Origin of the sequence: Fictibacillus marinisediminis, assembly GCF_023149135.1 — a bacterium.
Taxonomy (GTDB): domain Bacteria; phylum Bacillota; class Bacilli; order Bacillales; family Fictibacillaceae; genus Fictibacillus_C; species Fictibacillus_C marinisediminis.
Window position 1 is genome coordinate 512,605 of the sequence record NZ_JAIWJX010000002.1, and the last position, 115,343, is coordinate 627,947.

The window sequence follows — 115,343 nt, forward strand, 5'->3', positions numbered from 1 at the left end:
TTTCTGGCAGCCGGGGTAAGGAAGGGGGATGTTGTTTCTGTTTTTATGTACAACACGAGTGAACTTGCGACGGTTTACTTCGCTTGTGCAAAAATAGGCGCGGTCATCAATCCCATCAACTTTCGGTTAAAGTCAGGTGAAGTCTCGTACATACTCAACGATTCCAAGCCTGTCCTTTTTATTTATGAAAAAGATCTGGAGCAGCAGGTGAAGGTTCTGTTTGATGAGTTTCCGCTCGTCTCCTTCTGGTCGGTCAGCGAGAAGGTTCCGGATCAGGCAGTCCGTTTTCACGATCGGGTTCAAGAAGCTCCAGCCCAGGCGCCGAATGTTGAGTTGGATGAAAACGACTTGTACGCCATCATGTATACGAGCGGAACGACCGGACAGCCGAAGGGCGTGATGCACCGCCACAGAGACATGATCGAGCAAAGTTTGACCTGCATGCAGGCGCTGCAGCTGAGGCCATCTGACAGAGGGCTGACGGCTGCTCCGATGTTCCACTGTGCTGAACTGCACTGTGCTTTTTTGCCGCGTGTTCATAATGGATGTACGACGGTAATCATGCACCATTTTGATGCAAAAAAAGTTCTTCAAACGATTCAGGACGAGAAAATTTCCGTCATGTTTGCCGCGCCTACCATGTGGAACATGATGCTGCAGGAAGATCTGTCGCAATACGAGACCTCTTCCATGAGATTTGGGCTTTATGGCGGGGCATCGATGGCACCGGTTCTCGTGCGGGCACTTGGTGATAAGCTGGGCATTAAGCTTGTACAAGCGTATGGCATGACAGAGATGGGACCTGCTATTGCCTTTTTGTTTGAAGACGAACAGGAGGCTAAAGCAGGTTCGGCGGGTAAAGCCTGCTTTAACCATGAAATTCGTGTCGTGCGTCCGGGAACTCAAGGGCCGTCTGATCCGGAAGACATTCTTCCGCCGGGAGAGGCTGGAGAGATCATCGTCAGGGGGCCGAGTATGATGAAAGGGTACTACAACCGGGAAGAGGCGACAGATCAAGCTGTACATAAAGGCTGGTACCATAGCGGGGATATCGGCTATATGGATGAGGAAGGATACCTTTTCGTTTCTGACCGGATGGACGATATGATCATCTGTGGTGGAGAAAACATCTACCCGCGTGAAGTGGAAGACCTTTTATACGAGCATGAATGGGTTCTTGATGTCGCTGTGCTGGGAGAGCCGGATGAAAAGTGGGGAGAGCGGGTGACGGCCATCATCGTGAAAAAAGCAGGAGAGCTGACCGAAGATGCGCTTGATGAATTCTGCAGAAACAGCCATAAGCTGGCAGACTATAAGCGGCCGAGAAAATTCATTTTTGTCGATGAAATGCCAAGAAACGCGAGCGGCAAGATCCAAAAATTCCTGCTGCGTGAAAAATATACAAATACACCGATAAAATAAAAAAAGCAGCCGATATGGCCGCTTTTTACACGATATTTTCTTAAAGCTGCTGAAGGAGGGCCTGCTGAATTCTTCGGATGACGTCTCCACGGCTGATGACACCGACTACACGGTTTTCCTTGTCGACAACCGGCAGCTTTTTAAAGTGATGCTTAGCCAGCAGATGCAGGGCTTTTTCCATTTCATCCTGCGGGGAAACCGTGATGAGTCCTGTCCGTTTGGCGATTTTCAATACCGATACTTCTCCCAATTCCTTGAGGTAGCTTTCAAGCTCTTGCTTTTCTTCATAAATGACGAAGGAGAAAAAGTCATAGATTTGACGTTCGCGCGGTTTGATGGATCGTAAAATATCACCATCCGATACCATGCCAAGCAGCTTTCCGTGTTCGTCGACGATTGGCACTCCGCCAATTCTTTCTTTAACAAGCAAACTCATGACGTCTTGAAGGGTATCACCAGGTTTGGCTGTCATTACATTTGAGATCATGAACTCATGTACCTTCATAAAAAGCACCTCTTATCGTATAGAGTAAAAAACGGGGTAGAGAAAAGCCATAGAAGTCATCATTCTATGGCTTTTACTCATGTTAGTTTTCACGTTTTTTGTTCATTGATTTTAAAGCGTTGCGGTAATCGTTATCTTTCATCGAATGCTTTTCCGGTTTTTCAGCAGGTGCTTCAGGCTTTGCTGAACTTAACCGGTGCAGTGCATTTCTATACTCCATGTCACCCATGGCATTTGGGGCTTTCTCGGGAATTCTTTCTTGTTCTGCTGGCGATGGTGGAGCCATATTCTCGTGATTTTCCTGGGCAGCGGCAGCTGTTTCTTCTTGTACAGGCTCCTGTATCGGTTCTTCCGCAACCGGAGACTGCATGTTTTCATCCGCTGTATTCGCCTTGCCTTTAGCGGCAAAAGCCCTCGTATTAATAACAATTAAGACTGCAATTAAAATCACGGCGACTACAATAAGTAATATGCCGATCATTTTTCCATCACCTACCGTTCTGTAAATTGCTGTGCAACAAGAGCTACACGCTCTCCCAATGCGCGTCCAAGAGCCTGGTCGTCCTCGGTAATGAGTTCATTCCCTTCAATTGGACAAGTTATTCCCACTCCGTAGTAAGATCCATACAGGGCGTTTTCCGGGACATTACCTGGAAGTCCTGCGATGATCATACCTTGGTGAAGCATTGGAGTAATAAGGTTAAGAAGAGTCGCTTCTAAACCGCCGTGAGTTGTAGCTGTTGTACAGAACACAGCCCCCACTTTGTTGATTAGTTTTCCTTCTGCCCATAGATAGCCAAGCTTGTCGATCCAGCTTTTTAGCCCTGAGCTGATGGTGCCGAAATGCCCTGGGCATCCCCAGATGATCGCATCCATCTTAGGAAGGGAGTAAACATCTGCTTCATCTACATGCTGCAGGTAGACATTTGCGCCGTTCACTTGCTGTGCTCCAGCTGCGATGGATTCGGCAAGTGCCTTTGTATGGCCGCCTTCACTATCGTAGACAATACATATATTCATGAAACATTCCTCCAGATTTTAATAGAGTAGGGTGTTAGGATACATTCTTTGGCGCTGGCAACAGCAGTACTTCCTCTTTCTGAGGTACTGGTGCAGCCGCTTCTCTAACCTTGTCTTTTCGGACATCACGGAGAAATAAGCTCAGTACGAGACCAATGGCGGAAATAACGGTTGCTATGATGAATGCATCGTTAATGCCGTTGATGCTGGACTGCTGGCTCGCTTTACCGAAAAGGATTTGAATGGCTTGCTGCTGGGCCTGTGATACAGGAAGATGAAGACTGACCGCTACCTTTTGAACAAAGTCATGGAATGAAGTCATAAAGAATGGATCGGCCGTACTCATGGCTCCTTCCATCTCATTCATATGGAACGTTGTTCGGTTCGTAAAGATGGTCGTGATCAAGCTGATACCGATCGAGCCTGATACTTGGCGAAGCGTGTTGGACATGGACGTACCATGGCTGCTCAAGTGCTTCGGCAGCTGGTTAAGGCCGGCTGTCATGATCGGCATCATCAAGAAGGACATCCCAAACATACGGAACATATAGAGAACCACGATGAATGTGTAAGGGGTATCCATTGTCAGTCTTGTAAAGAAATACGTCGTTATCGTTGTGAGCGCCATACCGAAAATGGCAAGTGGACGCGGCCCCAATTTATCAAACAGTGTACCTGAAACAGGTGACATAACCAGCATGATCAAAGCACCTGGCAGCAACAGCAGTCCGGAATCAAGCGGTGAATATCCCCGGATCGTCTGCAGATAGATCGGAAGCAGGAACATCCCGGAAAACAGACTGATCGTCAAAACGACGTTAATAACGCTTGCTAATGAAAAGATTCCATAGTTGAAAATCCGCATGTCGAGCAGCGGCTTTTCAATACGAAGCTGTCTGATGGTAAAAATCATGAGCAGGACAGCCCCTGCAATCATGGTTGAAAGAACAACCGTATCATCCCAGCCGTCATTTCCTGCTTCACTGAATCCATATAGAAGCAGCGACATACCGGCAAGAGACGTAAAGACGGAAAGGCCATCAACCTTAACCTTTTTCGGCGGCTGAATGTCTTTCAGGCTGAAAAAGGCAAAGATTAATACGATGACGCCCAGCGGTACCATTCCGGTAAAGAGAAGATGCCAGTCATAGTTTTGTACGACAAAGCCAGAAAGCGTAGGACCGACCGCCGGAGCAAACATCATGGCGAGACCAAAGATCCCCATCCCCTTACCCCGGATTTCCGGAGGGAATATAAAGATGATGATGGTCATGACAAGAGGTGCTAATACACCGCCGCCAACGGCCTGGATCAAACGCCCGACTAGCATGACAGGAAATCCCGTTGAAAGCCCGCAGATCAATGAACCTAGCGTAAAGCAGAACATGGCAAACAAAAAGAGGCGGCGGACCGCGAACCGTTCAATCAGAAAAGGCGATAGCGGAATGAGCGCACCATTGACCAGCATGTAGCCTGTCAATAACCACTGAGCTGTATTGGCAGAAACGCCGAATTCTGTGATCAAGTGGGGAATAGCCACGTTCAGCAGTGTCTGGTTCAGGATGGCAAGGAATAACCCGATCATGAGTATGACTAATAAAGGAATGTATCTTTTGATATCGTGTGAGCCTTGAGGCTGTTGAAATTCGCTTGACATTTATTCTTCCTCCTTTCTTAGGAAGTGCAGTTCTAATGATGGATTAGTTTTTAGAAATTTTTACTTCTGCGTTCATACCTGGCAATACTTTATCAGATGAGTTCGTGATTGAAATTTTAACAGGTACAGTTTGCGTTACTTTTGTGTAGTTGCCGTCATCGTTGGATTTAGGCATTAAAGAGAATAAAGAGTTAGTAGCAAAACCAATTTTTTCTACGTTTCCATCAAGAGTGGTTTCATCGTCACCATCTACAGTAACGTCAACTTGGTCACCCTCTTCGATATCTTTCAATTCATCTTCTTTAATGTTGGCGATCACGTATAGTTCATCCATGTTGACTTCACTTGCTAGTGTTTGGCCAGCTTGCACCATTTGGTCATTGTTGGCTTGTTTTTTAATGATGGTTCCATCGGCAGGAGTTGTGATGGACATGGATTTTTCAGCACCGGAAATTTTTCCGATTTTATCATCCTTTGTTACCTTCTTGCCTTCTTCCAAGTTCCAATCTGAAAGTTTCCCATCCGTTGGAGCAGTGATGTTGTGAAGCTCACCTGTTACCTTTGCATTGTCCGTCGAAACGTAGTTGTTGTTTTGGAAATAGTAATACGCTCCTCCTGCAATTAAAACGATTACTACGAGAAATGCGATGATGTTGGTCATGAGTAGACGACCTCTAGACATTTAGTTGCCCTCCTTAATTATTAATATTATTAACTGTAGGTCACAGCTAACTGTTAATGATTGATACCTTTGTGAAAGATTTACTTTTTAGAAAAGATACTTTATGATAAAGGTATTGTATAAATAAACACTTTACCACAAAAAGGTTGAAAGGCACAATAAAAATGAATTTTAAATTTTATTGGGTTAATGATACTATCATGATGCAATGCAATAACCCAAAGGGGATCAGTCATGGACCGACAATTACAAGCTCAGATCGAGCAGCTGGACCACATTAAGGATACGTTCTTTCAATTGCGAAGAGCGTTTATTGAAAATCAAATCAAGGAATTTCCATATAGTTTAACGGCTACCAAGTATGCGGTACTAAAGATGCTGTTTCAGAAACGCAGATGCATGGTTGTGGATATTTCGAACACGATGGGAATGACTTCCGGAGCCACAACGACACTCTTAAACCAGCTGGAGGAAGAACAGCTGATCTCTCGTACGCGGGATGAGAAGGATCGGAGAGTGGTCTGGATCGTATTATCGGAAACGGGTGAATCGCTGATTTCTGCTATTGTAGAAAAGCGAAATCACTTCTGGGCAGAGATGCTTGCAACACTGTCAAAGGAAGAGCAAGATGAATACATTCGTTTGTTAAAAAAAATAGAAGCTGGAATTAAAGCCAAAGTTTGATGTGTGCCAATCTATTGCATCATCATTTCCTGCGCTGCAAGCAAGGAGAATCGTTATGAAAAATAGAGAAACCCTCGTTAAGGATCTCGTGACAAACTATAGAAACCAAACAAAGAAAATCCGGGCATGTTTTCATCCTTTGCTAAAGGATTTTATTCCGCTGAACGAATATGCGGCACTAAAGGTTCTTCGCTGCCAAGGTGACCAGATGGTATCGGAAATCGCTGATCAGCTGCAAGTGACGAACAGCCATATTTCTGTAACGAGCGATAAGTTGATCAATCGCGGTCTGGTCACCCGTAAGCATAGTGAACAGGACCGCAGAATCGTTTATTTATCGATCACGCCAAAAGGAGAGCAGCTGGCGGATAAAATGGATGATGTGCTGCAGGATTTCTATGAAGAAACATTCAGTGAACTTTCAGAAGAAGAAATAGAAATGTTTATCAAGTTATTGAATAAAATAAAAATGTGAAGAAACACTTGGGAAAAAACCCCTATAAATAGGAAAAGCAATTGTAAATTTCCTAAAATGCATTAGTATTAAAGTGTATAGTTTACATACAAAGGACGTGCTCAATGAAAAAGCATATACCCAATCTGCTTACACTTGGAAATTTATATTGCGGCTTTTTTTCCATCGGCTATATTATAGATGGCGACAGCAAGAACGCCACGATCCTGATCTTTATTGCAATCATGCTTGATGCGGTTGACGGCAGGGTGGCAAGAATTCTTGGCGTAACCAATGAAATGGGGAAGGAACTGGATTCCCTTGCCGATGTCGTTTCTTTCGGTGTCGCACCTGCCTTTTTGGCCGCTCACACTTTCTTTGCAGACTTTCATTATATATACGGTGTGGCGATGTCCGGCATTTTCCCTGTGTTCGGTGCCTACCGTTTGGCCCGTTTCAACGTGACCGCTCAGGAAGAGTCGATGAAACACTTTACAGGGATCCCAATCACACTGGCTGGAGCGATCGTTACCTTTCTCGTGCTGTTTGTAAAAGTAATTCCGTTGGGGGTCTTCATCATCGCCTTTTACGGGCTGGCCGTTCTCATGGTCAGCACGATTAAAATACCAAGCTTCAAAAACATCAAACTGCCTAAAAACGGTGTGATCGTCACTCTGTTTTTGTTCTATATGTTCTACCTCTTAGCAAAAGCAAGGTTTGAAAAAGTGCCGGTGTTCTTCTATGTTGCACTGGCCATCTATATCCTGTTCATCATCATCCGGTTCATCCGTGTCAAAGAACCAAAGCTTCCAAGGTGGAAGCGGGGGAGATGATGTTGAGAGCGCCCATCCTTTATGGTGAAGGATGGGTGTTTTTTGTTGGCTGGAATCGAATGTGTAGCGAAATGAATGTGTCAAAACATGTCGATTTGCGTCGCGTATAAACGGTTCGAGAATAAGTTGGTCTGTTTCGAGAATAAATCAGTCCATTTCAAGAATAAAGAAGACAAACCATGAGGTCAAAAACACTTAATTTTGTCGAAAACTTGTTGTTGACCGCATTGGTCAATGAGAATATACTGTGATTGACCGAACTGGTCAACAACAGAGCTTAAACGTAATCAAAACATGAAAGAAGTGCTGCCTGTGTTTTCGAAATTTTACAATCTGGAAGATGAGAAACAAATTAAAATTTTAAATGCTGCCATCAAGGTTTACGTGCAAAAGGGCTATGACCATGCATCGACCAATGAAATTGTGAAGGAGGCCGGCATATCAAAAGGACTGCTGTTTCACTATTTCCAAAATAAAAAGACCTTGTATCTTTTCTTATTTGATCACTGTATCGAGGTGGTCATGGAAGACTTTTATAAAAAGGTAGTCATGGAGGAAACGGATTTTTTTAAAAGGCTTCACGACATGACGCTTATTAAGATGGAGCTGCTTCATACCTATCCTGACATCTTCCGTTTCTTTGAGAAAGCGATGCTTGAAGAGTCAGACCAAATTCGAAGCGACTTTCAAAGCAGGATTAAAACCTTTACGGCCAGCAGTTCCACTTGGCTTTTTGATGGAATTGACACCTCGAAGTTCCGTGATGACCTGGATCTCTCAAAGGTCATAAAAAGTATGCTGTGGGCATTTGAAGGGCTCAGTGAAGAAATACGGGCCAAAGCGAAACTCCAAGATCTTGAGGTTGATTATGACGAGGTGTTTGCTGAAGCAGCTGCTTACATTGAAATGTTTAAGAAAGCTTTTTATAAATGAACAGGAGGCTGCAGCCATGAATGTGATTGAGATCAAAAATTTAACGAAAAGATATGGCAATGCCAGGGGAATCGAGGACATCAGCTTTCATGTGGAAGAAGGGGAAATCTTTGGCTTCATCGGTCCGAACGGTGCCGGTAAATCCACAACGCTCCGCACGCTGCTGTCCATCATTTATCCAACGAGTGGAAGCGCTGCGATTTTCGGAAAAGACGTCATTAAGTACGGGCCAGAGATCAAAAAGCAGATCGGGTATCTGCCTTCAGAGGTGTTCTACTACGACAAAATGAAAGTGAAGGACCTGCTGAACTATTCCGCAAGCTTTTATAAAAAAGACTGCAAGAAACGGATTCATGAACTCGCAGAAATCATGGATTTGGATCTTAATAAACGAATCGATGACTTGTCCTACGGAAACCGGAAAAAGGTTGGGATTGTTCAAGGCTTACTTCATGAACCGAAGCTGATCATTCTGGACGAACCGACCGGGGGACTGGATCCATTAATGCAGCAAAAGTTCTTTGATCTCTTGAAAGAGGAGAACAAAAAGGGAGCGACCATTCTGTTTTCCTCGCACATCCTGAGCGAAGTGCAGAAGATGTGTGACCGGGTTGCCATCATTAAAGAAGGAAAGCTCATTACGGTTGAGAAGATCAGTACCCTTCAAGAAAACAACCATAAGAAGATTAGAATTGAGACAAAACACCCGGTGGATGCTGGATGGTTTGCAGTGGATGGTGTGACGAACATGCAAAGTGAGGACAATAAGATCAGCTTCTTATACAGTGGCAACATTAACTTGATCATGAAAAAGCTTGCGGAAATTGAACTTTCGAACGTTTGGGTGGATGAGCCAGACCTTGAGGAAATCTTTCTTCATTATTATGAGAAGGAGGATGGTTCCAAGTGAATATCTTCTTGCATGAGCTTAAGGTGACCCGTAAGTCCATGCTGATCTGGGCATTTGCTCTAGCGGCAGTCACGGTACTGTTTTTCTCGATCTACCCATCGGTTGAAAAAGATGGAGATCAGTTTATTAAGGTCCTTCAAAATTATCCGGAAGGTGTGTTGAAGGCATTAGGCGTTCAGATCAACACGATCACGTCACTCCTTGGATTTTACTCGTATTTCTTTTTATATGTGATGCTGTGCGGTGCCATTCAGGCGATGAATCTTGGAACCGGGATTTTATCCAAGGAAGTCAGCGGGAAGACAGCAGAGTTTATTCTCGCGAAGCCAGTGACGAGAGCACAGATCATCACCGCTAAGCTGCTGGCTGTACTTTATACGTTAATTTTCACCAATGTCATTTTTATTGCCGTTTCATACGGTATGGCGGTTGCAGTAGCAACAGCAGATTTTAACGAAGAAGCTTTCTTCTTCATGTCAGCGGCAAACTTTTTTGTACAGCTCGTGTTTGCGTCGCTTGGTTTTCTTGTATCAGCAGCTTTTTCAAGGATCAGATCGGTACTGCCGCTCTCGTTAGGTACGGTCTTTGCTTTTTTTATCCTCAGCATGTTCGGCTCTGTCATAGGGGATAAAGCGATTCGCTATATTACACCGTTTAAATATTTTGATCTGTCATATATTATGAAGCATTCCTCTTATGAGCCGGTTTATATCAGTATTGAAGCTGCCGTCGTCATGGTGGCGATCGCGGCCAGTTATGTGCTGTTTACGAAAAAAGACATCCATGCGGCCTAGCAGGATAAGGAAGAGGTGATAAACGATGAACATCTTTTGGAGAGAGTTGAAATACAGCCGTAAGTCCATGATTTGGTGGTGCGTCGGCATTCTCTTTATGGTGGTTTCAGGAATGAGCAAGTATGGGGCCATGAAAAGTTCCGGTCAGTCTGTGAACGAGATTTTTGCTGCGATGCCTAAATCGCTTCAGGCCATATTTGGGTTAAGCTCACTGGATTTATCAACCGCCATGGGATTTTACGGCATGCTGTTTTCGTATCTTGTCTTGATGGCAACTATCCATTCCGTCATGCTCGGCGCCAATATGATCGCAAAAGAAGAGCGTGACAAGACGTCAGAGTTTCTGATGGTCAAGCCAGTATCCCGAACAAAAATCATTACATCAAAGCTTGCAGCATCCATTGTACTGCTTGTGATCTTCAATCTCGTAACCTATGCTTTTTCGGTTGCAATGGTGATGCACTATTACTCCGCAGCAGATACAAGTGAGATTGGGAAATTGATGGCTGGATTGTTTTTGCTGCAGCTCTTATTCCTGGCGATCGGAATGGCCATCGCGGCTGTGACCAAGAGTCCGAAGAGGGCAGCGTCCCTCGCGACCGGCATCCTTCTCGTCACGTATATTCTGTCCATCGTCATCGAACTGAATGACAGGCTTGATGCTCTCAAGTACATTACGCCGTTTAAATACTTTGAGGCGAAGAACCTGATAGAGAATAGCGGATTTGATGGTGTGTTTGTCGCGTTGTCAGTTGTGATTATTGCGGCGGGGATTTTCCTCACTTACGTATCGTACCAGAAGAGGGATTTGAAAATTTAAAAGCAGTTTAGAGGTTCCTGAAAATGGGGCCTCTTTTTTTTGGTGGTAAAAAATCTTTTATTCTAGCAAACGCTTGTCCATTCCAATCAACTCTAGCAATCTCGTAACCTTTGTTGCTCTTGGGAGTGGTTGATTTCCGTTTCAGGTTGCTCGCTTTCCGCGGGGCGAAGCTTAAGCCTTACCGGCGCCAGCGCCTGTGGGTCTTACCTGTCCCACTGCTCCCGCAGGACAAGGAAGGCTTCGGCAGCGTTATATCGCACGAAGAAAATGTGAAATTCATTTTCGAGGAGTCTCGCACCTTTCACCTTGTGATAATAATCACAGATATCAACCCTTTTAAGCGATAGTATTAATTTGTAATCTCGAAGTTTCCCCTAAGCAATCAAAACGTATAAAAACTGTTTAGATTAATACCAAATTATAAAAAACAAAAACAGATTTTTAAAAAGGGATGAAAAAAATGTTTTGTTATCAATGTGAGCAAACTCCAACTGGCGGCTGTAAAACCATAGGTGTATGTGGGAAAGATGAAAATATTGCCAGTTTACAAGATACTATCATATTTGGCTTAAAAGGAATTGCTGCTTACCGGACGCACGCAAATCAATTAGGGTACACGGATCCCTTCGTTGATGCGACCACTCATGAAGCGTTATATATGACGCTTACAAACTCGAACTTTAATGTACAGGAACATATTGATATGGCAATGAAAGTTGGGAAAGCGGCTGTTCGTGTAATGGAGTTGTTGGACAAAGCACATACAGATCGTTTAGGAATTCCTGAACCGATTAAAATATCGCAAAATAAGATAGAAGGAAATGCCATTGTAGTAACTGGTCATAATTTATTTGCATTGGAACACCTTTTAAAGCAAACAGAAGGAAAAGGGATAAATATTTATACTCACTCTGAAATGCTGCCGGCACACGGTTATCCAAAACTTAAAAAGTATCCGCACTTAAAAGGAAATATCGGTAAAGCCTGGTATGATCAACGCCGCTTGTTTGAAAAGTTTCCGGGTGCCATTTTAGCAACGACCAACTGTGTGATGCCGATTAAAGGAACGTATGCCGACAGAATGTTCTCCTATGAAGTGGCCGGCTTAGAACATGTTCAAAAAATTGAAAATGATGATTTTACTCCATTAATTCAGCGAGCATTGGAGCTTCCTGAGGTGAATATTGAATCTGACGAAACATTACTTACAGGGTTCCACCATCAAACTGTCATTGGTATAGCTCCTGAAATCATCCAAGCGGTAAAGGATAAAAAGATTAAACGTTTCTTTGTCATTGCCGGTTGTGACGCACCTGGAAAGGGTGGAGAGTACTATCGAAAACTAGCCACATCCCTGCCACCGGAAACGGTCATTTTAACCACTTCATGTGGCAAATTCCGTTTCAATGATGTAGATTACGGAGACGTACCCGGAACGAATATTCCACGCTATATCGACCTTGGCCAATGCAATAACTCCGTTTCAACTGTAAAAATTGCACTAGTTCTGGCCGATGCATTCGATTGTGAAGTAAACGAACTCCCTGTTAGCATCGTTCTTTCTTGGTTTGAACAAAAAGCGGTTGCCATTCTACTCGGATTGTTCAGTCTTGGCATCCAAGACATCCGTATCGGACCCAAACCTCCTGAGTTTATCTCACAGGGTGTAATGCAAGTATTACAAGACACCTTTAATCTAAAGCTCATTGGGGATGTCGAGGAAGATATGAATGCCATGCTTTCTTAATGTCAGCGTATAGGAATCCTAAACATTTGTTTAGAAGGAGTCAGGCTCCAAGAAATCACAATTTAACAAACCTAAGCCCGAGGAGATCCCTCGGGCTTATTATCTGCCGTTGGCTCCAGCCCTTCCTGTCACTTTTGGTTCTTACGGCTGTTTTGGAGATTACCCATGTGGCGTTTATTTTACTGGATACTTTACCGCATTCTTCTCCATCTTGTTACGTACAATCTCGTTTACATCCACATCAAGCCTGTCCGCCAGCTGAAGGGAGTAGATGATTACGTCAGCCAATTCATCTTTAATGTCTTCCAGGTTCCCATCGACCGCTTCCTGGCTTTCTTTCCACTGGAAGTTTTCCAGCAGTTCAGCGGCTTCAAGCGTTATGGAAAGGGCAAGGTCTTTTGGATTATGATGAGGGCCCCAATTTCGTTCGTCCCGGAATTTTCGGATTTCATCTATTAAATGCTGCATGATATCGTTGGCTCCTTTATAGGTATTAATGATTTCTTTTACGATAAGTATTATAATGACAGAACGTGAAGAAGAATTATAATGATTTGATAAAATTTGATAGATGAATTGGGTGGAATGATGAGTATAGCTCGTGTAAAAATAAAATCTTCCGATAAGAGCATCAAAGGCGGATCGCCCCTGATCGTAAGCGATGCCGTCTCTTACGTGGACAAAGGTCTGGCAGAAGGGACAATCATTGAGATTATTGATGAAAGCGGCAAATTTATCGGCAATGGCTATTATGGCAAGCAGAATAAAGGACTGGGATGGATTTTAACCCGCAAGCCGCAGGAAAACATCGACCAGGATTTTTTCGAAAAGAAAATAAAGGCGGCCATCGAAAGCCGGCAGAGGTTGTTTGATAATCCGCTGACCACAGCATTCAGGGTGTTTAACGGTGAAGGCGACGGCATCGGCGGTGTCACGATGGATTATTTTGACGGCTATTACGTCATCAACTGGTACAGCGAGGGTATTTATCAATTTAAAGAATTTGTTCTGCAGTCGCTTAGAAATCTGACTGATTTTAAAGGGATCTATGAGAAGAAGCGGTTTGCTGAAAAAGGAACGTACATTGAGGACGATGATTTCATCGAAGGAGAACGGGCTCAGTTTCCGCTCATCGTTCAGGAAAACGGCATTCATTTTGCTACATACTTAAATGAAAGTGCGATGGTGGGTGTTTTCCTGGATCAACGAGAAGTCCGGAAAGCCATCCGGGACAAGTATTCAGAAGGCAAAAGGGTATTGAACACCTTTTCGTATACCGGTGCTTTTTCTGTGGCAGCCGCATTAGGCGGAGCCGTGAAAACGACCAGCGTGGATCTGGCCAACCGAAGCCGAAGCAAGACGCAGGAACAGTTCAGCATCAACGGAATCGATTACGAGTCACAAGACATCATCGTCGAGGACGTATTTAACTATTTCAAATATGCGGTTAGAAAAAAGCTGCTGTTTGATCTGGTGATCCTTGATCCGCCGAGCTTTGCGCGATCCAAGAAACATACGTTCAGCGCAGGAAAGGATTATCCGGCTCTGCTGGAACAGGCCATTGCCATCACCGAAAGGAATGGTGTGATCGTCGCTTCGTCCAATTGCAGCACCTTTGGAATGAGCAAGTTCAAAGGCTTTATTGATAAAGCGTTCCGCCAGACCGGCGGCAAGTATAAAATCCTTGAAGAACACAGTCTGCCTGAAGACTTTAAGACGATTAAAGAGTTTAAAGAAGGAGATTATCTTAAAGTCGTTATTCTAAAAAAACTGGCATAATATAAAAGGGGCTGTCCTGAAAGTCAAAAATTGACCTTCAGGCAGCTCCTTTTTCGCGCAAAAAATCTTCAATGAAAAGTTGATTATAGTGGAAGGTGCGAGACTCCTGCGGGACTAGCGTGACAGGTGAGACTCCCGCAGGCGCTTGCGCCAAGAGGCTCACCGCACGCCCCGCGGAAAGCGAGCGGACTGAAACGGAACCCTTTTTTAGATTACGGTGTTTTTTCAGGGTAAACGGAACAGCCAAAGTTCTGTTTTACTATTCGGATCTTCAATTCCAAAGTCGTTGTCATTAATGACAGCCATTTTTTTGCCCTTAACTAATGAAATACCCTCAGCTTTTTCATAAGGATAATCGTAATTTAAAAGATTCAATACTTCCTCCTTAGCAACCGTTTTAATTCCCGCAGCTTTTAAATCTTTTGCGTTCATTTGTTCGAGCGTTTTTCCTTTATGTTTGTCCTTGCCTAAGATGTTTGTTGCACCTTGAAAATTTATTTTATATATTTTCTTCAATTTCGCTTTTTTTCCTATTTCTGAATCTCTTTCGTCGACAAGCAGATTATGTTCATTAATAGCATAAAGATCAGAGACTCCAATATCCTTTTGATCAAATCCCAACCTTTGTCCATTAGCAGTAATGTATACATATTCTGCTATTGCCTTTGAATTTTTTAAATTTATTTTTAGAATCCGAACTAATCTCGAATTTTCACCAGGGTTTGACAGTGCACTTTGTGTCATCGTGAAAAGATAACGTCCATCTGGAGTAATCGTCACGCTTTCGAATCCTTTATTTTCCATGCGTTTTGTTAGAACAGCAGGCAAACTCGCCTTCACAGGAATCAGAGGTGCGTTTTTAAATTTAGATTCCATCCCAGACGGTATTAACCGTTTTACAAGGGTACCATCTTTTTTCATCTGGACCAGACTTGGCCGGTATTCATCACTTAACCAAAACGTTTTATCTGTAGGATTGTAAGCAAGCCCTTCAGTATCTAAACCATAGGGATCATATGACAAAACACTTTTTCCTTTCGCATCATATGGTGCTTCATCAGATTTTTTGAAATTAGGCAAACCTGTAATAAAGGAGTTTCCCGTAACTGGATCTGATCCTTTTGCTAACTTTAATTTAATTTGTTCTAATATTTTCATTTTTCCTTTAGAAATTTCAATTTTATACACTGCAGGAGTATACATTGGTATTGGAAAGGTTCTCCGTTCTTCACTATTTACGGTCAATTTTCCATTGGGGCCCCGATCGGACGAAGAATAAAAAATGTTATCAGGATCACCTGGCAAATGCAGGAGAGAAGATCCCATAGCCGCATGGATACCTTTAGATAACTTTGGCGGATTTTCTAAAGGATATTTTCCAATAAGTTTAACAGAAGGGGTCGAAGTACTCTTCTTTCCTTTATTCCCCTCTTGCTGCTTATTGGTGGATGGTCTGGAGCATGCGAATATTGCTATGCATATGATCGAGATTACAACAACTTTTAGAAACATAAATTTTTTCATCCTGGACACCTTTTTCTTTTGTATAATTTTCTTTCTTATAATGGGCAATTAAAACTGTATTATAAGTAAAATTGATTTGATAAATTTTTTTCAATTGAGATTGACTTCGGATTATGCAGTATCACCGGGGTCTGATAAAATCCATTTTGTACGGAAAAGCGCAAATCGCCAAGACGTTTAATGCAACTGTTATTTCTATAGCTGAAGCACCGTCAGGATATAAGGACTTTGACAAAGGGGCAGCAAAAAAGTTTGTCATTGATCCTCATGGCGTGGTAATAAACTGACATAATTTTTATATGGACACTTGACTGACCCATTTAATTCCATTACTATTAAGATTGAAAAATTTGAATATTCCCCTAACGTTAAGTTAGGGAATCATTTGGCAAGGAACAGCGAACCTGTCTCCTGTTAAAAGGATTCTTCTGTAAGCGCTTCAAAAAACCGGATAGGTTATACCACAGCGAACCTGTGATTTGCTGCCGCCGCAATCTTTTTTCTTATAGTTACTATGTAACTGTGAGGTGAGTTTGTGGCGGTTTTTTATTTACATAAAAGAGGAGAGGGTTATGATGAGCAAGGTCAAAAATCGATGGTTGATCGCACTGTCGGGAGTGGGAATTCATATTTCCATCGGCTCGGTTTATGCGTGGAGCAATTTTACGACTCCATTAAGTGAGAAGTTTAAGTGGACGGCAAGTGAGGTGCAGCTGACGTTCAGTCTGGCAATCTTGATTTTGGGGCTGTCTGCGGCCTTTTTGGGCCATTTTGTTGAAAAGCACGGGCCAAGAAAGGCAGGTATACTGGCTGCTGTCTTTTTCGGAGTCGGTGTGGCTGGCTCGGGCCTCGCCGTACAGCTGGGATCATTGCCGCTATTGTATGTTTTTTATGGAGCACTTGGCGGAATCGGCCTGGGAGTCGGTTACATTGCACCTGTCTCCACTTTAGTAAAATGGTTTCCTGACCGCAGGGGGCTGGCAACCGGGCTTGCCATCATGGGGTTTGGCTTCGCGGCTGCAATCAGTTCTCCGATCATGGACAGTCTGATTAAATCGGTTGGGATCGCCAACACGTTTTATATTCTCGGAATCTCTTATTTTATCGTGATGCTGGCCTCGTCTCTTTACCTGGAAAAACCGAAGGAAGGCTGGGTGCCAGAAGGCTATCAGGAGAAGGTGGACAGCGGAAAAGCAACTGTCGCACAGGACTTGTCACAGCTGACGGCCAATGAGGCCATTAAAACAAAACGCTTCTACTATCTCTGGCTCATGCTGTTCATTAACGTGACCTGCGGCATCGCCATTCTGTCAGCTGCTAAACCGCTCGCTCAGGAAAGTATAGGGATGACCACCGCAGAAGCGGCAGCACTGGTTGGAATTTTAGGCTTATTTAACGGATTCGGCCGAATTGGCTGGGCATCTGTTTCTGATTATATCGGCAGGACCAATACATACACCACGTTCTTCGTGCTGCAGATCGTCCTGTTCTTTTTTCTTCCGAACGTTACGACCACGATCATCTTTGAAATTATGCTCGCCATCGTCTATACCTGCTATGGCGGAGGCTTTGCTTCCATTCCGGCGTATATCGGTGATTTATTTGGAACGAAACAGCTCGGAGCCATCCATGGCTACATTTTAACCGCTTGGGCAGCAGCAGGATTGGCAGGCCCGCTGTTTGCCGCCTGGGTGAAGGATACGACAGGCAGTTATGCAGAAAGCCTTACCTTCTTCGCTGCTCTGTTTATTGTGGCTCTTATCGTTTCTTTCCTTGCAAGGCTGGATATTCGCAGGCTTAAAAGGGAGAAGGGAACGGACGAACAGTTGCGCGTTGAGCATTTCTGATTTATAATTTTATAAGCAAAATGCAAAAATAAAGGTTGTCGTTTATGAATAATTATGAAGCAGAATTCAGTAACCTGGTAAGAGCTTTTCGTAAGCGCCATATGGGGAAAGGTCCCCGGCAGATCAAAACGACCTTTTGTAAAAACTGGGCCATTTGTGAAATGGAAGGCAATCTATCACCGGTCGAGAAGTTTATTTCAGGCTCTAATGAGGGCAAGCAGATGCTTCGTTCGGCCCGTACCGAGATGGTGAAGGACATGTACAAAAAGAACCATCCGGTGGAAATGGAAGAATTGCTGGGCGCAACGTTTCTGGAGCTTTTCGTAGATATTGATATCGAAAAAGACTTCGGGATGTCCATCTTTGTTTTTGATGAAAATATTCAAGAGAAATTTAAAAAATAAGAACCATCTGTGTTGGCACTTGGCAGCGTTCCTGTTAAAGACTACCACCGCGGTTCCCGGTTTCGCGTAATCGGGTCCCCGGTGGTTTTTGTTTTTTTCAGGGTTGTGAGGGTATTTCGATCATGCAGATGATTGAGGGGAAATGAATGCGTCTAATCTTGTCGATGAGTGTCGAGTACGAACTGTTCGACAATAAAATTGGCCATTTCGATAATAAATTGGTTTTTTTTAAGAAATAACGCTGGAAAACCATAAAAATCAACTTAAAATCCTATAAAGAGGAAAAGGAGTATATCAGTATGGGAAAAACAAAGCATCAAGGACCGATTAAACTCCCTAAGAGCCCTGCTCCCAAACATTGGGTCAGCCCGGTTCCTTTCGGGCTGGGAAAAATTAAACCGGGACATATCCGCGATACGATGAAGGTAGCATGGGAAAACCGCGATAATCTTTCTTATGCCGGACGCATTTTGACGCAGGGTGTGTGTGACGGCTGTGCGCTTGGCGTTTCAGGGCTGTACGACCAAACCCTCGCCGGACCGCATGTTTGTACAACAAGGCTGAACGTTCTCCGCTTAAACACGATGCCAGCTATGAAAGAGGAGCTTGTCCATGCTGACATTGATGAGCTGCGCAAATACTCAAGCGCCGAACTGAGAAAGCTCGGCCGAATTCCTTATCCGCTCATCCGCCGAAGAGGTGAGCGGAAATTTTCCCGTATTACATGGGATAATGCCATGGATTTAATTGCGGACAAGATGAAGAAACTGGATCCGAAGCAGGTGTCGTTCTTCCTCACCTCAAGGGGAATCACAAACGAATCGTATTATGTAGCGGCAAAGGTTGCTCGCTATTTAGGCGTGAATAACATTGATAACGCTTCCCGCATCTGCCACTCCCCTTCCAAAACGGCGCTGAAGCGTTCTGTCGGAATCGGGGCTTCCAGCTGCAATTACCAAGACTGGATCGGCTCGGATGTTATCGTCTTTTGGGGCTCGGTCGCGGCGAACAACCAGCCCGTCTCTACAAAATACATGTATGCAGCAAAGCGCAAAGGAACGAAGATCATCTGCATCAATCCGTACCGTGAACCGTCGATGGAGAAATACTGGATTCCGTCGATTGGAGAGTCGGCTTTGTTCGGCACAAAGCTTGCTGATGATTTTTATCAGGTAAACATTGGCGGAGATATCGCCTTCATGCACGGTATCATGAAGCATTGGTTTGAGATGGAGGAGAAAGAACACGGTTCTGCCATCGACCATCGGTTTGTAAAAGAACATGTGAATGGCTACGAGGAATTAAAGGCAAAGGTTCAGGAGCAAAGCTGGGAAGCCATTGAGGAATCATCAGGCGTCAGCAAGGATCGTATTTATGAACTCGCAGAGCTTCTCGCCAAAAGCAAATCCGGTGTTTTCGTCTGGTCACTTGGCTTAACGATGCATACATTCGCTTCTGACAACATCTCGCAGGTTGCTAATCTTGCGCTGTTAAGAGGATTTCTGGGGCGTAAACATTGCGGACTCATGCCGATCCGAGGACACTCCAGTGTTCAAGGTTCTGGGGAGATGGGAGCTGATCCATTCGTTCTTCCCGGCGGTGATTTTGAACCAAAAAATATCGAGCGTATCCAAAAGCTGTGGGGCTTTGACATTCCGAAATGGCAAGGAGACGTTCTAGGTGTTTCTCTTGAGAATATCCTTCTGCCTGAAGATCATGACCGGAAAATTAAAATGTATTACCTGTCAGGCGGCAATTTCCTTGAAACGATGCCGGATCCCGATTTTGTAGAGCGGGCTCTGTCATCGCTTGAACTTCGTGTGCATCAGGATATCATCTTTAACACGTCTACAATGGTGGATGCAGAAGAAGCGGTCATCGTACTTCCTGCAAAAACACGCTACGAGCAGGAGGATGGAGGCACATCGACCTCAACAGAACGCATGGTGTATTTTTCGCCTGAAATTCAAGGAAACAGCCAGCAGGTGGAGGAAGCCCGTACGGAGTGGAAAATCTATATCGATCTCGCCAAGCGTGTAAAACCTGAGAATGCCCATTTGGTAAATTTTAAGAATGGCCAGGAGATCCGCAGCGAGATTGCCATCGCCAATCCGAATTATGAAGGCATACAGCATTTAGAAGAACGCGGCGATGTTTTCCAATGGGGAGGGGCATGGCTCTGCGAAGACGGCATCTGCCCGACACCGGATGGCAGAGGGAATTTAATCCCGGTTGATATTCCAGACCTGCAGAAGGGTAAAGGTACGTATTATGTGACGACGAGAAGAGGGAAGCAGTTCAACTCGATGGTCTATAACGAGTCCGATCCGTTTAACGGCGCAGAGCGTTATGATGTGCTGATGAACGGGGAGGATGCGAAGGAACTATCCATTGAAGAGGGAGAAACCATCGTCGTTTACAACCAGCACGGTGTTTTCCAGGGCCGGGCGAAATTTATCGACATTGCCAAAGGAAACCTTGAAGTGCATTTCCCAGAAGGAAACTTCCTTTTGCCCAAAGGCGTTTACGAGGAATACTCCAAGATCCCGAGCTATAATGTAGCGGTTAAAGTGGAAAAAGCGGATCGGTTCAACGCCCGCAAGGATATAAAGTATCTGGAGAAGCAGATTCCTGATCTGGAAACAGAGATCAGCTAAAAAGGAGCAGTTATGAAAGACAACGTCATGAAAAGTATCAGCATTGTTAAATATGATGGCGATTCATTTCAGGAAATACAGGATCATGTCGCGACGGAATATGCCTTAACTATCATTGTCAACGATGATGAGTTCGCCACCATGGTCTGCACCCCCACCTACATGGAGGATTTGGTCACAGGCTTCCTGGCTTCAGAAGGAGTGATCCGCCTGCCGCGTGAAATCGAATCGCTATCGATTGATGAAGACCGGGGCTTTGCGTATGTACAGCTTCTGGATAAGAAGCCTGTCACGAATCAGCTTCAATCCAAACGGTTTATCGGTTCCTGCTGCGGAAAAAGCAGACAGTTCTATTTTCAGAGCGATGTAAAAAACGCCAAAACGATCATGTCCAAAGCAACCATCCAGGCGGAGCAATGCATCTCGCTCATGAAGGCCATGCAGGACAGCTCGGATGACTTTCACTCTACTGGCGGCCTGCACAATGCTGCACTTTGCACAAATGATGAGTTATTAATTTCGCGTTCTGATATCGGGCGCCATAATGCACTTGATAAAATATACGGACATTGTTTGAAGAACAGCATCGCACTGGGGGATAAAGTGATTGCCTTCAGCGGAAGGATTTCATCGGAAGTGCTGCTGAAGGTGTCCAAGATTGGCGCGGGGATCATTTTATCCAAGTCAGCTCCAACCACGCTGGCGCTTGAACTCGCGAATGACCTAGGCATTACTGCAGTTGGATTCATCCGCGGCAGCCGGTTGAACGTGTACACGCACCCCGAGAGGATTATTTTGTAATGCAGGAAGCCGATTCTTTTATAGAATCGGCTTTTTTGCTAAAGGGGAGAGTAAACATCAAAGTCTGCCCTCATGGGGTATGGGGCCGTTTTATGTTCAAAAAATCAATTTTATGTTCAAAAACCCCAGATTTATTTTCAAATTGTCGAATTGGGACGGAATTCAACCCGAGAAACGCACTCAAAAGCACCCCCAATCCAAATTTTTTCTTTTGGACAAGCGTTTTGCTACGATAGAACCAACAAAGAATAAGGAGTTGAGCAGCACATGGCGAAACAAACAAGACTCGGAAAAACAGATCTATGCGTAAACCCGATTGGACTTGGTACAAATGCGGTAGGGGGACATAATCTGTATCCGAATCTGGATGAGGATGCTGGAAAAGAATTGGTGCGACGGGCGTTGGATATCGGCATTAACTTTTTGGATACAGCTTTTATTTATGGACCTGAGCGCTCAGAGGAACTGATCGGACAGGTGTTAAAGGAAACGGGAAGCCGCGATAAAGCGGTACTGGCCACAAAAGGAGCTCATAAATTTGTCGGAAAGGAAGCCGTTTTCGATAACTCGCCTGCATTCTTAAAAGAAGCGGTAGAAGGAAGCTTGAAGCGCCTGCAGACCGACTATATCGATTTGTTTTATATACATTTTCCGGATGAAGACACTCCGAAGGACGAAGCGGTGGGAGCCTTAAAAGAGCTGAAGGATCAAGGGAAGATCAAGGCGATTGGTGTTTCTAACTTTTCCATCGAACAATTGAAGCAAGCCAACGTTGACGGCTATGTGGATGTTTTTCAGGGAGAGTATAACCTGTTGCAGCGTGACGCTGAAAATGAACTGCTTCCTTATACAGCGGATAAAGGTATTTCGTTCGTTCCTTATTTCCCGCTTGCCTCCGGATTGTTGGCTGGCAAGTATGACAAGGATACAAAGTTTGATGATCTTCGTGCGAAAATGCCTCACTTCCAAGGTGAAAATTTTGCCCGGAATTTAGAGAAGGTCGACCAAATCCGTAAAATAGCGGATGCAAAGAATGCGGAGGTTGCTCATGTCGTCCTGGCATGGTATTTAACGCAGCCTTCAATCGACACCATCATTCCGGGAGCCAAACGTGCCGATCAAGTAAGCAACAACTTAAAAACGCTCGATGTACAGCTTTCGGAAGAGGAAATTCAAGAGATCGGAAGGGTTTTCTCATAATAACAGCCCTTGAAGAAAAAACGCAATGGGTGGATAATAGGGGAGATATGGTGCTGTAAGGCTTGTGAAAATGGCAGCACGGAAAAGGTGAACCCATGTATCTCTCGCTAAAAGAAACGGCAGAATTTCTTGATCTGCCGGAATCCTATATTGAAAGTTTGATTCAGCAACAAAAGATTCGTGCCTTTTATGACGGCAGCGAGTATCTGATTAATAAAGAGCAGTTTAACTCCCACCTCGAACAGATGGAAAAATACAAGAAGCTGTTGGAAGAGTATATGAACGAGCCGATCCCTGAAGACTGGGATGCGAAAGACGAAGACTGATTAAAAACCTTGAACGCATCCATGGATGCGTTCAAGGTTTTTTGTTTTAAAATAGTGCAAAGTTCCTAGAAAAAACCGATATAACTAGTAATAAATGTAAACCAGTTCAATATGAATGAGAGGAACTAAGATCATGAGTTTGATGCACTATATTTTTCGTACTTTGATTATTGTTCTGCCTGCAACCTGCCTGGCCGGGGCTGCTGTCAGCTACGGAAACGGTCTTCAGGGACAGGCTTTCTTTTACACTACCCTGTTCACATTCTTAATGGGACTGGCTGTAGGGATTCTATCCGCATGTTTGAATCATAAGCGGTTTCTTGCACCAATGAATCCGATCAACAACTACCTTCATGACTTGGCAAAGGGCAGTATGGGAAGCCGATTGAAGGAGGAGGAACTGGGTCAGCTGAAGTCCATTGCAGCGAGCATTAATCATACGGTGGATTCCTGGGCACATGTGTTAACAGTCATTCAGAAGGCATCTAAATCGATCAATGAGTACTCCAATCATCTATCACATGGTGTCAGGCAAACAACGGGGGCAGCTGAACAGATCTCCGGAACGATGGAAGAGGCGGCCAAGGGTGCAGAGCATCAGGTGTACAGCGTTTCAGAAGCAGCCAGCCTCATCCGGCAGATGACAGAGAGCCTTCAACATGTTGACCAAAGTGCGCAGCGTGTTTCCAGCAGCATTCATGACACACTTGATAAAGCGAATATGGGAACTCAGTCCATCGGATCGGCAGAACAGCAGATGAACTCAATCTTCACGAATGTAAGTGACTTGTCCAACACGGTAAAAGGGCTCGGAGACCGCTCCAGTGAGATCGGAAATATCGTTGAAGTGATCAAAGGAATTGCTGAACAGACGAACCTGCTGGCATTAAATGCGGCTATTGAAGCGGCTAGGGCAGGAGAACACGGAAAAGGCTTCGCCGTCGTGGCAAGCGAAGTAAGAAAGCTTGCCGAACAGTCCGGAGAAGCAACTCAGCAGATCAGTGACATCATTTTTTATATTCAAAATGAGACCGCTCAGGTGGTACAGACGATGGATCTTGTCAATGCAGAGGTCAGCGAAGGAATCGGTGTTATGAATGACGCAGGATCCTCCTTCAAACAGATTCAGAACTCCATTCAGTCTGTAACTGAACATATCAGCCAAGTATCAGGTGCAGTACACGGAGTTTCTGCCGGAAATGAACAGGCGGTTACGTCAATGGACACGATTTCAGCCATTGCTGCTGAAACAGCCAAGTCTTCTCAGCAAGTGCTGGCTGCTACACAAGAACAGTTAGCTTCGATTGAAGAGATGTCAGCCTATACGGCTTCACTCGATGAACTTGCAAAAGAAATGGAAGAACTCACTCATACTTTTATTATGTAATGAAAAAAGAAGCAGAGAGTCTGCTTCTTTTTTTATATTAGCTGATGATCGCGGATGTCCCTACTAATGATTGCGGAGTTCTTCCGAGTGCCAGAAGGCTGATCTTGGCATAGCCGGCATTGGGGCAGCTGGAGATGGTTTTTCGCAGTGCCTCGATGTCTGTATCTGATAAAAGTTTTTCAATCTCACTTTTATAGAGGCGGATGACGGACCCTTGAACAAACTCAGGGGAATAGCGTCTGCAATCTTCATTCATAATAAGACAGCCCATGTATTGATATTTAAACTGAAGTGCACGAGTCAGATTGATGATGTGCACCCATTTTTCATAAAGAGAAGGGTACTTGCGTTCAAGGTTTTCTAAGGACTCTTTCGCTTCTTTCAATTCGCTGTGGCTGCATAACGTAATCATACTAATGCTCCTTCCTGCTGCCAAGGTTTTCTTAGTGTAATAACCTCAGCCAACTCCTTGCTTCGTGCTCTGCGGATCTTGCGCATTTCTGCACGGTCTTTCGCAGTATCAAAAAGGAATTTTTCTTCTTCGGTTTCAGGGATGACCGCCGGTACTTCAACCGGACGTTTGTCTTCACCTAAAGCAACAAAGGTCAAAAAGGCTGTAGCTGCGATTCTTCGTTCCCCAGTGATAATATCTTCAGCGATAACTTTACAGAAAATCTCCATGGAGCTTTTTCCTGTATAGGATACGAAAGACTCAATGCATACTGAATCGGTCTGGTGAATCGGATGCAAGAAATCAATCGAATCGGTTGATGCTGTTACACATGTTTTTACACGTGCATGGCGTCGTGCCGATAATGAGGCGGCACTGTCGAGTTTTTTCATCAAAACTCCGCCAAACAATGTGTTGTAATTATTCAAATCACAGGATAAAACCTGATCTGTATTTATAATGCGGCTTTCGCTCGTTTTTTTAGCTTCCAAAAGAATCTCCCTTTCTCGTTGTTACACCCTTTTTATATCGGGACGTTTTATCGTTTTTGCGTTTCCCTCTTACAGGACCAAGTGTACGCCTCCAAGAAAAGGAAGTAAAATTGTTATTTTTCATCATTTACATAGACGAAATCTATGTAAATGCTTTCAGATATACAGAAAAGGCATAGATGATTAAATGCAAAAGGCGGCTCTCCTTAGAGAACCGCCCCATTATTTACTCTTCTGATAATTGTTCTTTTGCGTAGCTGAGCCACTCTTTCGCAGCAAAAGATAAATACTGATCTTTGTTCCAAATCAGGGCGAGATGCCAGCTGATGGAAGGATTGACGACTTTAATCGCACGAACTTCATCCGTCAGATGCCGGCAGATGCTCTCGGGCAGCAGGGAGACCCCTAATTTACACACGACCATCTCCTCGATAAAGGACCATTGTGAGCTTTCTGACGTAATGTGCGGACTGAATCCAGCCTGATTGCAGGAGGAGATGATGCGGTCATGGAGGACGAAATCTTTGTTAAAAAGGATAAATGATTCCTCTCTTAGCTCAGCTAAATTTATTTCGTCCCGGACAGCAAGCGGATGGTCAGGATGGATGATGAGCCGCAAGTCCTCTTCCATAAAAGCAAAATGCTGAAACATATCGTTGTTTGTCGGAAGCACGACAACCCCGATATCCAGTTGAAGGCTTGCCACTTCTTCTTCGATTTTTTTTGATCCGTCTTCCATAAGCTCGAAGGTAATGTGGGGATATCTGTCATGAAAACTGCCGATCAATTTTGGAAAAAGGCGGGGATCAAAAATCGGAGGAAGCCCAATCCGAATATGCCCTTTTTTTAATCCGAGCAGGTTGTCCAGCTCCATCTCCAGATTGTTGAATGCTTTATCGACCAGCTTGGCCTGGTCAAATATGGTCTGGCCGGCATCCGTAAGTGTCAGTCCCTTTCGTGAGCGGTCAAAAAGGACAACCCCAAGCTCATCCTCCAGATTCTTGATCATTTTGCTGATGGTTGGCTGGGTGATGAAAAGGGCATCAGCCGCCCGTGTAAAGCTGTTATATTTTGCCACTTCAATAAAATACTGTAATTGTTTAATATCCACGAATGCACCTGCTTGCCGCATGAACGGCGTTATTTTTCTGTAGTTTATCACGATTGCAGAATAAAAACCAAAATAGGGCGAATATGCATATACTGTTTTATTGAGAGTGGGAAGGCTGGGATGGCAGATGTACAGACAGCGGCAGGTTGTGGATGTGAAAAGGGGAAATGTGGCGGGCGACGGTTCCATTGATACGGTGTATCTTACTGCTGAAAAAACAGCGGATAGTCCATACTGGGTGAACATTGCGGCCGTCGTTCAGGACGGAGGGACCAACCAGTATGTGCAACTCCCTCTTAAAGAAAACTCAGGGTACAATCCTACCCTTTTTCTCGGGGATTTTACAGGAGATAAGGTAGAAGACATCATGGTCGTTATGGATACGGGAGGCAGCGGCGGCATGATCAATGCCTATGTATTTGCCTACAGAGGAGGGCAGTTCGGGCCGCTTTTTGACTCTGGTGTATTCAGTGACCAATTGAAGTACAGGGTTTTTTATCTGGACCAATATAAAGCACAGGTGAACAGCTACAGCCTGAAGCAAAAATTTATCATCGATTTGAGTACGAAGGACAAGGAATACTTGTCTGAGATTTACTACCCGAATGGAAAATTAAAGGCTCCCATACAAGGATTTGTCTCACCTTTAAGCGGTCTTTACCCGGTGGACTTTGACCGAAATGGCGTGTATGAACTGCTGGCTTACCAAAACATCGCCGGCCGATATAACGCTGACCGCCTTGGCTATGTCCAGACTACCCTGAAGTGGAATGGCAGTGAGTTTGGTGCGGAGATGCAGAACGTTGCGATCTTTGGCGGGGATATCCGAGGATAAGCCTGGTGGATTAACCTCTCGTTGTGGAGAGGTTTTTTATATGATAAAAAAACCATTGACTTTCTCCCTTTTGCAGATTAAAGTAATAACTATATTTTCTAAAAATTAAATATTCATTCTCTTATCAAGAGTGGCAGAGGGACTGGCCCTATGACGCCCAGCAACCGTTCCGTAATGGAATTGGTGCTAATTCCAGCAAAACAGCATGTCTGTTTTGAGAGATAAGAGAGGACGAATCCGTTATACATATGCGATGAAACCTCTCTTTTTCCAGAGAGGTTTTTTTACGTGGTGGGGCTTATTTCGCTGGTCCCGTGCCCCCTTGAGAAGAGAGATATACAAAAAAGGGAGTTGGGGAAATGAAACGATTCATCAATTGCGCGGCAATCTCCGCGGTCGCTTTATCACTTTTATTAACAGGCTGTTCATCCGGAAGCAATACCGCTTCATCAGCTGGCAAACATGAAAAGGTCTCGTTCGATAACGTGCCAAAGCGGTTTGCCAAAGGGCAGGGAGCCCGAATCAAGGTTATCCGTAAAATCGGCGGTGATGATCATACAGCTCAATTTTTAGCAGGTGCTAAAGCGGAAGGGGAGGCACTTGGTTTTACCGTTGATACCTACACAGCAAACGGTGATACCGCCAAGTTCCATGATGCGATTGCCCAGGCGGCTGATGAGAATTACGACGGTTTTATCATCTCTCACGGTGATGATGCGGCTACCATAAACGATATTAAGAAACTGCGGGAAAAAGGAAAGAACGTGGTGACGTTTGATTCCAATCCGGACCTCGCGAAAGTAGGCGGTGTCACACTTACGTCTCAGGACGATGAAGCCCTTGCCAAGCTGGCTCTCGATCAGCTCGTTAAAGAGAACAAAGGAAAAGCCAACATCGTTTATCTTTGGGTAGACGGGTTCCCGCCGATGGTGCGACGCAACGCCGTCTTTAAAGAAACATTGAAGAATAACCCGGGAATCAAGGAAGTAGAGCGCTTTGGCGTTGCTTCTGCAGATACGTCGGTCCAGACGCAAAATGCGGTGACGGCCATGCTGAACAAACATAAAAGAGGCGAGATTGATGCCATTTTTGCCACATGGGATGCCTTTGCGATCGGGGCTGCACGTGCGATTAAAGAAGCGGGACGCAATGAAATCAAAATTTACGGTATCGACGTCTCCAATGCAGACCTTCAAGAAATCCAGAAAAAGAACAGCTCTTGGAAATACACAGCAGCTGTGGATCCTAAGCTCATCGGGGCAGTGGATATGAGAATTCTTGCTAAAAAGCTTGCGGGTGAAAAAACACCTCAAAAATATGATTTGAAAGCTTCACTTGTTTCACAAAAGGATCTGCAAAAATCAAACGAGGGTGTGAACATGGTCAACCTGTCCAAGGAAATTAAAGGCTGGGGCCAGTCTGATGCATTTGAGGAAGATTGGATGAAGACACTTAAGGATCACTACCAAAAATAACTGAAACTCTCAGGAAAAGAATGGGACTTGAATAGCCTAATAAATTGAACCGCACAAGAAAAAGCGAGCTCTTTTTCTTGAGTTCAATTTTCGGCTATTCAATTTTACAATTGCTGGCTCATACTACACCAGCAGTCCCATTTCATAAATGTAAAGTAAAAGATTTGAGGGTCTCTTGCACACATCAGTATGTGATGTATGTAAGAAAGCTAATCAAAATGAAATTTTATTTATGCAAAATGAAAACGCACACTCTCTTTTTAAAGTTAAGAGAGTGTTTGCTTTGAGGGAAGGGGAGAAGCAGATGGCTCTGTTGGAGATGAAGGATATAAGTATTGAGTTTCCGGGTGTAAAAGCGTTGAATCGTGTAAGCTTTGCCAGTGAAACCGGCCGGGTTCATGCGCTGATCGGAGCGAACGGGGCTGGGAAGTCGACCCTCATGAAGATTCTGTCGGGAGCCTACAATCATTACACGGGCGAGATTCATTTGGACGGAAAAAAAGCGGCCATCACTTTGCCGAGAGATGCCCTGGACGAAGGAATTCAAATCGTCCATCAAGAGGTTGACATCGCACTGATCCCGTATTTAACCGTTGGTGAAAATATTCTGCTGCATGATCTGATCAACGAGATGGGTAAAAAGCAGCTTGTAAGATGGAAACAGCTGCATAAGAAGGCATCGCAAATTTTAGAAGAGATGAACATTAACGTTTCTTCCAAAAAGCTGGTCAGTGAGCTTACTCTTGCTCAAAAGCAGATGGTTCTCATCGCCCGAGCGGTTTCAGCACAGTGCCGTTTTCTAATATTGGATGAACCGACTGCGCCGTTAAGCCACTCAGAAACTAACGAACTGTTCCGGATTGTCAGAAACCTGAAGTCTAAAAATGTAGGCATCATATTCATTTCTCACCGGCTGCCGGAAATCTTTGAAATCTGTGATGATATTACGGTGATGAGGAACGGTGAGTTAGTCATAAAAGAATCAATTTCGGAAACTTCAATCAACCGGGTCATCGAGCAGATGCTCGGCAAGGCGTTGGATGAGCAGTTTCCTGCCTTGAACGGAAAAGTGGGAGAAACTGTTCTTGAGGTAAAAGGACTTTCTGACGCCGAGAAGATCAAGGGTTTGAACTTAACGGTCCGTGCGGGTGAAATTATCGGAATCGCGGGACTTGTAGGAGCAGGAAAAACAGAGCTGTGCAAAACCCTGTTCGGCTGTACAAAGATTACAGCAGGAGCTGTTCTTCTCAAGGGGAAGAAACTGAAGCTGAAAAGTCCGCATCAGGCGGTAAAGCAGGGCCTGGCTCTCGTTCCGGAAGAACGGAGAAAAGAGGGGATTCTGGTCGCGGAATCGGTTGCTGCTAATCTAACAGCGGCCAATCTTGGACAGTTCACCAAGGTACTAAGTTTTCTGGATCGCCGGGCGGAAAAGCAAAAGGCTGTTGAAATCATTCAAACCTTAGGCATTAAGACGCCATCTGAGAAAACGAAGGTTCAAAATCTGTCCGGGGGCAATCAGCAAAAGATCGCGATCGGCAAATGGCTTATCGCAGATGCCGATGTTTATATTTTTGATGAGCCGACGAAGGGTGTAGATGTAGGTGCTAAGAAGGACATTTTTGAATTGATCTCTGCGCTGGCAAAACGGGGCAAAGCCATCCTTTATGCGTCCTCAGAGTTTACAGAGATTCTGGGTATCACGAACCGTCTTTACGTGCTGTATGACGGACGCAGTGTGAAAGAGCTCAAAACCTCAGCCGCGACGGAAGAAGAGCTATTATTCTATTCAACAGGAGGAAGGTAGATGGAGCTTTCAAAACCAATACCGGCCCAAGTTTCACCAAAAAAGAAATTTGAGCTGTTCGACTTTTTTTATAAATATGGAACGATCTTAACCATTATGGTCTTAATTGGTGTGTTCACTGCGGCCAATCCATCCTTTGTGCAGGGACACAATCTGATGAACATCTTACGGTCGATCTCCATCGTTACTATCATTGCGATCGGCATTACGATATCGCTGTCTGTCAACGGATTTGACCTTTCTGTCGGATCTGTGGCCTCTCTTTCGAATGCCATTGCGATCTCAATGTTTGTCTGGTTCTCCCAGAACACGGTGGTAGCGATTCTTTCCGCCCTCGCTGCCGCTCTGATTGTCGGCATCATTAACTCCGTGATGATTGTTAAAGTGAAAATACCGGATATGCTCCTGACGCTTGCCACCATGTTTATCATCCAGGGGATTGCACTCACGTACACGAAAGGGGCGACCATATCGCAAAACATGGTCATGCCTGATGGAACGTTTGCGACGGGCAAGATCAGTGCAGCGTTCGAGAAAATAGGCCAAGTCCCTTGGATCATCGTGATCATGGCAGCGGCTGTTCTACTTGTCCATGTTCTTCTCAACTACACAAAGCATGGGAGGTACATGTATGTCATCGGCGGGAATGAAGAAGCGGCAAGACTTTCAGGCATTCCGGTAAACAAATATAAGGTAGCGGCCTATCTGCTGTCCGCTCTTTTTGCTTCGATTGGCGGTATTGTGCTGGCATCAAGAGTGATGACTGCTGAAATTAATGCAGGCACTCCGTATTTAATGGATGCTGTGGCTGCGGCTTTTATTGGTTTTTCGGTATTTGGTGCAGGCAAACCCAATGCTTTTGGAACCCTGATCGGCGCTGTATTGATCGGAATTCTGCAGAACGGCCTCGTCATGATGTCTGTTCCTTACTATTCCATGGACATTGTTAAAGGGGCAGTCCTTGCATTTGCGCTGGCCTTAACGTATTACAAACAAAAAAAATAAGAACCCATTAAAAAAAAATGACTGTCTGTCCTTTCTCAACATACGTTATGATAGGGAGTTTTTTTCTCCACTATGTATAGATAGAGGATAGTCACATGAAAAAACTCAATCTTAAAGGGCTGACGGGCGAAGTCGTTACCCGATTTAGCCCTTCATACGAAGAAGCACGGCAGGAATGGAACCGGGCTGTTCAAAAATTCCCTCTTGTCATTTTGTACTGCACTAACACAGGGGACGTCAGCAATGCGATCATCTGGGCAAGAAAACATGAAGTGCAGATCAGGATTCGTTCGGGAGGGCACCATTATGAAGGCTACTCGATTGGAAATGGTGTTATTGTTGTTGATCTAAGCAGGATGGATGGCATTATGCTTAACGCTAAAGAACAGCTTAAAGTTCAAGGCGGAGTGAAGAACGGACAGCTATATGCATTCGTTGGTTCTTTAGGCTATCCTTTTCCGGGAGGAACGTGTCCGGTTGGGGTCAGCGGTTATACGCTTGGCGGCGGATGGGGATTTTCCAGCCGGTATTTAGGACTTGGGTGTGACAGCCTGATCGAACTCGAAATTGTGGATTATACAGGAAGAATACTGACGGCAAATCAATTCGTCAATGGAGATTTGTTCTGGGCTTGCCGGGGTGCCGGAGGAGGAAACTTTGGTATCGTTGTTTCCATGACATTTGCCCTTCCTGAAAAAGTAGATAAAATTTCTTTCGTCGAAATCTATGCGCCAAAAGCGGATGCAAAAATGCAGGAAACCTTTCTGAACGCCTGGCAATATTGGCTGGAGGATTTGGACGAGAGAATGACCGTTAATGCAAGCCTTTTTAACTCTTTGGAGGAAGGGATGGCGATCTACGGACGCGGCTTTTTCTATGGTTCGCCTGAGGAAGCCGCTGAGGTGATGGAACCGCTGCTGAACAATGGGGAGATCCAGCTGTTCGTTACACAATTGTCATTTTTAGAGGCGGTAAGAGCGGTAGAAGCGACCTATCCAGAGTATGAGCGTTTTAAATCTACGGGAAGATTTGTGTACAGGAAATACAGTGAAAAAGAGATCCGAAATATTGTCGGGCTGATCAGCAAGCGGGCTGAGGGGTCAATTTACGCAGCTATTACGGTATATGCTTTAGGAGGAAAGGCCAGCCAGATCAATCCTTTTGAAACGGCATTCTTTTATCGGCAGGCTGATTATATTATGGGAATTCAAACGGTCTGGACCGTTCCGGGATTTGCCGAAGAGAACACACAGTGGCTGAAGAAAAGATTTCCGTATGTAAAATCCCTGACAAAAGGGTCTTTTGTCAACTTCCCATACAGCCATTTGAGGCATTATGAAAAAGAGTATTTCGGATGGAATGCACCGCGATTAAAAAAAGTAAATAAAAAATATGATCCCTATAATGTCTTCACCTTTCCTCAGGGAATCAACGGATCACCCCGGCCATAATCCGGCAGTAAAGTGCTGGATTTTTTGTGTTCTTTAATAAAGGGTAAAGACGAGGAACATCGAATTAGTTTATATTGGAAATTAGAGATAGGAGCGATAAAAATGGTGGAAGAATACTATCAAAATTGGCTCAAACACCGGACTGTACTGCACGATCTGCTGGATCAGATAGGGCCGGAGCATGTGTTTTTTAAACCGTGGAAAGATGGCTTTTCAATGGGAGAGCTGGCAGTTCATATCGCAGGTTCCACAGATATGTTTTTGGAAACGATTAAAAACGGGCAGTTTGTATCGCCTGCCACACCGCGCGAGTTTCAAACGATGGATGAGGTGCGGGAGATCGTTCAGGAGTTCACTCAAAAATCAAAAAGGGATTTTTCTGTTCTGGAAAGTTCTCATTTGAGCAAGGAAATTGATATTTTCGGGTATGAGGCGCCAGGGAAGTATTGGATTGAAAGTTTAATTGATCATGAGATTCACCATAAAGGACAGCTGTTTGTGTATGCTCGTATGACAGGCGCAGAGAAGGTTCCTTTTTTCAAGCAGCTCCCTTCAAGAGCAGTAAATGATGCTGCAGCCGATTGACAGGGGCTGCAAGTTATACGTACAATACGAGTACGTACTCGTACACATATGAAAGAATGGAATGATGAATGTGCTTTTTGTAACAGAAATGCCGACAGAAGCCAGAGACAAAATGCTGTATGCCGCGCTCCAGCTCTATACGGTTAAGGGATATAAGGAAACGTCAGTCCTTGAGATCGTTGAGCTGGCGAGGGTGTCAAAAACAACATTCTATCAATCGTTTGGCAGCAAAGAGGAGCTGCTTGCCGCGCTTTGTACACAGCTGGCTGAAGAGATCATTGCAGATGTGGATGCTGCTGTTCAAAGGGAAGAGAAAATAAGCGAAAAAGCCTACGCAGGCATCCGCCGTTATATTGAAATATGCGAAATGAAGTCTAGCGCTGCCAAACTATTATTAATTGATTCAGTGGGTGTAAGCCTTACGGTAGAGAATGTTCGCCGGGAAGCTTATCGCCGATTTGCCAGCCTGCTCTATAATACGGTTCAGGGGACCATGCCAGCATCCGTTCCTGATCAGGAAGTATTGGTCGTCTCACAGGCCATGGTCGGTGCGGTCAATGAGGTCGTCATCCAAACCCTGTTTGAATCAGACATTGAGCTGGATTTGGACCGGCTGGCCCGCTTGCTTAACCGGATTGTTGTCGGAGCTTATGTCAATCTATCGTTATAAAATCAGCTGTTTGCTGGTTTTATAGGGAAGTAGTACCAGTACGTATTCGTATTTACTGCTAAAGGAGGCGAATGGTTCATGAAAGGATGTTTATTGACAGGTTATCCTGGTTTTCTTGCCTCAAAGCTACTGAAAGAAATGCAGCGGCGAAATGAAGATACGCAATTCGCGCTTATTGTCCACCCCAGCCAGCTGGATAAAGCAGAGCGCCTGGCAGCTAACAAGCAAAATGTGCGTCTTTTTGCAGGAGATATTACGAAGGAAGGACTTGATTTGGATGCTGAACAAACAGAATGGCTGAGGGAACAAATGACACATGTCTTTCATCTGGCTGCGGTTTATGATCTTGCCGTACCAAAAAAGATTGCAGAAGACGTCAACATAACGGGCACTCGCAATGTGAACACCTTCGCTCAATCACTTCCACTCTTAGAGCGCTACATCTACTTCAGCACAGCCTATGTTTCAGGAAAAAGGGTTGGCGTTATTAAAGAAGATGAGCTTGATCAAGGACAGGCCTTTAAGAACCATTACGAATCTACAAAGTTTGAAGCAGAAAAGCTCGTGGCAGAGCTTAAAAATGTACCTTACACCATTATTCGGCCTGGGGTAGTGGTGGGACATTCCGTGACCGGGGAGACGGTTAAGTTTGATGGCCCATATTTTATTATGCGCTTTTTAGACCGTCTTCGATATATACCCATTCCTTATTTGGGCAAGTCGGAGGCCCTGTTCAACGTTGTGCCTGCTGACTATATCGTTGATGCCACATTGTGTCTGGCGCAATCAGAAGACGCCGTAAATCGGGCGTTCCACCTCACAGATCCTTCACCTTATGAAAGCCGGGAGCTTTACCGCATGGTTTGCAAAGAGCTGCTCGGCAAAACACCTTCGTGGACCATTTCACCAGCGCTTGTTGAATTTGCTCTTTCTATTTCCATATTCCGGCGCTTTTTTAAAGTAGAAAAGGAAGCGCTTGAGTATTTCCGATGTACCTCACAATATGATGCTTCAGGAGCCAAGGGCGTGCTCGCAAAAGGCGGCGTTCAATGTCCTGATTTTAAAGATTATGTGTCCAGCATGGTGAAATATTATAAAACGCACAGAAGAGATCCCGATAAATTAATTCAAGTGAAGTAGGAGGACAGTAAAATTTCGAAAACACTCATAGCGAAGAAAGGGGTGTTCAAGATGAAAGAATCCTGGAAGACGAGGATTGTCCGCTGCGGCTTTAACTTGTTTCCTGCCTTTAGAGGGACGGGAGCAAGAGTCATCTATATTGCTGGAGACTATTCGGAGATCCGCATCAAGCTGCCGCTTAACTGGCGTACCCGAAATTATGTCGGCACGATCTTTGGCGGCAGCATGTATGGTGCGGTGGATCCCATCTATATGTACATGTTCTTAAAAATGCTCGGCAATGATTATATCGTATGGGATAAAGCCGCCTCCATCCGGTTTAAAAAGCCGGGAAAAAGCACATTGTACGCTACGTTTAAGATAACGAATGAAGAGCTGGATGAAGTTAAGAGAGCGCTTGAGGGAAAACGGAGTCTTGACCGGGTGTATGACGTGGAGCTTGTTGATGAGAGCGGCACGGTCCATGCCGTAGTGGAGAAAACCATTTATATCCGAAAAAAAGACAGGGAAAGCAATCTGTCATCAGGGAACGTTGTCTCATTGCCAAAATCAGAATCCAAATAAGGAGGAAGAGAAATGCCAAAAGCGATCGAAGAATTGACTGTACAGGAAACGGTAAAAAAAATTGAACAGGTACTGAATAAAAATCCGGGACCGATTCAAGGAGTTCATGCTGCGTATCAATATGACATCACAGACGAGGAATACTCGTTTCAGCTTCACTTGAATGACGGAAGTGCAAAAGTAGTGGAAAATTTTGAAGAGCGGGCAGATTGTGTCATCCTCATCTCTTATCCCAACTTCAAGAAAATGCTTTTAGGCAAACTGAACGGTACCGCCGCCTTCATGATGGGGAAATTGAAAGTCAAAGGCGATGCCGGCAAGGCATTGAAGGTGGAAGCCCTATTGCGTGAATACAATATGGCCGATCATTTTTAAATGATGTGTATAAGAAGAAGCAAAAACTCAGCCTGTTACGGCTGAGTTTTTGCATGATGAAGCCTCATGATCTCGTCTTCAGCTTCGTAGTCCAATCCGTGAGTTTCTGGAGGGTTTTTTAATTCCCAATCAATCGTACGTTTCAAGCCATCTTCCAATGAAACCGTTTCTGTAAATCCTAATTCGCTCCGTATTTTATCAGAAGTGAAGATGACATCTTGTTCAGCATTAATTCCCCAGGAGTAGGTTTCGGTAAGTTTGCTGTCTGGCAAAACAACAATTTTTCCTTTCCATTGGAGAGAGGTGGCCAGCTTCTTTACCCATTCCTTCATGGTGAATGCTTCGTTCTCACCGAGATTGTAGATCTTGCCTTTTGCCTGATCATTTAATACAGCCTGCACAATACCCTCCGCCATATTTTCTACATAGCCACGGGTCCAGCGCCAGCCGGCAAGGCTTTCTGAAAGCAGAATGTAAGGCCGTTGATCACTCATTGGCTTTAAAAAAGAATACCACCGATGCTGTTTATCGTTCGGTCCATATACCGCAGGGAGCCTAATGATTGTACCCTCAATCCCGGGGGCATTCATCACCACACGCTCCACCAAAATTTTATCGTAGTTGCGCCTTTCCTCTGTTTTTGCAAACTCTCTATGTGGATACAGATTGTGGCGTAAAACACCATTTTCATCAATGGGTACCGGTTCAATCGCACCCTTTTCGGTCCCGTTAACAAGTCCGAAGGCACGATACACATCCTGTGAGCTGGCCACAATCACCCGATTGACAATGCTATCAAGAGTTTGGACTAATGTTTTCGCCTGTCGTTCAGTGAGACAAATCATATCCAATACTGCGTCAGGTTTCAGTTCTTGAATTTTTGAACGAAAAGAAGAGAGATCATTTCTGTCGCCAAGCATTTCATGCACCCCGGCAGGCAATTCTGTTCTAGTTTGCCCTCTGTGAAAAACCGTGACCTCGTGTCCAAGGTTAAACAATCGTTTAATGACCTCTGGACCCATAAAGCTTGTGCCGCCTATCACCAATACACGCATCCTCATCGCTCCTTTTTACATAAAAATTTAATTGTACGTAAAGTCATTTTATTACGAAAATTCAGAAAATGTCAATCTTTATGTGGTAGTGTAAGCTTGTGGTACGATGAAAGAAGAGTAACGTGTATCCAGACAAGGGAGGAGAAATTCAACAGGTGAGTGCTGCAAAATCAACTTCCAGACTGGGAAGCTGGCTGATCTTTGTTGTTATTCTTGGGCTTTTATTCTACTTGTACATTGATCGTGAGAAAGCCAAGAGAGAGGTTCCGCTGCCGGCCAAACTTCATCCGGCCGTGGAAGAAAATAAAGAGAAACTGATTCAAAGAGCGAAAGAGAAAGGGATTTCCATCGTCATCACGGATGGTTTCCGTTCCATAAAAAAACAGGATGAGCTGTACGAAAAAGGCCGTACGAAAGAAGGCGATATCGTCACTACTGTTAAAGGCGGAGAATCCTACCATAATTACGGACTGGCGATTGATTTTGCGCTTCAGACCAAGGAGGGGGATGTCGTGTGGGACACAGAGCGCGACAGCAACCGTAATAACAAACCTGATTGGATGGAGGTCGTCTCCATTGCCAAAACGTTAGGCTTTACATGGGGCGGTGACTGGGAGTTCAAAGATTATCCCCATCTGCAAATGGATTTCGGTCTAAGCATGAGAGATTTGAAAAATGGTGAACGGCCGCCAAAACAAGGATAGAGAAAGGGAAGCAGAATGAAAGAATTATTGACTGAATACCTTCTGCCTTACCCGATGGAAGCAGTATGGAAGGTTATAGCTGACACAGGAACACATTCGTTCTGGAATCCGCAGATTGTTTCTATCAAAGGTGAGTGCAGGAAAGGAAACAGATTATCTGTTCGAGTAAAATCACCGATCGGCAAGGGCATCCCTTTTCGTTTTCAAGCGAAGGTACTGGATTTTGAACCGAACAGAAAGCTGGCATGGACGGGCGGAGTACCAGGCATCTTGACCGGCTATCATTACTGGGAGCTGACTGATTTCGGAGACAGGACCAAAGTGGTTCAAGGGGAGCGGTTTAATGGTTTATTTACCGCTTTTTTGTCAACAAAGAGAATGAAAGCGATGCGTCCAGCCTATGAATCAGCCAACAGCGGGCTCGAAAGCTATCTGAAAGGGCGCTGAGCGCGGGCTTTCTGGCAGCTGATGGGTAAATTCTGGCGTCAAACTTTTCAGCCAATCCACTGTTTTATGGTATAGTTTTAAGCAAATGAATGTCAGAGGGAAGTTACCATGGAAAAAAAGGAAAAGAAATCAAAATACTTTGCGAAAATTTCATTGGGAGTAATGGGAGCAGGGTTTCTCGGAACCATTCCATTTCAAGATTCTTTTGTTGGAGAATTGCTTCAAGGGGGATTTGAGGCAGGACTCGTAGGGGGGCTGGCCGATTGGTTTGCGGTCACCGCGCTCTTTCGCCATCCTCTTGGCATACCGATTCCTCACACGGCTCTACTTCCAAAAAACCGTGACAGGATGATGAAAGCCATCGTATCCATGCTTGAAAATGATTGGCTGACAAAAGAAAGTATCCAGGGGAAAATTCAGCAAATCAAAATTACAGAGAAGCTAATAAAAATTGCTGAGAAAGAATTGGATTCAGATACCTTTCATAAGGGAGTCGGAACATTTCTTCAGCAGGCGATACGCCATATAAATCCGGAAAATATCGCTCCATATATTGAAAAAGAGCTGAAGAACTATCTGCGCTCCCTGGATGCTGCAGGCTTTCTTCAGACCATGATTAATAAGGCTCTAGACAGAAATCTGCATGATCAAGCCTTCGATTATATTTTGGTTGAGACACAAAAGTGGATGGCAAAGGAAGATACAAAAAGAAAAATCGGCAAAATGGCGAAACAACTGCTGGACAATACAGAGGCCGATGGCTTTATTAAAATGGCCCTTCAATCGTTTAGCAATTTTATTAATGAAGAAAAGCTGGGGAATATCCTTCAGCCATTTTTTCTTAAAAGAATTATTCTGCTGCAAGACGGAGATAATCCATACCGGCAGTTAATCCTCAATCGAATCCGCAAAGAGTTAGAAAGTGTACAAGACCGAGAAAATTTGGCGGCTGAACTTAATGAGTGGAAAGATAACCTGGTCAATACATGGAGTCCTGCGGATCAAATTACAAACATTCTGGGACAGGTTCAAAATAAATTGCTGCTGCTGACTCAAGATGAAGCGTTTATCGATCGGTATGTGATTTCATTTATTAGAGACCTCGTCGATCGAACGAAAAATGATCCGGAAAAAATCGACAGCATTGAAAGATGGCTGCAAAACCAAATTTCCACTTTGATTGAAAGCAACCATTCCAAAATAGGCAATCTTGTGAAAGAGAATCTAGATAAGCTGGATAATGAAACATTGATCGATATGATGGAAAACAATGTAGGCAAAGAATTACAGTGGATCAGGGTGAACGGAGCGATTTGCGGGTTTTTAATAGGACTTATCTTAACGACATTTAAGGCACTCGTCTAAAAATAAAGAAGGCTGGCTTCAAAAGATCACAACTTTTGGGCCAGCCTTTTTATTATAGGTTCTTCAAAGCGTCTGGAATCGAGTGATCTCCTGAAATCAAATCAAACGAGCGTTTAAATGTATGTTCTTCGGTTAGAGCAGCCAACACAGTTTGCGCGACATCTTCACGTGGGATGGAGGCTCTTCCGAGGTTTTTGCTTGCTTCGACCTTTCCTGTGCCAGGCTCGTTCAATAGTCCGCCTGGCCGTACGATCGTGTAGTTCAAGCTGCTGCTTTCAAGAATTTTATCTGCATAGTGTTTGGCCGCGTAATAGGGCCGAAGCTTTTCGTTCCAGTTTTCCCGGTTGTGCGCCTGTAAAGCACTGACTATCACAAAACGGTCGACGCCGGCCTGTTCAGCAGCTTCTACCATTTTAGCCGCTCCGTCCAAATCAACGAGCAGGGTTTTGTCAGAGCCGGTGCTGCCTCCGGATCCGGCCGAGAAAATAATCGCATCGCTTTCCTTAACGGCTTCTGCCAATTCAGAAACACTGCCCTCCAGGTTCGCCACTACGGTTTGAGCTCCTAGCTTCTCCAGTTCATTCGCTTGTTCCGGGTTTCGAATCATCGCCCGGACGGAATGCTCCGAACTGCTTCCCAAGAGCTCAACCAGTTTACGTCCAATTTGTCCATTTGCTCCTACTAAAAAGACTTTCATCTCGACACTCTCCTTTTTCTATAGGATTGACAACTCACCTCAAAGTATTTCAAACGGCGGTTAATCGTACAAATTTCCTGCTCACATGGTGAAATGAATAAGGTGAAATATGGATTGTATTACAAATTTATAGGGCCTGGATATTTGGTTGCGTTGGACTGGAGCAACAAGAGAGTATGCCGATACTCATTATTGCAGGATTATAATGAATCTTTCGGGGTGGAATTATACAAGTTGGAAAAAATAGTAAATAAAAAAGAGAGGATGTCCTCTCTTTTTTACTGCCAGCAATCTATCATTCAACTGCTAAAACCTTCCCATACTTCCTTAACAGCAGCAAAAACATAACCTCCACTAGAAGGGAAAGCAGCAAGAACGCAACAGTGTAAGCCGTCACCAAATCCCCAACTATATTCATGGTGAAAGGTAGAGTTATGTTAAAAATAAGCATGACAGCCATATAGGAAATAAAACGGTATCTGGCCGTAGCATAGAGCTGTTGATCTCCTTTTTTCATCGCGATATCCAGCAGGATCTGAAACACATAGAAAACGAGAATCAGCTTTATAATTCCAATGACTTGTGTATAGATCGGCCAAAGGCTCAAATCAAATATGTGTCCGGAAGTACTGCCGTTGACGGAATTTTGCTGGATAAAGACGGTAGGGATAGATATAAACACCAGGCCTAATGCCAAATACTTTGCTTTTAATATGGCCGGGCTTTTTAGTTTCAGTAAACTAAGACCGGAGAAGACCATATAGTAGCCGATCGGGTCTGGAAGGATATCGATCGCTATAATATGAATTTCAATCAAGATCAATAGAAATCCCCAGAACAGCTTGTGAAAACTTTCTCTCATTTCACCCGCCCCCGTTCTTGGAAATGATGCGATCGACATCGTTCTGGCTGAGGACCGGCTGAAAGTTCACCAATGCTGTGGAAACAAAGGGCTTTCCTTTACTTGTTCCGTGAAGCTTTACAGAAAAATCGCAGTACGCAAGAGTACTAGCTTTAAACCTTGTGGCTAGTTCAATCCAATCCTTCTGTTTTAGTTTTATGCTAAAGTTCTTATGCGGATTTAAAGTCTGGTAGCTGCTATGACTCTTTTTCTCATAATCCGTCCAGCCGGAAGGGTCATCGTTTTCGCCTTCCTTACTCAAAGCTTCCTGATCGGTATTTGCTTTCACTGAAACCATTCTTTCCGTTTCTTTTTCAAAAGGCAGACTGACACTTGTCAGCGTAATTGGTTTCAATACCTGAAATAGTCCTGTATCCCCAGAATTGCTTCCGCTTGCAATCTGCTCCTCCAGAATTTTATCATCCTTATATTGTTTATGGATCGTCACATGCCCGATATCGGCCGTAAAGGTCTGGCCATTGCTCATAACAACCTTCATTATATTAAAAGAAAAAGCTCCTTTATTCTTCATCTGTGAAAGCATATCCTTTAGTGAGACGGTAAACACTTTTAAATCCTGATGAGTGTATTCCTGTTCAACGGAAGGATTATTTTCACCCGCCATAAAATCATCTTGGGAGTAGGGTAACACAACAGCGTCCTTAATACGGACACTTTGTATATCTTGCTTGTCTTCACGATTTGCCAAGTAATAAAATTTTAAATATTGATCTCCGTCATCTGCTGCCTCGTAAAAGTGCTTTAAAAAGATCGGATGCTCAATCTGCTTTGACTGATAATAGAGGGAGTTGCCGATCCAACTTAACACAGCCAGAATAATGCCTGCCCAAAACCACTTTTCTCTCACATACGTTCCCCCTTAAACAATATCCTTATTTTACCATATTATGAAACTAACGAGTAATCCTTTTCGTTAAAAATCCCTTTTACACCCACACATCTGGTCAACAAAAGGGGCGATCCTTCACTCTGACCGGAAGCTGTCTGTTCAGCTGCTTCTGATGACGAGCCATTTATCAGCTCTGCATAAAAAGGAATGCCATTTAAAAGCTGTGCCATCCTCAGCCTCTTAAAGGTGAGCTGTCTTTAGGGGGCTTTGTTATGAGCCTGCGTTGTACCGCATAGACTATGATGTAACGGTACAATGGGGAGGGGCTTAGATGTATTACAACCGGCCGGAATTTACAGCTGACCACATGAGGAACATCATCAAGGTAACCGGTGAGGGTTCCGTATTTGCCGTACCCGATCAAGCCAAGCTTTCCTTAGGCGTAATCACGGAAAATAAAGATGTGAACACTGCGCAAAAGCAGAACAATGAGATCATGGCGAACGTCATTCATGGATTGTTAACGATGGGGATCAAGAACAAAGACATCCAGACCTCACTCTATCGCATTGAACCGCAATATGTTTATGAGAACGGACAGCAGAATCTTAAAGGCTATCAGGTAAACCATCAGCTTCAGGTGACGGTGGATGATGTGGGCAGGACGGGAGTCGTGATTGATACAGCGGTCAGCCAGGGAGCAAATTCCGTATCATCGATTCAGTTCACTGTGTCTTCTCCAGATGCTTTTTATAACCGAGCTCTGTCGCTTGCAGTAAACAGTGCACAGCAAAAAGCGATGGCTATATCCCGTGATCTTGGTGTCACGCTCAATCGGGTTCCGGCAAAAGTAACAGAGCTGTCAAAGGGCATCCATCCAGGGCCTGTTCCGTTTCAGGGAGCGATGCTGTCACAGGGAAGTTCCGTGCCGATCCAGACTGGAGAGAATGAGATTACGGCCCGTATTGAGGCAGAATTTTTTTATACTCCATAAAAAAACATAAATTTCAAAAGAAATGAGTTAGAATCTTATTAAAGGGATCTAGCTCTTTTTTTATGAATGAAAGTTTTTTATAGGATGGAGGATGGCAATGAGTTCACAGGAGCCCATTATTAAAGTAGAGCATCTCGTGAAACGCTATGGTGATTTTATCGCCGTAAAGGGAGTTGACTTTGAAGTACATAAAGGTGAAGTATTCGGGCTGCTCGGTCCGAACGGCGCCGGAAAAACGACAACGCTGGAAATGCTTGTCGGCCTGAGAAAACCGGATGAAGGAACAGCCTGGATCGGTGAATTTGATATTAAGAAGCACCTGGAACACGTCAAGGAAGTGATTGGAGTACAGCTTCAATCTACGACGCTGTTTGAACTGCTGACCGTTGAAGAGATTTTGAAAATGTATGCCAGCTTCTATCCCAAGCATATATCCATCCCGGATCTGATCGAAGACATGATTTTAACCGATAAGCGTAAAAGCCGGATCAAAAGCTTATCAGGCGGCCAAAAGCAAAGGCTGGCGATTGCGCTGGCACTCGTGCACGATCCTTGGATCATTTTCCTGGATGAACCGACAACAGGACTTGATCCGCAGGCTCGGCGTACCTTGTGGGATATTATTCTGAATTTGAAGGAAAGAGGAAAGACGGTCATGCTGACAACGCACTATATGGATGAAGCTCATGTGCTCTGTGACCGGATTGCCATTATGGATCAGGGACAGCTGATCGCACTGGATACACCTGAGAATCTGGTGAAAAATCTTCAGTCGGACAGCGCCGTTGAGTTCCGTTTAACAGAAGATGCACCCATCCTGGATTTAAAAGAAATTGAAGGGGTCAAGCAGACAGGCAGCCATAAGGATGTTCAAGTGCTTTATACCGATAATCTACAGCAGACGCTGACCAGCCTGATTCAGACCGCATCTGAAAAAGATCTGAAACTGACCGATCTGCAGACACGCACCGCCACTTTGGAGGATGTGTTCATCCATATGACAGGAAGGAGCTTGAGAGAAGGATGAAAGCATACTGGCAATTAACGTTAGCTCAATTACGCATTTTCCTGCGCAACCGCCAGGTCTTGTTCTGGACGCTTGCGTTTCCGATCTTCCTCATGGTCATGCTCGGCTCTTTTCTCGGCAATGGAAACGGCGTGTCGGTCACGATCGGATATGTGGATCAGGATCAATCTGTCCAATCTAAACAGCTTGCAAGTCTTTTGAAGAAAAACGAAGCGATATCACTCGAAAAATCATCGAGTAAAAAAGAGGCGCTCTCCAAGCTGAAAAAAGGAGACGTCCAGCTTGTACTGCAGGTCCCGAAAGGCTATGAAACAAGGATGAAGAGTGCGGCTCAGGGTGAAAAGCCATTCAGGCTTCCTGTTTTTTATAATGAAACGAACATGGCTGTCTCGCAGGTTGGACAGCAGCTCGTGAATAATGCAGTCGATGCCATCAGTAAACAGAAGGCGGATTATAAGCCATCGGTGGTCATCAACCCAAAAGGTGTAGAGACGCTGAATCTCCGCTATATCGACTTTCTTGTCCCGGGGATCGTGGCGATGATGATCATGAGCAACAACATGAACGGGGTAGCAGGACAGATCGCATCATGGCGCGAACGCGGAATCTTGCGAAGGATGCAGGGAACGACATTGAAAGCCCACACCTTTATCGCGGCACAGATTACCGCCCGGCTGATGCTGAATGGGTTACAAGCGCTCATCGTTCTTGGCGTCGCCCGGCTCGTATTTGATGTAGAAATCCGGGGATCGTGGCTGACCCTCGTCAGCTTTGTCATCTTGGGTACACTCGCGTTCATGGCGATTGGCTTTATCATTGCAGGGATTGCCAAAACACCGGAAAGTGCAGGACCGATCGCAGGCTTCCTATCTTTTCCGATGCTGTTTTTGGGCGGAGTGTTCTTTCCAATTAAAAATATGCCGGAATTTCTTCAGCCGATCGTGCATATCCTTCCCATAGCTCACTTAACAACTGCGATGAGGGAGACGATGAATGTTGGCGCTTCGTTTATGAGCCTGGGAACAGAGGCCCTGATTCTTGGCTGCTGGCTGATTGGTGCCTTTATAGTAGCGAGCCTCACGTTTAAGTGGGAATAAGAAGTTCGAAAATTAGGAGGAAAAAACATGGAAAATCAAAACTATCAAAACCATACACGGATGCATCCGTTGTTTCATTATGTCCTGTCCCTTTTCGTGCTGGGAACACTCGTAACAGCACTGGTTTACTTTGTCCGTTCGCTGAGTAATGGAGAGAATGTACTCCTTGCCTGTGTGGTGCTTTTAGCGGCAGGGTCACTGGTTATTCTATTTTTACTCGTAAGAAGTTATCCGCTGAAGGCGCAAGACCGGGCCATCCGTGCCGAAGAGAATCTGCGGCACTTTGTACTAACCGGCAAGCTCATGGATTCCAGGCTGACAACCGGACAGATTGTCGCTTTACGCTTTGCCAGTGATCAAGAACTGCCAGCGTTGAGCCAAAGAGCAGCTGAAGAAAGTTTGCGTTCTAAAGAAATTAAGCAGGCGATCAATGAATGGCGCGGGGATTACTATCGGGTATAGGAAAAAACAGCCGTTTTGGCTGTTTTTTTCTATGGGTATGGCTCTGTAAATAGATTTACCCGCTGAAATGAAACATTTACCCGCCAAAACAGACGATTTACCTGCTAAAATCCAAAAATACCCTCCGAAACAAAAGAAATACCCGCCAAAACGATATTATGGAAACTAGCACACTATCATAAGCAAAAAAAAGAAAGGAAAGGCACGCTGCCTTCCTTTCTTTTTAAACTCAAAACGGAATGATCGTTAAGACGAGAGCTACGAGAATCATTACCGCGGTTGCACCACAGGCCCATTTCAGGAAGCCTCGCTGCAAGTCTCCGAAGTCTTCGCCTACCATGCCGACTAATAGATAAGTAGAAGGGACCAATGGACTTAATAGATGGACCGGCAATCCTAAAAGGGAAGCGCGTCCGATCATGGCTGGATCAATGCCGTATCCAGCAGCTGCTTTGGCAAGCAAAGGCAGGACGCCGTAATAAAAGGCATCATTGGACATGAAAAAGGTAAACGGTGCAGAGATGATGGCTGTAATGAGCGCAAAGTGTGAACCCAATGCATCAGGGACATGTGTGATCATCGTGTTGGCCATAGCATCGACCATTTTTGTACCTGAAAGAATTCCTGTGAAAATACCTGCGGCAAAAACCATCGTGACGACAGATAAGGCATTATCAGCATAGTTGGCAATTCTTTCTTTCTGGTCACGCAGTTTTGGATAATTCATCGTAATGGCAATAGCAAAGCCAATCATAAATAAAACAGTTGTTGGCAAAAGTTCTTTGATCAATGCAACAAGAAGCAGGATTGTTAGCAGATAGTTCACTACGATGAGCTTTGGACGCTTTAAACCGACAGCATCAGCATCAACAGCAGCGGCCTGCATCGCCATTGTTTTATAATCAATCTCAAGAACACCTACACGGCTGCGTTCTTTTTTTCCGAGAATAAAGGCCATGAACAGGACGAACACTACGCCGCCGATCATGGATGGAATAACAGGCGTAAAGATATCAGACATCTCGAGGTGCAGCGCTGTCATCGCTCTGGCAGTAGGACCGCCCCATGGAAGGAGGTTCATCACACCGGACGCAGATACGGCAATACCGGCCAAAACAAGAGGCCTCATGCCAATTCTTTTGTACAATGGAAGCATTGCTGAGATGGTGATCATGTAGGTCGTCGTGCCGTCACCATCTAACGAAATTAACAAAGCCAGTACTGCTGTTCCGATGGCGATCTTTACAGGATCTCCTTTTACAACTTTCAGAATGCTTGAGATAATGGGATCAAACACACCGGCATCAATCATAATGCCGAAGAAGAGAATGGCGAACAGGATCATGATTCCTGTAGGCGCTACACTTTTTATGCCCTCAAGCGCCATCGGTCCGATATCTTTGCCGAATCCGCCAATCAAGGCGAAAGCTACAGGGACAACCATCAAGGCGATCATGGCGGTCAGGCGTTTTGTCATAATTAAAACCATGAATGTAAGTATCATTAAAAAACCTAATAATGCGAGCATCGTCTTCACCCCTTTTGTAAGTAAGTTGAGTGTAAACAAAATATTCTGAAATGAAAACGTTTTCAAAATAAAGTTATTAAAGTACTTTAAATTAATTTTGTACATAAAGTTCATGAGAAAACTAAAAGAGGACGGCGATTTCGCCATCCTCTTACAGGGGATAATATTTCTTTTCGGGGCGGCCGACAATGCCGTAGACAACTTCGGCTTTGGATTCGTTTATGGAGGAGAGGTACTCGAGATACCGGCGCGCAGTAATTCTTGAAGCTCCAATCTCGTTTCCGACTTCCTCTGCAGAAAGCCCGTCCCTTTTTGCCTGAAGGACGGCCTTCACTTTGCCCAGTGTGATCTCATCGATTCCTTTTGGGAAGCTGGTTCCTTTTTTGGATTGCTCAAGTTTCCTCTTATCAAAAATCAAATCAATCAGGTTTTGATTCACTTGTTCATTGGATGAAAGGAGATTATGCTTTTTAATAAATGACTGGATGATCTCATCAAATCGTTCCCGGCTCACAGGTTTGATTAAATAATTCTCCGCGCCATATCCCAGGGCTTTCTCAAGGAACTCCTTGTCCGTCGCGGCTGTAATCATGATAATACTCAGTTTAGGAAAGTGCTCACGGATGAGAGGGAGGAGATCAGAGCCCAGCATATCAGGCAGATACACATCAAGAAGAAGCAGGTCGGGTTCCGTTGTTTTCAGCAATTGCAGCGTCTGTTCTCCGGTCAATGCCTTTCCGACCACCTCAATCTCATTGAATTTCTTCAAAAACTTTTCATGTATATCGGCTATTCGAAAATCATCTTCGGCTATCGCTGCTTTGATCATATGAATCAGCTCCCTTATCATTCTTAGGAAGATACACCGTAAATACAGTACCAGTGCCTGGATTACTTTGCACTTCAATTATTCCATTCATATCCCGTACCGCTTCGTCCGCATTTGATAAGCCATATCCTCTTGGTTCATCTCCGTCTTTAGAAGTGTAGCCCCGATTGAAGAGAAGCGGTATTTCTTTATCGTTTATTCCTTTGCCATTATCCTCAATTTCAAAAATAATTTCACTGCCGATATCGGTAACAAAAAGCGTGACTTTCGGACTCTTCACATGATAAACCGCTTCGAAAGCGTTATCAATTAAATTTCCAAGAATAACAATTAAGCTGGAGAGCTTGAAGTGTGCCGGCAGTTCTTCCAGAAAACTATCAGAAGCGATCTCAAACTGTATTTTTTTCTCAGAAGCTTTTCCCAGCTTGCCTAATAGAATCGCTTGTACTTTTGTATCTTTAATTTGGTTAAAGACGACGGCATTTTGAAATTGCAGGACCTGTGTTTCGCTTTTGATCATACTGATGGCCTGCTCATATTCACCAAGCTGCAAGAGACCATACAGAACATATAATTTATTGGTAAACTCATGGGTTTGCGAACGAAGGTCTTCAGAATACTGTTTGACTTCAGAAAGGGTATTGATCATCTGCTCCACCTCTGTTTTGTCCCGGAAGGAAGCAACCACACCGCTGATCTTGTTTTGATGAAAGAGAGGGGTACAGTTAACGATCACTGTTTTATCTTTCCAAAACATCTCTTTATCACTTTGGGGGTTACCGTGCTTTAACACCTCATAAAGATAAGCGGAGGGAAAGAGGCCGTCCACTTTCATATGCCGGACAGATCCTTCAATATCGAGCAGCTTCTTGGCCGATTGGTTCATATTCGTTATCCGTCCTTCTTTATCAATGGCCAATATGCCCTCTTTAACGGAATGATACACAGCGTTCTTTTCTTTATACAGTGCGGCGATCTCATACGGTTCAAGCCCCATCGTATCTCGCCGGATATCTCTAGAAAGGATATAGCTCCCAATCACAGATACCAGCAGTGCGATAAGAGAAACAAAAAGGACTTTTAAGAAGTTGTTCATGATCTGTTCATGAATGTCTTCCAACAAAAATCCTACGGAAACGAGGCCGATGATCTTTCCTTGCTGGTTATAGATCGGGGATTTTCCTCTGAGAGAGGGACCGAGAGAACCTTTTGCCTGTGAAACGTAATACTCCCCTTTAAGAGCTCTGTCATTATCGCCCCCAGTCATTTTTCTTCCGATTTCTGAAGGGATGGGATGTGAATAGCGGATGCCGGATGTGTTGCCGACCACAATGAATTCAGCACCAGTATGTTTACGTATCTTTTCAACGAGAGGCTGTATCGTTTTGGATGGATCGCTCGATTGGAAAGCATCAATAACCGTAGGCATGAAGGATATGGATTTTGATAACTCGAGGGCCAGCCGTCCTTTATTTTCTTCAATTTGTTTACTCTCTTTATAACTGAAATACCCTGTCAGCAACAAGATCAGCAATGCACCCAATAGCAGGACGAGCCCGAGTATTTTAATCTGCAGCGAAACTTTTATGGCTTTCAGGCGGCATTCCTCCTTGTTTCTTTGTTTCTACTATACGCCAAAGCGTCTGTTTCCTTCAAATCGATATTGTTTGGACGGTCTGCCTCGGCGTTGATTCGGTTTACCTGCCGAAATGAGAGATTTACCCGCGGAAACAGAGAATTTACCCGCCAAAATTTGAAAATACCCGCGGAAACAGCAGAAATATCCGCCAACACGGCATTATGGAAACTAGCGACGCTCCGATCAGCGTTCATTCAATCACAAAAAAAACCGGCCCGAGAGGCAGTTGCCCCTAAAGAACCGGTTTTTACTCTAAGCTTAGAGCTTGAATGAACTTTTCAATGATACGATGCGGTTGAATACGATCTTGTCCTCGGCCGTGTGCTTTGGATCGACGTTAAAGTAGCCGTGGCGGAAGAACTGGAACTTGTCCTGCGGCTTCGCGTCCTTCATGTTTGGCTCGATGAACCCTTCTTGGATGGTCAATGAGTCTTCGTTGACGAAATCGATAAACGTTTTGTCTTCACTCTCATCAGCAGCCTTCAGATCTTCATCGCGGATTAACGGCTCGTATAATCGGAACTCAGCTGGAATGGCCTGTGAAGCATCCACCCAGTGAAGGGTCCCTTTTACTTTACGGCCTGTAAAACCGCTGCCGCTCTTCGTTTCCACATCATACGTACAGTGAAGCTCGATGACATTTCCATCCTCGTCTTTGATGACATCCTCACATTTAATGAAGTACGCATGCTTTAAGCGGACTTCGTTGCCAGGGAAGAGGCGGAAGTATTTCTTTGGAGGGTTCTCCATGAAGTCATCCTGTTCCACATAGATCTCACGTGAAAAAGGAATTTGGCGTGTGCCCATCTCAGGGTTCTCAGGGTTGATTTCCGCATCCAGCATTTCAACTTGTCCTTCAGGATAGTTCGTAATGACGACTTTTAACGGATTCAGGATACCCATCGTACGAGGAGCCTTCATCTTTAGGTCTTCACGCACAAAGTGCTCAAGCATCGCTTCGTCTACAGCACCGGATCCTTTGGAAACACCGGTCGCTTGTACAAATTCACGGATCGCTTCAGGGGTATATCCTTTGCGGCGAAGTCCGGAAATGGTCGGCATGCGCGGATCATCCCAGCCGTCAACATAGCCTTCGTCAACAAGCTGTTTTAATTTACGTTTGCTCATGACTGTATTTTCGATATTCAGACGGCCGAACTCGATTTGCTGAGGCTGGCTTTCCATCTCGCACTCTGCTACCACCCAGTTATAAAGAGGACGCTGTTCTTCAAACTCAGTCGTACAAAGAGAGTGGGTTACACCCTCAATGGCATCCTCAAGCGGATGAGCGAACGCGTACATTGGGTAGATGCACCAAGCGTCTCCTGTATTATGGTGGGTCGCGTGGGATACACGGTAGATCACCGGATCACGCATGTTGATGTTCCCGGACGCCATGTCGATTTTGGCGCGGAGCACTTTTTCACCATTCTGGAATTCGCCTTTGCGCATGCGGTCAAAGAGGTCAAGGTTTTCTTCAACAGAACGGTCACGGTACGGGCTGTCTTTTCCGGGTTCAGTTAACGTTCCGCGGTATTCGCGGATCTCATCCGGTGACAGATCATCGACGTATGCTTTTCCTTTTTTGATAAGCAGGACAGCGCGGCTGTACATTTCCTCAAAATAGTCGGAGGCGAAGCGAAGGTTTTCCCATTCATAGCCCAGCCATGCGACATCGTTTTTGATCGAATCGACATACTCACGGTCTTCTTTAAGTGGATTGGTATCGTCGAAGCGAAGGTTGGTCTGCCCGTTAAACTCGTCGGCGAGCCCAAAATTTATAACAATGGATTTGGCGTGCCCGATGTGCAGGTAACCGTTCGGTTCTGGCGGGAAACGAGTGATGACGGTGTCCCTTTTTCCGGATTCCAAATCCTCTTTAATGATGCTTCTAATAAAATTCGAATTTTCTTCCATCCCGTATCAGCCTTTCTGTTAACATTCTATCTCACCATTATATCATTCACAGCAAGGAAACAAAATTGCCTTTAGCTACCTTAGCTATTATAAACAAAAAAAACTGTAAATCGCGCATCAATCTCTGGCCTTTTTTCGTTTTTTGTCTTTTTTTATAAAATTTTAGAAAACAAGCAGGAATTTTGCGCTAGAAAAAATACGGTAGACGAGTTTGGAAATCTCGTGTAAAATATTTTCAGAATATTGATTTTATTTACAATATTTAAATATTGTAGGTAGTTTTCATTTTCACAAAAAATAGGGGGATGAGAAAATGAAGAAGAGAAAACTTGCTGGGATCTTTCTTTCCTTGTCATTATCAGCAGGAGTCATGGCGGGCTGCGGTGCAGCATCGACAGGCGGTTCAGGAGGAAAAGAAACAATTAAAGTCGGGGCCAACCTTGAGCTCTCAGGAGGCGTAGCTTCCTACGGACAATCCATCGCAGAGGGACTTCAGCTTGGATTGGATGAAATCAATAAAAAAGGGATTAAAGGCAAGAAAATCAAGCTTGTGAAAGTAGACAATAAATCGGAAGCGGCAGAAGCGACGAACGGAGCAGTGAAGCTCGTCAGCCAGGATAAAGTAGCGGCTGTAATCGGTGCTGCAACGAGTACGAATACACTGGCTCAGGTACAGATCGCTCAAAGCAACAAAGTTCCGCTCGTCACACCGACAGGAACAAACCCTGATATTACAAATAAAGACGGCAAAGTGAATGATTATGTGTTCCGTACATGTTTCATCGATCCGTTCCAGGGAACAGTGGCTGCGAACTTTGCGACAGATAAATTGAAAACGAGTAAAGCGGCTGTGTTCATCGACAGTGCGAGCGATTACTCCAAAGGGCTGGCTTCAGCGTTTAAATCTGCTTATAAGAAAAACGGCGGCAGCATCGTGGCCGAGGAAGCCTATGTCGCTAAAGATACCGACTTCCGTGCAACACTTACCCGCTTAAAAGCAGCAAAGCCGGACTTCATTTTCCTTCCTGGCTATTATGAGGAAGTCGGCTTGATCATCAAGCAAGCGCGTGAGATCGGCATTACAGCACCATTCATGGGCGGAGACGGCTGGGATTCTCCTAAACTTGTAGAGATCGCCGGACCGGAAGCGCTCAATAACACGTACATCACGAACCACTATTCTTCTGGAGACCCTGATAAGAAGATTCAGGACTTTGTAAATGCATTCAAGAAGAAATATAAAGGGAAATCTCCAGATGCCTTTAGTGCACTTGGATATGATACAGCGTACTACCTTGCTGATGCCATCAAGCGTTCAGGCGATGCCAGCCCTGAAAAAATTGCAAAAGCATTAGCGAAGACAAAAGATCTTTCCCTTGTTTCCGGTAAATTGACATTGGATAAGAAACATGACCCGATCAAATCAGCATCTATTCTTGAGTACAAAGACGGCAAACAAGAGTTTAATACAAAAATCAATCCATAAGAGCAGTTTAACGAATAGGGGGCTCCGTCCCCCTATTCTGTGTTTTCAGGAATTGGACATATTAAGGAGTGTCGGAGATGGAACTCATACAACAGCTGGTCAATGGTATATCACTCGGCAGTATCTATGCCCTCATTGCTCTTGGCTACACGATGGTATATGGAATTGTTAAATTGATCAACTTCGCGCATGGCGATGTTTTTATGGTAGGTGCCTTTGTAGGCTTCTATTCCATTACAGTTTTGCACATCCCATTTGTCTTATCATTGATTCTTGCCATGGCGGTCTGTGCGATTTTCGGGGTACTGATCGAACGCATCGCGTATAAACCGCTAAGGAACGCTACTCGGATCGCGGCATTGATTACAGCGATCGGTGTCTCTCTTTTAATTGAGTACGGCTTTATCTATGTAAGGGGTGCACAGCCTGAAGCGTACCCTGGCGATGTATTGCCGGAACATGCTATCCACATTTTTGGCGCGAAAATTAACAGCCAGTCGCTGCTGATCCTCGGTGTTTCGGTAGCGCTCATGATCATTTTACAGTTCATCGTACATAAAACGAAAATCGGTAAAGCAATGCGTGCTGTATCCTTTGATGCAGAAGCAGCACAGCTGATGGGGATTAACGTTGACCGTACAATTTCTGCTACCTTCGCGATCGGCTCAGCGCTTGCAGGGGCAGCGGGTGTTATTTTCGGAGTTTACTATATTAAGATTGAACCTTTAATGGGTGTCATTCCTGGGCTAAAAGCCTTTGTTGCCGCTGTTCTTGGGGGAATCGGAATTCTTCCGGGGGCGATGGTGGGAGGATTGCTGCTGGGTGTCATCGAATCGCTCGTCAGTGCGTTTGGTTACTCTTTGTGGCGCGATGGGGCAGCGTTTGTTGTCCTTATCTTGATTCTCATCTTTCTTCCTTCAGGATTGTTCGGCAAATATAAAAGAGAAAAGGTATAAGGGGGAACGAATATGGCGATTTTTAAACAAGCTAAGCTCTTTTGGACATCCATCGTTTTGTCTCTCGTTATCTTTGGCGTTATCCAGTTCATGATCACGGGTCAAATGCTGAACCTCTTTTATGTAAATACACTGATCTTTATCGCTATTAATATCATATTGGCCGTCTCGCTTCACTTGATCATCGGGATTACAGGGCAGTTTTCTATTGGACATGCAGGCTTCCTTGCCGTAGGTGCGTATGCGTCGGGAATCATCACTATGAAACTGGAGCTTCCTTTTGCAGCAGCTCTTCTCGTTGGAGGATTGGTGGCCGCATTGGCGGGCTTTATTATCGGGTTTCCAAGTCTTCGGCTAAAAGGCGATTATCTTGCCATCGCAACTCTTGGATTTGGTGAGATTGTCCGTATTGTGTTTCTGAACCTGGATTATGTAGGCGGAGCGAGCGGCATGCAGGTCAACCACTTGACGACATGGCCGTGGGTCTTCGGCTGTATGCTCATTGCTATCCTTGTTATTGTAAACTTTACAAATTCCACACATGGCCGGGCATGTATTTCCATTCGGGAAGATGAAACCGCGGCTGACGCGATGGGAATCAATACGACCTATTATAAGGTTACTGCCTTTGTCATCGGCGCCTTCTTTGCCGGAATTGCGGGTGGGTTGTATGCTCATAACTTCTACATTATCCAGCCTTCGAACTTTGGATTCCTGAAATCATTTGATATTTTGATTTTCGTTGTACTCGGAGGGCTTGGCTCCTTATCGGGTTCTGTTATTGCAGCGATCCTTTTAACTGTTGTTTCCACGTTCCTGCAGGACTATCCTGAAACGAGGATGATCATCTACAGCATCGTCCTCATTGTTGTCATGCTGTACCGCCCTCAAGGATTGATGGGGACGAAAGAGATTACGTCAATCTTCAGCAAAGGAAAGAAGACGAAGGGAGGAGCGAAGGATGGAAACAAGCAAACCGTTGCTTAAGGTTGACAACATCGGTATTCGCTTTGGGGGGTTAAGAGCGGTTTCGGATGTGAACATTGAATTGTTTCCTGGCGAGATGGCAGGACTGATCGGACCTAACGGTGCCGGGAAAACAACCTTTTTTAATATGCTGACCGGGGTTTATGTTCCAACGGAAGGGGAAATCTCGCTGAACGGGAAAAGGCTGAACAACCTTCCTCCTTACAAGATTACGAGAAATGGAATCAGCCGGACGTTCCAGAATATACGGCTGTTTGGGGAACTGTCCGTTATTGATAATGTAAAAGTGGCTTACCATTCGCAGGCTAAGCATACTCTTTTCACCTCGATTTTCAGGCTTCCGGGACATTTTTCCGGAGAAAAGGAAATGGACGTGAAAGCGACAGAGTTCTTGAAGATTTTTAATTTGGACAGATTTAAAGATGAAAAGGCGAAGAACCTGCCATATGGCCAGCAGCGCCGTCTGGAGATCGCGCGTGCCCTGGCCGCCAACCCGAAGCTCTTGCTGCTCGACGAACCGGCCGCCGGGATGAATCCTCATGAGACAAAAGAATTAATGAATCTGATCGCCTTCATCCGGAAGCAATTCAATCTGACCGTTCTTCTCATTGAGCATGATATGCCGCTTGTCATGGGTGTCTGTGAACGGATTTACGTTCTTGACCATGGCCAGCTCATTGCTGAAGGGACACCATCAGAAATTAAGAACAACCCAAAAGTCATCGAAGCGTATCTGGGCGAGGAGGTTTCATAATGCTGAAGGTAGAGGATATTAACGTTTATTATGGCAACATTCAGGCGCTTGAGGGCATATCGCTTGAAATCAATCAAGGCGAGATCGTTACGCTGATCGGTGCGAACGGAGCCGGCAAAAGTACTCTGCTTAAAACCGTTTCCGGACTGTTGAAACCGAAGCAGGGGAAAATCCTTTATGAGGGCAAATCGATCAATGGAAAAGCCGCACAAATGATTGTAAAACAGGGAATCTCTCATGTTCCTGAAGGCCGCCGTGTGTTTGCGAATATGACCGTAGAGGAAAATCTTCAGCTCGGCGCGTTCTTAAGGAAAGATAAAGACGGAATTAAGCAGGACCTGGAAAAGGTGTATGAGCTTTTTCCAAGACTGCTTGAGCGGCTGAAACAGCAGGCCGGAACACTGTCCGGAGGGGAGCAGCAGATGCTTGCCATGGGGCGGGCATTGATGGCCAGGCCGAGATTGCTGCTGCTTGATGAGCCTTCCATGGGACTGGCGCCGCTGTTGGTTAAGACGATTTTTCGTATAATCGAAGAGATCAACAAAGCGGGAACGACTATTTTACTCGTGGAGCAAAATGCGAATCTGGCGCTTTCCATCGCTAACCGTGCGTATGTCGTAGAGACAGGGCGAATCGTGCTGTCAGGTAATGCAGCGGAGCTCACTTCAAGCGAGCAGGTGAAAATGGCCTATCTTGGCGGACATTAATAAAAGATTCATAAAAACCGGTTCCTTATGGAGCTGGTTTTTTTGCAGGTACAAGTTTATGGGACAGCAGATTATGGATATAGAAATAAAGAGTCATTTTACAAGTTACATTCATTGTGTGAAGCTCACGTAAAACGATATAATGCACAGAAAAGCTAATTCAGCAGAAGGGGGGATCAAATGAGGTACTGGATGTATCGGCTGCTTGCATCAGATCCAGGCAGGAAACGGTTGCGGACAGCGAGTAAAGTGACGCTGAGTGTCATTAGTTCAGTAGTAGTCATGCTGATTATCGTTCTGAATGCCGGAGGCCAGATCACAGCAGCTATTTTTGCTGGTGTGGTAGGAATGATGGGAATTCTTGTAGTCAACGATGATACAGAAAAAGAACAGAAACTGACGACCGTTCTGCTTGCCGCCTCTAGTGCATGTTCTCTCGCCACCGGATCATGGCTGTCCAAATGGGGGATTGCAGCGGATCTGTTTTTACTTCTTGTTGTTTTTTTAGCGCTTTATCTTCAACGTTTTGGAAGCCGCTACTTTTCTATCTGCATGATTGCATTCATGTCCTTTTATTTTGCTACGCTCCTTAAAGTTACTTTCGCTCAGGTTCCCTGGCTGTTTGCTTCCATAGCAACAGGTATTTTATTTGCTTACTTTTATAATTTTATCCTCATTAAGGACAAGCCCGAAGAAGTGTTAAAACGTTCCATGGGTTCTTTTCATATACAGGCAAATCTTACGCTGAATATTGTCATTGATATCGTCAGGGATATTAAATTAGATAAACAGAGGCTGGCAAATCTCGACCGGAATGTCAAAAAGCTCGGAGATTATGCACGTGTAGTCTCGAATGAGCTTGGTTCTACAGATCCAGGAGGCATATGGCCCGGTCTCAGCACCAGCCAGCTTCGCCTGTACATTTTTGATACAGCGATGCTGATGGAAACCTTGTCACCCTCCATACGACGTCTAAAAGAGCACCGGGCCCTCGAAAACCATTCAATACGTTCCTCGCTGCTGCTTGTTATTCAATCCATTCGTGAGGCCGAAGTGCTCAACAGGGAACAGGTGCATTACTTGGAGAACGCAGCAGCCAGTTTACAATCGCTCCGGCAGCTGCTTCGTACTTTGAAGCTGGATAAAAGAAATGAAGAATGGCTTTACCTGATCCGGAGGATAGAGTCGATTGCCAATCATATAATTGATGGGGCGTTCGGGCTTCAACAGTCTCTGCAGAGAACAAGCAGTGACGGCGCAACTTCGGATCCACTTGAAAAAGAAGACACTGAAGAAGATGCGAAGAATGAAGAAGAGGAAGGGATGCGTCCAACAACCAAAAAAGCCATCCAGGCATTGATCGCAGGAGGCTTATCCATTGTGCTCGGCCATATATATTCTCCTGCTCATCAATATTGGATTTTACTGTCCTGTTTTGTTGTCCTTCTCGGAACAGAAACGGTCGGCCGTACGCTCGTCAAAGCTGTACAGCGGAGCGTAGGGACCTTTTTAGGAGCAATAGCCGGCTTCATTATCGCCCTGTATTTAACCGGCATTCAGGATATTATCTTGCTCTTCATTTGTGTTTTCCTGGCTTTTTACTTACTGCCGATCTCTTATACACTGATGATGTTCTGGATCACGATGCTGCTTGCATTGATGTATGATATCCTCCTTGGCGGCATCAACGAGCAATTAATGGCAGCGCGTGTCATTGATACCGTTGCAGGGGTCGGATTGGGGTTTGCGGTATCAGCTCTCGTCTATCCGCAGAGAACACGGGATAAAGTCACAACCTCTACTGTAGAGTACCTGAATTCACTTAAGGAGTACGTGGACAATTATATTGACCGTTTCAGAGAGAAACACTCTGCTTTCAACCTGGCGGATCATGCGCTGGAGCTCGATCAGCTGCTGCAGACACTGATAGACGACGCAAGCCCATTATACAGAGGCTGGTTTGGCCAATCCGGCATTCAGCAGCAGCTCACCGTTCTGACGGCCATCAACTTTTACGCCAAGCATCTGGTTGCTTCTTCAACACGAAAAAGCCAGCTGAACACGGACGAAAAGTTTGAAGAGCTGATAAACCATGTTCAGCTCTCACTGACGGATAATATTGAAGCACTGAGTGCGGTGATCAGAGGAGAAGGGCAGGCACAAATTGTCAATTTGGAAGAGGAACGTAGACAATTGGAACGCCTGCCGGAAGAGTCTGAATCAAGCGAACATGAAATGCTTAACCATCTCCGCCTGTTACACAACGTTCATTATATTTGGCGGATCAATGAGTCCATTGTTTATCTGGCCAGGCAGCTCGGTGCTGAACCGAAAAGCAAAGGTTAGTGAACGGCGTGAGAACGGGATGGTGCACAGTTTTGGCAGGTTTTTTGGTTGAAGCGCTGTTCCGGGGGGAATTTAAGGCTGCAGTATTGGCACGTCCGATACTGCTTTTTTCGTGAACGGATGGTTGAAACCAATGTATTTAATATTTTCTCTTGCCGTTCTTCTCTGCTTCCTGACTCCAGCATCTCCCATTCAATCAGATGCCGTTTTACCTTAGAGGGAGCAGGCCGGGAAGGATCTATCTCCTTAAAAGAGTGATAGCCGAACTGTAAGCCCTCTTCATCTCGGCAAATAAAAAAGACCGGTTTTTGTTCACAAAACCCTTCAACTGTAAACAAGAAGGTTTCGTCATGAATTTTTTCATCTTTCATATCGATTTTTTCTTTATGGATGAGGCGGGACAGCCAGCGGGCCGCCTGCGCCTTAGTAGATTTCATACGCAGTTTCCTTTCTTTTATATTCTGTATCTAAACCATGAACCAAAAGAACTAGTCAGTTATTAGACAATTTCGACATATTGTGCCAAAACTCCTCTTACAATGAAAAAAATTAGCAGGATTCTTTATTTTTGTGAAAAGGCTGGGGATATTGACCTAAGTCATCCAAAAAAAATAGAGGAAAGGCAGGAGGAGTGCGGTCTTTCAAGAAGTAACTACATACGTGAGTAAACAAGAAGGAGTAAAACATGAACATCATTGATTTTCATTGTGACGCATTATTAAAACTGTATGAAGAAAAAGGGAAGCTGAGTTTTGCATCTGCCCATGAGCTCGAGACAAATAAGGAGCGGCTGAAAAAAGGGCAGGTAAAAGTGCAGTGTTTTGCTATTTTCATTGAACCTGAGATTCCGTCAGATCAGAAGTTTCAGGCTGCGCTTGCCCAGGTGGATCTATTTTATAAAGAGGTGCTTGGCAAAAATCCAGAGATGAAGCATATACGCTGCTGGGATGATTTTGACAGGATTCAGGATGGCGAGATTGGTGCGATGCTGACACTGGAAGGGGTAGATGCCATTGGAAATGATCTTTCCAAATTGCACATCCTCCATCAATTAGGCGTTCTTTCTGTCGGGTTAACGTGGAACACGGCGAACCTGGCTGCCGATGGGGCAGGAGAACCCCGGGGCGGGGGATTGACCGTGTTTGGAAAAGAGGTTGTTGACTTCCATAATAAGCATCAGATTCTAACAGATGTTTCCCATTTAAGTGAGATGGCCTTCTGGGATGTACTCGAGATCGCTGATTATCCGTTTGCCAGCCATTCCAATTCCAAAGAACTTTGTGACCATCCGCGAAATTTAACCGATGAACAGGCCAGTGCGATGTTTGAAAAGGGTGGAACGATTCATGTGGTATATAATCCCCCCTTTATCAATCAAGATCAGGTCAAAGCATCTATTCCTGACTTAATAAGGCACATTGATCATTTTTGTGGACTGGGCGGAGTGAGACAAATCGGCTTAGGTTCTGATTTCGATGGCATTGCCAACTTTATAACGGATTTGGAGAATGCGGCTAAAAGCCAGAATTTAATCAATGAACTGCTCAAGCACTATTCTGAAGAACAGGTGAGAGGATTTGCTTTTGATAACTTCATGAATTACCGGCCGAATGCGAGAAAAGTAAAGTAATAGGTTCAAGTCTGAATCGAAGCTGCATATATAGCCGATAAGGCCCATTAAAGGAAGGGAGCGATAACACATGCCTTTTGCAGAGGTTGAAGACCATGTAGAGCTTTTTTATGAAGAACGGGGAACAGGAACGCCTGTTATATTTATCCATGGAGTCTGGATGAGCAGTAAATTTTTTCATAAACAGCTTTCGGCTCCTTCTAAAAGCTACCGAACGATCACACTGGACTTGAGAGGACACGGACAATCCTCCATGGTTCATCACGGACACACAATTGCTCAATATGCGCGCGATGTCCATGCGTTTATTCAGAAGCTGGATTTAAAGAATGTCGTTTTGGCCGGCTGGTCCATGGGAGCTTTTGTGATTTGGGACTATTTGCAGCAATTTGGGGAAGACCACGTAAAAGGGACCGTGATTGTAGATGAACTTGCTTCCGACTTTAAATGGCCGGATTTTCCGATCGGTGCTTTTGATCTGCCGGCACTGACTCAGTTTATGAGAGATATTCAAAGTAATCGGAGGGCAGTACTCGAAGGCTTTGTCCCTCTTATGTTTAAAGAGGAGCTGTCTGAGGACGATTTTTCCTGGATGATGGACGAAGTTACTAAAATGCCGGAGTCGATTGCGAGTGCGGTATTGTTCGACCAATCGATTGTGGATTACCGAGGTTTTTTAAGTAAAATTAAAAAACCAACATTACTTTGTTTCGGAAGAGAAGAAAAGCTCATACCTGTAGCAGCAGGTGAACATCTGCGGGAGAACATTTCTGATTCCCGGCTTGAAATCTTTGAGCAAAGCTGCCATTGCCCATTTCTTGAAGAAAGTGAGAAATTCAATAAGGTCGTAGAACAGTTTATTCAATCACTGAATGACTAGAGAAAAAAGAACCCGCTTTTTCGAGCGGGTTTTGTTATGCACTTGAAATCTTTGCAGACAGAAGAGAATGGCAAGCAGGACTCTTATCCCTTTAAACGAAATGTTAGGTGTACAAATCCTTTAAATGGAAGGTGATATCCATGGAAGACAGGGCATTAAAGTATCCGGTTTTAAAAGATGCAGAGGCGTTTTATTATGAAGGCAGCCAGGTGGGGATTTTGGTCTCGCACGGTTTTACTGGTTCAACACAAAGCATCCTGCCTTTGGGCAAGGCTTATGCAAAAGCTGGCTATACTGTTTGCGGTCCCAGGCTTAAAGGGCACGGTACCCATTATGAGGACATGGAACAAAGCAGTCATCAGGATTGGATTGCATCTGTGGAGGAAGGATACCAATGGCTGAAGGAACTCTGCGATACGATCTTTGTTACGGGACTTTCCATGGGGGGGACGTTAACCCTTTATCTGGCTGAAAAATATCCGGAAATCAAAGGAATCATACCCATTAATGCGGCTGTAGATATCCCGGAGATGGAACCGTTAAAAAATGCTGCAGAGCCCCGTTTTCTGGACGCTATCGGTTCGGATATAAAAAAAGAGGGTATATTAGAACTTGCCTATGAAAAAACACCGGTCCAATCTGTGAAGGAAATTTTAAAACTTATGGAAGATGTTAAGAATCATCTTGATCAGGTAACGTGCCCTGCGTTCATTTTCGTTTCGGAGGAAGACCATGTCGTACCCCGCTGAATTCTCAATTCATCTATGAACAGATCTCTTCAGAGGATAAAGACCTGTATTACATGAGTGACAGCTACCATGTGGCCACCCTCGATCATGATCAGGAAGCTATTATTGAACATACGCTGACCTTCATCCAGAGGCAGCTTGCCAAATGAAATAAGAGGAATCCGGCCTAAAAGCCGGCTTCTTTTTTGTAATCTCAACAAATATTTATGCCTTCTGAAGTAATCGATGTGTAAAATCACCGCATGCTCCAGCTGTCCGATTACACAATCGACAGCTGGGGCAATTGACAAAATTGGAGGGAACAAAGCAGTGCTTACATTAATAAAAAATGGAGATGTATACAGCCCGAATCATCTGGGGCAGAAAGATATATTGCTTGCAGGCGGAAAGATCGGCTATATCAGAAAACAGATTGGTATTCCGGACAGCTTTGTGCCGATCACTGTTATCGATGCAACAGATAAGCTTGTTGTACCGGGCTTTATCGACTCCCATGTCCACATCACCGGCGGAGGAGGAGAGGGAGGTTTCAGAACACGTACGCCTGAATTGATGCTGACAGATGCCACAACCGCTGGCATTACAACGATGGTCGGGCTTCTTGGGACGGATGGGACGACGAGAAAAATGGAGAGTCTTCTAGCGAAAGCTCATGCCCTTGATGAAGAAGGAATCACCACCTATATCCATTCCGGATCATATCAGCTGCCTGTACGCACCATCACAGGCAAGGTTGAAGAAGATATTATTTTTATCGAAAAGGTCATTGGAGTAGGGGAGATCGCTATCTCAGACCATCGTTCATCTGAACCGACTTTTGAGGAGTTAACGAAGATCGCAGCAGCTGCCCGCAACGGCGGCCTGCTTACAGGGAAAGCCGGTATTCTAGAACTCCATATTGGGTTCGGTGAATCGAGGCTTCAACCGATTGAGGAACTGATCGAACGAACGAATATACCGATCATGCATTTTCATCCGACTCATATTAACCGTACCGAAGAACTTTTTCATGACGGAATCCGCTTTGCCAAGAGGGGCGGTTTTGTTGATTTGACGACTAGCACCATACCGAAATTCTTAGAAGAGGGCGAAGTGAAATGCAGCAAGGGACTTAAGATGATGCTCGATCAGGGCATTCCAATCTGGAACATAACGTTCTCATCCGACGGCCAGGCAAGCCTTCCTATTTTTAATGAAGACGGGGAATTTAAAGGGCTGCAGGTAGGAAAAGTTTCTTCGCTGTTTGAAGAAGTCAGAGATGCTGTCCTGCAGGAAGGGGTTTCGCTTGAAGACGCGTTAAAGGTGATCACCTCCAACCCCGCCCAAGTATTGAAGCTGAAGAGCAAAGGCTTTGTGCATGAGAAGAAGGATGCCGATCTTGTGCTTTTAACTAAGGAAACAATGGCTATTGATACGGTTATTGCTAAAGGGCAGGTCATGGTACAGGACGGTATACCAGTTGTGAAAGGAACATTTGAGTAGATAAACGAAGGAATCAAAGGAACCATTTGACACAGTAAGAGTACAAGTAAAATAGACTTCTAAGGTTCTGTCGGGTAATCCTGACAGAACCTTTCATTATTTCCCCTGTTTCATGAATATTCCCTCGGAAATAATCGAAAAACCGCAAATATTGCCCGGGAGTGTTAAGTAATACTTAAGCGTTAGTTCTTTTAGAGAAGACATTTGTTTTCTCTGCATGGAAAATATCCTTGCATCTTATACTGAAACGCGCAATAATAGTAACTAAAATTTACCGGACAAATACTAACAGTAGGGGATGTTAAAAATGAAAGTCGTGAAATTCGGTGGTTCATCTTTATCGTGTTCAGAGCAGGTGGAAAAAGTGTTTCATATTGTCGTTTCAGATCCGGAACGTAAAGTAGTCGTGGTGTCAGCCCCGGGAAAACGGTTTGCAGAAGACACAAAGGTTACGGATCTTTTAATAGAATGTGCTGCAGCGTATCTTCAAGGAAGAGAAGACCAAAACGCGTTTCAAGGCATTATTGGCCGTTATGAAAGCATTGCTGAAGGGCTTCAGCTTCCAAGGGAACCGGTCACGGAAATTAAAGCGAACCTCTTGGAATTATTGAACAGAGACCGCCATAATCCGCAGAAATATATGGATGCAGTAAAGGCGAGCGGGGAGGACAGCCATGCGAGGCTGATTGCGGCTTATTTTCGGCACAAAGGTATAGATGCTCATTATGTTAATCCCGAGGAAGCAGGTCTTCTTGTTACTGACGAGCCGGGAAACGCCCAGCCACTGCCAGAAACCTATGACTTTCTTTATAGGCTTAGAGACCGGGAAGGTATTCTTATTTTTCCGGGTTTTTTTGGCTTTAATCGAGATGGTGAGATTGTGACCTTTTCCCGGAGCGGCTCAGATATTACCGGTTCTATTCTGGCGAGCGGCATAAAGGCCGATGTTTATGAAAACTTCACGGATGTGGATGCCGTCTATTCCGTAAACCCTAAAATTATTAACCGTCCAAAAGAAATAAGTGAAATTACGTACCGTGAAATGCGTGAACTCTCCTATGCAGGTTTTTCTGTATTTCATGATGAAGCGCTCATGCCGGCCTTTAAAGCAGGTATACCAGTCAATGTGAAGAACACGAATCAGCCGAAAAAACCTGGAACCATGATTGTAAAGAAAAGAGAGCTGGTCAATGGCCCTGTTATCGGTATTGCAAGTGATGAGGGCTTTTGCAGTATCTATGTCAGCAAATATCTTTTGAACCGCGAGATTGGATTTGGCCGCAGGCTTCTTAGCATTTTGGAGGACTTTCACCTATCGTTTGAGCACATGCCATCGGGAATTGATGACATCTCTATCATTCTCAGGCAGGATCGATTCACTAAATCTGTGGAGGAACAGATTGTTAAACGGATTAAAGAGGAGCTTCAGGCAGATGATGTAAAAGTAGAACGTGATTTGGCTCTTATCATGATGGTGGGAGAAGGGATGAGAGAAAGTGTAGGAACGGCGGCCCGTGCATCAACAGCTTTGGCCAAAGCGGGAGTTAATATCGAAATGATCAATCAGGGTTCTTCTGAGGTAAGTATGATGTTCGGTGTAAGAGTGAGCGACGAAAGAAAAGCGGTTCAGGCATTGTATGAGGAGTTTTTCGCCGGGGTGGCGGTATAGTCCTATTTTCATGGATAAAAGAAAAAAGGAGCTGATCCAAAAATGGGGTCGCTCCTTTTTCTCTACCATATTACAGGTTTGGCAACCATTAACCATAGCATGGCCATCATGAGGGCCATGTAGATCCAAATAGCTTTTTTTAGTTTGGTTACAAGAGGATTCCTTTGTTCTTCAAGGTCTTTAAACCTTCGTATGGTTGGCGAAAAGGCTCTTGCGAGAAAATAAAGCGAGCAGATTAAGATGATGATTGTGGTCAACAGCCATGGCGTTGTCCACGATCGGTTCGTAATCAGCACGAGCAAAACCCCGCTGACAACAAGGACATGGCCCGCATGCTTGGCAAGACGGACAGCTGCCTTAAAGGAGTCCAGGTAAGCCTCTTCATTGCCAGGACCTGCTGTTCTTAGCTTCTTTAATAAAGGAAGCAAAATAAAGAAGGGCCCGACTGATAAGATGACGCTAAGAATATGAATATAAAGCAAAACACGATAGGCCATGTTCATTGAGAGCTGCTATTAATCTTCCAGCGCGCGGAATTCATGCACCCATACTTTCATGTGAGGCAGCCAAGGCATACCAGGGTGGATCGAGAGAATGGAATTTTTATAGCCTTCCACATCTTCAAAGCCTTCCTGCTTTGCATGCTCGTCTGTTAATTCGCCAAGCGTCTGGGAATACACGTTTTCAACAATAAACTTTGAGCCTTTAAGCTCCATGATTTCCCCGATGTCAGCATATCTGCCGTTGCGGCGAGTGGCTGTTTTTTCTCCTGCAAGTACTTTTTCCACGTCCTCAGGAAGGGTGACTAAACGTTCGATTGTACATGTTTTTGGCGGTAGTTCGCTGTTTTTCATTTCATTGCTCATTTTGGTTCCTCCTTGTTTTGAAGCGATAGCTCTAATTGCTGAGTATTTCCTTCACTCTGCCTACTTGTCCATCTTGAAGCCGTACTTTAATTCCGTGCGGATGGAAAGCAGCGTTCGTCAGGATATCCTTCACAATACCATTTGTGAGTTTGCCGCTTCTTTGATCTTGTTTTAAAACAATATTAACCTCGAGTCCTGGAGAGATGTCTTTCCGGTTCTGTCCATTCACTGTAAACACCTCCTGCAGTCCATTTTCCTTTGAATTATATCATTCTTTCCATAAGTGAAGGAAATCGAGATGCTCTGAAAAGCTCAAATTATTTAATAAATTATCCAGAAAAGGTATGATTAAGTAAGTAAACAATACATATTATTATAATTTTTTTACAGATGGCTCTGGAGGATGATGCAGTCTTGAACGTTCTGTCGATTTTAAAACCTTACCGCTTGCAGATTGCTGTTGCTTTGTTTTTGATGCTTGTTGAGCTGGCTGTCGAGCTTTTGCAGCCCTTATTGATCGCCAAAATTATTGATAATGGGATATTAAAAAAAGATCTTGAGGTGGTCATGGTGTGGGGAGGAGTCATGGTCGGCATATCGCTTTGCGCGTTTGCAGCCGGTGTAACCAATTCCTTCTATGCTTCGCACGTCAGTCAAAACTACGGATATGATCTCAGGAAGCATTTGTTTACGAAAATTCAGGCGTTCTCATTTGCGAATTTCAACCGGTTTCCTACCACGTCTCTGATCACAAGAATGACCAATGATGTGACCCAGATGCAAAACACGGTGTTTATGAGTTTGCGGGTCATGCTGAGAGCTCCCTTAATGATCATAGGCGGACTCGTCATGTCATTTGTCGTAGACGCGAGATTGGCCATTTTCATAGCAGTGGCTATTCCAATTTTATTTGTATTTTTAATGTGGGTCTTGAAAAAAGGAGGCGTATTGTTCAAGTCTGTTCAAGAAAACCTGGATAAAGTGAATGGCGTCATGCGGGAAAACCTTTCAGGTATCCGCATCATTAAAGCTTTCTTAAGAAGCAGGCATGAAGTCAAACGGTTTACCGAAGCCAACAGCAAGCTTAGGAATAATACAGCATTTGCATTGAGGCTGATGGAGTCTACGAATCCGATCCTGCTTCTCGTTATGAATATCGCCATCTTATGTATCCTTTGGTTTGGCAGTGTTCAAGTCAATACGGGAGATGCACAGGTCGGTGATCTAGTAGCCATCATCAACTACAGCACACGAATCACGTCAACTTTTTCTATCTTTTCGTGGATCATCATGGCTTTTTCAAGAGCAAAGGCATCAGGAAACAGGATTTCTGATGTGCTCAATACCGAGGTGGATCTCGTTGACCATGAAGATTCAGAAATAATCCGTCCTGATTTCAAAGGGGAAATTGAGTTTCAGAAAGTATCCTTTCATTATCCGGGGACGGAAAAACAAGTCCTGGAGCACATTTCATTTAAAGCTGAACCAGGACAGACTGTAGCAGTCATGGGAGCGACAGGGTCCGGAAAGTCGTCGCTGTTTCAGCTGATTCCTCGACTTTATGATGTAGATGAGGGAAAGATTCTGATTGATGGAATGGATATATCACGCATAAAGCTCGAGCATCTAAGAAGTGCGATCGGCCTTGTTTCTCAGGAAGCCCTTCTTTTCACAGGAACCGTGAAGGAGAATATCGCGTGGGGAAAAGAAAACGCCACCGAGGAAGAGATTAGGGCAGCTGCTGAGAATTCCCAGATTGCTGAAACCATAGCGTCTCTGCCAAAACAATATGAAACCAAACTCGGGCAAAAAGGGGTCAATTTATCTGGGGGACAGAAACAGCGTCTTTCCATTGCACGGGCTTTAGTCAGAAAGCCGAAGATTCTGCTCCTTGATGACAGTACAAGTGCTCTTGATTTGAAAACAGAAGGAAAACTCCTCGGTGCACTGAGAAACTATCCTTCTACGATCCTGATTATTACCCAAAAGATTGCTACAGCAATGGAAGCGGATAAAATTCTGCTGATTGAAAACGGCAAGCTGCTGATGGAAGGAAAACATGAGGACCTGCTGCTGCGCTCCAGCCTGTATCAGCAAATCTTCGAATCTCAGTTTGGAGAGGAGTCGTTAAAGCATGCTCAAGGGTTTGAGTGAACCGTTCTGGCATAAAAGGGCTGTCGTTCAAGAGGTGATGGCGAAGGAAGCCGTACCGGGAAGAAAAAAAGAGAAAGCAAAGGATTGGCGAAGAACGCTTCAGCAGATCTGGAGCTATCTTGCACGTGAGAAGGGTCGCTTATGGCTCGTCCTCTTCATGGTTGTCCTAAGTTCAATTCTCGGTCTGCTTGGCCCTTTTTTGATCGGAAGGGCCATTGACCATTATATTATTACAAAAGAAAACAGCGGCCTTTTAAGGCTTCTTGCCGGTTTGCTGGCTATTTATATCCTGAACTCCGGAGCGCTATGGCTTCAGAACTACTGGATGATCGGAATTGCACAGAATACGGTCTTCTCGATGAGGACTCAGCTGTTTCGCCATCTTCACAAACTGCCGATCCCATTTTTCGATCAGCGCCAGTACGGAGAAATCATGAGCCGGGTCATCAATGATATTGAGAATGTAAGCTCCACGCTTAACTCTTCGGTCATCCAGATTTTCTCCAGTGTACTGACTCTGTTAGGAACAATTGGATTCATGCTTTGGCTGAGCCCGCTGCTAACTGCGGTCACCCTTGTGATTGTGCCGGTTATGTTCCTTGGTATGCGGTGGATCACAAGCCGTACAGGCCGGTTATTTAAGGAACAGCAGAGAAACCTTGGAGAACTGAACGGTTATATCGAGGAAACCGTTTCAGGGCAGCGGATCGTAAAAGCTTTCTCTCAGGAAGAACGTGTTATTGCTGAGCTTTTGGCGAAAAATGATAAGTTAAAGGAATCCGGGTTTTGGGCACAAACGTATTCAGGTTTCATTCCCAAACTGATGAATGTTTTGAATAATGTCAGCTTTGCTTTAATTGCCGGGGCAGGGGGCGTTTTAGCTTTAAAAGGGATGGTCACGATCGGAACCATCGTAATCTTTGGCGAATACTCGAGGCAGTTTACCCGCCCGCTGAATGATCTTTCCAACCAGTTTAATACGCTCTTATCAGCAGTTGCAGGAGCGGAGCGGGTGTTTGAAGTACTGGATGAGGAAGAAGAGACGAAAGATGAAGAAGGAAACGAAGATTTGGATGATGTTCATGGAGAGATTGAATTTAAGGATGTCTCCTTCTCCTATGAAGAAGGAGGCAATACCGTCAATGATATCTCATTTCATGCTTCACCAGGTGAAACGGTCGCCTTGGTCGGTCCGACGGGAGCCGGGAAAACGACGATCATCAATCTTTTGTCCCGTTTTTATGATGCGAACAGCGGAAGTATTCTCGTGGACGGGCGTGAAATCACGGGGATTAAGCGCAAGGCACTTAGGGAGCATATGGGATTTGTGCTGCAGGATCCGTTCCTCTTTGAAGGGACCATTATGGAAAACATCCGTTACGGAAGACTGGATGCTTCAGATGAGGAAGTCAGGGAAGCAGCAAAGGAAGCGAATGCCCACTCCTTTATTGCGAAACTGGCTAATGGGTACGAGACCATGGTTGAACAGGATGGCAGCGGCATCAGCCAGGGGCAGAAGCAGCTGTTAAGCATCGCAAGAGCGATTCTGGCCAATCCTGTCATCCTCGTTTTGGATGAAGCAACGAGCAGCATTGATACGATCACAGAGATGAAAATTCAGGAAGCCTTGCAGCGGCTGATGGAAGGCAAGACGAGCTTTATTATCGCCCACAGGCTGAACACCATTCAAAAAGCCGATCAGATCCTCGTATTAAAAGACGGAGGAATACTTGAAAGAGGCTCTCACGAAAAACTTCTGAAGCAAAAAGGCTTTTACTCCGAGCTTTACCACAGCCAGCTCCAAAGGGAGATCGGCTAGGAAGGCACCTGTTTATAGTTGTTCGATGCAGGGAATAGAATCGTACTGTTATAAAGTACGGCCGAGGCTGATGGAATCATTTAGGAGGACACGATATGGAGGCTGATATTGCTGCTTTGGTAAAGACGGAAATGTTCATAGACGGAGAATGGTTAGAGGCGGCAAAGGGAGAACGTCATCCTGTGAGAAATCCAGCGACCGGGGAGCTCATCGCAAATGTCGCTTTTGGCGGTGAAAAAGACGCAGAGCGTGCGGTTAATGCCGCTGAAAGAGCTTTTCCTCATTGGGCAGCAGAAACAGCGGAAATACGTGCTGACTACTTGATAACCATCTATAACTTAATTATGGAGGATGCGGACCGGCTGGCAAAAATCCTAACGATGGAAGAAGGAAAGCCGCTTGCCGAGGCGAAACGGGAAGTCCTCTGGGGTGCTGAATATGTCCTCTGGTATGCTGGGGAAGCAAAGCGAATTTATGGTGAGATCCTTCCTTCTTCTGAACAAAACCAGCAGCTTCTTGTTCAGCGGTATCCGGTCGGCATTGTGGCGGCCATTACGCCATGGAATTTTCCCTTCTCCATGATTACAAGGAAACTGGCTCCTGCCCTGGCAGCAGGGTGCACGGTTGTGATTAAGCCGTCCCCTGAAACGCCGCTGTCGGCCATTGCTCTTTTTGAAATCTTTGAAAAGGCAGGTCTGCCGCATGGTGCAGCCAATCTGGTCATCGGAAATGCAAAGGAAATCAGTGGAGTCTTTGTGAACCATGATAAGGTCAGAAAGATTAGTTTTACCGGATCCGCTCAGATCGGGAAGCAATTCATGGAACAAGCTGCAAAAAAACTGAAGAAGGTTTCTCTCGAGCTTGGCGGACATGCTCCTTTTATCGTATTTGATGATGCAGACATTGATCTTGCGGTTGATGGTTTAATACAAAATAAGTTTCAAAACAATGGTCAGACCTGCACGTGTGCTAATCGTGTATTTGTCCAAAAAAATGTGCTTGAACAATTTACGGATGTGCTAACTGATAAAATAAAAGAACTGAAAATCGGAAATGGAATAGAGAAGGGTGTAGAGGTAGGTCCGCTCATCCATAAAGCGGCGCTCTCACAGGTACAGATCCAAGTCGAAGATGCCGTACATAAAGGAGCCGAAATTATAGCAGGAGGCAACCCGCTTAGGAACGGCGTATACAAAAAAGGGAATTTCTTTGAACCGACCATCCTGTGTGATGTCACACAAGAGATGAAAATCTTTCAGGAAGAAACATTCGGGCCTGTTATTCCCCTCATCCCCTTTGAGACAGAAGACGAAGCAGTCGAACAGGCGAATGAGACGGTCTACGGTTTGGCCGCTTATGTATATACGAAAAACCTTGGAAGGACTATCAGGGTTTCAGATCGACTGGAATTTGGGATGGTCGGCATTAACGGAACAAAAGTCGGGTATGTGCAGGCACCGTTTGGCGGTATGAAAGAAAGCGGAATAGGCCGTGAGGGCGGGAAGTACGGACTGGATGAATTTCTGGAGTATAAACTGCTCAATATTAATTTTTAGAAGGTGCAAGGCACGGCGGTGTCAGGCACCTTTTTGGTGTTGACTTTTATTTGGAAAGAAACTATAGTAACCTTGTAGGTTTATATGTTTAAGTTTTTAAACATATGATCATGACAATGGAAAAGGGGTATGTATCATGAAAGAAGCATCAGCAGCAGAAGTTAATCAAATTCTGCAGAATCAAAAATTTTATTTTGCATCCCAGGAAACAAAAAGCATAGACTTCCGTTTGGAACAGCTGAAAAAGCTGAAAGCCGGAGTAAAGATGCATGAACAGAAGATCGTCAAGGCTCTTGCACTTGATTTAAATAAATCGGAACTTGAATCATATTCCACGGAAATTGGAATTTTATATGAAGAAATTAATTTTTCGATGAAGCGCCTAAGAAAATGGGCGAAGCCGAAAAAAGTACGGACCGCTTTAACACATGCAGGATCAAAAGGTTATATCCTGCCGGAGCCTTATGGTGCGGTGCTGATCATTGCTCCTTGGAACTATCCGTTTCAGCTTGCATTATCTCCGCTTGTCGGTGCGATTGCTGCAGGAAATACTGCTGTTATCAAGCCTTCAGAGCTGACACCGAACGTCTCTGCGCTGATTGCAGATATTTTGCAGGAGCTATATCCATCATCTTATATCGCAGTGGCAGAAGGGGGAGTATCAACGAGTCAAGCTCTTCTAGATCAGCCATTTGATTACATTTTTTTCACGGGCAGTGTATCGGTTGGAAAAGTTGTCATGGAGGCTGCTTCCAAAAAATTAACTCCCGTCACGCTTGAACTTGGCGGGAAAAGTCCTACGATCGTACATGAAGATGCCAACATCAGGCTTGCGGCGAAACGAATCGTTTTCGGTAAATTTATGAACGCGGGGCAAACGTGTATTGCTCCAGACTATTTGCTTGTCCATACGAAAGTAAAGGCTGCCCTTATTGAGGCAATGAAGGTGACGATAAAAGAATTTTACGGAGAGCAGCCGATTGAAAACAGCTCTTATTCAAAAATAGTAAATGGTCATCACTATAACAGACTAACGGGTTACTTGAACGACGGAACGATAATTTTCGGCGGAGAAAAATCGGATGACAAAAACAGAATTGCGCCTACCTTGCTAGATGAGGTAAGCCCTGATTCTCCAGTTATGACAGAGGAAATCTTCGGCCCGATTTTTCCGGTTATGGAATATACTTCATTGAATGAGGCGATTACGTTCATCAACTCACGCCCGAAGCCGCTTGCTCTCTATTTGTTTACACAAAACAAGGAAACGGAGGACCAGATTACGGGGCGTGTTTCTTTCGGTGGAGGCTGCATAAATGATGCTCTCATGCATATCGCCCCGCCTTACCTTCCGTTCGGCGGTGTTGGAGAAAGCGGGATGGGTAACTACCACGGAAAATACAGCTTTGAAACGTTCTCACATTCTAAAAGCGTGCTGAAGCAAACAAACCGGTTTGATTTCTCCTTCCGATATCCTTCTGCAAAGAACGGGTTAAAGTTAGTTAAGAAGCTATTAAAATAAGTGAAAGCCGGCATTCTTGAATGCCGGCTTTTTCCGTATAAATCAAAAGAACGTTTTCACTTCTGTTTCTGTATGCTTGCAGTTGGTGCACGTATATTCGAGTTCGAGAGCATCTTCACGAACAATGTGCATCGTTTCCTGATTGCAATGGCTGCAGTGCCTCTTCATTTTTGTCTCTTCCATCCTGAACACATCCTTCCGTTGATATCGTTAAAAATAGTATTCCTCTAACCTGAATATGTAAAACAAACATAAAACATTGACTTCTGCATCTAAAGACCTAGACTAAGAAAGGAAGCAAACTTATGAATCTTAGGGAATAGGCCATCTTAAGACATAAGACAGAGGATGGCAGGAGCAGGTGATAAAGTGATTGAAAGACAAAACAGACTGCTTTCTTTTTTATTAAAAAGCGGGGGAAGCGTGTCAGTAGATGATATTGCCGCTGAACTGGATTGTTCTGAAAAAACAATCCGAAATGACTGTAAGGTTATTGACCAATGGCTGAAGCAGGCATCAGACGTCCGCTTGATAAGAAGACGCGGAGTAGGTGTTTATCTCGAGGGTACAGCCTCTGCAATCTCAAATTTAATGGATATCTCTAAAAAGGAGCAGGCAGCAGACACCGTAATGGCTGACAGCATTAGAAGAATGAGCATCGTGCGCCAGCTCCTCTTAAAAAATAAAGATTCGACGCTTCAGGAGCTGGCAGAAAAGTATTACGTCAGCAAAACAGTTGTGAGGCATGATATCAAGCAGATGGGGGATTGGCTTAAGTCGTTCAATCTGGAGATGCAGCTTAAACAAAAGGTTGGTTTGAGGGTGGACGGTAACGAAAAAAACAGGCGTGATGCTTTATCCAGATTGACCGGTATGCTGATTCATGCTGCAGAAGAAGAAAAAAACTTCGTGAACCAGATCTTTGCTCCTCATGAGATTGATTTCGTGAGAAGCAGCCTTAAGAAATTAGAGCAGCAGCTGTGCTATTCGTTCACAGAAAGTGCGCTTGAAAACTTGATTACTCATATTCTGATTTCAATTAAAAGGGTGAAGACGGGCAGTAAAATTACGATTTCTCCGGATGAGGAGGAGCGGATTAAACAAACGAAAGAATACCCGGCTGTTGGAGCTTTTTTAAAGGATATTGAAAAGGCAATAGCCGTTAAACTCCCTCAGGAGGAAGCCGTCTATATCACGATCCGGGTTCTTGGCACAAAAGTTTATTATCACGCGAAGGACAGGGGAAAACTGGAGAAAGAACTGGCTGGATTTGATGCTGCTGTACTGGAGTTTTCCAAGAAGCTGATCGAGGCTGTTTCTGAGATTACGGATATTGATTTTACGAATGATGAGCTCTTGCTTGCCGGATTGGCAGGCCATCTGCAGACCACGTTCCATCGACTGGATTATGCCCTGCCGTTTTCCAATCCTATGGCAGATGAGATCAAGAAAATGTACATGACGATGTTTGAGATGATTTATTATGCGTTGCCGGTTGTTGAACAAAAGCTGAAAAAATCGCTCCCTGAAGAAGAGATCGCTTATCTGACGCTTCATTTTCAAGCCTCGGTAGAACGGTTCAAGAAAAAAAGCGCCCGTCATCTGAAGGTGCTCGTCATATGTACGATGGGAATCGGCATGTCCCAGCTCATCGTGACCAAACTTGAGCGGAAGTTCCATTCCATTGAGATCACAGGAACAGCGTCGGTCAGTGAAGCACCTGTTGAAATTAAAGAGAAGAAGCCGGATTTAGTGATCAGCACGGTCCCTTTCTCTTATCAGGATGTGCCAGTGATAGTCGTGTCTCCTCTTATGACCGAAGAGGAGGAGAAAGAAATTGAACATTGGATTCAAAACGGCTCGCAAATCGATACGCATAGCAGCTATCCGATCTTAAAAAAGCTGCTGCATTCAGAGCTGATATCGGTTCATTCCGGTGAGGCAGACCCTGCAGATATTTTAAAATCAATGGTTCATCAATTGGAGGAACTTGGATTCGTAAAAGACAGCTACAAAGAAAGCGTCCTGATACGAGAAGAACAATCGTCTACGGCAGTGGGAGGCGGTGTGGCGATCCCTCATGGAAACCCGAATCTTGTAAAAGAAGCAGGCATTGGGATGTCGGTTTTTAGAAATCCCGTTAAGTGGGGGAAAGAAAGAGTATCAATCGTATTTTTGCTGGCCATGAGCAATGAAAAAAGATACCTCTTGAAAGACCTTTTCAAGGAGATATCTCATTTGACGGAGAATCCATCATTTATTCGTGAAGTGGCAGAACAAGAAACTGCTGAAAATATTTATGCATTATTTTAAAGGGGCAGCTTCCTAGCTAATAAGATAAGAAAGTATAAAAATCTGGAGAACATTCATGGTTCTCCTGATTTTTATTTTTGGGGATTGGGCTTGCCGGTGGATGAGGTAGGCAGGGAGATGAATGTGGAAATAAATGTGTCAAAACGTGTCGATTGATGTCGCATATAAACGGTTCGAGAATACATCCATTCATTTCGAGAATAGAAAAAAGCCCATCCTGGGATGAACAAGATAGGCTTTCTTAGGCTGTTTTCGTAACTTTTGTAGCTATTGGGGTGGCTGATTTCCGTTTCACGTTGCTCGCTTTTCGCGGGGCGGGCGGTAAGCCTTACCGGCGCATGGTGTCTGCGGGTCTCACCTGTCCCGCTGCTCCAAGGCTTTTTACAAAAATGTCCCAGAAGCAATAATCTTTTATAAAAGAGTCTTTTTTAAATAATAATCAATGACAAGCGGGTCGGAGCCGCCCATCGCTTAGGGAAGATGGTTCAAATCAAAGAAGCGAACATCCTGTACTTCTATCCCGTCAATTACGGTACTACCTTCATAGTCTGTACAGATATAAGCAGCGACAACGTTATATACCTCGTCTCCATGAGGATATTGATAATAAAACTCTTCACCGGAGAACACGTGAAGCAGTTCAAGGCTGCAGGCCGAATATCCTGTTTCTTCAAAGAGCTCTCTTTTCGCCGCATCCTCAAGGGCCTCTCCAGGTTCTAATGAGCCGCCCGGAACCGTTATCTGTCCGATGCTGAAGCAGCAGCTGCCCCTCAGCATTCAATAAAAGTACACAAGCACCTGTCATAATAATCGGCCGGCTTCCGATCAATTTCCGCAAGTCCATAATATATCCCATGATTTCAGTCCTTTAAAAAAAATTGAGTATTTACCGATTCATTACATTCGGCTAAATCATTCATATTCCTTCAGCGATTATTATTGAAAACGCTTTTATATAATTCGTTTTTGCCGGAACTTACGGTAAATAAAAAATCTATTTACCGTATTTACTGAGCTACAATTGGTTCATAGATATGACAGACTAATGAATAGCGGAGGTACGGAAAATGAAGTTATTAGGAATTACTTCGTGTCCTAATGGGATTGCTCATACGTATATGGCGGCCGAAAGCTTGCGTAAGGGAGCCGAGGCGTTAGGAGTTGAAATAAAGGTAGAAACCCAAGGGTCCATCGGGGTGGAAAATGAATTCACGCCAGAAGAGATCCAGGAGGCGGACGGTATTATTATTGCTGCAGATAAAGCGGTGGATAAAAACCGGTTTGTTGGGAAAAAATTAATCGTCACGGGTGTACAGGATGGAATTCATAAAGCACAGGAACTCATCAAACGTTTTGAAACTGGAGATGTGCCGGAGTATAAGGGTGACATGAAGTCCATCAATGAAGTGAAACAGGAACGCAAAGATAAGCAGAATCCATTTTACCGCCACTTGATGAACGGTGTTTCCTATATGATTCCGTTTGTTGCGGTCGGCGGGCTGCTGATCGCTTTGTCCTTGGCAATCGGAGGACATCCGACGGACAGCGGGCTCCAGATTCCGAAAGACTCGGTCTGGAAGCAGATTATGGATGTCGGTTCCGCGGGCTTTACGTTTATGGTGCCGATTCTCGCAGGTTTCATCGCCATGAGTATTGCTGACCGCCCGGGGCTTGCTCCAGGGATGATCGGCGGTTATATCGCAGCTAACGGAAGCTTTTATGGAAGTGAAGCAGGTGCAGGATTCCTTGGAGGCATCTTGGCCGGTTTTGTTGCCGGCTATGTTGCGAAGTGGATCAAGTCCTGGAGGGTTCCGAGGGTCATCCAGCCGATTATGCCAATTCTGGTTATTCCTTTACTTGCTTCACTTGTTGTTGCCAGCTTGTTTATTTTTGTAGTAGGTGCACCGATTGCCAGCCTGATGGATTGGCTCACCGCCTTCCTTAATGGCATGCAGGGCGCTTCAAGCATTATTCTCGCACTGATTCTGGGTGCCATGATTTCCTTTGATATGGGCGGCCCGGTGAATAAAGTAGCGTTCCTTTTCGGAGCGAGTATGATCGGACAGGGAAATGTTCATATCATGGGTGCAATTGCGGCAGCGATTTGTGTTCCGCCGCTTGGAATGGGTCTTGCTACATTGCTCAATAAGAAAAAATACGAAAAAGCGGAACAGGAAGCCGGGAAAGCAGCATTGGCAATGGGGCTCGTCGGAATTACAGAAGGTGCTATCCCGTTTGCTGCAAAAGATCCGCTGCGCGTTATTCCAAGTATTATGGCAGGGTCGATGGTCGCTTCTACGATCGCTATGCTCGGACATGTCGGAAACAACGTACCTCATGGAGGACCGATTGTTGCGGTGCTTGGTGCGATCAGCCATCCGATCATGTACTTTATCGGCATTATAGCGGGCGTTGCCGTAACAGCGTTCTTGGTTAATACATTAAAGAAAAACGTAGCTTAACAGGGAGTGACAAGCAATGAAACTGACAGAGTTGATGAGCAAAGACCTGGTTGATGTTGACTTGAAAGGTTCAACAAAAAATGAAGTGATCGACCATATGATTGAGAAGCTGGAACAGTCCGATGCTTTGAAATCCAAGCGTAAGTTTAAAAAAGCGATTGAAAAGCGGGAGAAGGAAGGAAGCACAGGCATTGGTTTTAAGGTGGCGATCCCTCATGGAAAATCAAAAGCTGTCATCTCTCCAAGAGTTGCGTTTGGCCTGAGCCGGACTGGTGTAGACTGGAACAGCGTTGATGGAGAAAACGCCCAGTTGGTGTTCATGATTGCCGTGCCGGAAGAAAGTGCAGGAAACGAACATTTGAAAATTCTGCAGATGCTTTCTATCAAACTCATGGATGAATCGTTCAGAAACGAGTTATTGAATGTGCAAACTGTAGATGAAGCGTATCAATTACTGGAGCAGATTGGGTAATCAAAAAGCCTGCAGACGAAATCATGTCTGCAGGCTTTTTTCTTTTTATTAGGCGGTTTTCTAAAAGTTTGTTGCTTTGGAAACATTTTTGTAAAGACTTCATTGATCAGTTGATTGGAGTGCAAGGTGCGAGACTACGGCTAGGAGCAGCGGGACAGGTGAGACCCGGAGGCGATAGCGCTAGTAAGGCTCACCGCACGCCCCGCGGAAAGCGAGCATCCTGGAACGGAAATCAACCACTCCCAAGAGCAGCAAATGTTACGAAAACAGCCTTTTATTAAAATAGTTATTGCATAATTCTGTCATCACGGCTACACTTTTAGTAAAGGTTTGTGAAAGCGTTTGCACAAAGCTGCACAAACTGCTCAAAAGGAGGAGTCTATTTGAAAAAGGGATTTGGCATATTGATGTCATTGGTGCTGTTTTTAGGGATCGTATTGGTTCAGCTGCCTAAAACGGCTGATGCGAGCAGCTATCAAAAAGTGGTTGTAAGGGGAAGCTTGTCTCCATTGGATTGGGGTTCTGACAATAATCCGCTGACAATGCAGCAGGATGGGACATGGAAGAGCAATCCGATTCCGCTTACCGGAGGCAGCAAGCTTGAGTTTAAGTACGTAAGGGACGATCAGTGGATGGATGGCAGCAATCTGGAGTTTACGCCACCACAGACAGGAAGCTATGTTTTCGTCTTTCATCCGGACGATGAAAGAAAAGTAGATATCAATCTCTTAGAAGGCAAAGGGAAAGTAACATTGAACGTGACGGTTCCAAAATCCACACCCGACTGGGCGAATGTAACCGTTGGGACAAGCTTGAACGGTTTTAACTATTCAGTAACCAGCCTGAAAAAGGCAGGAGATCAGAAATACAGCATCCAGCTAACAGGTGAACCAGGCCAATCCTTCATCTATTTTTACGCGCTTGGTGATGAAAAGTATAAAGAGGTAAGAAGTGAACCGCGTAAAGCAGTATTCACCGAAGCGGGCGAGACGGTGAATGATGAAGTAGAGAAATGGAGCGGTGTGCCTGTTGCAAAGAGCGTGACGCATAACTTTAACTATAAGCCTTTCATTCCGAACCATAAAGAGAATGTAATGGTCAAGACGACAGTAGAGCATTACGGGCAGGTGAATAAAGGCGGAATCTATTTTACGGCAGACGGCTCCACTCCTGAAGGGAAAAGGGGCATTGCAAAGAACGGAACTTTTGTCCCAATGTATGCTGTCTCGAAAACAAGTCTTGGAGATGGATTATATAAGTCTGTGCTTAGTGGAACCATTCCAAAACAAAAAGACAGTACAAGGATTAAATACAAGATCGATGTTTGGAATACAGCCGGCGAAGGTTCGCAGTTTGCAGACACGAACAGCATTCAGTCTGCTGATGCTACTGAATTCGCCTATTATGTAGATGACTATAAATCTCCTGAATGGGCAAAAAATGCTTCTATCTATCATATTTTTGTAGACCGTTTTATGGACGGAAATCCGAAGAACAATGAGCCTGTTGATCCTAACCTTTCCTATGATGAGCGGTTAAAAGGATGGATGGGCGGCGACCTTCAAGGTGTTAAGGATAAAATTGATTACATCAAGGATCTTGGTGTCAATACCATCTGGATTTCGCCGATCTACAAAGGGCCGTATTCACACGGCTATCATCCGGCAGACTTTATGAAGATTGATCCGCGTTTTGGAAACAACAAACTCATGAAGGAAATTATTAAAGAAGCACACAAAAAGGGTATGAAAGTGGTTTATGATCTCGTTCCGAACCATACGTCCATCCAGCATCCGTTCTTCCAGGACGCTTTGAAAAATGGAACAAACAGCCCGTATTACAACTGGTACACCTTTACGAAATGGCCGACAGATTATAAAACGTTCTACGGTGTAACAGAGCTTCCAGAACTGAACAACGACAATCCTGCAACTCGGAGCTATATGATGAATAAAGTCGTTCCTTTCTGGCTGAACGATCTTGGCTTCGACGGTTTCAGGCTCGATTATGCCAAGGGCCCAAGCTATAGCTTCTGGGTGGATTTCAGGCATACTGTGAAAAAACTTAAGCCGAACGCTTTTATTTATGGGGAAGTTTGGGACAGCCGAGAAAAGATCAACACTTACTCCGGCAAGCTTGACGGTGCTCTGGATTTCCCGATGCAGGGCGCATTGCTTGATGTGTTCGCAAAAGGGCAATCAATGAATGAGCTGAGTGATGCGATCCGCTTGAACCAAAAAACATACAACTCAGAATATGTGATGGGAACGGTCTTGGACAACCATGATATGCCTCGCTTTTTATTCGAGTCCGGCGGTGATGTGAACAAATTGAAGCAGGCAGCTGCGGCGCAGTTTACACTTCCAGGAGCACCAATCATCTACTACGGAACTGAGGTTGGCTTATCACAAAGCAAGGATCATAACAAAGTTGACGAGTGGAAGGACCGCTATTTCCGAGAGATGATGCCATGGGATAAAGCGCATCAAAATGCTTCCATAAAGCAGTATTATAAGAAACTGATTAAACTGAGAAACGATGAACCCGCGCTACGTACAGGAAAGTATAAAGAGTGGTATTCTGATGACCAAGTCATCATTTATGAAAGAAGCAATAAGCATGACCGCTTCCTTGTTGTTCTGAACAACGGAAGTGAAGAAAAAGTAACACTGAAGAAATCATTTGATGATAAGAATGATCTCGTACTAAAGAATGTATGGAACAAAAAGGATGTCATCCAGCCTGGAAAGAAAGACGATCTGACCATCGTCTCTAAAGCAGGATCTGTTCAGATTTTTGAAGTAGTTAAAGATAAAAAGAGCACAAAGAAAAAGGCATCGTAACAAAGAGACCGTCTCCCACATTGGGAGCGGTCTTTTTTAAAGTTCAGAATAGGACAATTTTCTCATCATTTGGCAGGGTAAAGTAATTTTTTGTCGTAATTAATAGGTAACTAAACTCGTTGGGAGATAAACTGATGCTGATAGAAAAACTCCTTCTGCATGTGCTGATTGTTTTGGCTCCAATCTTAAGCTACAGTTTCTTTTTTGAGAAAAAGCAGGTTTCAACATCCCCTTACCTCTACGGAACCTTGCAAAGTATCTCTGCAACACTTTGTATTCTGTTTGCTTTTTACGAAGGAGACCTCTATTGGGATTTACGGTACGCCCCTCTGGTGCTTGCCTTTCTTTATGGAGGTAGAATAGCAGGCGGAATGGTTTTGGGTACAATTCTAATCGTCAGAGCTGCAATGGGCGGGGATGCAGTGGTGTTTGCATTGGCCGGTGTTGTATTAGCCACGGTTATCCCCTTTTTTTTCAGCAAAAAAATCAGTGGTTATCATGCAGGTAAACGGGTGAAGGCAGCGATGTTAATGGGTGTCTGGCCATCTTTTGTCCAAATTGCGATCCTCATTTCCTATACCTTTTTTTATGGAACAGCAGATGAGGATTTCATGACAACGATATCTCATGTTCTTTCGTTCAGCATCCTTCAGGTGATAGGGGTAGGAACAGCCTCTAAGCTGAATGAGCTGGTCATTGAACGTGCCTTGATGAAGCAGGAGATTGAGAAGGCAGAAAAGCTGAACACGATGGGAGAGCTTGCTGCCTCGATTGCTCATGAAGTGAGAAATCCTCTTACCGTAGTAAAGGGGTTCCTTCAGCTTATGCAACAGGATGATAAAGACAATAACCACCCGTATATTCCGCTCGTGTTAAGCGAATTAGGGCGTGCTGAAGTAATTATCAGCGACTATTTAAATTTTGCCAAACCAGAATTTAAAAATCTGGAAGATTTCTCCTTGTCACAAGTCCTGTCCGATGTTGTTATGCTTCTCAATGCGCTGGCTGTCAAGCAAGGCGTAGAGCTAAAAAGCGATTTAAAGCCGGCACTTTTTTTGTTCACAGACCGAAATCAGCTGAAGCAGGCGTTCGTTAACATTATTAAAAATGCGATTGAAGCGACACCTTCCGGGGGGACAGTCACTGTCAGTCTTGCACTATCGGGAGATCAGGCATTGATTACCGTAGCGGATACAGGCAAAGGGATGACGGAAGAACAGCTTTCGAGAATCGGTACGCTGTTCTATACGACAAAAGATAAGGGAACAGGGCTGGGAACGACGGTGTCTGTCAGAATCATAGAATCTATGCAAGGCAAAGTTTCTTTCAAAAGCGAAGTCGGAAAAGGTACGGAAGTTACATTGCGGCTGCCGATTGTGCAAAACGTTCAAATCAGCCTATAACTCCCTATTTCTGTTACACTTCTCTTAAGAGAACTTATGGAATGGTGATAACATGTTGGACATTGTAAAAGTTTCGGTTCGAGGCCTTGTCGAATACGTATACAGAAGCGGAAGCATCGATTCGCGTTTCCGTACCGCCAGCACGCTGGCGGAAGGTACGAGAGCTCATCAAAAAATACAGCAGACATACGCAGAATCTGATCAGAAAGAAGTGTTTGTTCAGACCGAAATAGTCCAGGACAATCTTTCTTTTCTTATTGAAGGAAGATGCGACGGTCTGCTTTTTTCTGATGATGAGGTAACGATTGATGAAATAAAATCAACGTCTCGTGACTTGAATACCATTGAAGAGGATACCTATCCTGTTCATTGGGCGCAGGCGAAGGTTTATGCCTGTATATATGCCACGGACCACGGACTCGATGCCATACATGTCCAGCTGACATACGTGCAGGTGGAAACCCAGGAAAAGAAGCGGTTTAAAAAAGTATTTTTCCTTGATGAGCTCAAGCATTTTCTTGAGGAAACAGTAAAAGTATACGCACCTTATGCCCAGCTGCTGGTAAGCCACCGGAAAGAACGGGATTACAGTATCAAAGAGCTTCCGTTTCCATTTGACCGGTACCGTGAAGGGCAGAGGAAACTGGCAGGGGCGGTCTACACGACAATCGCCGAAGGTAAAAATCTGTTCGCCCAGGCACCGACAGGAATCGGTAAAACGATGTCGACCACATTTCCTGCAGTTAAAGCCATCGGTGAAGGCCTGATGCAGCGCTTCTTTTACTTGACGGCAAAGACGATCACAAGAGAGGCGGCGGAGGAAGCTTTTTTGCTTATGCAGGAAAAAGGCCTTCGCCTGCACACGGTCACCCTGACTGCCAAGGACAAAATGTGCCTGCAGGATAAGACAGTCTGCCAAAAAGAGTACTGCGAGTTTGCTGATGGATATTATGATCGTGTAAACGGCGCCGTGCTGGACATTTTGGCAAACGAAACGGTCATTCACCGCAGAACGATCCAGGAGTGTGCGATCAAACACCGGCTTTGCCCGTTCGAGTTTTCCATTGACTTGGCGTATGGTGCCGATGCGGTCATTTGTGATTACAATTATGTATTTGATCCAAGGGTGTCTTTAAAGCGTTTCTTTGAAGAGCAGAAAAAGCAAACCGCCTTGCTCGTGGATGAAGCCCACAATCTTGTCGACCGGGGCCGGGAAATGTATTCTGCTGAAATTTACAAGTCGGCTTTTCTGAACGTTTCGCGTGAATATAAAGGCAGCAATGCAGAGCTCCAAAGGGCGGCCAAAACCGTCAATGACTTCGGTCTTTCTATGAAAAAAAGATGCGGTGATGCGAGAAGCCTTGTGTTGAACGACAAGCCGGAAGAACTGATAGAGCTTTTGGAAACCTTTATTGTTTCTGCGGAAAGTGAACTGCTGACCCAAAAAGAGGGAGAGGGTCAGCAGCTATTGCTCGATACGTACTTTGCCGCACAAAGCTTTATCCGTATCTCAAAGCTCTATGACGAGCGGTATGTCACGTATGCGGAATATGAAAGAAGCGAAGTGAAGATGAAAATGTTTTGCCTTGATCCTTCTGTTCTGCTTCAACAAATGGGCAAAGGATATCGTTCAAGTATCTTTTTTTCGGCCACCTTTACACCGATTGATTACTACAAGGATATGATCGGCTTTCGTGATGAAGATTACGCACTGGCCATTCCATCGCCATTTGAAAGGGACAAGCTTCAAATCTATATCCAGCCGTTATCCACAAGATACCGTGACAGAGAAAAAACAAGAGAGCCGATCGCAGACATGATTTATCAGGTTGTGAGAGAAAATAAAGGAAACTTTCTTGTGTTTTTCCCTTCCTATCAATACATGAACGATGTGTACGAACAGTTTTTGAATGAGGATTTTCCTCTAAAATCAATGATTCAGTCGACTGGAATGTCAGAAGAGGAGCGGGAACAGTTTTTAAACTCGTTTCAGGCAGATACACAGGAAACACTGATCGGTTTTGCGGTGATGGGCGGCATTTTTTCAGAAGGTGTGGACCTTGTCGGTGACAGGCTTAACGGTGTGATTGTAGTTGGGGTAGGGCTTCCTCAGCTTGGGCTGGAACGAAATATCATTAAGGATTATTTTTCATCCCGAGGGAAAAATGGCTATAATTATTCGTATGTATATCCTGGCATTAATAAGGTACTGCAGGCTGGGGGCAGATTGATCCGCTCAGAAACCGATCGTGGGACGATCGTTCTTGTCGATGACCGATTTTTAACCCGGCAGTATCAGGCGCTCCTTCCGTATGAATGGAAGAACTTTACGATTCTAAAACCAGAGAGGATGAACTGACAATGGGTCTTGTGAAAAAATTACAGATTAAAACAGGCTATTCGGTGGCTGTACTGAACGCGCCAGAAGGTTTTAGCCTCCCGAAAGAAGAGTTTCCTGAAGGGGCAAGGCTTGTTGACCGGCCTGAAGGAGAGCTGGATTCGGTTTTGCTTTTTGCAAAGGATTCAGGAGAACTTAAGCAATTTGCCACTGATGCGGCAAATCACTTGAAGGATGACGGCTTGCTCTGGGTGGCCTACCCGAAGAAAAGTTCAAAAATTAAAAGCGATATCAGCCGTGATCAAGGCTGGGATGTGCTAAAGGAAAAAGGTTATGAAGGTGTATCACTTGTCTCTGTTGATGAAAAGTGGTCCGCATTCAGGTTCAGGGAACGAAAATACATTAAGAGCTTAAATGAATAAAAGCTTCAGCATAGCGGATATTCCGCCGTGCTGAAGCTTTTTTGTTATTTCGCATTCAGTTTCCTTTCGCTCATGTAGCGGTAAATCGGCAGCTCGTCGCCAACATCTGTCGGGATGAAGTTAAAGGTGACATAGCTGTCGACGGATTCAGGTTCCAGTGCAAGCGCAATAAAGTTTGCGTTTGGCTGTCCCATGCTGAAGACATAGCTTCCGGCAGGGAAGGAGCGGACGGTTTCCTTCACATCTGTCGTTACTTCATTCGTATAATGCCCGTTTTCTAAAGTGGTGGAAACTTTTTTACCGGTTACTTTGTATCGTTCCACAGATTTGGAGACAGGTCCTTGCAGCTTCTGAACGTTAACTCCGAGCGTTTCCAGCTTGCGTGCAATGCTGTGGTAAGCCGGAGGCATGATGTAAGCCGTCGGCCTTTCTCTTTCAAGTGTAGGGTAGGCATCCGTAGAATCTTCCCATACGATAGGAATGTTTGCTTTTTTTGCTTGAGCAAGATCTATCACTTCAAGCTGCTGATCAGGAACCCTTTTGTTCTCACTTTTTATTACGATCGTATCTTTATCTTTGGCTTCCTTGCCCTTGTTGATTACATCCTGGCGTGCGTTCTTGACCACGGTTTTTATTTTATTGGCATCAGCAGCGGTGGTTTTTATAAAGTTCTCCTGTGCGGTTGCCTGTGCATAGACTCGACGGTTAAAATCAGCACGGCCAATATTGATGCCACGGGTCTCAATCAGATAGGTGAGCGTGTTCTTTAAACCAAGAGCGTTTCTGCCGATGCGGGTTTCTGTGCTTCCTTCGGTTGCTACAAGCTGGCCGTCATCATCCGTATCAAGGGTGTAATAGTCATGATGAGACAATTTCCTTTGATCGAGCACCTGTTTGACCTTGTTAAGAACTAAGTTGTCGGATGTTTTTCTCAACTGCTTCGGTATATTCAAGTTTTTTGCTGAGGATATCAGCAGGTCATAAGACGAAACAGAGCCCTGCTCTCCAAATTTTTTGAACAGAGGTGAGTTTACTGTATACTCATGGGCATCCAGGACAACATCAGGCTTATATTCGTTGACCGCTTTATGTACCGCTTGTACTTCTGGATATTCCACTCTCATATAATCACGGTTTGCGTCAAGATTAGTGGCAATCTGCCGTTTGAAATAGTAGGAGCCATCCGGGTTAACACGAGGTACGATTGCTACATTTACTTTGTCCAGAACATTCCCCATCTTGCCTTGGGCAAGCTTCTGAGCGGTGACGAGAACTGATTCACCGGCTGCGGGTTCGTTTCCGTGAATTTGTCCTTGAATCCAGATTAGCGGTTTCTTTTTGTTGTTTTTTATTTTGTCAGGATTTTCTTTGCTGAAGAGCAGGATAGGCAGATCACGCCCCTCCAGGGATTTGCCGATGCTTTTTAACGTCACAAGCTTATTTTTGTGGTCGAGCTTCTTAATAAAGGCGAGCATTTCTTCCTGGGAAGTAAAGGGGAGTCGTCCCTTTTCAAAGGCAGGAGTTGAGAAGTGTTCAGCTGGCTTTGGAAAAAGATACGAGATGCTGCTGGGCTGAACATAGCTTGGGCCGTATCCGTAATAAGGCGTGAATTTCTCTGTTTCATCAGCAGCTGCCGCTTTTGGCAGAGCGTCTGAAGAGGAATAGAGCCCAGCTGCAAGCGCCATAGCCAGGACGAAAGAGGTGGAGCGAAAGACATTTTTCATAATAACCTCCTGTAATTAATTATTTGATTATTCAATAAATAACATACATAGAAGCGTGAATAAAAACGTTTTGTGCTGCTGAAATGGAAAACAGGAGATATCTACCAATTCCGCAGGTGGAAATTACGCATAGATGAGTGGTTGGACCCAGGACTTGCCACATGCAACGGAGCCAGGCACCGCAATTACACAAGTATGTAACGGCGGTGCCTGGCACCAACAAAAAAACTATTGTAAATATTTTTGAATTCTTTCTTGGAGGTGCTGTTTGTCATATGTGCTGTATTGGACAGCGATGTTGCGGATCGGGTCACCTGCGTAGAAGCGTTCATACAGCTCATGTCTTGAACCGAGCGGGCTTCCAACGAGATCCCATGCCAGCTTGAAGAGTTTCGTTTTCTTCTCAGCATCCACAGTGGCTCCTACTAAATATTTTTGCAGCAGGGAAGAGAGGGGACCCTGAAAATCCTGAAGGCTCGAAGGCAGCTGGATGAATCCTCCGGCTCCGATGAGCTGCAGAATCTCAAGGGCACGGGGATAGTATTTGGGCCCGAGGTTTCTGGCGGTTTGGATATAGGTGAAGTTAGGGACGAACGTATTGTATGGATTTAAGCTTCCTTCTCTTTCTGAAGCGATAACTAATGCCCGAATGGTTTCTACCTGCATGATGAGCTCTCCGAGTTTCTCTTGGACATGCAGATAGCCGTCCGCTCCGATTGCCTCCGCGATTTCAAAACCTATAGCAGTAACAAACTCCAGCTTGTTTAATAGACGGACGATCGCCTGATGATAGGCCAGGCTGTTTGAAACGGGATCTGTATTAATCTTTGCGATGGCTTCAGGATTATCATAGAGCAGCACGCGCTCCCACGGTACAAACACGTTGTCAAAAAGCAGCAGGGCATCCATTTCGTCGTAACTTGCACTTAGCGGCGCATCTGCCTTGTTGGGCGGAGTGGCCGCACAGGATTCACGGCAGACCAGGTGCAGACCTGGGGAATGGGCGGCTACGATCAGCATATGGGCCAAAGGCTTATGCTCTTCTTTTAGATGTCCGACCGGATAAACAATGATGTCATTAGAATAAGGGGAGGCTGTACCAATCATTTTGGCGCCGCTTAAAAAAACACCGTCGCTTGTCTTTTTAGTGATCCGAAGCAAGCCAAGATCTTCTATATTTTTGAGCTGTGAATCCGACCTGTTAATCTGCGGATCCCTCTGTACCAAACTTAAGAAAAGATGGCGGTCTCTTGCTTCTTCATAATAAGAACGGATCTTATCAGGGAAGGCTTTATCAAACGCTCTGTAATCTTCCCTGGAGGCATACCAGCCTGTTAATCTCGATCGTGCATAATCGGACAGCCGGCTCATTACACCATCTGTGGATTGGCTCCATATTTCAAATGCGGTTCTCCGCTTTAGCAGGTCCTCATAGGATTCAGGGACATAGAAGGCCGAATGAACGTATTCCATTGTTTTAGGGCTTAAATAGCCTACCTTGTCCCTGAGCTTGGGATCACCGAACATGGCAAACAGTTCAGAAATGGCAGCCAGCGTCCCTGTAAAATTTTCGTCCTTTGTGATATCGATCTTTTTGCCGTCCAGCCATACGTTCCGGCCATCCTGCAAACTTTTAATGAACGGGTCTTTTTGCAAGGCATGATACTCTCCTTTGTGTTTAATAGGTTCAGCTTTTTATAAAGGGGAAACAATTCCTCCTCCCAGAGGCGGTGTATAGACATGGAATGTAACAACGGGAGAAGCGGTAGGGTTGTACATCATATGAAAGGTGTCTCCTTCAATTGTAAAAAAATCCCCTTCTGAAATTTCCTCTAAGCCTTTATAAACAGGCTCAGCATCAGCGGATTCAATTGTGTATAAAAAATTGATCAAGCTGCCTTCTACAGCTAAGATGCATCCTTGTGATGTTCCATAATCATGGATGAGTGTTCTGGCCATGCTTGGCAGCATCAAAACAATAACTTCTACATGCTCGGACCTGTAGATCACGTTCCGGCCATATCCTAAATTCTTGGGTTCAGTAACAAAATCTGAGATCTTTTCGATCGTAACCTGCAGGGATTGCACCACTTGTACGAGGTGAATCACTTCATAGGAGGGAAGCTGATCCAGCTCAGATTTGATAGACTCAAAAAATTCCATTCGTTTTACTCGCCTTTCTATTGATCATGTATACGGCTTTATTATTCCTATTAACCTTATTATCGTTAACTTTATAAAATATAGTATTAATAAAAGATAGAGATGTTCCGGCTGGAGAGGAAAATGGACAACATTCCTATTCTTTATGCAGCTCCTATGGTTATTCTTTTTATGGCATGGTATAATCCTCAGAAAAGTTTCAGTAAGAGAAACGGCAAAAGAGGAGTTTTTGAACATGAAAGTGGCATATTTAGGACCTCATGGCACATTTTCAGAGGAAGCGGCTCACCGGTATTTTAGTGGACAAGAAATCGAATGGCATATGTGCGATTCAGTTCCTGAAGTGCTCGAAGCGGTGGGTGAGGGGATGGCTGATAAGGGGATTGCCCCAATTGAAAATGCAATTGAAGGAACCATTACGATGACTGTCGACAGCCTTCTTGTGCATGACCTTTATATCGATGGAGAAGCCATACTGCCAGTATCGCTTCATCTTCTCGCTGCTTCCGAGACACGCCTGGAAGACATTAAAGAGGTATGGTCGATTCCTCCGGCTCTCGCTCAGTGCAGGAAGTATCTCAGGGGATTAAAAGTAAAGAGCCGACATTTTGACAGTACGGCTTCTGCTGCCGAGGCTATCAGGAATACCGATCGCCGCGATGTTGCTGCTGTAGCGTCCGAGTATGCGGGTAATCTGTTTGGCTTACAGCCGGTTAAGCGTAATATTGAGGAAAGCTTTGAGAACCAGACCAGGTTCGTTATCGTTTCAAAGGATAAAACACCCTCAGAAGACGCTCAAAAAACGATGCTGCAAGTCACACCGAGCGATGAATATACAGGGGTGCTTTCTGCGATCCTCAATGTTTTTTCGGCTTTGAATATTAACTTGACCTGGATCGAATCACGGCCAACAAAAAAGAAGCTGGGAACCTATCAATTTTTCCTTGAAGCGGGACTGGGTGCTGTCCACCCGTCCATCGAAAAAGCGATTGCCGTCCTGCAGACCTATGGCCACGAAGTGAACGTATTAGGAAGCTTTACAGCAACAAAACTGGACTAAAAACGGAAACCACTTTGAGAGAAGGGGGATTTCATGAAGGTTCATATTGTGAATGGAGATATAACTGGAAACAAGCTTCAAGATCTCGATGGAGAAGTGATCGTCTGGCGGGAAATGTATGATTTGGGTCCGGCAGCAGCAGATATGGATAGAAAAAGGATCAAGTCCAGAGCTGAATTCTTTGAGAAAAAGATGGGGATCCCATCTGAGATCTTTCTTAAGAACTGCACGCTGCAGGAAAACCGGCTCCGGGCCCTGCCTAAGGACGCTGAGATTACACTTTGGTTTGAACATGACCGATACGACCAAACCATGCTTCTGTACTTGCTGAAATCTCTAGGGTTACGTGAATTTAACAACCTGAATATGGTGACAGCCGATTCCTATCCGGGAATTGAGCCGTTCTTTGGGCTTGGCCAGCTTTCCGAATTTCAGCTTATCGGCCTTTTAGAGCATCGGATTTCTATTAGGCGGGAGCAGGTTATGGAAGGAGCTGCAGGATGGAACGCCTATGCATCACCAAATCCCCGTGATCTTGAAGAGTGGCTCAAATGTGCTGAGTGCAGTCTGCCTTTTGCCAAAAGAGCCTTGTGGCATCATCTCGAATATTATCCTTCCGTAAAAAATGGTTTGAATCAGGTGGAAGAGCTGGCTTTCCAGTACCTGTATGACGGCATCACCTCGTTTCATGAACTGTTTCAAAAGGTCAGTGCCAAGCGTACGGATGACGGGCTGAGTGACTTTCATTTTTCGGCCTTGCTGGATCAGCTGCAAAAAGGCCCGGTACCGCTTCTTAAAATGACAGAAGGATCATTACCGCACTATAATACCGAACCAGAGGATGCTGCTATCGAGCTAACGTATGAAGGAATTGAGGTCCTCATGGAAAGAGAAGACCGTTTCGATTACACTTCGGCTGATTGGTGGCTTGGTGGTGTTTACAACCATCGAGGAAAATGGCGGTGGAACGAAGAAAAATTAATAGACATGGAAAAGAGGCAGGGGTAATCCTGTCTTTTTTGCGGACAGCGGAACAGCTGTGCACCTCTTTTTTTACTACAAAATACTAAAAGATAAACCCTTCTTTGGTAACTGTGTGAATGTTTTACATTTCTGTAAGATGGAATTAACACATGCCTTTTAAGATCAAACTATATTCATCGTGCATCAGGGATGAAAAATATGGATGCGGGAGGGTTTATTATGAAAGGGAAGCCGGTAAAAAGCTTCAAGCTGGTCTTTCTGTTTTCACTTGTTTTAACAATGGTGATTGGCAGTTTCGCATTTCTTCCATCTCTCAAGGCATCAGGAGACGGTTCGGTATCATCGCCGTACACTGTTTCACAGGCCATCTCCAATCAAAACAGCAGTTTAAAAACGATTCAGGGTTACATAACAGGCCAGCCGACTGCCGCAGCAACCGTAATTACCAGCCATTATCCCAACGATTATGCGGTTGCACTGGCTGATACAGCAGGGGAAACTGACACTTCCAAAATGGTTTATGTACAGATTCCAACTGACTACCGTTCGCAATATGGGCTGAAGTCCCATCCAGCCCTAAAAGGAACACTGGTTAAAGTAACAGGCAATTTAACGTCTTATTTCTCGCATGCGGGCATCAAAAATGTAACCAACATGACAAATGGAGGCGGAGGTGGTACTCCATCGGATCCGCCGGCTTCCGATACAGGCTCTTATTATGATAGTGCCCAGGGAAAAACAGGGGCTGCGCTAAAAAGTGCGCTTCATAACATTATTGATGATCATACGGAGCTTTCCTATGATGCTGTTTGGGATGCTCTCCGCCATACGGATGAAGATCCGAACAACAAAAATGATGTTATCTTGTTGTACACCGGCCGTTCACAGAGCAAGACTGCGAACGGATCAGGCGTCAACGACTGGAACAGGGAGCATGTTTGGGCAAAATCCCACGGTGATTTTGGAACAGCGATGGGTCCAGGAACAGATTTACATCATTTGCGCCCGGCTGATGTTTCAGTGAACAGTGCTCGAGGGAACCTTGATTTTGATAACGGCGGCACTGAGAATTCTGAAGCAAAAGGCAACTACTCGGACAGTGATTCATGGGAACCGCGTGATGCGGTTAAAGGCGATGTTGCCCGCATGATCTTCTATATGGCGGTCCGTTACGAAGGAGATAGGGGTGAACCTGATCTCGAGATGAACAACAGCGTCAGCAATGGTTCAGCGCCTTTTATCGGAAAACTGCCGGTGCTCATGCAGTGGAGCCAGCAGGACCCGGTCGACAGCTTCGAGCGCCACCGCAACGATGTGATCTACAATGACTATCAGCACAACCGGAATCCATTTATAGATCACCCGGAATACGCAGCAGCCATCTGGCAATAAATCATTGGGTATAGCAAGTGTAATATAAAAAAGAGCCTGCTGTATGGAACAGCAGGCTCTTTGGCATCATTAAAATACTTTTGTCGTCCAGTCTTCACAGTTCCAGACTTCGGTAACAACATCACGATAAAATTCAGGTTCATGTGAGATCAGAAGTATGCTTCCTTTATAGGCTTTTAATGCCCGTTTAAGTTCATCCTTAGCATCTACATCCAAGTGATTTGTCGGCTCATCCAGAACAAGAAGGTTCGTCTCGTTGTTGATCAGTTTGCAGAGGCGGACTTTTGCTTTTTCTCCTCCGCTGAGTACCTGCACCTTGCTTTCGATGTGCTTCGTTGTCAGGCCGCATTTTGCAAGTGCGGAACGGACTTCATGCATGTTGAAAGAAGGGAACTCGTTCCAAACTTCATCAATACACGTATTGTTATTATTGCTTTTAATCTCTTGCTCAAAGTATCCGATATGCAAAAATTCGCCTTGTTCCACAGAACCGGAGATCGGTTTGATTTCGCCAAGAATGCTGCGCAGCAATGTTGTTTTTCCGATTCCGTTCGCTCCGACAAGAGCGATCTTTTGTCCGCGTTCCATTCTGAGATCGAGTGGGCGGGAGAGTGGCTCGTCATATCCGATGACCAGGTTTTCGGTTTCAAAAATCATCTTTCCGGATGTGCGGGCTTCTTTAAAGTTGAATTCCGGCTTTGGTTTTTCTTTCGCCAGTTCAATAACATCCATTTTATCCAGCTTTTTTTGGCGGGACATGGCCATGTTTCGAGTGGAAACACGCGCTTTATTTCTGGCAACAAAATCCTTCAGCTCAGAAATTTCCTGCTGCTGGCGCTTAAAGGCAGCTTCAAGCTGCTGTTTTTTCGCTTCGTGAATATGCTGGAAGTAGTTATAGTCTCCTACATAGCGGTTAAGCTCTTGATTCTCCATGTGGTAGATCAAGTTGATGACACTGTTTAAGAATGGAATATCATGCGAGATCAAAATGAACGCATTCTCATATTCCTGCAGGTAGCGTCTCAGCCACTCAATATGCTGTTCATCCAAATAATTGGTCGGCTCATCCAGCAAAAGGATTTCAGGCTTTTCAAGCAAAAGCTTCGCAAGAAGAACCTTCGTACGCTGACCGCCTGACAGCTCATGAACATCACGGTCGAGGCCGATATCTTCCAGACCAAGTCCGCGGGCAATCTCTTCTACTTTTGCGTCTATAACATAAAAGTCGTTGTTCGTTAACGTATCTTGAAGAACCCCAACATCCTCTAAAAGTTTTTCAAGTTCTTCCGGAGTAGCTTCGCCCATTTTTTCGTACATGCTGTTCATTTCGTTTTCAATATCAAAGAGGTATTGAAACGCACTCTTCAGCACATCGCGAATGGTCATTCCTTGCTGAAGGACTGTATGCTGATCGAGATACCCGACCCGCACTTTCTTTGCCCATTCTACTTTTCCTTCATCTGGCTGCAGTTTGCCGGTGATGATGTTCATAAAAGTGGATTTACCTTCACCGTTTGCTCCGATTAAGCCAATGTGTTCTCCTTTAAGGAGACGGAAGGAGACATCATTAAAAATCGCACGGTCACCAAAACCGTGGCTTAAGTTCTTTACTGTTAAAACACTCATCTATATGCACCTTTTCTTGTTTGTTAAGATTACCATTTGATTATAGTATTAATTGCAGGGAGAACTCAATCTTTCTGAAGGATTTTTCAAAGAATGTTTCGTATAGAGACATGATGGGGAACTTTTCATGCAGAAGGGCTAAAAAGGAGGGGTGCAGAATGAATGATTACAGTGTAGTTCCTGATCAAGGTGAAAATGGCTGGATCGTTAAAATTCAAGATGTAGCACCGACCGATACTTTTCCCAGCCGTGCTGAAGCGATTGCAAAGGCTGAAAAGCTGGCAACGGAAGACAAACCAAGCCGTGTGCTTGTGTATGATACCCAGCTGAAAGTGGAAGAAGAAAAGATGTTTTAACAAAATGAAAATCCCTTCATATGAAGGGATTTTTTGTGCAAAAAAAGGAGCCTTGGGTCCAAGACTCCTTCAATGCTTTTCGTTGTTCAACTTACGTGGTTTTTCTTGCTTGTTCACGTGCAATTGATTCACGTACATTCATTCGTCCTACAAACTGCTATATTCTAATTCGCTTTCTCACTATTAGGTCCATCTCTCGGTTCTTCGCAAGTTTCGGAACTAAGGTCGTTCCGATTCATGACAAATCCCTCCATTTGGGTCTGAATAGTGTTTTCACTCATTTGTTAACAAACTAATAATTTCTAACTATCCTTTAAATCGCTCTTACACACGTGCATTCACTACTTGGTCCATCTCTCGGATCATTGCAGGTTTCGGAACTGTAAACGTCCTTACCCATTGCAAACCCTCCAGTATATGACTTATAGTGTTGCATCTTCATAAATCATAGAGCTGATCTTTACTGCTTTAAAACTTTGAAGCTCAACTTACGGTTCTAACACATCTTGCTTTGTTACTTCAAAACTGTCTTGCTTTACAAACATATGAACCTTGCTACTCTTTAATTCCTATTTCTGTGTTGCATTCACTATTCGGTCCATCTCTTGGCTCATTGGATGTTTCGGAACGATTGTTCTTTCTCATCACAATTCCCTCCATATGGTTGACATAGTGTTGCATGGTTTGTTTTCCCGGTACGAAAAATTTAAAACATCTTTTACAATAAAAATTTTTATTGTTTTACGTTTCCTTGATGGCAGTTACGGTCACTGCATCTACAGGCTTCTTGTTCTTAATGCTATCGGAAATCTGAGAGAAGCCGGCTTCTTTTAAATAAAGCGAGATAATGGTTCCAATTTCTTTTGTGGTATCATCATCTGCTCCCTTTTCGTGGGGCTGAAGGGTAACCGCAATACGAGCCTTTTCTTTCATCAGACGTTTAATCTTTTTAAGATCTCCAATCGGATCTTTCCAGATCAGGATGGAATTGACGGTATACACGCCATCAAATTTCGGGGCGTCTTCATCGGCAAAAGTGATCGGGCCCTCAAAAAGCTCCACACGCCCTTCTTTTATAAACGCTTCGTTTCTTGATTCCGCCTGTTCCTTCATCACTTTTGAAACATCATAGCCTACAATGTGACAGGAGGGGTAATTGATGCAGACATATTCAATGCCTACACCAGGACCAAAACCGACTTCAAGAAGACGGTCATGTGTTCCGGGCTGTAAAGCTGAAATCGTCCATTCATTCAATTCCTTGTTTTCGTTGGACATGATTTTTCCAGCCAGTTTTCCGAGCAGACCCTCGGGTTTTTCAAACTGTTCGGAGATGTTTTTCCTAATGCTCATGCGGCACACTCCCACTTTTTATTATATATTTCAATGTACCCAAAAGGGAGGTGTTCAAAGCAAAAAGACAGCCAGGCGCCTGAAATAAAGAACGGCTGAATAATTTTCAGCCGTTCTTTGAACAAAATTACATTTTATTCGTAAACCCTGTATTCTTCTTAAAAAAATAGTAGGATGACCCCACGGATAGTATGGCTGCACCAAGGAGGGCAGGAAGAATAATATAATCTCTCCAGTTGGACGGTGCAAATAAAGAAAGCAGAACAATTATACCTGCTGCAACAAAAACTTTGGAGCTGAAACGGTGGGTTTGCCGCCAGACGTTCTCATCAGCCAGCGTCCACGGAGTCTTGATTCCAACAAAATAGTTCGGTTTTACCTGCTGCATATAGTTTCCTAGAACGATAAACAGTCCTCCAAGAATGAGGGGCATTAACGAGTTCATCGGAAGTTCGTAGCCAAGTCCGATCAGAATAACCATAAGATTGATCAGGAAAAAAAAGATGAACAGGGAAAAGTTAATCATGGAATAGCTGCGCGAGAAACTTTTATAATTTTCTTTTTTGGGATCGATTTTCGGCAAGAATTGGAGCAGGAGATACATAAGAATCATAATACCAAGATTTGTGAGCATGGCCCCCAGTTTGGAAGAATACCCGTTGATTTCGCCTTTCGCATTCCAGTGGATAGGCAGTTCAGCCGGCAGCTTGGAGTAAAACACAAGCCAAAGAGCCGCCGCCGCAAGAATGAGCAACACAGGAAATACATGTTTTTTCATTTTTCGTTCTCTCCTTTGTCCTTATAATCGGCTTGCATGACACCCATGAACCAGTTCATGACATCGTGAAAAACGGTTGTATTGAGAGAGTAGATGACGAACTGGCCTTGTTTCACATCTTGTATGAGTCCGGTTTTCTTTAAGGTGTTTAAGTGATGGGAGATGGTAGGTTTGGTCATTTGAAAATGATCCGCAATTTCGCCTGCGCTTAGATCCTGATTCTTTAGCAAATCAAGAATTTTACGGCGGGTGGGGTCGGATAATGCCTTAAATACTTCATTCAATAAAATCCACTCCAATTGGAAGAAAAAGTATTTAGATGTTTATCTAAATACTACATAGAAAAGAAGGCGTTGTAAATAGGCAGCTTATTCAATTCCAAAAAAAAATCGACAGCTATTGAGCTGTCAGAGTAATAAGGATATTCAGGTTTGCTGCTGTGTTTTCTTGGCAGAATGAAGAATTTCCTCGAGTGGGAAAATCCTGCCGAGTTCATCTTTATGAACAACATGTTTCCGTTCAAATTTGGTGGGGGAATCAATGCCTGCAGCAGCAGCCAGATTGTAAAGGCCTTCCCGAAGTGAAACTAAATAGTTGCAGACTCTATAGTGTTTTTCCTCGACACTTAAGCCGTCCTGCAGTTTTTTATTCGTAGTCGCTACCCCCACAGGACAGTTGTTCGTGTGGCAGACCTGCGCCATGATGCATCCTACACTGATCATAAATCCACGTGCAATGTTGACGAGGTCAGCTCCCATTGCAAGAGCGATGGCAATTTTGTCAGGAGTAATCAGTTTTCCTGAAGCAATGAGCTTCACCCTGTCCCGGATGCCATATTCTTTCAGCATTTCATCAACAACCGGAAGTGCAGATTGTATGGGCAGCCCGACAGTATCGGCTAACTCCTGGAACGTTGCACCTGTTCCGCCTTCTCCGCCGTCAATGGTAATAAAATCAGGGCCTTTTCCGCTTTCTTTCATGCAGGAAACCAAATTCTCCAGCGCATCCAAATCCCCGACAACAATTTTGATGCCGATGGGTTTTCCGGACACGTTTCTCATCTCTTCCACAAAGTGAAAAAGAGAAGAGACATTATCAAATTCTTTGAACCGGTTAGGGCTGTTGATCGTTTTGCCAGGTTCCACGAGCCGGATTTTAGCAATCTCTTCTGTTACTTTTTCACCTTCAATGTGGCCTCCGCGTGTTTTTGCACCTTGTGCGAGCTTCAGTTCAAATGCCTTAATTTCTTCCATTTCACTTTTTTTCTTAAACTCTTCCCATGAAAACTCTCCGTTCTTTTTTCTTACACCAAACAAGTCAGGACCGATCTGCAGGATGATATCCGGCTTGCCGGCCAGATGATATTGAGAGAGTCCGCCTTCTCCTGTATTCATCCAGGTGCCTCCGGCAAGGCCGAGCCCTTTGGATAATGCGGTTATCGCATTTTCTCCCAATGCGCCAAAACTCATGCCGGATTGTCCGATGAGACCTTTGAGTTTGAAAGGCTGGCGGCAAGTATGTTCACCGAGGATGACGGCGTCTTCGTCTTGCAGGTATACGGGATTAATCAGTCGATCCTCGCTATGTTCCTTGCGGGCAAAGAGATTATCTCCGTCCAATTTATACACCTTGGTTTTTATCTTGCTGGCATTGTCCACTTTCATTTCTTCACGCAATTTGGGGAATAAGGTGTTGCGGATATAAAACCCTTCAGCAGTAAAATCCCTGAGTGAACCGAATCCTATTAATCTTTCTTTATATTTTCCTGCCTTTACAACATCCTCGAATTCTTTTCGGGAGAAGGGTTTGCCTTCATTATCGTTAAGAAACAAATACTGCCGTAGCTCGGGACCGATTTTCTCGGTAAAATATCTCACCTTTCCGAGTACAGGGAAGTTTCTTAGGATCGAGTGCTGTTTTTGGCGGTCGTCTTTGAAGTATAAAAAGATGAAAAAGACGATGGGAATTACGAGAATCAAACCGATGAGTACGATTAATCCAATAACTAGATCAAAAATGGCTGTCATCACAATCCTCCTTAATGAATGGGGCTGGTGTACACTGAGGTTCTCACCTATTTCTTTTCCACCAACAAGTGAGAAAGAAACCAGCAGGGTATAAAGTCCCTTTGGTCGGAAAAAACGCTTGTCAACAAGACTATATTAATAAAAATCAAAAGGTATGAAAGAACTGTTTTTCCAAAAATGTTCATAATTTACAAATAATTAAATTTCAGTAAGGATTTACACTGCTATAATGCTCTTGGTAAGGTCATCCTTTTCCACAAATATGAGAGGAGCATTATGTATGCAAAGAAAGTATGGACGTTTAGGGTATGCGGCTTTAACGCTTTTTACAGCTTTAACAGTTTCATTGCCTTCTTCATTTCAGCCCGTATCAGCAGAGAGTGCTGTTGATCCAGCACCAGAAATCAAGTCAACCGTTGTAAATGCCAACAATGGGAAGAAAATTCTGTTTGATAACACGCATGGCCAAACAGCAGGAACAGCTGATTGGGTCATTGATGGAGGTTTCTCGGATTTCGGAAAAGGATTGGCGAATAACGGCTTTGATGTAAAAGAACTGCGGAAATCAACACCGATTACGGCTAGTGATTTGAGCAGCTACAGTGTTTTTGTTATCCCGGAAGCCAACATTCCTTATAAAGCTTCCGAGCAAGCGGCCATTCTTCAATATGTTCAAAACGGCGGAAGTGTTTTCTTTATCGCTGATCATTATAATGCAGACCGCAACAAAAACCGCTGGGATTCATCAGAGGTTTTCAATGGGTATCGAAGAGGGGCATGGACAAACCCAGCGAAGGGAATGAGTACAGAGGAAGCCAATTCTGCAGCGATGCAGAGTGTAACGAGCTCTGATTGGCTGTCCGCAAACTTCGGTGTCCGCTTTCGTTATAATGCGATCGGGGACGTAACAGCGAATGATATCGTCGCTCCATCTCAAGCGTTTGGCATTACACAAGGTGTTTCCACCGTAGCCATGCACGCGGGGTCTACTGTAGCGATCATGGATCCGAATAAAGCAAAAGGAATTGTTTATCTTCCTAAAACAACAACAAAATGGTCAAGCGCCGTCGATCAAGGTGTATATAACGGAGGGGGACGAGCAGAAGGGCCATTTGCTGCCGTTTCAAAAGTGGGGGCTGGAAAAGCTGCCTTTATCGGAGATTCTTCTCCTGTCGAAGATGCGACACCGAAATATAAACGAGAAGATACAGGGTCTGCTAAAACGACGTATGATGGATACAAAGAACAAAATGATGCCACGCTGCTTGTAAATGTGGTGAACTGGCTGGCTAAGCAAGAAGGATATACCGCTTTAAACCAGGTGTCAGGGCTACAGCTCGATCAAGCTACGACATTGCTTGCTTCAGAAACACCAGGCCAGTCAACTGAACCTCAACCTGAGCCATGGTCAGCTCCTGCTGCAGGATACAAATGGTATGATGCGACCACTTTTGCTTCAGGCTCATATGGTTATGGTGGGGGAACAACGCAGCCTCCTGCAACGAGCGGTTATTCTTTTGATCATCAGGCAGTTTTACCGACAAGCGGTATTTTCCAAATAAGGGTAAAAGTGAACGGGCTCACAGCCAATACAACCTACAGTACTTTTAACTTAGGAGTTTACAATGGATCAGGCACACAGATTGCCAAGGTCCAAAATACGGATGGAAGCTGGCCTTCTGCCTATGGATACAGCAGCAACTTTTCCATTACGACGGATGCATCCGGTAACGGACAGAAGGTAATGAATGTTCAATTAAACTCAAGTTCAACAGGAAATGCAAATTTGCGTTTGCGCCAAAGCAGTACCAATGTCTATACTGAGGCTGTAACGGTAGGAAATGTAGCCGTTGAGCCGCTTCCTTAAGTTGATTGCTTAATCAACCAGCCATAGAGGCACTTTTTAAGAGGAAAATGAAATCAGACTCATTTATTTCAAACGGCCGTCAAGCCGGGTCCCATAGAAAAAGCCGCCGGTATCTGTACCAGCGGCTTTCTCAAGTTGAGCATTGAAATGGTGTCTAGCTCCAGCGCCCAGGGCTGAAAACGTGTTTCTTGTTTTCAGAATAGGTCCTCGGAGGACGAAATTGAAAAGCATAATTTCGTTCGCTTTCGGTTTTCTAATTACTCTTCTTCTTTTCGGTTCTTAAACGCCTCGTTCGTAACGATATATGGATCGACTTCTGCTTTTTCTTTTCCTTGCTTAGCAGTCATGCTGCCTTCGGGAAAATTCCCGGGATGTCCTTTTTTCTTCTGTTCAAACTCTTTACCTCGAGACATAGTTGTTCTTCCTTTCTTTAGGCTGAAAATGGTGTTACCTAAAAATTATGTTCTGTTTGGTGAGGTTTTAAACCATACCAACAAGTTCAACAGTGACATCATTAAATAATCCGTTGCCGATATAATACCCATCCAGGTCGAATTGCCAGTCATGAGGTCCGGCTTCAATATGTATAATGCCCGGCATGATATCCATCGTAATTGAAGTAATCAAAGAGACATCGATCTGGTCTTTCGTAAAATCATCCGCTACTTTATAGGCAATCTTCATTAAATGCTCATCTATAATATTTAAATCCTTCTCTTCAAAAGCCATCACAACATTCATCACCGTATATTCATAAATGTTCATCCGCTCATCCCCTTAAGCTTATTTAAAACTATCATTTCCAAAAAACTATGAAACTATTCATTTATACTAAAATTCATCTTTGAACGGTGCCTGGCACTAAATAAATGGAGCGAGGAGAGAATGAATGATCAAAAACCATTTTTCGGCAGGAAAGAAATTGGGAAGCAATACACACGGAGAAAAGGCGTCTATGCCATTATCTTTGATGAACAGAGGAAAATGCTTGCCGTGATGAAAACGCCGAGAGGCTATTTTCTTGCAGGCGGCGGAATGGAAGGAGAAGAGTCGTTGGAAGAATGCTTGCAGCGTGAAGCTCTTGAAGAGTTGGGGCATGATATTCTCATCAAGCAGTACATAGGAAATGCAGAAAAATAGTACATCACTCAGCAGGACCAGACCCCAATGATTGCTGACAGCTATTTTTATCTCGCGGAGCTGGCGGAATGGAAGCTCGATCCGATTGAAGAGGATTACGAGCTGGAGTGGGTTCCCATTTCAGAAGCCCAGGAGATTTTGCATCGAGCATCAGGCATGGGCGGTCGCACAGGCTTTTCAGAACAAATAAAAAGAGCCCGGCCGGCTCTTATTTTACGCTTGGCATTTCTTTTACAACAATGACCGGTGTTATTTTCCGCAGTAAGCAACCATCCAGTTCACCTTGAGGAATAAGGCCGAGTGTCATGGCCGCTTCAATCTTTTGTTTGTCAGGCTGCTTTGTTGTAATGATACAGTCCTGAAGGTTGAGTTCTTCGAGTTTTTGAACTGTTTTTTCCGTATGAAAACTTTCTGATTTTCGGATCTGCCGCTGAAGTTTATAACTGCCATACAAAGCTTCCCCTTTTTCACTTTCGCCGCACATATAATCAAAATGAGTGTTAAATTTCTTCTTTAGTTCTGACAGCTCGGCATCGATCGCTTTTGCCTGCTGGTTCAGCTCGTGAAAGCGGGAAACCATCTCTTCGGTAACTTGTCCACTTTTTGTTTTCACAGTTCTAAGCCCCCTCTTATTTCCTTACTTCATCCTATGGCGGGAGGGCAGGAGATAGTACTGTATAGTATAATGAAGATAGGTTAAACACTCGCATGAAAGGAGCTTTTACCTATGGATTTTGCATTTTTGATGGCGGAACAGCGCATCAAGGAGGCGATTGATAGGGAAGCCGCTGGAGTTAGAAGGCCTGTCCTCTGTTCCACCAGAATTTTATTATCAAGACGTAAATTATAAAAATCCTCAAAAATAAAGGAGAGCACATATTAGTCATGTATAATATGTGCTCTCCTTTTTTCATGTCATGCGTTTTTTTAATAAGGCGTGATGTATTATTTCCGCCAAAAATTCGTATATTCTGCTTTATCCTGAATATTAAATTCAATCATTTTCTCAAGCAATTCGTAATTTACCGGCTCATTCCACGGAATTCGAAACAAGCCTTTGGTAGCGCTGTAGCCAGCTTGTGCAATGTCATCGGCAAAGTGCGTCATGCCTACTTCTTCGGGTGAAACGCTCAAATGATGCTTCGCTGTGGAAAAGCCGATGATAAATGTGCCGTGATCGGAAAACATTGGCGTATTCCACTTGATTTGCGGTTCTAAATTTGGGAATTTATTAGCAACCCACGCCAAAATTTCCTCTGTTCGGTTGCGGTGGTCGGGGTTGTCGATACCTGCTAAATATTTCGCAAAAACTTCCATGTCTTCCTCCTTCGATATTATGCTATTGCCGCCAAAAATTCGAATTCTCAGCCTTATCCTTGATATTAAATTCAATTATCTTCTCAAGCAATTCGTAATGAACTGGTTCAGTCCATTGAATTCGGAACAAGCGTGAAGAAGCGCTGTAGCCAGCTTAGGCGATTTCCAGAATCTGCACCTGTTATTATTTTTCTCCGTTTCTATTCCATATAACACCAAAACCTACTATGAAACCAATTGTAACATGATCCTAATCTTTTAAAGTAACGCGCCCTTAACATAAAGAAAGATCACAATGCTTATTGAAGATTTGCGCCCGGCAAATAATAGGGCGGCATCGTCTTCGTATGTTCATCGCCACGCTTACTTATATACTCAATACAAAAAAGCTGACCCGGAAGTACACGTAAAAGTGTCTTTCTGGAATCAGCCTTTATCTTTAGAATTTATAGGTCCAAAACTGTTCTCTATTGATGCGTTTTAACACTTCTGGAACTTTGTCTTTGTTTTCTTCCGCCATGGCGGCAATGATCCATTCGGTTTGGGAACGATGGGCTTTAATCGCTTCAAGCTTTTGATCGGAGACGGAACTCACGTCATTGATCACATCGGGCTCACCGAGCATTTCATAGCAATCATTCGAGAATGCGACACAATGAACGGCCGGCCGCTGATCTTCAGGAAGCTGTTCAACCGCTCGGATGACAGCGGCCCCGGTAGCTTCATGGTCAGGATGGACGCTATATCCGGGATAAAACGTAATGATGAGTGAAGGCTTCAGTTCATCGATCACGTTTCCGATTCGTGCGGCCAACGTTTTCGGATCTTCAAACTCAACCGTTTTATCCCGCAGCCCCCACATTCTTAAATCGTCGATGTTCAAGACATTAGCGGCTTGTTCCAGCTCTTTTTTTCTGATCTTTGGCAAGGATTCTCTGGTGGCAAACGGTGGATTCCCCATATTTCGCCCCATCTCGCCAAGAGTCAGGCAGACATAGGTGACTGGGACTCCCTTTTTTGTATTCATCGCAATGGTGCCTGAGACGCCGAAAGCTTCATCATCAGGATGTGGAAAAATGACTAAAACATGTTCGTGTGACATACGTTTACCTCCTATTCAAACGGATGAGGGCTGAGCTGAAGAGCGACGGCTAATTTACCTTCTGCATCGTGCCCTGCAAGCAGGAGCTGTCCGTCTTCGTTGACTTCCCAATGCGTCAAACCCTCAGCGTAAACCCACCCGATGTTAATTTTTAATCCTGCACGATAAGGAGATTTTTCTCCCGTAATCACTCCGCGCTCAAAATTTATTTTCGCGTTGCGTATATAAGCGCCCACTGAAAAAAAAGACTGATTAAAATGAGAGGCGTATGCTCCATTTGTTGTTTCCAAATGCAAATAAACGTCCCGGTTCAAGAATTGATCAATCTCATTTTGAACCGTTTCTGGTGTAATCGGCTGCAAGGTTTTCCCTCCTCAAAAAGCTTCATTTCAATCATTATACTTTAAGGATGGCAAAGCGTTAAATAAACTGCTTAGCAAAGAGATCGAAATACTAAGCATAAAAAAGAGGCATTAAAAAGTTTAATCCCTCTTTCAGCTTTCTATTTCTTTTTTTCATCCTTACGCACCACTTCTGTCGGATCAAAGCCAGGAGGTGATTTCAATTCATAGTGTGAAGTCAGTTCTTTTGCCAGTTCCACTTCCTGATTGTCGTGCACGATTTCATTTTTCGGAACTTGAGGAAGTTTGGCTTTGTTTTTATCACGTGCCGGCTGTTTATGGCTGTTGCCTCTGCCCATGGTTAACCCACCTTTTTCTTAAAATGATATGTGAGTAGAATCCCAAGTTCAGGATGTTTTTATTCAGGATAAATCTCATGAATAAAAAAAGAGCAAAACAAATGATGTCTGCTCTCTGTATGGTTTATTTAATTTTGGAGTTGCGGTATGCACTGTGGTCGGTCGGCCCGACATATTGATTCAGCGGGAACGAGTTGCGGATTGCTTCTGTAATAAAGTCTTTTGCAACGGCGATCGCTTCTTTTACTGATTTCCCCTTGGCTAATTCTGCAGCGACTGCAGAAGAATACGTACAGCCTGCTCCATGAGTATAGGTCGTATCGATTCGTTCAGATTCAAGAATATCGAAATTATCACCATCAAACAAAACGTCGACTGCTTTTTCGTGAGCAAGCTTGCCGCCGCCTTTAACAATGACATATTTAGCGCCGGCAGACTGGATCTTTTGAGCGGCTTCTTTCATTTGATCAACAGTTGTAATCGGAGCCATTCCACTAAGCTGGGCAGCTTCAAAAAGGTTCGGCGTGACGACGGTGGCCTTCGGTACAAGAACATTCTGAAGCGTGTCTGCGAGTTCCGGCTGAAGCGGTTCTGCACCTTTACATACCATTACTGGGTCAACGACTACATTTTTTATATCATATTTATCAATGGCTTCCGCAGTGGCCTTAATAACATCAACAGAAGCAAGCATACCGGTTTTTACAGCATCCACTCGGATTCCTGCCAGAACGGTTTCAAGCTGTGCTTTGAATAAATCAAGAGGAAGTAAAAATACTTCATGGTACCAGTCTCTGTGAGGATCCTGGGCCACAACGACATTGATGGCTGTCATGCCGTAAACTCCGAGCTCCTGGAATGTCTTTAAATCCGCCTGAATACCAGCTCCGCCGCTTGTGTCAGAACCGGCAATGGTTAATGCTTTAAACTTACTCATTGTCCAATCTCCTTTTATGCCTGTCTTTTAAATTTCATCTATGTATTCTATTATAACAATGATTGCCAGCGGGACAAAATTCATGATTTCATTGTAATATCCGTTTAACCTGACCTAAAAGAGTGAAAAGTAACAGCAGACAGATTTTCTTTGCTTCGTACGGCCAACCTATGTTTTACTAAGTAACAAACAAATTAAATGAAGAAGGTGTTCTCATGCTGAAAAAATTATTTGGTAAAAAAGAAAATGAAGCGCCTACAGAAGAAATCATTGTTTCACCATTAAATGGGGAGATCATAGGCCTAGAAGATGTGCCGGATCCTGTTTTCTCTGAAAAAATGATGGGCGACGGCATCGCGATTTTGCCGGAAGACGGTGAACTGTTGTCTCCCGTTGATGGTGAAATCCTTCAGGTGTTCCCGACCAGGCATGCTGTCGGCATTAAAACAAAATCAGGAATGGAGATTCTTATTCATATCGGTCTTGAAACAGTCATGATGAAAGGGGAAGGCTTCACGTCTCTTGTTAAAGAAGGAGACCGTGTAAGAACCGGACAGCCGCTGATCTCGTTTAATGTAGATCTCGTCAAGGAAAAAGCAAAAAGCACGGTAACTCCTGTCATCATTACGAATGGTGATAAGGCAGGGGCGATTGAGAAATTCCAAAGCGAACATGCCCAAGCCGGCACCACTAAGATTATGCAAATCAGTGACATTAAATAATAAAAGAGACAGACCAGCTGCTGGTCTGTCTCTTTTATTTTGGAATGAGTCGAAGTGGCCGGCCGCCCGTAAAATGACGATATACGCCAGTAAATTTCGCGGACGCGCCAGTAAAATCCTGAAACGCGCCCGTATTTTCCCCGAATCCGCCCGTAATTCTTCCGAACGCGCCCGTAAGCTATTTAAACCAGCACATTGAAATAGCGGGCTTCAGGGTGGGAGAAAACTAGAGCTGTGACGGAGGCTTCGGGCTCCATCATGAATCCTTCTGTCAGCTGAATGCCGATTTCTTCAGGCTGAAGAAGTTTGAACAGCTTTGATTGATCTTCAAGATCCGGGCAGGCTGGATAACCGAACGAGAAGCGCTGGCCTTGGTATCTCGCAGAAAAACGATCCTGCATGGAAAGGGTAACAGGGTCAGGGAACCCCCATTTATCCCTCATCTGGCGGTGAATAAGTTCAGCCAATCCTTCCGCAGTTTCAAGAGCAAGCGATTGAAGCGCAAAGCTTTCCAGAAAACGGCCTTCGGCTTTAAGCTGCTGTGCTCGTTCGCGGATGCCGCTTCCAGCTGTTACCGCAAAGAACCCGACATAATCCATTTCGCCGCTGTCGACGGGCTTGGCGTAGTCTGCCAAGCAGAGGTTCGGTTCTCTTGTCTGGCGTGGAAACTCAAACGTCTCAATGATACGGGATGTATCGTTTGGATCATAAATATAAAGTTTCTGCCCATCCGACTGTGAAGGGAAAAACTGATACAGTGCTGCTGGATCGATCAGTTTTTTCTCCTGGCTCTCCCGAAGCAGTTCATCAACTATTCCTTTTATTTCCAGTGCTCGTTCATCTTTCTCGGCGAGCAGCCGTGAAACCTTTCCTTTCACTCCTAAATGGTGTCCGAGCAGCATCTGCAGATTAATGTACGGAACTACAGAAGAGAGCGGGAAAGACTTAAACACATGGCGTTCCGTATCTTTTGGAACAAATACTTTTAAACTCTGATTAACGGAAGGCCGGACTTTGACGGCCTCAGCAACAGCGGTGCCGGTACCTCCTCCGGACGGCGTGGCTTCTGAAGCAGGTGCGGCAGGTGCTTTCGCCACAGGCTTTTGAAAAACTTCTCCTTTTTGAAGCTTGTTTGCAAGGCTCAATCCGTCCATCGCATCCTTGGCGTAAAGCACAGTCCCCTGATATTCCTGAGCAATCCGGTTTTCTGTAAACTTGCGGGTCAAGGCGGCGCCTCCTACAAGAATCGGGACGGAAATACCCGACTCTCTCAGGTCGGAAGCAGTAAGCACCATTTGCTGAGCTGATTTTACAAGCAATCCTGAAAGGCCGACCACATCGGGCTTCTCCCTCTGAATGGCCTGAATCAGTTCTTGCGGCGTAACTTTAATTCCGAGATCCACCACTTCAAATCCATTATTGCCAAGGATAATATCTACAAGGTTTTTGCCGATATCATGGACGTCGCCTTTAACCGTGGCCAAAACGACCTTACCTTTCGTGCTGACCGCACCGCTGCTCTCCATATGGGGCTCAAGGTGGGCGACGGCAGCCTTCATCACTTCAGCGCTCTGCAGGACTTCAGCTACGATGAGCTGGTTATCGTTAAAGAGCCGGCCGACTTCTTCCATCCCGGACATAAGAGGTCCATTTATAATTTCCAAAGGCGCATCATACTGTGCCAGAGCAAGGTCAAGATCCGGAATGAGTCCTTCTTTCGTTCCTTCGACCACGTAAAAGGCGAGGCGCTCAGCAAGAGGCAGTTCCAAGACAGGAGTTTTTGCCTCCTTTTTCTTCCCTCGGTAGAACTCTGTAAAGGATGCCAGGTTCTCGTCGTTCGTCTCAAACAGCAAGGCTTTTGCCATCTCTACTTCCTTTTCTGGGATAGAAGCATAGCGTTCCAGCTTTTCAGTGTTGACGATCGCGTAGTCGAGCCCAGCCTGTGTACAGGCATAAAGATATACCGCGTTTAAGATTTCCCGGCCGACCGGCGGGAGACCGAACGATACGTTACTGATGCCAAGGATCGTCTGGCATTCAGGAAGTGTTTCTTTCAGCTTTCTCAAACTTTCCACTGTCGCATTGGCAGAACCGATGTATTGTTCATCTCCTGTTCCGACAGGGAAGACGAGAGGATCAAAAATAATATCGCTCGGAGAGATTCCGTATTTGTTCACTAGCAGATCGTAGGATCGTTTAGCGATCTCGAGCTTTCGGCCTGTTGTGACCCCCATGCCTTTTTCATCGATCGTACCGACAACAACGGCTGCTCCGTAACGGGAGATGATAGGGGCAACTTTCCCAAACCGCTCCTCGCCGTCCTCTAGGTTAATAGAGTTGATAATGGCTTTTCCCTGCGAGTATTTCAGGGCTATCTCCAGCACCTCGTCGTCCGTTGAATCAATAACAAGAGGCACTTTCACTTTTTTTACAGCTTCCTTAATAAAATTCTCCATATCCTGAAGCTCTTCACGATCAGGATCCGCAAGGCAGATATCTATGACATGCGCACCTTTCTTTACTTGCGCGCGGGCGATCTCTGCCGCTTCTTCAAACTTGCCTTCGGCGATCAGCCGCTTAAATTTTCGTGAACCGATAACATTGGTACGTTCGCCGACCATCAAAGGGCGCATGGATGGATCATCATAGATCAGCGGCTCAATCCCTGACACGGCATGGGAATGGCTTTCAGGGACAGTACGCGGCTTCAGCGGTTTTAGCGCTTCTGCGATGGCCCTTATATGGTCTGGTGTCGTGCCGCAGCAGCCGCCGGCGATGTTGAGCCAGCCTTCTGCGGCAAAGGCGCTGATTTTCTTTGCGAGAGTTTCTGGTGTTTCATGATAGTTCCCGTCTTCATCCGGAAGGCCGGCATTCGGATAACAGCTTACCGCTGAAAGAGACAGTGCGGATAAGGAGCGGATATGGTCGGTCATAAATTCCGGCCCCGTTGCACAGTTGAGCCCTACAGCCAAAGGTTTCATGTGCTCAAGCGAGATGTAAAAGGCTTCAATCGATTGGCCGGCCAGTGTCGTACCCATCGGCTCAATCGTGCCTGACACCATGAGCGGGACTTCCTTTCCGGCTGATTTAAACGCCCGTTTAATGCCGATAAAACCTGCTTTAACATTGAGCATATCCTGGCTGGTCTCGAGGAGAAGCAAATCAACCCCGCCGTCCAGAAGGCCTTTTACCTGTTCTTCATAGGAAGAGGTCAGCCCTTCAAATGTTGCGCCTCCTGTAACGCTCAACGTTTTTGTTGTTGGTCCCATTGATCCGGCAACGAAGCGGGGCCAATTAGGGGTGGAGACCTTATCGGCCGCTTCCCGCGCGATCTCTGCTGCTATTTTGTTCGTTTCATATGCTTTATAGCCGAGGCCGTATTCGTCGAGCACAATATCAGTGGCCCCGAACGTATTGGTTTCAACGATATCAGCACCTGCCTCTAAATATTGCAAATGGACATCCAGAATTACATCAGGACGGGTAAAGTTCAGGTTTTCATTGCAGCCATCCAGGTCTTCGCCGCCAAAGTCTTCGGCAGTCAGATTGGCTTGCTGGAGGATGGTGCCCATTGCCCCGTCCATGATCAGTATTTTATTCTTAAGCTGTTGTTCAAGGGTTTGATTAGACATTCTGAATCCTCCTTGTTTTTTTGCGGTCAATTTCGTAGGCATACTCCGTCAGTTCAGCCGTCAATTCATATCGCATGAATGGGGTGATCAAATAGATGCCATTAAACAGTTCAGAAGCGGCATCTATCAGAGATTTTGAGATGGCAAGGCCTTCCCTTGCTCCAGAAACTGGGTCGTCTTTAAACTTCGCCATACGGCCGCGCACATCGTCTGTCAGTTTGATCCCCGGCACCTCATAATGAAGAAAGTCAGCGTTGCGGCTTGAGGTGAGAGGCATAATCCCAACGTAGAAAGGAACCGGCAGATCTTTTACAGCTTCGTGGAACTCCAGCAGTTTCTCTTCAGAGTACACCGGCTGGCTGATAAAGTAGTCCGCGCCGCTTTCTATTTTTTTCTCTGCCCTCTGAACTGCTCTTTCCAGTGACTTCACATTTGGATTAAAGGCGGCACCGACGGTAAATTGTGTTTTTTGTCCCAAGTCTTTTCCGGAAAGTGAAACCCCTTCGTTAAACTGTTTGATCATTTTAATCAGTTCTATGGAGGTAACATCATAGACGCTTGAAGCTCCCGGAAAATCGCCTACCTTTGCCGGATCCCCAGTAATTGCCAAAATATCGTGAAGTCCGAGTGTATGCAGTCCCATGAGATGAGACTGCAGACCGATAATATTCCGGTCTCGGCAAGCGAGATGAACGATCGGCTGGACTCCTGTCTGTGCTTTAGCCAAAGAAGATAGGGAGGTATTGCAGATTCTTGGTGATGCCAACGAGTTGTCTGCAAGCGTAATGGCATCTGCTCCGGCTTCTTTCAATGCCTTTGCTCCTTCAAAAAAACGGGATGTATCAAGCTTGCGGGGAGGATCCAGCTCAACAATGACCGATCGCCTTTCTTTTAGAATATCAGGCAGGGAAATCTCAGGTTTCTGCCTCGTTTCAACAACGGCAATAGGCTCTGGGCGCTGTCTGACTTCCTTTTCGGTAACAGGCTTCAGTCCATGAAGCTCTTCAGCGAAAGCTTCAATATGAGCAGGAGTTGTTCCGCAGCAGCCTCCGAGAAGGCGGATGCCTTGGTTTCTGAAAAGTGAAGCACTGTTCTTGAAATACTCCGCATCACCTTCATACTGAAATTTTCCATCCACATAGGAAGGAAGACTTGCATTCGGATAAGCGGAAAGATAGGCATGCTTTGGAATTTCTACTTCCTCAAGTGTCTTGATCATATGAAAGGGCCCAAGACGGCAATTCAGCCCTACGACATCCGCTCCTAAATCTTCTAGGCGTCTAATCGCTGTATTGATGGGTGTTCTGTCATTTAGAATACCGACTTCCTGCAAAGAAATCTGCGAGATGATCGGAATGCGGGTCTCGCTGCGTGCAATTTCAAGAACGGTTTCCAATTCTTCCAAATCGTAAAAGGTCTCAAGAAGAAGGCCATCCACTCCTTCCAACAGAAGACAGTAGAGCTGTTCCCTAAAACTTCTCTTTATTTCTTCAATCGTAAGTGAGCTTGGGCCCGTTCCACGGATTCCTCCGATGGTTCCCAGTACATACGTTTCATTGGCAGCTGCTTTTTTGCAAGTCTTACAGCCGCACTATTCAGCTCTTTGACTTGCTCCTCCAATCCATATCTTTGCAGTTTAATATAGTTGGCGCTGTACGTATTGGTCTGAATGACATCTGCACCGGCCTGTATGTAAGCCTGGTGGATGGACTGAATCTGATCAGGGTGCGTCAGATTCAGCTGCTCAAAACAGCAATCCGTTCCATACGAGTAGAGAAGTGTTCCCATTGCCCCATCGGCAATCAAGATTTTGTCTTCAAGATCTTTCAATAATCCCATTATGCGGTCCTCCTGTTAGTTCGGTATCTTCCAGCGGCCCAATAAAATAAAAAAAAGCCTTCTTAAAGAAGAAGACTTTGAAAGTTCGAGGTCATTCTTCTTATCTTCCAAGTTCAATTCGAACTTGTTGGACTTAGCACCTTTTCAGCTGCAAAGCTGAAGGTTGCTGAGGTGTCAACGGGCCATTCCCTTAACCTCTCTGGATAAGAAACCAAATCGCTATAAAATTAATTCTCTATACCTTACAATAATTGTTGGAAGATTTCAATAGCTTTTTCAAATGAAAAAATGGTTGAGCTTTTTATCACAGGGGGACTCCGATTATGAAGAATAAGTATACCAACCTTGACGGGATACAAAACACACATACATTTAAAGAATTGCTGCAGTGGAGAAGAGAAAGCGCGGCAACAAAAATATTTAGCTCAGCAGATTCCGCAAGGCCAGAAAAAGGATCAGCAGATTAAAAGAAAACCGGCAGCATCATTCCATCACATGGATCGGCCATTCTGCTTTTCTCATTCAGATGGGCGGGTGCAGGCTTAAGGTACTGTTGCTCGGGGAGACATGGTGGAAAAGTGGAAAGGAGCAGCCGCAATAGCCTGATTCCCGTTTTTCACCTTTAAGGGACATTTATCATACACTACACTAACACTTTTAAAGGTGGAGATAGCAATGGGGTGCATGGTTAATATTTACTATCTGAAGATAAATAGTCTGGCGAGCAACAGTTCATTGAATCTGGGATCAACCTTTCATAATAGCCATACAGCAAATACAAAATCTACAGGCGACAATAGTTCTGTTGGAGATCATTCACCAGCAGAAGCCATGATGAAAAACATGGTCTTTGATCCGGATGTTAATGATCAAAATGAATACGGAAATGCAGATACTTCGGTTGCAAACCAGCCTTAATGAAATGGAGCAATAAAAGAAGAAGGGGGGTCACCTCATGCCATATTTGTTTAATATTTTTAATATCAAAACGAATGGTGTGACCATGAACGGTAACATAGATATCGGCCCGACCGTCCATAACAGCCATACAGCCAATACAAAGTCAGTTGGTTCTACGATCTCTCTTGGAGACTTTTCTCCGTCAACTGGATTTATGGTGAACAGCAACATCGATCCGGATATCAGCGACCAAGGCCAGGTAGCGAACCCGTCCGCTCCAGTCACTAACCAGCCTTAACGTTCACCCGCCTGTTTTTACCGAAAGAGGGAGTCTGTCCAATCAGCTTTTTGTTCAAGCCATACACTGTAGGTAAAGAGCGAAAAGGATGGAACAGATTTGCGTTTTTCTTTCAGAATAGGAAAAATCATCACAAATGGTGTGACTCAAAATGGAAACATCGATATTGGAAGTACCGTCCAGAACAGCCATACAGCCAATACCAAATCGGTAGGGGCGGTTGTGGCGTTCGGTGACTGCTCAGATGCCTGTGCGTATATGATCAACTTCAACGAAGACAACGACGAAAATGATATGGGTCAAAGCGAAGGACAGGACGATCAGCAGAAATAATGAAGGAGCGCTTAATGGGAGCGCTCTTTTTCTTTGGCCGAGAAGGATTTCTTTTCCCTAAAAAAGAAGCCTGGTGGTAGTGGTGGAGAATAATCTTAAAGGAGTTGCCATCGGATCTGAAAGAATACGCGCCGATTTCGTGAAAATACGATCCAATCTCAAAGAAATACGATCCGATCACTGCAAAATACAGATAAAATGCAATGCACTTACTAGAAAGGAGCACGGAATGAAGTTAAATGAACTGAATAACAGGGTAAATGACATTATTAGCGGCCAAAATGGAGATTATGCTTACTGGATTGAAACGGAGGATGGCCACATTGAGTATCAGGCAGATGAGGTATTCCCAGCCGCAAGCCTTATCAAGATACCAATTTTAATTGAAGCCTTTCGGCAGACAGAAGCAGGTCAAATCGATCTCGCTTCCCGTATTTCATTAAAACAGGAGGTAAGGGTTGGCGGTGCCGGGGTTCTCCAGCTTTTTTCTGATGAATCAGCTGTTACTGTAGCAGATATACTCACGTTAATGATCACTGTTTCTGATAACATGGCAGCCAACATTATGATTGAAAAAACAGGCATGGTGAGAATTAATGCTCTGCTGGCTGAATTGGGCTGCAGCCAGACATTGCTCCAGCGCAAGCTGATGGATTTCGAAGCTGTTAAGGAAGGAAAGAACAACTATACTTCAGCAAGAGATGTTATTCTTCAGCTGAAGGAGATTGACAGGGGAGGCAGGTTAAAGGCCAAGAGCAAACAAGCGATCATGAACATTCTTCAAAATCAGCAGTTTCGCTATAAGCTTCCCGCCTATATGGATGAAGAAAAGATAACCATCGCGAATAAAACTGGAGAATTGGAGGGAGTAGAGCACGACGCAGGCATTTTCACATTTAAGAGAGAAAAGCTGTTTGCAGTGGTTCTAACGAAAAGTTTACCGAGTGAAGAAGAAGGAAGACAAGCCCTGGCGCTAATTGGGAAAGTACTGAATGACTATATGCTAAGTTATCAAAAAAATTAGAAAAAATTGTTTTTGGCTTCTTCGACAAAAAATGATAAAATTATGAATACTTAATGAAAACGCATACATAACAACGACAGAGGTGAACAGATGATTACGAATCAAAATGATCAAGGGCTCAAGCGAGGCATGAAAGCACGGCATTTATTTATGATCTCCCTGGGTGGTGTAATCGGAACCGGATTCTTTCTCGGTTCGGGGATGACCATTCATGATGCCGGCCCGGCAGGCGCGGTGATTTCTTATCTCGTTGGCGGATTTATCATGTATTTGACGATGCTCTGTCTTGGTGAGCTTTCAGTTGCTATGCCTGTATCCGGTTCTTTCCAAACATATACGACTAAATTTATAGGGCCTGGAACAGGTTTTGCCGTCGGATGGCTCTACTGGCTAGGATG

Annotated in this window: 108 protein-coding genes, 6 pseudogenes and 2 riboswitches (2 of these 116 only partly in view); of the genes and pseudogenes, 71 read left to right on the forward strand and 43 right to left on the reverse strand. The window is 44.6% G+C overall.

Annotated elements, in window-relative coordinates:
* Positions 1 to 1,422 carry the 3' portion of a fatty acid--CoA ligase gene (locus tag LCY76_RS02910; RefSeq protein WP_248251391.1) on the forward strand. Its footprint begins 138 nt before the window's first position, so the window shows 1,422 of its 1,560 coding nt (coding positions 139–1,560); its start codon lies beyond the left edge, outside the window; its stop codon occupies positions 1,420 to 1,422.
* Between the two features lie 40 nt (positions 1,423 to 1,462).
* Here LCY76_RS02910 and LCY76_RS02915 read toward each other — a convergent pair whose 3' ends face one another.
* The 5 genes from LCY76_RS02915 to LCY76_RS02935 all read right to left on the reverse strand — a co-directional run bounded on the left by LCY76_RS02915 (position 1,463) and on the right by LCY76_RS02935 (position 5,286).
* Positions 1,463 to 1,927 carry a CBS domain-containing protein gene (locus LCY76_RS02915; protein WP_248251392.1) on the reverse strand — a complete coding sequence of 155 codons (465 nt, stop codon included), beginning with the start codon at positions 1,925 to 1,927 and terminating at the stop codon, positions 1,463 to 1,465.
* An 82-nt stretch (positions 1,928 to 2,009) separates the two neighbouring features.
* Positions 2,010 to 2,408, reverse strand: coding sequence for a hypothetical protein (locus LCY76_RS02920; protein ID WP_248251393.1), 399 nt, complete (start codon positions 2,406 to 2,408; stop codon positions 2,010 to 2,012).
* Positions 2,409 to 2,419: 11 nt separating this feature from the next.
* Entirely contained in the window at positions 2,420 to 2,947 is a 528-nt protein-coding gene (locus LCY76_RS02925) for an NAD(P)H-dependent oxidoreductase (protein WP_062238815.1), read from the reverse strand.
* Positions 2,948 to 2,981: 34 nt separating this feature from the next.
* Positions 2,982 to 4,604 (reverse strand): DHA2 family efflux MFS transporter permease subunit, encoded by a 1,623-nt coding sequence (locus LCY76_RS02930; RefSeq protein ID WP_248251394.1) that lies wholly within the window; start codon positions 4,602 to 4,604, stop codon positions 2,982 to 2,984.
* Between the two features lie 43 nt (positions 4,605 to 4,647).
* A complete protein-coding gene (locus LCY76_RS02935) occupies positions 4,648 to 5,286 on the reverse strand; it encodes a biotin/lipoyl-containing protein (RefSeq protein ID WP_053355820.1) in 639 nt (212 codons plus the stop codon).
* 234 nt (positions 5,287 to 5,520) lie between these two features.
* Here LCY76_RS02935 and LCY76_RS02940 point away from each other — a divergent pair, with 234 nt between their 5' ends.
* From LCY76_RS02940 to hcp, 8 genes are all read left to right on the forward strand, one after another.
* Entirely contained in the window at positions 5,521 to 5,970 is a 450-nt protein-coding gene (locus LCY76_RS02940) for a MarR family winged helix-turn-helix transcriptional regulator (protein ID WP_248251395.1), read from the forward strand.
* Positions 5,971 to 6,025: 55 nt separating this feature from the next.
* Complete coding sequence (locus LCY76_RS02945) at positions 6,026 to 6,445, forward strand: MarR family winged helix-turn-helix transcriptional regulator (protein WP_053355818.1); 420 nt, start codon at positions 6,026 to 6,028, stop codon at positions 6,443 to 6,445.
* 104 nt (positions 6,446 to 6,549) lie between these two features.
* Entirely contained in the window at positions 6,550 to 7,257 is a 708-nt protein-coding gene (gene pssA / locus LCY76_RS02950) for a CDP-diacylglycerol--serine O-phosphatidyltransferase (protein WP_248251396.1), read from the forward strand.
* A 312-nt stretch (positions 7,258 to 7,569) separates the two neighbouring features.
* Positions 7,570 to 8,190, forward strand: coding sequence for a TetR/AcrR family transcriptional regulator (locus LCY76_RS02955; RefSeq protein ID WP_248251397.1), 621 nt, complete (start codon positions 7,570 to 7,572; stop codon positions 8,188 to 8,190).
* Positions 8,191 to 8,206: 16 nt separating this feature from the next.
* A complete protein-coding gene (locus LCY76_RS02960) occupies positions 8,207 to 9,100 on the forward strand; it encodes an ABC transporter ATP-binding protein (RefSeq protein ID WP_248251398.1) in 894 nt (297 codons plus the stop codon).
* The gene (locus LCY76_RS02965; RefSeq protein ID WP_248251399.1) at positions 9,097 to 9,894 is read left to right on the forward strand and encodes an ABC transporter permease subunit; all 798 of its coding nucleotides are present in this window, start codon (positions 9,097 to 9,099) and stop codon (positions 9,892 to 9,894) included. Before LCY76_RS02960 ends, LCY76_RS02965 begins: the two co-directional genes overlap by 4 nt.
* Positions 9,895 to 9,919: 25 nt before the next feature.
* Positions 9,920 to 10,714, forward strand: a complete 795-nt coding sequence (locus LCY76_RS02970; protein ID WP_248251400.1) for an ABC transporter permease subunit — start codon at positions 9,920 to 9,922, stop codon at positions 10,712 to 10,714.
* A gap of 460 nt (positions 10,715 to 11,174) precedes the next feature.
* Entirely contained in the window at positions 11,175 to 12,461 is a 1,287-nt protein-coding gene (hcp, locus tag LCY76_RS02975; protein WP_248254568.1) for a hydroxylamine reductase, read from the forward strand.
* Positions 12,462 to 12,635: 174 nt separating this feature from the next.
* Here hcp and LCY76_RS02980 read toward each other — a convergent pair whose 3' ends face one another.
* A complete protein-coding gene (locus tag LCY76_RS02980; RefSeq protein WP_272885553.1) occupies positions 12,636 to 12,929 on the reverse strand; it encodes a nucleotide pyrophosphohydrolase in 294 nt (97 codons plus the stop codon).
* A 117-nt stretch (positions 12,930 to 13,046) separates the two neighbouring features.
* Between LCY76_RS02980 and LCY76_RS02985 the strand changes: the two genes are divergently transcribed.
* Positions 13,047 to 14,240, forward strand: a complete 1,194-nt coding sequence (locus LCY76_RS02985; protein ID WP_248251401.1) for a class I SAM-dependent rRNA methyltransferase — start codon at positions 13,047 to 13,049, stop codon at positions 14,238 to 14,240.
* Between the two features lie 225 nt (positions 14,241 to 14,465).
* On the opposite strand, the gene LCY76_RS02990 is transcribed toward LCY76_RS02985, so the two are convergent.
* On the reverse strand, positions 14,466 to 15,764 hold the full coding sequence (locus LCY76_RS02990; RefSeq protein ID WP_248251402.1) for an esterase-like activity of phytase family protein: 1,299 nt from the start codon (positions 15,762 to 15,764) through the stop codon (positions 14,466 to 14,468).
* A 113-nt stretch (positions 15,765 to 15,877) separates the two neighbouring features.
* Here LCY76_RS02990 and LCY76_RS02995 point away from each other — a divergent pair.
* The 8 genes and pseudogenes from LCY76_RS02995 to LCY76_RS03030 all read left to right on the forward strand — a co-directional run.
* Positions 15,878 to 16,051 (forward strand): annotated as a pseudogene (locus tag LCY76_RS02995) (formaldehyde dehydrogenase, glutathione-independent); the annotation flags it as partial.
* Positions 16,052 to 16,339: 288 nt separating this feature from the next.
* Positions 16,340 to 17,611, forward strand: coding sequence for an L-lactate MFS transporter (locus tag LCY76_RS03000; protein WP_248251403.1), 1,272 nt, complete (start codon positions 16,340 to 16,342; stop codon positions 17,609 to 17,611).
* Positions 17,612 to 17,655: 44 nt separating this feature from the next.
* On the forward strand, positions 17,656 to 18,015 hold the full coding sequence (locus tag LCY76_RS03005; RefSeq protein ID WP_053355810.1) for a Na-translocating system protein MpsC family protein: 360 nt from the start codon (positions 17,656 to 17,658) through the stop codon (positions 18,013 to 18,015).
* A gap of 299 nt (positions 18,016 to 18,314) precedes the next feature.
* On the forward strand, positions 18,315 to 20,672 hold the full coding sequence (locus tag LCY76_RS03010) for an FdhF/YdeP family oxidoreductase (protein ID WP_248251404.1): 2,358 nt from the start codon (positions 18,315 to 18,317) through the stop codon (positions 20,670 to 20,672).
* A 12-nt stretch (positions 20,673 to 20,684) separates the two neighbouring features.
* Complete coding sequence (gene fdhD, locus LCY76_RS03015; RefSeq protein WP_248251405.1) at positions 20,685 to 21,473, forward strand: formate dehydrogenase accessory sulfurtransferase FdhD; 789 nt, start codon at positions 20,685 to 20,687, stop codon at positions 21,471 to 21,473.
* A 267-nt stretch (positions 21,474 to 21,740) separates the two neighbouring features.
* Entirely contained in the window at positions 21,741 to 22,673 is a 933-nt protein-coding gene (locus LCY76_RS03020; protein WP_248251406.1) for an aldo/keto reductase, read from the forward strand.
* 95 nt (positions 22,674 to 22,768) lie between these two features.
* Positions 22,769 to 22,999, forward strand: coding sequence for an excisionase family DNA-binding protein (locus LCY76_RS03025; RefSeq protein WP_248251407.1), 231 nt, complete (start codon positions 22,769 to 22,771; stop codon positions 22,997 to 22,999).
* A gap of 133 nt (positions 23,000 to 23,132) precedes the next feature.
* Complete coding sequence (locus tag LCY76_RS03030) at positions 23,133 to 24,386, forward strand: methyl-accepting chemotaxis protein (protein WP_248251408.1); 1,254 nt, start codon at positions 23,133 to 23,135, stop codon at positions 24,384 to 24,386.
* Between the two features lie 37 nt (positions 24,387 to 24,423).
* Here LCY76_RS03030 and LCY76_RS03035 read toward each other — a convergent pair whose 3' ends face one another.
* From LCY76_RS03035 to cidR, 3 genes are all read right to left on the reverse strand, one after another.
* Positions 24,424 to 24,798 (reverse strand): hypothetical protein, encoded by a 375-nt coding sequence (locus LCY76_RS03035; RefSeq protein ID WP_248251409.1) that lies wholly within the window; start codon positions 24,796 to 24,798, stop codon positions 24,424 to 24,426.
* Positions 24,795 to 25,328 carry an acyl-CoA thioesterase gene (locus tag LCY76_RS03040; RefSeq protein ID WP_062238780.1) on the reverse strand — a complete coding sequence of 178 codons (534 nt, stop codon included), beginning with the start codon at positions 25,326 to 25,328 and terminating at the stop codon, positions 24,795 to 24,797. The genes LCY76_RS03035 and LCY76_RS03040 overlap by 4 nt, the downstream gene beginning before the upstream one ends.
* Before the next feature lie 226 nt (positions 25,329 to 25,554).
* Positions 25,555 to 26,439 carry a cidABC operon transcriptional activator CidR gene (gene cidR, locus LCY76_RS03045; protein ID WP_062238778.1) on the reverse strand — a complete coding sequence of 295 codons (885 nt, stop codon included), beginning with the start codon at positions 26,437 to 26,439 and terminating at the stop codon, positions 25,555 to 25,557.
* Between the two features lie 127 nt (positions 26,440 to 26,566).
* Here cidR and LCY76_RS03050 point away from each other — a divergent pair, with 127 nt between their 5' ends.
* The 10 genes from LCY76_RS03050 to LCY76_RS03095 all read left to right on the forward strand — a co-directional run bounded on the left by LCY76_RS03050 (position 26,567) and on the right by LCY76_RS03095 (position 36,343).
* Entirely contained in the window at positions 26,567 to 27,274 is a 708-nt protein-coding gene (locus LCY76_RS03050) for a hypothetical protein (protein WP_248251410.1), read from the forward strand.
* Positions 27,275 to 27,392: 118 nt separating this feature from the next.
* A riboswitch (SAM riboswitch) is annotated at positions 27,393 to 27,502 on the forward strand.
* A gap of 131 nt (positions 27,503 to 27,633) precedes the next feature.
* On the forward strand, positions 27,634 to 28,749 hold the full coding sequence (locus LCY76_RS03055; protein ID WP_248251411.1) for a sugar ABC transporter substrate-binding protein: 1,116 nt from the start codon (positions 27,634 to 27,636) through the stop codon (positions 28,747 to 28,749).
* Between the two features lie 304 nt (positions 28,750 to 29,053).
* Complete coding sequence (locus tag LCY76_RS03060; protein WP_248251412.1) at positions 29,054 to 30,553, forward strand: sugar ABC transporter ATP-binding protein; 1,500 nt, start codon at positions 29,054 to 29,056, stop codon at positions 30,551 to 30,553.
* Positions 30,554 to 31,558, forward strand: a complete 1,005-nt coding sequence (locus LCY76_RS03065) for an ABC transporter permease (protein WP_248251413.1) — start codon at positions 30,554 to 30,556, stop codon at positions 31,556 to 31,558. It begins immediately after the preceding gene.
* A 95-nt stretch (positions 31,559 to 31,653) separates the two neighbouring features.
* Positions 31,654 to 33,009, forward strand: a complete 1,356-nt coding sequence (locus tag LCY76_RS03070) for an FAD-binding oxidoreductase (protein WP_248251414.1) — start codon at positions 31,654 to 31,656, stop codon at positions 33,007 to 33,009.
* A 102-nt stretch (positions 33,010 to 33,111) separates the two neighbouring features.
* Positions 33,112 to 33,594 carry a DinB family protein gene (locus LCY76_RS03075; protein WP_248251415.1) on the forward strand — a complete coding sequence of 161 codons (483 nt, stop codon included), beginning with the start codon at positions 33,112 to 33,114 and terminating at the stop codon, positions 33,592 to 33,594.
* A gap of 61 nt (positions 33,595 to 33,655) precedes the next feature.
* Complete coding sequence (locus LCY76_RS03080; RefSeq protein WP_248251416.1) at positions 33,656 to 34,264, forward strand: TetR/AcrR family transcriptional regulator; 609 nt, start codon at positions 33,656 to 33,658, stop codon at positions 34,262 to 34,264.
* A 78-nt stretch (positions 34,265 to 34,342) separates the two neighbouring features.
* On the forward strand, positions 34,343 to 35,404 hold the full coding sequence (locus LCY76_RS03085) for an SDR family oxidoreductase (protein WP_248251417.1): 1,062 nt from the start codon (positions 34,343 to 34,345) through the stop codon (positions 35,402 to 35,404).
* Between the two features lie 51 nt (positions 35,405 to 35,455).
* Positions 35,456 to 35,968 (forward strand): DUF4442 domain-containing protein, encoded by a 513-nt coding sequence (locus tag LCY76_RS03090; protein ID WP_248251418.1) that lies wholly within the window; start codon positions 35,456 to 35,458, stop codon positions 35,966 to 35,968.
* A 12-nt stretch (positions 35,969 to 35,980) separates the two neighbouring features.
* Entirely contained in the window at positions 35,981 to 36,343 is a 363-nt protein-coding gene (locus LCY76_RS03095; RefSeq protein WP_248251419.1) for an SCP2 sterol-binding domain-containing protein, read from the forward strand.
* Positions 36,344 to 36,378: 35 nt separating this feature from the next.
* On the opposite strand, the gene LCY76_RS03100 is transcribed toward LCY76_RS03095, so the two are convergent.
* Positions 36,379 to 37,398 carry an NAD-dependent epimerase/dehydratase family protein gene (locus LCY76_RS03100; protein WP_248251420.1) on the reverse strand — a complete coding sequence of 340 codons (1,020 nt, stop codon included), beginning with the start codon at positions 37,396 to 37,398 and terminating at the stop codon, positions 36,379 to 36,381.
* 155 nt (positions 37,399 to 37,553) lie between these two features.
* On the opposite strand from LCY76_RS03100, the gene LCY76_RS03105 reads away from it, so the two are divergent.
* The 3 genes from LCY76_RS03105 (at position 37,554) to LCY76_RS03115 (ending at position 39,914) form a co-directional block, all read left to right on the forward strand.
* Positions 37,554 to 38,102 (forward strand): M15 family metallopeptidase, encoded by a 549-nt coding sequence (locus LCY76_RS03105; protein WP_336606241.1) that lies wholly within the window; start codon positions 37,554 to 37,556, stop codon positions 38,100 to 38,102.
* A 15-nt stretch (positions 38,103 to 38,117) separates the two neighbouring features.
* Entirely contained in the window at positions 38,118 to 38,549 is a 432-nt protein-coding gene (locus LCY76_RS03110; RefSeq protein WP_248251421.1) for an SRPBCC domain-containing protein, read from the forward strand.
* A gap of 108 nt (positions 38,550 to 38,657) precedes the next feature.
* A complete protein-coding gene (locus LCY76_RS03115; protein ID WP_248251422.1) occupies positions 38,658 to 39,914 on the forward strand; it encodes a DUF445 domain-containing protein in 1,257 nt (418 codons plus the stop codon).
* Between the two features lie 52 nt (positions 39,915 to 39,966).
* Here LCY76_RS03115 and LCY76_RS03120 read toward each other — a convergent pair whose 3' ends face one another.
* The 4 genes from LCY76_RS03120 to LCY76_RS03135 all read right to left on the reverse strand — a co-directional run bounded on the left by LCY76_RS03120 (position 39,967) and on the right by LCY76_RS03135 (position 42,592).
* Positions 39,967 to 40,611, reverse strand: a complete 645-nt coding sequence (locus LCY76_RS03120; RefSeq protein ID WP_248251423.1) for an SDR family oxidoreductase — start codon at positions 40,609 to 40,611, stop codon at positions 39,967 to 39,969.
* Between the two features lie 295 nt (positions 40,612 to 40,906).
* The gene (locus tag LCY76_RS03125; protein ID WP_248251424.1) at positions 40,907 to 41,473 is read right to left on the reverse strand and encodes a hypothetical protein; all 567 of its coding nucleotides are present in this window, start codon (positions 41,471 to 41,473) and stop codon (positions 40,907 to 40,909) included.
* Between the two features lies 1 nt (position 41,474).
* Entirely contained in the window at positions 41,475 to 42,380 is a 906-nt protein-coding gene (locus LCY76_RS03130; protein WP_248251425.1) for a hypothetical protein, read from the reverse strand.
* A gap of 38 nt (positions 42,381 to 42,418) precedes the next feature.
* On the reverse strand, positions 42,419 to 42,592 hold the full coding sequence (locus LCY76_RS03135; RefSeq protein ID WP_248251426.1) for a hypothetical protein: 174 nt from the start codon (positions 42,590 to 42,592) through the stop codon (positions 42,419 to 42,421).
* A 101-nt stretch (positions 42,593 to 42,693) separates the two neighbouring features.
* On the opposite strand from LCY76_RS03135, the gene LCY76_RS03140 reads away from it, so the two are divergent.
* The 4 genes from LCY76_RS03140 to LCY76_RS03155 all read left to right on the forward strand — a co-directional run bounded on the left by LCY76_RS03140 (position 42,694) and on the right by LCY76_RS03155 (position 45,942).
* Positions 42,694 to 43,356, forward strand: a complete 663-nt coding sequence (locus tag LCY76_RS03140; protein ID WP_248251427.1) for an SIMPL domain-containing protein — start codon at positions 42,694 to 42,696, stop codon at positions 43,354 to 43,356.
* Positions 43,357 to 43,453: 97 nt separating this feature from the next.
* Entirely contained in the window at positions 43,454 to 44,383 is a 930-nt protein-coding gene (locus LCY76_RS03145; protein ID WP_248251428.1) for an ABC transporter ATP-binding protein, read from the forward strand.
* The gene (locus LCY76_RS03150) at positions 44,380 to 45,480 is read left to right on the forward strand and encodes an ABC transporter permease (protein WP_248251429.1); all 1,101 of its coding nucleotides are present in this window, start codon (positions 44,380 to 44,382) and stop codon (positions 45,478 to 45,480) included. The genes LCY76_RS03145 and LCY76_RS03150 overlap by 4 nt, the downstream gene beginning before the upstream one ends.
* Before the next feature lie 27 nt (positions 45,481 to 45,507).
* Positions 45,508 to 45,942 (forward strand): DUF6526 family protein, encoded by a 435-nt coding sequence (locus tag LCY76_RS03155; RefSeq protein WP_248251430.1) that lies wholly within the window; start codon positions 45,508 to 45,510, stop codon positions 45,940 to 45,942.
* Between the two features lie 229 nt (positions 45,943 to 46,171).
* Here the strand turns inward: LCY76_RS03155 and LCY76_RS03160 are convergent, their stop codons facing one another.
* The 4 genes from LCY76_RS03160 to LCY76_RS03175 form a co-directional block, all read right to left on the reverse strand.
* On the reverse strand, positions 46,172 to 47,470 hold the full coding sequence (locus LCY76_RS03160) for a CitMHS family transporter (protein ID WP_248251431.1): 1,299 nt from the start codon (positions 47,468 to 47,470) through the stop codon (positions 46,172 to 46,174).
* A gap of 151 nt (positions 47,471 to 47,621) precedes the next feature.
* Positions 47,622 to 48,299, reverse strand: a complete 678-nt coding sequence (locus LCY76_RS03165) for a response regulator (protein WP_248251432.1) — start codon at positions 48,297 to 48,299, stop codon at positions 47,622 to 47,624.
* Positions 48,271 to 49,896 carry an ATP-binding protein gene (locus LCY76_RS03170; protein WP_248254571.1) on the reverse strand — a complete coding sequence of 542 codons (1,626 nt, stop codon included), beginning with the start codon at positions 49,894 to 49,896 and terminating at the stop codon, positions 48,271 to 48,273. The genes LCY76_RS03165 and LCY76_RS03170 overlap by 29 nt, the downstream gene beginning before the upstream one ends.
* A gap of 300 nt (positions 49,897 to 50,196) precedes the next feature.
* Positions 50,197 to 51,855 (reverse strand): glutamine--tRNA ligase/YqeY domain fusion protein, encoded by a 1,659-nt coding sequence (locus LCY76_RS03175; protein ID WP_248251433.1) that lies wholly within the window; start codon positions 51,853 to 51,855, stop codon positions 50,197 to 50,199.
* A gap of 313 nt (positions 51,856 to 52,168) precedes the next feature.
* On the opposite strand from LCY76_RS03175, the gene LCY76_RS03180 reads away from it, so the two are divergent.
* The 6 genes from LCY76_RS03180 (at position 52,169) to LCY76_RS03205 (ending at position 59,091) form a co-directional block, all read left to right on the forward strand.
* A complete protein-coding gene (locus LCY76_RS03180; protein WP_062238730.1) occupies positions 52,169 to 53,341 on the forward strand; it encodes an ABC transporter substrate-binding protein in 1,173 nt (390 codons plus the stop codon).
* 77 nt (positions 53,342 to 53,418) lie between these two features.
* Positions 53,419 to 54,297, forward strand: a complete 879-nt coding sequence (locus tag LCY76_RS03185) for a branched-chain amino acid ABC transporter permease (protein ID WP_091007719.1) — start codon at positions 53,419 to 53,421, stop codon at positions 54,295 to 54,297.
* A 12-nt stretch (positions 54,298 to 54,309) separates the two neighbouring features.
* A complete protein-coding gene (locus LCY76_RS03190) occupies positions 54,310 to 55,284 on the forward strand; it encodes a branched-chain amino acid ABC transporter permease (RefSeq protein ID WP_053355774.1) in 975 nt (324 codons plus the stop codon).
* Positions 55,259 to 56,038 carry an ABC transporter ATP-binding protein gene (locus LCY76_RS03195; protein ID WP_248251434.1) on the forward strand — a complete coding sequence of 260 codons (780 nt, stop codon included), beginning with the start codon at positions 55,259 to 55,261 and terminating at the stop codon, positions 56,036 to 56,038. Before LCY76_RS03190 ends, LCY76_RS03195 begins: the two co-directional genes overlap by 26 nt.
* Complete coding sequence (locus tag LCY76_RS03200; RefSeq protein ID WP_248251435.1) at positions 56,038 to 56,745, forward strand: ABC transporter ATP-binding protein; 708 nt, start codon at positions 56,038 to 56,040, stop codon at positions 56,743 to 56,745. Before LCY76_RS03195 ends, LCY76_RS03200 begins: the two co-directional genes overlap by 1 nt.
* Before the next feature lie 180 nt (positions 56,746 to 56,925).
* A complete protein-coding gene (locus tag LCY76_RS03205; RefSeq protein WP_248251436.1) occupies positions 56,926 to 59,091 on the forward strand; it encodes an FUSC family protein in 2,166 nt (721 codons plus the stop codon).
* Here LCY76_RS03205 and LCY76_RS03210 read toward each other — a convergent pair.
* Positions 59,088 to 59,528, reverse strand: a complete 441-nt coding sequence (locus LCY76_RS03210; RefSeq protein WP_248251437.1) for a hypothetical protein — start codon at positions 59,526 to 59,528, stop codon at positions 59,088 to 59,090. The two genes, LCY76_RS03205 and LCY76_RS03210, sit on opposite strands and share 4 nt — an antisense overlap.
* A gap of 248 nt (positions 59,529 to 59,776) precedes the next feature.
* Here LCY76_RS03210 and LCY76_RS03215 point away from each other — a divergent pair, with 248 nt between their 5' ends.
* The 5 genes and pseudogenes from LCY76_RS03215 (at position 59,777) to LCY76_RS03235 (ending at position 65,501) form a co-directional block, all read left to right on the forward strand.
* Positions 59,777 to 60,721, forward strand: coding sequence for a dipeptidase (locus tag LCY76_RS03215; protein WP_248251438.1), 945 nt, complete (start codon positions 59,777 to 59,779; stop codon positions 60,719 to 60,721).
* A gap of 70 nt (positions 60,722 to 60,791) precedes the next feature.
* Positions 60,792 to 61,601: an alpha/beta fold hydrolase gene (locus tag LCY76_RS03220; RefSeq protein WP_248251439.1), complete on the forward strand. Its 810-nt coding sequence runs from the start codon at positions 60,792 to 60,794 to the stop codon at positions 61,599 to 61,601.
* A 140-nt stretch (positions 61,602 to 61,741) separates the two neighbouring features.
* Positions 61,742 to 62,499, forward strand: a pseudogene (locus LCY76_RS03225) (alpha/beta hydrolase).
* Positions 62,500 to 62,659: 160 nt separating this feature from the next.
* Positions 62,660 to 63,832 (forward strand): beta-aspartyl-peptidase, encoded by a 1,173-nt coding sequence (iadA, locus tag LCY76_RS03230; RefSeq protein ID WP_248251440.1) that lies wholly within the window; start codon positions 62,660 to 62,662, stop codon positions 63,830 to 63,832.
* A 307-nt stretch (positions 63,833 to 64,139) separates the two neighbouring features.
* Complete coding sequence (locus LCY76_RS03235; RefSeq protein WP_248251441.1) at positions 64,140 to 65,501, forward strand: aspartate kinase; 1,362 nt, start codon at positions 64,140 to 64,142, stop codon at positions 65,499 to 65,501.
* Positions 65,502 to 65,563: 62 nt separating this feature from the next.
* On the opposite strand, the gene LCY76_RS03240 is transcribed toward LCY76_RS03235, so the two are convergent.
* Genes LCY76_RS03240 through LCY76_RS03250 form a run of 3 tightly spaced genes read right to left on the reverse strand, consistent with a single transcriptional unit; the run spans position 65,564 to position 66,596 of the window.
* Positions 65,564 to 65,998: a hypothetical protein gene (locus LCY76_RS03240; RefSeq protein WP_248254572.1), complete on the reverse strand. Its 435-nt coding sequence runs from the start codon at positions 65,996 to 65,998 to the stop codon at positions 65,564 to 65,566.
* Positions 65,999 to 66,016: 18 nt separating this feature from the next.
* Positions 66,017 to 66,367 carry an ASCH domain-containing protein gene (locus LCY76_RS03245; RefSeq protein ID WP_248251442.1) on the reverse strand — a complete coding sequence of 117 codons (351 nt, stop codon included), beginning with the start codon at positions 66,365 to 66,367 and terminating at the stop codon, positions 66,017 to 66,019.
* A 31-nt stretch (positions 66,368 to 66,398) separates the two neighbouring features.
* A complete protein-coding gene (locus LCY76_RS03250; RefSeq protein WP_248251443.1) occupies positions 66,399 to 66,596 on the reverse strand; it encodes a YwbE family protein in 198 nt (65 codons plus the stop codon).
* Between the two features lie 161 nt (positions 66,597 to 66,757).
* Between LCY76_RS03250 and LCY76_RS03255 the strand changes: the two genes are divergently transcribed.
* The 4 genes and pseudogenes from LCY76_RS03255 to LCY76_RS03270 all read left to right on the forward strand — a co-directional run.
* Positions 66,758 to 68,521 (forward strand): ABC transporter ATP-binding protein, encoded by a 1,764-nt coding sequence (locus LCY76_RS03255; protein WP_248251444.1) that lies wholly within the window; start codon positions 66,758 to 66,760, stop codon positions 68,519 to 68,521.
* Positions 68,502 to 70,340 (forward strand): ABC transporter ATP-binding protein, encoded by a 1,839-nt coding sequence (locus tag LCY76_RS03260; RefSeq protein WP_248251445.1) that lies wholly within the window; start codon positions 68,502 to 68,504, stop codon positions 70,338 to 70,340. Before LCY76_RS03255 ends, LCY76_RS03260 begins: the two co-directional genes overlap by 20 nt.
* Before the next feature lie 95 nt (positions 70,341 to 70,435).
* A complete protein-coding gene (locus LCY76_RS03265) occupies positions 70,436 to 71,896 on the forward strand; it encodes an NAD-dependent succinate-semialdehyde dehydrogenase (RefSeq protein WP_272885555.1) in 1,461 nt (486 codons plus the stop codon).
* A 121-nt stretch (positions 71,897 to 72,017) separates the two neighbouring features.
* Positions 72,018 to 73,418: pseudogene (locus tag LCY76_RS03270) on the forward strand (aldehyde dehydrogenase); the annotation flags it as partial.
* 42 nt (positions 73,419 to 73,460) lie between these two features.
* Here LCY76_RS03270 and LCY76_RS03275 read toward each other — a convergent pair.
* On the reverse strand, positions 73,461 to 73,601 hold the full coding sequence (locus LCY76_RS03275) for a hypothetical protein (RefSeq protein ID WP_175501928.1): 141 nt from the start codon (positions 73,599 to 73,601) through the stop codon (positions 73,461 to 73,463).
* A 186-nt stretch (positions 73,602 to 73,787) separates the two neighbouring features.
* Between LCY76_RS03275 and LCY76_RS03280 the strand changes: the two genes are divergently transcribed.
* Positions 73,788 to 75,731 carry a BglG family transcription antiterminator gene (locus LCY76_RS03280; RefSeq protein ID WP_248251447.1) on the forward strand — a complete coding sequence of 648 codons (1,944 nt, stop codon included), beginning with the start codon at positions 73,788 to 73,790 and terminating at the stop codon, positions 75,729 to 75,731.
* 471 nt (positions 75,732 to 76,202) lie between these two features.
* Here LCY76_RS03280 and LCY76_RS03285 read toward each other — a convergent pair.
* Positions 76,203 to 76,587: pseudogene (locus LCY76_RS03285) on the reverse strand (NUDIX hydrolase).
* A gap of 211 nt (positions 76,588 to 76,798) precedes the next feature.
* Here LCY76_RS03285 and LCY76_RS03290 point away from each other — a divergent pair.
* The 5 genes and pseudogenes from LCY76_RS03290 (at position 76,799) to LCY76_RS03310 (ending at position 85,671) form a co-directional block, all read left to right on the forward strand.
* Positions 76,799 to 78,665 (forward strand): annotated as a pseudogene (locus tag LCY76_RS03290) (fructose-specific PTS transporter subunit EIIC).
* A 383-nt stretch (positions 78,666 to 79,048) separates the two neighbouring features.
* Positions 79,049 to 81,508, forward strand: coding sequence for an alpha-amylase family glycosyl hydrolase (locus LCY76_RS03295; RefSeq protein ID WP_248251448.1), 2,460 nt, complete (start codon positions 79,049 to 79,051; stop codon positions 81,506 to 81,508).
* Between the two features lie 134 nt (positions 81,509 to 81,642).
* Positions 81,643 to 82,911: an ATP-binding protein gene (locus LCY76_RS03300; protein WP_248251449.1), complete on the forward strand. Its 1,269-nt coding sequence runs from the start codon at positions 81,643 to 81,645 to the stop codon at positions 82,909 to 82,911.
* A 52-nt stretch (positions 82,912 to 82,963) separates the two neighbouring features.
* Positions 82,964 to 85,270, forward strand: coding sequence for an ATP-dependent DNA helicase (locus LCY76_RS03305; protein WP_248251450.1), 2,307 nt, complete (start codon positions 82,964 to 82,966; stop codon positions 85,268 to 85,270).
* A gap of 2 nt (positions 85,271 to 85,272) precedes the next feature.
* Positions 85,273 to 85,671: a DUF3052 family protein gene (locus tag LCY76_RS03310; RefSeq protein WP_248251451.1), complete on the forward strand. Its 399-nt coding sequence runs from the start codon at positions 85,273 to 85,275 to the stop codon at positions 85,669 to 85,671.
* Between the two features lie 44 nt (positions 85,672 to 85,715).
* Here the strand turns inward: LCY76_RS03310 and LCY76_RS03315 are convergent, their stop codons facing one another.
* From LCY76_RS03315 to LCY76_RS03325, 3 genes are all read right to left on the reverse strand, one after another.
* The gene (locus LCY76_RS03315; RefSeq protein WP_248251452.1) at positions 85,716 to 87,395 is read right to left on the reverse strand and encodes a M14 family metallopeptidase; all 1,680 of its coding nucleotides are present in this window, start codon (positions 87,393 to 87,395) and stop codon (positions 85,716 to 85,718) included.
* A gap of 228 nt (positions 87,396 to 87,623) precedes the next feature.
* Positions 87,624 to 89,051, reverse strand: a complete 1,428-nt coding sequence (locus LCY76_RS03320) for a 4-hydroxyphenylacetate 3-hydroxylase family protein (RefSeq protein ID WP_248251453.1) — start codon at positions 89,049 to 89,051, stop codon at positions 87,624 to 87,626.
* A 39-nt stretch (positions 89,052 to 89,090) separates the two neighbouring features.
* Complete coding sequence (locus tag LCY76_RS03325) at positions 89,091 to 89,558, reverse strand: cysteine dioxygenase (RefSeq protein WP_248251454.1); 468 nt, start codon at positions 89,556 to 89,558, stop codon at positions 89,091 to 89,093.
* Positions 89,559 to 89,793: 235 nt separating this feature from the next.
* Here LCY76_RS03325 and pheA point away from each other — a divergent pair, with 235 nt between their 5' ends.
* The 3 genes from pheA to LCY76_RS03340 all read left to right on the forward strand — a co-directional run bounded on the left by pheA (position 89,794) and on the right by LCY76_RS03340 (position 92,994).
* Positions 89,794 to 90,618, forward strand: coding sequence for a prephenate dehydratase (gene pheA, locus LCY76_RS03330; RefSeq protein ID WP_248251455.1), 825 nt, complete (start codon positions 89,794 to 89,796; stop codon positions 90,616 to 90,618).
* A 33-nt stretch (positions 90,619 to 90,651) separates the two neighbouring features.
* Positions 90,652 to 91,626 carry a DUF1835 domain-containing protein gene (locus LCY76_RS03335; RefSeq protein WP_248251456.1) on the forward strand — a complete coding sequence of 325 codons (975 nt, stop codon included), beginning with the start codon at positions 90,652 to 90,654 and terminating at the stop codon, positions 91,624 to 91,626.
* A 255-nt stretch (positions 91,627 to 91,881) separates the two neighbouring features.
* Positions 91,882 to 92,994 (forward strand): endonuclease, encoded by a 1,113-nt coding sequence (locus tag LCY76_RS03340; RefSeq protein WP_419714973.1) that lies wholly within the window; start codon positions 91,882 to 91,884, stop codon positions 92,992 to 92,994.
* Between the two features lie 69 nt (positions 92,995 to 93,063).
* Here LCY76_RS03340 and LCY76_RS03345 read toward each other — a convergent pair whose 3' ends face one another.
* On the reverse strand, positions 93,064 to 94,620 hold the full coding sequence (locus tag LCY76_RS03345) for an ABC-F family ATP-binding cassette domain-containing protein (RefSeq protein ID WP_248251457.1): 1,557 nt from the start codon (positions 94,618 to 94,620) through the stop codon (positions 93,064 to 93,066).
* 158 nt (positions 94,621 to 94,778) lie between these two features.
* On the opposite strand from LCY76_RS03345, the gene LCY76_RS03350 reads away from it, so the two are divergent.
* Entirely contained in the window at positions 94,779 to 94,976 is a 198-nt protein-coding gene (locus LCY76_RS03350) for a DUF2188 domain-containing protein (RefSeq protein ID WP_248251458.1), read from the forward strand.
* A 741-nt stretch (positions 94,977 to 95,717) separates the two neighbouring features.
* Here the strand turns inward: LCY76_RS03350 and LCY76_RS03355 are convergent.
* From LCY76_RS03355 to LCY76_RS03370, 4 genes are all read right to left on the reverse strand, one after another.
* Complete coding sequence (locus tag LCY76_RS03355) at positions 95,718 to 96,329, reverse strand: class I SAM-dependent methyltransferase (RefSeq protein ID WP_248251459.1); 612 nt, start codon at positions 96,327 to 96,329, stop codon at positions 95,718 to 95,720.
* 127 nt (positions 96,330 to 96,456) lie between these two features.
* Positions 96,457 to 97,107, reverse strand: a complete 651-nt coding sequence (locus LCY76_RS03360) for an SdpI family protein (RefSeq protein ID WP_248251460.1) — start codon at positions 97,105 to 97,107, stop codon at positions 96,457 to 96,459.
* A complete protein-coding gene (locus LCY76_RS03365) occupies positions 97,104 to 97,391 on the reverse strand; it encodes an autorepressor SdpR family transcription factor (RefSeq protein WP_248251461.1) in 288 nt (95 codons plus the stop codon). The genes LCY76_RS03360 and LCY76_RS03365 overlap by 4 nt, the downstream gene beginning before the upstream one ends.
* 141 nt (positions 97,392 to 97,532) lie before the next feature.
* A complete protein-coding gene (locus LCY76_RS03370) occupies positions 97,533 to 99,134 on the reverse strand; it encodes an FMN-binding glutamate synthase family protein (protein ID WP_248251462.1) in 1,602 nt (533 codons plus the stop codon).
* A 280-nt stretch (positions 99,135 to 99,414) separates the two neighbouring features.
* Here LCY76_RS03370 and LCY76_RS03375 point away from each other — a divergent pair, with 280 nt between their 5' ends.
* On the forward strand, positions 99,415 to 101,001 hold the full coding sequence (locus tag LCY76_RS03375) for a GldG family protein (protein ID WP_248251463.1): 1,587 nt from the start codon (positions 99,415 to 99,417) through the stop codon (positions 100,999 to 101,001).
* A gap of 257 nt (positions 101,002 to 101,258) precedes the next feature.
* Here LCY76_RS03375 and LCY76_RS03380 read toward each other — a convergent pair whose 3' ends face one another.
* Together LCY76_RS03380 and LCY76_RS03385 are read right to left on the reverse strand one after the other, a co-directional pair.
* Positions 101,259 to 101,414 (reverse strand): hypothetical protein, encoded by a 156-nt coding sequence (locus LCY76_RS03380; RefSeq protein ID WP_175501932.1) that lies wholly within the window; start codon positions 101,412 to 101,414, stop codon positions 101,259 to 101,261.
* A 67-nt stretch (positions 101,415 to 101,481) separates the two neighbouring features.
* Positions 101,482 to 101,766 carry a hypothetical protein gene (locus tag LCY76_RS03385; RefSeq protein WP_248251464.1) on the reverse strand — a complete coding sequence of 95 codons (285 nt, stop codon included), beginning with the start codon at positions 101,764 to 101,766 and terminating at the stop codon, positions 101,482 to 101,484.
* 120 nt (positions 101,767 to 101,886) lie between these two features.
* Between LCY76_RS03385 and LCY76_RS03390 the strand changes: the two genes are divergently transcribed.
* Positions 101,887 to 102,141, forward strand: a complete 255-nt coding sequence (locus tag LCY76_RS03390; protein ID WP_248251465.1) for an NUDIX domain-containing protein — start codon at positions 101,887 to 101,889, stop codon at positions 102,139 to 102,141.
* A gap of 27 nt (positions 102,142 to 102,168) precedes the next feature.
* Complete coding sequence (locus tag LCY76_RS03395; RefSeq protein WP_248251466.1) at positions 102,169 to 102,384, forward strand: NUDIX hydrolase; 216 nt, start codon at positions 102,169 to 102,171, stop codon at positions 102,382 to 102,384.
* Here LCY76_RS03395 and LCY76_RS03400 read toward each other — a convergent pair.
* Positions 102,350 to 102,754, reverse strand: a complete 405-nt coding sequence (locus tag LCY76_RS03400; RefSeq protein ID WP_248251467.1) for a hypothetical protein — start codon at positions 102,752 to 102,754, stop codon at positions 102,350 to 102,352. The genes LCY76_RS03395 and LCY76_RS03400 overlap by 35 nt on opposite strands.
* Before the next feature lie 114 nt (positions 102,755 to 102,868).
* Here LCY76_RS03400 and LCY76_RS23770 point away from each other — a divergent pair, with 114 nt between their 5' ends.
* Entirely contained in the window at positions 102,869 to 102,991 is a 123-nt protein-coding gene (locus LCY76_RS23770; RefSeq protein ID WP_272885558.1) for a hypothetical protein, read from the forward strand.
* Positions 102,992 to 103,086: 95 nt separating this feature from the next.
* Here the strand turns inward: LCY76_RS23770 and LCY76_RS03405 are convergent, their stop codons facing one another.
* From LCY76_RS03405 to pdxK, 5 genes are all read right to left on the reverse strand, one after another.
* Entirely contained in the window at positions 103,087 to 103,458 is a 372-nt protein-coding gene (locus tag LCY76_RS03405; protein WP_248251468.1) for an iron chaperone, read from the reverse strand.
* 439 nt (positions 103,459 to 103,897) lie between these two features.
* Positions 103,898 to 104,560 carry a bacillithiol biosynthesis deacetylase BshB2 gene (gene bshB2 / locus LCY76_RS03410; protein WP_248251469.1) on the reverse strand — a complete coding sequence of 221 codons (663 nt, stop codon included), beginning with the start codon at positions 104,558 to 104,560 and terminating at the stop codon, positions 103,898 to 103,900.
* Between the two features lie 11 nt (positions 104,561 to 104,571).
* Entirely contained in the window at positions 104,572 to 104,922 is a 351-nt protein-coding gene (locus LCY76_RS03415) for a YojF family protein (protein ID WP_062238658.1), read from the reverse strand.
* Between the two features lie 140 nt (positions 104,923 to 105,062).
* A complete protein-coding gene (locus LCY76_RS03420) occupies positions 105,063 to 105,260 on the reverse strand; it encodes a YfhD family protein (protein WP_053355731.1) in 198 nt (65 codons plus the stop codon).
* A gap of 124 nt (positions 105,261 to 105,384) precedes the next feature.
* Entirely contained in the window at positions 105,385 to 106,197 is an 813-nt protein-coding gene (gene pdxK, locus LCY76_RS03425; protein ID WP_248251470.1) for a pyridoxine/pyridoxal/pyridoxamine kinase, read from the reverse strand.
* A 215-nt stretch (positions 106,198 to 106,412) separates the two neighbouring features.
* Here pdxK and LCY76_RS03430 point away from each other — a divergent pair, with 215 nt between their 5' ends.
* Positions 106,413 to 106,919 (forward strand): PTS sugar transporter subunit IIA, encoded by a 507-nt coding sequence (locus LCY76_RS03430; RefSeq protein WP_248251471.1) that lies wholly within the window; start codon positions 106,413 to 106,415, stop codon positions 106,917 to 106,919.
* Positions 106,920 to 107,101: 182 nt separating this feature from the next.
* On the opposite strand, the gene metH is transcribed toward LCY76_RS03430, so the two are convergent.
* Both metH and LCY76_RS03440 read right to left on the reverse strand, forming a co-directional pair.
* Positions 107,102 to 110,551, reverse strand: coding sequence for a methionine synthase (gene metH, locus LCY76_RS03435; RefSeq protein ID WP_248251472.1), 3,450 nt, complete (start codon positions 110,549 to 110,551; stop codon positions 107,102 to 107,104).
* Positions 110,544 to 112,390, reverse strand: a pseudogene (locus LCY76_RS03440) (bifunctional homocysteine S-methyltransferase/methylenetetrahydrofolate reductase). Before LCY76_RS03440 ends, metH begins: the two are co-directional and overlap by 8 nt.
* 97 nt (positions 112,391 to 112,487) lie before the next feature.
* A riboswitch (SAM riboswitch) is annotated at positions 112,488 to 112,600 on the reverse strand.
* A 113-nt stretch (positions 112,601 to 112,713) separates the two neighbouring features.
* Here LCY76_RS03440 and LCY76_RS03445 point away from each other — a divergent pair.
* The 6 genes from LCY76_RS03445 to LCY76_RS03470 all read left to right on the forward strand — a co-directional run.
* A complete protein-coding gene (locus LCY76_RS03445; protein ID WP_248251473.1) occupies positions 112,714 to 112,857 on the forward strand; it encodes a hypothetical protein in 144 nt (47 codons plus the stop codon).
* Positions 112,858 to 113,065: 208 nt separating this feature from the next.
* Entirely contained in the window at positions 113,066 to 113,308 is a 243-nt protein-coding gene (locus LCY76_RS03450) for a spore germination protein (RefSeq protein WP_053355725.1), read from the forward strand.
* Between the two features lie 37 nt (positions 113,309 to 113,345).
* Positions 113,346 to 113,588, forward strand: a complete 243-nt coding sequence (locus tag LCY76_RS03455) for a spore germination protein (protein ID WP_062238646.1) — start codon at positions 113,346 to 113,348, stop codon at positions 113,586 to 113,588.
* Positions 113,589 to 113,687: 99 nt separating this feature from the next.
* The gene (locus LCY76_RS03460) at positions 113,688 to 113,921 is read left to right on the forward strand and encodes a spore germination protein (protein ID WP_053355723.1); all 234 of its coding nucleotides are present in this window, start codon (positions 113,688 to 113,690) and stop codon (positions 113,919 to 113,921) included.
* Positions 113,922 to 114,150: 229 nt separating this feature from the next.
* A complete protein-coding gene (locus LCY76_RS03465; protein WP_248251474.1) occupies positions 114,151 to 114,945 on the forward strand; it encodes a serine hydrolase in 795 nt (264 codons plus the stop codon).
* Positions 114,946 to 115,035: 90 nt separating this feature from the next.
* Positions 115,036 to 115,343: the start of an amino acid permease gene (locus LCY76_RS03470; RefSeq protein ID WP_248251475.1), read on the forward strand. 1,099 nt of this gene lie beyond the right edge of the window; 308 of the gene's 1,407 nt are visible here — the first part of the coding sequence; the start codon lies at positions 115,036 to 115,038; the stop codon falls past the right edge of the window.

What these genes read in the sequence shown, in the direction of transcription:
- LCY76_RS03310 (WP_248251451.1), top strand. Translation starts at nt 85,273, where the DNA reads ATGGGTCTTGTGAAAAAATTACAGATTAAAACAGGCTATTCGGTGGCT.
- fdhD (WP_248251405.1), top strand. Translation starts at nt 20,685, where the DNA reads ATGAAAGACAACGTCATGAAAAGTATCAGCATTGTTAAATATGATGGC.
- LCY76_RS03185 (WP_091007719.1), top strand. Translation starts at nt 53,419, where the DNA reads ATGGAACTCATACAACAGCTGGTCAATGGTATATCACTCGGCAGTATC.
- LCY76_RS03000 (WP_248251403.1), top strand. Translation starts at nt 16,340, where the DNA reads ATGAGCAAGGTCAAAAATCGATGGTTGATCGCACTGTCGGGAGTGGGA.
- LCY76_RS03190 (WP_053355774.1), top strand. Translation starts at nt 54,310, where the DNA reads ATGGCGATTTTTAAACAAGCTAAGCTCTTTTGGACATCCATCGTTTTG.
- LCY76_RS02990 (WP_248251402.1), bottom strand. Translation starts at nt 15,764, where the DNA reads ATGAAAAAATTTATGTTTCTAAAAGTTGTTGTAATCTCGATCATATGC.
- LCY76_RS03450 (WP_053355725.1), top strand. Translation starts at nt 113,066, where the DNA reads ATGGGGTGCATGGTTAATATTTACTATCTGAAGATAAATAGTCTGGCG.
- LCY76_RS03095 (WP_248251419.1), top strand. Translation starts at nt 35,981, where the DNA reads ATGCCAAAAGCGATCGAAGAATTGACTGTACAGGAAACGGTAAAAAAA.
- LCY76_RS03020 (WP_248251406.1), top strand. Translation starts at nt 21,741, where the DNA reads ATGGCGAAACAAACAAGACTCGGAAAAACAGATCTATGCGTAAACCCG.
- LCY76_RS03135 (WP_248251426.1), bottom strand. Translation starts at nt 42,592, where the DNA reads ATGGCACAGCTTTTAAATGGCATTCCTTTTTATGCAGAGCTGATAAAT.
- LCY76_RS03465 (WP_248251474.1), top strand. Translation starts at nt 114,151, where the DNA reads ATGAAGTTAAATGAACTGAATAACAGGGTAAATGACATTATTAGCGGC.
- LCY76_RS03340 (WP_419714973.1), top strand. Translation starts at nt 91,882, where the DNA reads ATGGTGATTGGCAGTTTCGCATTTCTTCCATCTCTCAAGGCATCAGGA.
- LCY76_RS03305 (WP_248251450.1), top strand. Translation starts at nt 82,964, where the DNA reads ATGTTGGACATTGTAAAAGTTTCGGTTCGAGGCCTTGTCGAATACGTA.
- pheA (WP_248251455.1), top strand. Translation starts at nt 89,794, where the DNA reads ATGAAAGTGGCATATTTAGGACCTCATGGCACATTTTCAGAGGAAGCG.
- LCY76_RS03065 (WP_248251413.1), top strand. Translation starts at nt 30,554, where the DNA reads ATGGAGCTTTCAAAACCAATACCGGCCCAAGTTTCACCAAAAAAGAAA.
- LCY76_RS03315 (WP_248251452.1), bottom strand. Translation starts at nt 87,395, where the DNA reads ATGAAAAATGTCTTTCGCTCCACCTCTTTCGTCCTGGCTATGGCGCTT.
- LCY76_RS03075 (WP_248251415.1), top strand. Translation starts at nt 33,112, where the DNA reads ATGGTGGAAGAATACTATCAAAATTGGCTCAAACACCGGACTGTACTG.
- LCY76_RS03085 (WP_248251417.1), top strand. Translation starts at nt 34,343, where the DNA reads ATGAAAGGATGTTTATTGACAGGTTATCCTGGTTTTCTTGCCTCAAAG.
- LCY76_RS03350 (WP_248251458.1), top strand. Translation starts at nt 94,779, where the DNA reads ATGAATGATTACAGTGTAGTTCCTGATCAAGGTGAAAATGGCTGGATC.
- LCY76_RS03180 (WP_062238730.1), top strand. Translation starts at nt 52,169, where the DNA reads ATGAAGAAGAGAAAACTTGCTGGGATCTTTCTTTCCTTGTCATTATCA.
- LCY76_RS02945 (WP_053355818.1), top strand. Translation starts at nt 6,026, where the DNA reads ATGAAAAATAGAGAAACCCTCGTTAAGGATCTCGTGACAAACTATAGA.
- LCY76_RS03430 (WP_248251471.1), top strand. Translation starts at nt 106,413, where the DNA reads ATGCTGAAAAAATTATTTGGTAAAAAAGAAAATGAAGCGCCTACAGAA.
- LCY76_RS03420 (WP_053355731.1), bottom strand. Translation starts at nt 105,260, where the DNA reads ATGGGCAGAGGCAACAGCCATAAACAGCCGGCACGTGATAAAAACAAA.
- LCY76_RS03110 (WP_248251421.1), top strand. Translation starts at nt 38,118, where the DNA reads ATGAAAGAATTATTGACTGAATACCTTCTGCCTTACCCGATGGAAGCA.
- LCY76_RS03030 (WP_248251408.1), top strand. Translation starts at nt 23,133, where the DNA reads ATGAGTTTGATGCACTATATTTTTCGTACTTTGATTATTGTTCTGCCT.
- LCY76_RS03195 (WP_248251434.1), top strand. Translation starts at nt 55,259, where the DNA reads ATGGAAACAAGCAAACCGTTGCTTAAGGTTGACAACATCGGTATTCGC.
- LCY76_RS03380 (WP_175501932.1), bottom strand. Translation starts at nt 101,414, where the DNA reads ATGTCTCGAGGTAAAGAGTTTGAACAGAAGAAAAAAGGACATCCCGGG.
- LCY76_RS03405 (WP_248251468.1), bottom strand. Translation starts at nt 103,458, where the DNA reads ATGGAAGTTTTTGCGAAATATTTAGCAGGTATCGACAACCCCGACCAC.
- hcp (WP_248254568.1), top strand. Translation starts at nt 11,175, where the DNA reads ATGTTTTGTTATCAATGTGAGCAAACTCCAACTGGCGGCTGTAAAACC.
- metH (WP_248251472.1), bottom strand. Translation starts at nt 110,551, where the DNA reads ATGTCTAATCAAACCCTTGAACAACAGCTTAAGAATAAAATACTGATC.
- LCY76_RS02930 (WP_248251394.1), bottom strand. Translation starts at nt 4,604, where the DNA reads ATGTCAAGCGAATTTCAACAGCCTCAAGGCTCACACGATATCAAAAGA.
- LCY76_RS02940 (WP_248251395.1), top strand. Translation starts at nt 5,521, where the DNA reads ATGGACCGACAATTACAAGCTCAGATCGAGCAGCTGGACCACATTAAG.
- LCY76_RS03035 (WP_248251409.1), bottom strand. Translation starts at nt 24,798, where the DNA reads ATGATTACGTTATGCAGCCACAGCGAATTGAAAGAAGCGAAAGAGTCC.
- LCY76_RS03335 (WP_248251456.1), top strand. Translation starts at nt 90,652, where the DNA reads ATGAAGGTTCATATTGTGAATGGAGATATAACTGGAAACAAGCTTCAA.
- LCY76_RS03215 (WP_248251438.1), top strand. Translation starts at nt 59,777, where the DNA reads ATGAACATCATTGATTTTCATTGTGACGCATTATTAAAACTGTATGAA.
- LCY76_RS03165 (WP_248251432.1), bottom strand. Translation starts at nt 48,299, where the DNA reads ATGATCAAAGCAGCGATAGCCGAAGATGATTTTCGAATAGCCGATATA.
- LCY76_RS03235 (WP_248251441.1), top strand. Translation starts at nt 64,140, where the DNA reads ATGAAAGTCGTGAAATTCGGTGGTTCATCTTTATCGTGTTCAGAGCAG.
- LCY76_RS03395 (WP_248251466.1), top strand. Translation starts at nt 102,169, where the DNA reads ATGATTGCTGACAGCTATTTTTATCTCGCGGAGCTGGCGGAATGGAAG.
- LCY76_RS03025 (WP_248251407.1), top strand. Translation starts at nt 22,769, where the DNA reads ATGTATCTCTCGCTAAAAGAAACGGCAGAATTTCTTGATCTGCCGGAA.
- LCY76_RS03325 (WP_248251454.1), bottom strand. Translation starts at nt 89,558, where the DNA reads ATGGAATTTTTTGAGTCTATCAAATCTGAGCTGGATCAGCTTCCCTCC.
- LCY76_RS03200 (WP_248251435.1), top strand. Translation starts at nt 56,038, where the DNA reads ATGCTGAAGGTAGAGGATATTAACGTTTATTATGGCAACATTCAGGCG.
- LCY76_RS02960 (WP_248251398.1), top strand. Translation starts at nt 8,207, where the DNA reads ATGAATGTGATTGAGATCAAAAATTTAACGAAAAGATATGGCAATGCC.
- LCY76_RS03115 (WP_248251422.1), top strand. Translation starts at nt 38,658, where the DNA reads ATGGAAAAAAAGGAAAAGAAATCAAAATACTTTGCGAAAATTTCATTG.
- LCY76_RS03265 (WP_272885555.1), top strand. Translation starts at nt 70,436, where the DNA reads ATGGAGGCTGATATTGCTGCTTTGGTAAAGACGGAAATGTTCATAGAC.
- LCY76_RS03260 (WP_248251445.1), top strand. Translation starts at nt 68,502, where the DNA reads ATGCTCAAGGGTTTGAGTGAACCGTTCTGGCATAAAAGGGCTGTCGTT.
- pdxK (WP_248251470.1), bottom strand. Translation starts at nt 106,197, where the DNA reads ATGAGTAAGTTTAAAGCATTAACCATTGCCGGTTCTGACACAAGCGGC.
- LCY76_RS02915 (WP_248251392.1), bottom strand. Translation starts at nt 1,927, where the DNA reads ATGAAGGTACATGAGTTCATGATCTCAAATGTAATGACAGCCAAACCT.
- LCY76_RS03175 (WP_248251433.1), bottom strand. Translation starts at nt 51,855, where the DNA reads ATGGAAGAAAATTCGAATTTTATTAGAAGCATCATTAAAGAGGATTTG.
- LCY76_RS03090 (WP_248251418.1), top strand. Translation starts at nt 35,456, where the DNA reads ATGAAAGAATCCTGGAAGACGAGGATTGTCCGCTGCGGCTTTAACTTG.
- LCY76_RS02925 (WP_062238815.1), bottom strand. Translation starts at nt 2,947, where the DNA reads ATGAATATATGTATTGTCTACGATAGTGAAGGCGGCCATACAAAGGCA.
- LCY76_RS03385 (WP_248251464.1), bottom strand. Translation starts at nt 101,766, where the DNA reads ATGAACATTTATGAATATACGGTGATGAATGTTGTGATGGCTTTTGAA.
- LCY76_RS03060 (WP_248251412.1), top strand. Translation starts at nt 29,054, where the DNA reads ATGGCTCTGTTGGAGATGAAGGATATAAGTATTGAGTTTCCGGGTGTA.
- LCY76_RS02935 (WP_053355820.1), bottom strand. Translation starts at nt 5,286, where the DNA reads ATGTCTAGAGGTCGTCTACTCATGACCAACATCATCGCATTTCTCGTA.
- LCY76_RS03360 (WP_248251460.1), bottom strand. Translation starts at nt 97,107, where the DNA reads ATGAAAAAACATGTATTTCCTGTGTTGCTCATTCTTGCGGCGGCGGCT.
- LCY76_RS03100 (WP_248251420.1), bottom strand. Translation starts at nt 37,398, where the DNA reads ATGCGTGTATTGGTGATAGGCGGCACAAGCTTTATGGGTCCAGAGGTC.
- LCY76_RS03080 (WP_248251416.1), top strand. Translation starts at nt 33,656, where the DNA reads ATGATGAATGTGCTTTTTGTAACAGAAATGCCGACAGAAGCCAGAGAC.
- LCY76_RS03445 (WP_248251473.1), top strand. Translation starts at nt 112,714, where the DNA reads ATGAAGAATAAGTATACCAACCTTGACGGGATACAAAACACACATACA.
- LCY76_RS03455 (WP_062238646.1), top strand. Translation starts at nt 113,346, where the DNA reads ATGCCATATTTGTTTAATATTTTTAATATCAAAACGAATGGTGTGACC.
- LCY76_RS03145 (WP_248251428.1), top strand. Translation starts at nt 43,454, where the DNA reads ATGAGTTCACAGGAGCCCATTATTAAAGTAGAGCATCTCGTGAAACGC.
- LCY76_RS03300 (WP_248251449.1), top strand. Translation starts at nt 81,643, where the DNA reads ATGCTGATAGAAAAACTCCTTCTGCATGTGCTGATTGTTTTGGCTCCA.
- LCY76_RS03055 (WP_248251411.1), top strand. Translation starts at nt 27,634, where the DNA reads ATGAAACGATTCATCAATTGCGCGGCAATCTCCGCGGTCGCTTTATCA.
- LCY76_RS03210 (WP_248251437.1), bottom strand. Translation starts at nt 59,528, where the DNA reads ATGAAATCTACTAAGGCGCAGGCGGCCCGCTGGCTGTCCCGCCTCATC.
- LCY76_RS03355 (WP_248251459.1), bottom strand. Translation starts at nt 96,329, where the DNA reads ATGAGCATTAGGAAAAACATCTCCGAACAGTTTGAAAAACCCGAGGGT.
- LCY76_RS03150 (WP_248251429.1), top strand. Translation starts at nt 44,380, where the DNA reads ATGAAAGCATACTGGCAATTAACGTTAGCTCAATTACGCATTTTCCTG.
- LCY76_RS03240 (WP_248254572.1), bottom strand. Translation starts at nt 65,998, where the DNA reads ATGGCCTATCGTGTTTTGCTTTATATTCATATTCTTAGCGTCATCTTA.
- LCY76_RS03375 (WP_248251463.1), top strand. Translation starts at nt 99,415, where the DNA reads ATGCAAAGAAAGTATGGACGTTTAGGGTATGCGGCTTTAACGCTTTTT.
- LCY76_RS03140 (WP_248251427.1), top strand. Translation starts at nt 42,694, where the DNA reads ATGTATTACAACCGGCCGGAATTTACAGCTGACCACATGAGGAACATC.
- pssA (WP_248251396.1), top strand. Translation starts at nt 6,550, where the DNA reads ATGAAAAAGCATATACCCAATCTGCTTACACTTGGAAATTTATATTGC.
- bshB2 (WP_248251469.1), bottom strand. Translation starts at nt 104,560, where the DNA reads ATGTCACACGAACATGTTTTAGTCATTTTTCCACATCCTGATGATGAA.
- LCY76_RS03010 (WP_248251404.1), top strand. Translation starts at nt 18,315, where the DNA reads ATGGGAAAAACAAAGCATCAAGGACCGATTAAACTCCCTAAGAGCCCT.
- LCY76_RS02980 (WP_272885553.1), bottom strand. Translation starts at nt 12,929, where the DNA reads ATGCAGCATTTAATAGATGAAATCCGAAAATTCCGGGACGAACGAAAT.
- LCY76_RS03245 (WP_248251442.1), bottom strand. Translation starts at nt 66,367, where the DNA reads ATGAGCAATGAAATGAAAAACAGCGAACTACCGCCAAAAACATGTACA.
- LCY76_RS03255 (WP_248251444.1), top strand. Translation starts at nt 66,758, where the DNA reads ATGGCTCTGGAGGATGATGCAGTCTTGAACGTTCTGTCGATTTTAAAA.
- LCY76_RS02970 (WP_248251400.1), top strand. Translation starts at nt 9,920, where the DNA reads ATGAACATCTTTTGGAGAGAGTTGAAATACAGCCGTAAGTCCATGATT.
- LCY76_RS03390 (WP_248251465.1), top strand. Translation starts at nt 101,887, where the DNA reads ATGAATGATCAAAAACCATTTTTCGGCAGGAAAGAAATTGGGAAGCAA.
- LCY76_RS03050 (WP_248251410.1), top strand. Translation starts at nt 26,567, where the DNA reads ATGTACAGACAGCGGCAGGTTGTGGATGTGAAAAGGGGAAATGTGGCG.
- LCY76_RS03005 (WP_053355810.1), top strand. Translation starts at nt 17,656, where the DNA reads ATGAATAATTATGAAGCAGAATTCAGTAACCTGGTAAGAGCTTTTCGT.
- LCY76_RS03120 (WP_248251423.1), bottom strand. Translation starts at nt 40,611, where the DNA reads ATGAAAGTCTTTTTAGTAGGAGCAAATGGACAAATTGGACGTAAACTG.
- LCY76_RS02920 (WP_248251393.1), bottom strand. Translation starts at nt 2,408, where the DNA reads ATGATCGGCATATTACTTATTGTAGTCGCCGTGATTTTAATTGCAGTC.
- LCY76_RS03370 (WP_248251462.1), bottom strand. Translation starts at nt 99,134, where the DNA reads ATGACAGCCATTTTTGATCTAGTTATTGGATTAATCGTACTCATCGGT.
- LCY76_RS23770 (WP_272885558.1), top strand. Translation starts at nt 102,869, where the DNA reads ATGGATTTTGCATTTTTGATGGCGGAACAGCGCATCAAGGAGGCGATT.
- LCY76_RS02985 (WP_248251401.1), top strand. Translation starts at nt 13,047, where the DNA reads ATGATGAGTATAGCTCGTGTAAAAATAAAATCTTCCGATAAGAGCATC.
- LCY76_RS03125 (WP_248251424.1), bottom strand. Translation starts at nt 41,473, where the DNA reads ATGAGAGAAAGTTTTCACAAGCTGTTCTGGGGATTTCTATTGATCTTG.
- LCY76_RS03275 (WP_175501928.1), bottom strand. Translation starts at nt 73,601, where the DNA reads ATGGAAGAGACAAAAATGAAGAGGCACTGCAGCCATTGCAATCAGGAA.
- LCY76_RS03205 (WP_248251436.1), top strand. Translation starts at nt 56,926, where the DNA reads ATGAGGTACTGGATGTATCGGCTGCTTGCATCAGATCCAGGCAGGAAA.
- LCY76_RS03155 (WP_248251430.1), top strand. Translation starts at nt 45,508, where the DNA reads ATGGAAAATCAAAACTATCAAAACCATACACGGATGCATCCGTTGTTT.
- LCY76_RS03220 (WP_248251439.1), top strand. Translation starts at nt 60,792, where the DNA reads ATGCCTTTTGCAGAGGTTGAAGACCATGTAGAGCTTTTTTATGAAGAA.
- LCY76_RS03160 (WP_248251431.1), bottom strand. Translation starts at nt 47,470, where the DNA reads ATGCTCGCATTATTAGGTTTTTTAATGATACTTACATTCATGGTTTTA.
- LCY76_RS03345 (WP_248251457.1), bottom strand. Translation starts at nt 94,620, where the DNA reads ATGAGTGTTTTAACAGTAAAGAACTTAAGCCACGGTTTTGGTGACCGT.
- LCY76_RS03070 (WP_248251414.1), top strand. Translation starts at nt 31,654, where the DNA reads ATGAAAAAACTCAATCTTAAAGGGCTGACGGGCGAAGTCGTTACCCGA.